Here is a 114828-nt window from a genome sequence, read left to right as displayed (position 1 = left end):
GACGTTTAATAAACAAACTCTGTTACATTCAAAATGTCGATTTCTATATAACAATTAGAGGAACCTCATTTGTTGAGGTTCCCCGTTATTCTCCAACTCACGCACCGGTTAACTTCACATACTGTCAGCCGGCTCAGGGCTGTCCAATTTTAGTTAGAATATAGCTTTAACAGGTCTTGTGCTGGAAAACGATCTGCATCGTTCGCCTCAACAAAATATGCCAACTGCCATTTTTGTGTTTCAATAGCTTGTTTGCTAGTGGGATTTTCCCATTTAGGGTAAACTCTAATTGCCATTTTTCCTTTTGTAGCGGCTGTTTTAAGGATATTTTGCTTTACAAGAACTTCTTTTGGAAAAATGAATTATCCAAAATGATTATTACTGGCAAAAGTATTGATAACCAATAAATCAGCAGCTTTTTTATATGAAAAGGCTTGATTTTTACCATCTCCATCTTTTTCCCAAAAAGCAACAAACTGTCCTATCTTGTCAGGCGTTATTTTTGCGACTCTGAATCGAACTGATTTTGAATGCAGCTGAAACATACCGGCCCCATACTCTGAGTTTTGAGCTTCTTCTTGAATATCATGTATCGTTAAGTGATTTGGTTCATAAAAAATTTTATTTACATGTGTTAACGCCTTATAAAATTCATTCACTGCTTCGTACTCCTTATTTTTTATAGTACGTCATCCATTGCTTCTTGATTAAAATGGGCTGATCATGTGTTTCCAATAAAAAAACAGCCCTCCTCAGGGTTGTTTTTTTAACATTCCTTTCATTATTTCCGCCAAAATGCTGAGCAGTCCGCCTTATCCTGAATATTGAATTGAATCATGCGTTCAAGCAGCTCATAATGCACCGGTTCAGTCCATTGAATTCTGAACAAACGGGAAGTAGCGCTGTAGCCGGCACAGGCAATGTCCTCGGCAAAATGCGCAATTCCAGCTTCTTCGGGGGAAACACTTACATGATGCTTCGCTGCCGCAAAGCCGATAATAAAGGTGCCGTGATTGGTAAACATCGGCGTGTTCCACTTGATCTGCGCTTCTAAGTTCGGAAATTGGTCAGCCGTCCACGACAGGATTTCCTCCATTCGCAGACGATGATCAGGGCTGTCGATACTTGATAAATAGTCTTTGAAAACGTCCATGTCTTCCTCCTTCAACATCACGTCCGCTAGCGCCAAAACCCCGGATTTTCAGCTTTTTCCTTGATGTTAAATTCGATGATCTTCTTAAGCAGATCATAGTGCACCGGATCAGTCCATCGAATTCTGAACAGGCGCGAAGAAGCGCTGTACCCGGCTTGAGCGATGTCATCGGCAAAATGCTCCATCGTCTCTTTTTCAGGTAAAATGCTCAAATGATTTTTTGCCGCGGCAAACATAATGATATAGGTGCCGTGATCGGTAAATGTCGGTTTGTTCCACTTGATCTGCGCTTCTAAATTCGGAAATTGGCCAGCCGTCCACGACAAAATTTCCTCTGCTTTGAGACGGTGATCCGGGTTATCGATTCCTGATACATATTTTGCAAACACATCCATGCCCATCTCTCCTAAAATGAAATATCATTACTCTTTACATCATCATAGCCAACAGACGGACACGATACAACTCTGCCCGGGCATGTAAATCGAAAAAAGCCCTCCCCAAAAGGAGAGGACCCGTCCCTTCACATCACAGCTTTCTCTAATATCTCTCCCCCAGCTCCCGCAAAATAAAGTCGTAGATCATTCTTGTCCGCTCTTCTTTCGGATACAGCATGAATTCCTGCCGCTTCGGGATATGACTGCCCATCCTGTCCTGAAAAGTGGTTCTGAGATAGGCGGTTCTGTAAACCTGATTTTCAAAAGAATGATAGGATACTTCCAGCTCCATCGTTTTGCCGTTTGAGAACGTGACCGCTGTGTCATCAAATGCCGTCGGTTGAAAATCTTTAACGTGCACATGAGATATCCAGCCGCATTGAGGCCTTGCAGAAGAAAGTGTAGGGAATAAAAAGATGTGATTTGAAGGGTCCACCATAATCGGCGGCTTGTGAGAAATTTTAATCGCTTCATATGTTCCCGCTTTTCTCCCGGCATAGCTGGAGCCAAAGTAGCGGCAGCTTCTGTCGATGATGTGAATCGGCTTCATACTGACATACAGAATGCAGTCTTTTTCAATGACCTTAGACCCCATTTTACCGTCTATTTCCTCAGGCAAAACAGCGATGGTTGAACGATTTACTTCATAGCTTTCTAAGGGTGCGTGTGTTTTCTGGCACATAATGTGCAGCCTCCAATCCTTTTCTTGAAAATTTATACTAATAATCTATCATCTGTCATTGGAAAACGACAGGTTTTTTTTGAATATAGCTAAAAATCACCTTTTAAAGATGTAATTTAGTCTTAAATTACTATTTAAATATTATTTTTCTTTTTCATTTCACCTCATTTATACAATGCTAATTTTCGTTTTTTCGTCAATTTGCAGGATATGTCGATATAATTCCAAGTATTAGTTGTCTAAAGATTATAAAAATTAATTGATTTTTCCGGCCGTTATCCATATACTATAAAAAAGGCATTGGGGGGATTCTTTATGAAAGAGAAAAAGTCGTACACTGAGCTCATGAAGTCCCGCAACACGCAAAAAGCAAACGAATTCGATGTGACAATGGCCGATATTTACATTCAAATGGTGCTTGATGAATCCTTGTATAAACGCCGGATCGCCATGCTGACCATGCAGATTAATAAGGCGCTTGATGATAAAAATAAAGAAGCGTTCCTCACGCTTTCAAAAGAATATGCCGCACTCAAACAGAGTGAATAAGCCAATCCATATGGATTGGCTTTTTTTACATTATCCGTTTACGATGGTGCCGCCGTTCACATGAATCGTCTGTCCCGTGACATAGGAAGAATCATCGCTTGCTAAGTACAAATAGCTCGGCGCCACTTCAACAGGCTCTCCCGGGCGCTGCATCGGCACGTCTGAGCCGAAGACTTCCACTTCCTTCGCCGAGAAGCTCGCCGGGATCAGCGGCGTCCAGATCGGCCCCGGAGCCACTGCGTTTACCCTGATGCCCTGAGTGACAAGAGATTGGGAAAGAGATCTTGTAAACGTGACGATCGCCCCTTTTGTCGCTGAATAGTCAATCAATGTTTTGTGGCCTTTATAGGCGGTAATGGAGGCCGTATTAATGATTGAACTTCCTTTTTTCAGGTGAGGGAGCGCGGCTTTCGTTAAGTAAAACATTGAAAAAATATTCGTCTGAAACGTTCTGATGAGCTGGTGGCTCGTGATTTTCTCAATCCCCGGCTGCACGTGCTGCTCACCTGCGTTGTTGACCAGGATGTCAATGGAAGGAAAGGCTTGGCCCGCCTGGCGGATGACATCGTTGCAAAAGGCTTCGTCGCCGACATCCCCTGCGATCAGCAGACACTTCGCCCCCTCTTTTTCTACATATTGCTTCGTCTCTTCGGCATCCTGATGCTCATCAAAGTAAACGATGACCACATTAGCGCCTTCCTTCGCGAATAAAACGGATACGGCGCGGCCGATCCCGCTGTCTCCGCCCGTGATGATCGCCGTTTTCCCTTCAAGTTTTTTCGCCGCTTTCGGTTTGTCAAAAACGGGGCGCGGGTCCATTACATATTCAAAGCCCGGCTGCCGGTTTTGATGCTGCGGCGGCAAGGTTTTCTTCTTCTGGTTAGCCATTTTGATCACTCCTTTACATTAATTACTATATTATGAGTAATTTGAGCATCTTATACGAATTTCATGTATGAACAGAGTCTTATTGGAAAAATTAAGAATATACAACAGAGGAGGTAAATCTGAATTGACTACTTTTTCAAACGAAGAACCGGCTTCCTATTGGAAAGCAACAGCTGACATTCCTTCCTTTCCCGCCCTCACTGAAGATACGGAATGCGATATTGCGGTTATCGGCGGAGGAATTACGGGCCTGACAACGGCATACGAACTGACGAAAAGAGGTTTCCGTGTCGCTGTCATTGAAGCAGACCGGATTTTAAATGGGACGACCGCGGGAACGACCGCAAAAATCACCGCCCAGCATGATTTCATCTATGCCGATCTTATTCAGCAGATCGGCCTGACCAGCGCAAGGCTGTATTTCGAAGCCCATCTCCGCGCCATGGAAGACATGAAGCAGATCATCAGAGACCTTTCGATTGACTGCAGACTGATTGAACAAGACGCATATCTTTACACGAATACAGAATCAGGCGTCAAAAAAATCCGCAGTGAGCAGGAAGCTTATACCAAGCTCGGTATTGAACACGAGCTTGTGAAAGAACTTCCCGTCCCCGTTGATTGCATGCTCGGCCTCGCTATGAAGAACCAGGCGCAATTCCATCCGCTTTTATATGGCGCGGCGCTCGTCAAAGAGATCGTTAAAAACGGGGCGCGGATTTTTGAACAGACGGCTGCGATCGACATAAAAAAAGAACCGCAGCCGGAAGTGGTCACGAAAAACAGACACGGCATCAAGTGCCGCTACATTGTCTGCTCTTCCCACTTTCCTTTTTATGACGGAGGCGGGCTTTATGCCGCCAGAATGTATGCCAGCAGATCCTACGTACTCGCGGTAAAACCGAAACAAGCGTATCCGGACGGGATGTATCTCAGCATAGACAAGCCGTCCAGATCACTGCGATACACCGATTTGAACGGTGAAAAACTGGTTCTTGTCGGCGGCGAAAGCCACAAAACAGGCCAGGGAAAAGAAATGTCCGAGCATTACGAAGCGCTGAAACAATTTGCGGAAGACACAATCGGGGTTGAAAGCATCCCATATCATTGGTCTGCACAAGACCTTGTCACCATTGACAAAATTCCGTTCATCGGTCCCATCTCAGGAGATGAAGAACATATTTTGGCGGCGACCGGTTTTAAAAAATGGGGCATGACAAGCTCAGCGCTCGCCGCGAAGCTTTTGGCTGATCATATTCAAAACAAAAAGAACCCGTTTTCCGGCCTGTTTATTCCGTCACGCTTCCACGCAGATCCGGGACTGAAAAAACTGATTTCCTATAATGCCGACGTGGCCAAACACCTTATCTCGGGCAAACTTGAGAGGCCGGACGCTTCACCTGAGACTCTTCGGCCCGGGGAGGGAAAAATCGTAACGGTAAACGGCAAACGGGCCGGCGCCTATAAAGATGAAAAAGGCTGTCTGCATCTTGTCGATACGACATGCACCCATTTGGGCTGTGAAGTCGAATGGAATGACGGCGAACGGACGTGGGACTGTCCTTGTCACGGGTCCCGGTTCACACCTGACGGCGGGGTTGCCGAAGGTCCCGCCATCAAGCCGCTGAAACGTCTCACCCAAGATTGACTAAACCATTCTGTACGAATGGTTTTATTTTTTTGCATTAAAATATTTTTATCAGATTCCTTCATTCAAGTTCCTTCCATACCGATAAAAAGAAAAAGAGAATATCTGGGGGAACTTATATTGTTATTTAAAAAAGACCGCAAAAAAGAAACAGCTTATTTTTCGGAAGCCGATGGAAAAAAACGCATCGCGCTTTCAAATCAATATGCAGATGTCCAAAAACAGCTGAAAATGGTCAGGCTTGGAAACGAAGAACTTCATGTGCTTGAAGAGCTGCAGCCGTTAATTAAAGAACATATCTCAACAATCGTCGATTCCTTTTACCGAAACCTGGATCACGAAAAATCATTAATGACGATCATTAACGACCACAGCACGGTCGAGCGCCTGAAAAAAACATTACGGCGTCATATCCATGAGATGTTTGCCGGCACGATTGATGATGAATTCATTGAAAAAAGACAGCGCATCGCTTCCATCCATTTGCGGATCGGCCTTGAACCGAAATGGTATATGGGAGCGTTTCAGGATCTGCTTCTGTCGATGATGAACATATATGAAGCAACCATTCCGGATTTGCATGAGCTTTTAAAAGCGATCAAAGCGACGACGAAAATATTGAATCTTGAACAGCAGCTCGTCCTTGAAGCATTCCAGAGCGAATATAACTGCCAGCGTGACGAACAAGAGGAAAAGAAAGCCCGTCTTCATCAAAAAATCCAGGAAACATCCGGATCACTCGCTGATTTGTTTTCAGAAACGAGCAGAGCCGTGCAGGAGCTGGTCGATAAATCCGAGGGCATTTCCGAGGCGTCAAAAGCCGGCACCGTCACTTCCGTACATGTCGAAGAAAAATCAATCGGCGGGAAAAAAGAGCTTGAAAGCCAGCAGCAGCAGATGAATAAAATCGACGCCAGCCTTCTGCAGATTGAAGAAGAAATGGACAAGCTGAATGACATCGCCCAGCAGATCGAAAAAATCTTCGGCATCGTGACGGGGATCGCCGAGCAAACGAATCTCCTGTCACTCAACGCTTCAATAGAATCCGCGAGAGCCGGGGAGCACGGCAAAGGGTTCGCCGTTGTCGCGACGGAGGTAAGAAAGCTTTCAGAGGATACGAAAAAAACCGTTTCCACCGTATCAGAGCTTGTGAACAATACTAATACACAAATCAACATCGTGTCCAAACATATTAAAGATGTAAACGGACTTGTAAGTGAAACGAAAGAAAAAATGGCGCAGATCAACCGTCTGTTTGATGACATCGTCCAAAGCATGAAAACGAGCAAAGACCAGACAGGCAAAATCGACGTTGATTTGCAGGCCTTTCTCGGCGGCCTTCAAGAAGTCAGCCGCGCCGTTTCCCACGTTGCATCATCCGTTGATTCACTTGTTATCCTTACAGAAGAATAAAGACAAACCGATCGGCCTTTTTCATAAAGGGCCGGTCTTTTTAATGTTAACTTAAAATATAATAGAGTTGACATATATAAAGACTCGCTTTATTGTATAAACATATTTTGATAAGCTGGAGGAATACATAATGAAATTGACAGAAATGATGCATATTGCCGTGTTTACCGCCATTATGGGACTTTTGGGGCTGCTCCCGCCGCTTTTCTTATCCTTTACGCCGGTTCCGATTACGCTCCAGACGATCGGAGTGCTCTTATCGGGAAGCATCCTAAAACCGAAAGCGGCGTTTTTAAGCCAATTGCTTTTTTTGCTGATTGTGGCATGCGGAGCGCCTCTCCTTTCAGGCGGCAGAGGCGGGTTCGGGGTTTTTTTCGGGCCGAGCGCCGGATATCTCATCGCATATCCGCTGGCGGCATTACTGCTGAGCCTCAGCATCCAAGGCCTTCGCTCAGCTGCTGTCCCCCATTTGTTTATCAGACAGTTCTTGTTCGGCGTGCTGTTTTTGTATGTCATCGGCATTCCCGTTCAGGCTTTTATGATGCACATTGATATCTTAACTGCCGTAAAGCTCAGCCTCATCTATGTGCCCGGAGATCTGCTTAAAGCGGCCGCAGCCTCATTCGCAGCCGTAAGAATCAGAAAAACTCTTCAAGCAAGCCGGCTTTTGCCGACGAAAGGAAGCTGATTTTAGTCATCATGATTACATCATCATATTCAGATACAGCCGGACAAGCGCCGGAACAGATCGCAATTCAGACAGAAACAGAACAGATCACCTATCAAACTTGGAACAGGCTGGTTAACCAAACCGCAAACTGGCTTGGCAGCCTTTTAGGTAAGCCGAAAAACATTGCAATATTACTGCCGAACGGCATCCCTTTTTTACAACTTTTCGCAGGGGCGGCGCATGCCGGCTGCACGGCGGTTCCGTTAGATCCCCGCTCGGCAGCGGCGGAACTCGCGGACCAGCTGAACATCAGCAAAACCGGCCTCGTCATCTGTGACCGCCGGCTGAGCGGCAGACTGGACGGCGTCAAAACGCCTGTCATCCTGTGGGATGAATGCAGGCCTTTGATCGAGGCGGAAAAAATGGAAGGCGCTTTTATCAAAAACGCCGGCCTGCCCTTTTATACCGGATTCACCTCGGGATCGACCGGTAAGCCGAAAGCCTTCACCCGCTCTCACCGTTCGTGGCTGGAGAGCTTTTCTTGTACGAAACGTGAATTCGGCATTTCCCCTGATGACAAAGTGCTGGTACCGGGCATGCTTCGCTCGTCACACTTTTTATACGGCGCCGTCAGCACTTTGTTTATCGGCGGAACCGTCATCCTTCAAAGAAAATTCAACCCGGCCGGAATGAAAGACCGGCTCAGACAAGCTGACGTTCTATATACCGTTCCGACAATGACGGACGCCCTGCTCTCACTAGAGTCGTTTCCGGATACACCGCTCAAGGTGATTTCTTCCGGTGCAGACTGGCCCGCTTCGTCTAAACAAGCGCTGTCAGAGCGCTATCCCCATTTGCGGTTGTACGATTTTTACGGAACGTCTGAGCTGAGTTTCGTGGCGTTCTTATCGCCTGAAGACAGCGCCCGAAAGCCTGACGCGGCGGGCCGCCCGTTTGAAAAAGTTACAATCGAAATCCGCCGGCCCGGCGGAGAACGCTGCATGCCGGGCGAAACGGGGAAGATTTTTGTGAACAGCCCGATGAAATTTTCCGGATACATCAACGGCGCAAAACCTGATGATTCCGGCTGGATGACGGTTGATGACATGGGATATATTGATCGTGAAGGCTATCTTTATATCGAAGGACGTGAAAACGGGATGATCGTATCAGGCGGCCTGAATGTATTCCCGGAAGAGATAGAACGTGTGCTCAACCGCTGTCCGGGCGTCAGAAAAGCGGCCGTCATCGGCATTCCTGATGATTATTGGGGCAGCATCGCCGTTGCGGTGATCGACGGAGATGCAAATGTAAAGGAACTGAAGAAACAGTGCCGCGAGCAGCTGGCGGCATATAAAATCCCGAAAAAGTGGCTGTTTTCAGAAATACCGGAAACAGCCGGCGGAAAGATCGCCCGTGCCGCCGTACAAAAGCAGGCAAAGGACATGATGGAATGGAAGCTGTAATTACGGATGCGAAACGGACGATTTTCGCCCGGGAAAACGGCCTGTTAAAAGACTGTCTCCCAGAAGATTTGGCAGCTCCGCTGATCCGCCATTTGAGCCGGAACATGCCCGAAGACATTGATGAAGTCCTGATCGGAAACGCGACGGGCCGCGGCGGGAATCTCGCCCGGCTGTCAGCCTTGGCCGCCGGACTTCCTTTGAGCGTGTCCGGTACGACCATCGACAGGCAGTGCGGCTCCGGACTGGACGCCGTGAGGGTCGCGTGCCACTTTGCTAAAGCCGGTGCGGGGAGCACATACATCGCGGGAGGAGCGGAGAGCAGCAGCCGTTCCCCTTTCTCATCCCGGGCGCGCTTTTCTCCTGAACACATCGGCGATCCTGATATGGGCATAGCAGCAGAGTATACGGCACAGGCTTACGGCGTAACGAGAAAGATGCAGGACGAATATGCCCTTCTCAGCTATGAACGGAGCGTCAAAGCGCACGAAGACGGCTTGTACCGCCCGGAAATTCTTCCCTGTCACGGATTCGCCGCTGACGAAAACATGCTGAAAAAGCGGAACATGGAGCCTCTCATCTCCCGTGCCAAGCCCGTCTTTCAGTCCGGAGGCTCTGTCACCGCCGCCAACAGCTGCGGAATTTCTGACGGGGCGGCGGCAGTTTGTGTGATGGAAGAACAAAAAGCGCGGTCTCTCGGTTTAAAGCCGGGATTGCGTTTTATCGGAAGCGCGGTAAGCGGCGTCCATCCGCATTATCCGTCAGCAGCTCCGGTTTATGCCGTCAAAAAACTTTTGAAGGAACGGGACCTGTCACCGGATGATATTGATATATACGAAATCAACGAGGCGTTTGCCGTCAAAATATGCGTTTTTTCACAGCAGCTTCGAGTGCCGTATTCTAAAATAAATGTCCGGGGCGGCGCTCTGGCCGTCGGGCATCCGTACGGGGCTTCCGGAGCGGCGCTTGTCACCCGGCTTTTTTATGAAGCAAAAAGACGCCCGGATGCCCGCTACGCAGCAGCAGCGATCGGCAGCGGAGGCGGAGTCGGACTGGCGCTTCTCTTTGAAGTGTTAACGTAACGGCAGTATAATAGATGATATCGATAAAAATGATCGGAGTGGAGACTTTATGACTGCCGTTTGTTTAGTAAGACATGGAGAGACTGATTGGAATGCCCAAAAGAAGCTTCAAGGCAAATCGGATATTCCGTTAAATGCGACGGGAGAGCGTCAGGCGAAAGAAACAGGAGAGTACTTAAAGGGGTCCGAATGGGATGTCATCGTCTCAAGCCCGATGAAACGGGCCAGAAAAACAGCTGACATTATTAACGGATTTTTGAATCTTCCCATTGTCGTCATGGAAGATTTCAGAGAACGGAGCTACGGTGATGCGGAAGGAATGTCTTTACCGGAACGGTCGAAGCGCTACCCGGATAAAAACTACCCGAACATGGAGACAGCAGAAGAGCTGACAGACAGAATGCTTGCCGGTTTAGTGAAAGTTCAGGAGCGGTTTCCTGAGCAAAAAGTTCTGATCGTCGCTCACGGCGCAGCCATTCATGCCCTCTTGTCCGCCATTTCTGACGGTGATACCGGCATCCAAAACGCAAAGCTTGTCAATGCGTGCCTAAGCAATATCGAACGAATTGAAAATAAGTGGCGCATCAAAGATTACAATGTAAGCAGCCACCTATCAGAATCATAACAAAAAGGCCCGAATTCAGTTTTGGGCCTTTTTGGCGAGCATTTTTTTCTGAAGATCATGTAATATGGCGTCCGCCCCGTCAATGCTCCGGCGCTCCGTCCATACCGCCCTGTCCGCGCGGTAAACGTGTCCGTTTTTTACGGCTGTCAGCTGTTTCCAGAGGTGATTTTTTTCGAGTTCTTTCTCACCGTCCAACAGCACGATGTAATCAGGATCGATATGCAAAAGCTGCCCGGGCGCCATCTTGATAGAGTCTGATTTCCCGCCGGAATCCGTCTGGACCGCATAGGTAAACCCTGCGAGCGTCAAAAGCCGGGACGTAAAAAACTGATCATCCTTTACGGAAATGCTGTCATTTGCAGCGTCAATTAATAAAATCGTGCCGCCTTCTGCATCCAGCTTTCTTTTGATGTCATTCAGCTTTTCTTCCTGAGCCGACAATTGTTTCTCTATGATGCCATCTTTACCGACCGCCTTTTCAATAGTAAGGGCAGCGTCAACCGCATCCTGATAATCCGCAGCTTCATTTTTTAAAGCGATTGTCGGAGCGATCTTTGTCAGTTTTCGGTATATCCCCCTGTGAAGGCTTGAGTCTGCAATGATGAGATCGGGCTTTAACGAAGTGATCTTTTTCAAATCAGGGTGTGACGGTGGTCCGACAGACGGACTGCCGTCTTTTCGCTCTGTCCGGTTATCCGCCGCGGCCGCCGGCTTTATGCCGAGATCATGGAGGGTATCAATAAAGCCCTCATTCAATACGGCGATGCGCTGCGGGTGCGCAGCCACATGCGCCGTCCCCAGATCGTGCCTGACGGCGGTTTCATGTTCCTGTTCTGAGCATGCCGTTATGAAGAGAACGGATAAGATCATCAGCATACTGAGCATTTGTTTCATCTGTTCCCCCTCTTTCGTTTTTCCGCAATTATATCATTGACAATATAAGTATCAATGATATTCATTATCATTATTTTTATAAAATGGTTTCACAGCTTTTCTCCGTCAAGAAAGCCGAAGACTGATTCATGCCGGCCGCTTTATTTCATTCCGCTTCCGTTTCCATCAGACTTCTGCATTCAACAAAAGGTGACATTTATCCTGTTTTTGCCGCAGCTTCCAAAAATGGAATCAAACCGTTCGACCCAGCAAACAAGAGAGCGATTGCGGCTGTGTACAAATACTCATGTCCTTCCATCGGTTTTTTCCATTAAAATTTAAATATTTCGGGTTCCTATTAAACGAAAGAGAGATGATATACCTAAATAGAAATAAAACAAATTGAAAAAAATTGGGTCTACTAAAATATTATTCCATGCTATACAATTAATCCACAGAATAATCTGTCTATTGGTTGTTCTGCAAATGAAAAAAAGGAGAGGATAAAGAGTGAGAGGCAAAAAGGTATGGATCAGTTTGCTGTTTGCTTTAGCGTTAATCTTTACGATGGCGTTCGGCAGCACGTCTCCTGCCCAGGCGGCAGGGAAATCAAACGGGGAAAAGAAATACATTGTCGGATTTAAGCAGACAATGAGCACGATGAGCGCCGCTAAGAAAAAAGATGTCATTTCTGAAAAAGGCGGGAAAGTGCAAAAGCAATTCAAATATGTAGACGCAGCTTCAGCTACATTAAATGAAAAAGCTGTAAAAGAGCTGAAAAAAGACCCAAGCGTCGCTTACGTTGAAGAAGATCACGTTGCAAAAGCGTACGCGCAGTCCGTGCCTTACGGCGTATCACAAATTAAAGCCCCTGCTCTGCACTCTCAAGGCTTCACTGGATCAAATGTGAAAGTAGCGGTTATCGACAGCGGTATCGATTCTTCTCATCCTGATTTAAAAGTAGCAGGCGGAGCCAGCATGGTTCCTTCTGAAACAAATCCTTTCCAAGACTACAACTCTCATGGAACTCACGTTGCCGGTACAGTTGCGGCTCTTAATAACTCAGTCGGTGTATTAGGCGTTGCGCCAAGCGCATCTCTTTACGCTGTAAAAGTTCTCGGCGCTGACGGTTCCGGCCAGTACAGCTGGATCATTAACGGAATTGAGTGGGCGATCGCAAACAATATGGACGTTATTAACATGAGCCTCGGCGGACCTTCTGGTTCTGCAGCGTTAAAAGCGGCAGTTGACAAAGCCGTTGCTTCCGGCGTCGTAGTCGTAGCGGCAGCCGGTAACGAAGGCACTTCCGGCGGCTCAAGCACAGTGGGCTACCCTGGTAAATACCCTTCTGTCATTGCGGTAGGCGCTGTTAACAGCAGCAACCAAAGAGCATCTTTCTCAAGCGTAGGTTCTGAGCTTGATGTCATGGCACCAGGCGTCTCTATCCAAAGCACGCTTCCTGGAAACAAATACGGCGCGTACAATGGTACGTCAATGGCATCTCCGCACGTTGCCGGAGCGGCTGCTTTGATTCTTTCTAAGCACCCGAACTGGACAAACACTCAAGTCCGCAGCAGTTTAGAAAACACCACTACAAAACTTGGTGATGCTTTCTACTACGGAAAAGGGCTGATCAACGTACAGGCGGCAGCTCAGTAAAACATAAAAAACCGGCGTCGGCCATGGCCCCGCCGGTTTTTTTATTATTTTTCTTCCTCCGCATGTTCAATCCGCTCCATGATCGACGGGTGGCTCCCTCTGAAAATTTTGACGAGAAACGGCGGGTTGACCCGGCTCAGTCCCGTATCGGCCAAGTCCTGAAACGTCTCAATCGCCGCTTCCCGGTTTCCGGTCAGCTCGATGCCGTAGCGGTCGGCGGCGTTTTCCTGATACCTGGAGACGGCATTCGTAATCGGATCAGAAGCAAAACTGAGAACGGATATGAGCAGCAATAACAGCGGGAGGGCGGCCAGATCTTCAGGCCCCTTTATATGAAGCATTCGGCCGAAGAATTTGGACAGCCGCTTATAAAGCTTGTCAATGATATAGAACCCGGCTAATGACAGCAGCAGATACCCGGCCAGTCCGATGTACACGTGCTTCATCACATAATGCCCCATCTCATGCCCCATAATGAACAAAATTTCCCGATCCTTCAGTTTGTTAAGCGTCGTATCCCACAAAACGATTCGCTTATTCGAACCGATTCCCGTCACATACGCATTCAGCGCATTCGTTTTCTCCGACATATTTACTTCATAAACATGGCTGGCCGGAATGTCGGCTTTGTCGGCAAGCGACAAGATTTTGCTTTCCAGCTCCTTGTCTTTCAGCGGATAGAAATCATTGTATAAAGGATCAATCACGACCGGCTGCAGGAAAAACAAAAACAGGGTAAACGGCACAGTAAGACACCAAGCGTAAAACCACCATTTTTTTGTATGCTTTGTGATCAGCCAGTAAAACACAAGCACACACACGGCAATCAGCGGAAAACTGATCCAGAAATCAATGACATGGTCTCTTATCCAGCTTGCTGTTGTCTGCGTCGAAATATGATACGCAAGCGAAACCCGATATCCAATCCATTCAAGCGGAAGCGAAGCCGCCGTAACGATGAGTGAAATCACAAATACGAAGCTTACGATTTGCAGCACCCGAAAGCGCACCGCGGCTTCCAGCCAATGCTTTATTTTTTTGGCAAGCCCCGTAATGAGCAGCAGAAAAAATAAAAACCAATCTAACGGCGCTCCGATGAAAAATAAAAAATCCTTTACATTTGAAAAGTTTTCAGCGGCTGCCAGGCGGCCCGGGTCCATAAACGAGGACGGATCGGCTTTCGTTCCCTTTACGGCCTCCGGGACGGCGGAGTCGCCTGTCATAAAGAAATACCAATAGAAAAAAAGGCCGTACAGCACATAGGCAAGTCCCGCTGCCGCTATCCATTTGCGCATGGAAGTCTCCCTCCTTAGCCTGATGACTTACTCCTATTGTAAGCATAAATGCAAATAAATAGAACCAAGCCTCCGGAACGGATGTTAATCTTTTCACAACAGAAAAGAATGGAACAACAGGAAGCGGGAAAGACTAAAAGACGGAGTGATGAATATGAAAAAAATAATCGCGTTTATTGTAGTAATCGCCCTTTTGGTTATTGCTTTCTTTTATGTATACAGCCGGACCGGCGATGTGTTTCCATCAAGCAACGCAGATCTGATTATTCTGTCTGAGCACGGAAAAAAAGAAATCAAAATTAAAGACAGGCAGAATGTAAAAGATATGCTCGATATCTTGAACCAAGGAAAACAAGTCAAACTGACCAAAAGCGTATCTCCCGATTACGACGGAACGGTCAAATACCATGAAGACCGTTTCGATTCATTCAGCATGTGGCTCGAAGGCGGCAATTATATGCTGTACAAGTATAAAAACACGTATTACAAACTGACCCGGCATGATACGAAGCTTGTGCAAAGCATCATTAAGGAAGAATCGCAGAGCTGACCGGATCAGCATGTAAAAGCGAAGCCCCCGGCTTCGCTTTTCGTCCGTCATTTCGGAAGCATGTCCCGGACCGCCCGCCTCAGCAGCTTCCCGGTCGCGTTCTTCGGAATCTCATCAAGAAAAACCACTTCCGCCGGCCGTTTATATTTTGCCAAATGTGTTTCACAGTAATCAAAAACCGCCTGCTCTGTCAGCTCACCGTCCCCCGGCACTATATAAGCATGCACCGCTTCCCCCGTTTTGGCGTCAGGAACGCCGATGACCACGGCTTCTTTAATGCCCTCATGGCTGTAGAGCACTTCTTCTACTTCGCGCGGATAGACGTTGTATCCGCCGACGAGAATCATATCTTTTTTTCTGTCGACGATATAAAAATAACCGTCTTCGTCGCGCTTCGCCAAATCACCCGTGTACAGCCAGCCGTCTTTCAGCGCGTGCTCCGTCTCCTCGGGCATCTTGTAATAGCCTTTCATCACATTCGGCCCTTTCACGATCAATTCTCCCACTTGATGGTCGGGCAATTCGCGTCCGAGCGTATCGACGACTTTATTTTCGACATGTAAAATATTCGTCCCGATTGAGCCGGGCTTTCTCCCCCGGTCAAACGGATTAAAACAAGTAACCGGAGACGCTTCAGAAAGTCCGTACCCCTCCAGAATGGTGACGTCAAAGGTTTGTTCAAACGTCTGCAACAGAGCGACCGGCATGGAGGCCCCGCCTGAAATGCACAGTCTGACGGACGCAAAATCCTCCGCCTTGCCGTGCTCGTATTGATACAGATAGTTATACATCGTCGGAACGCCGGCAAAAATGGTTGCCTGACGGCTTTTAATCAGTTTAAACACAGAAGCCGGGCTGAATTGCGGCTCGATTAAGACACACGCTCCGCTCATCAGAGGCGCATTCATACAGACGGTTAAACAAAAAACGTGAAACATCGGCAATGCCGCCACAATTTTGTCTTTCTCATTCATTCCTAAGTATCCGGCGACATCATTTGCATTGGAGAAAAGATTCTGATGGGTGAGCATGGCGCCTTTCGGTTTTCCGGTCGTCCCTGAGGTGTATAAAATGACGGCAGTATCATCTTTGGACAATGTCGGATAAGTTCTGCTGCGCTCCGCCGGGCGAAGCATTTTTGTAAACGTTGTCATTTTTAAGCGCAATTGAGGGTCTTCTGTCGATGGAGCGTTCTCTGCTGTCTGGCTGATAATGATATGCTCCAGCAGCGGCAGCGAGCCGTGCAGGCTTTCAAATACGGGAATTAAAAGGTCGATGCCGGCGATCGCTTTGACATCGCCGTTTTTCAGCATGTATGCGATTTCTGAAGGTGTATATGCCGGATTAACAGGTATGACGACAATTCCCGCTTTTAACGCGCCGAAAAACGCAATAACAAAATCAGGCGTATTTCCGAGCAGCAGCGCGAGATGATCCCCTTTTTTCAGTCCCCTGTCCTCCAAGCCGTTTGCAAATGCTTTGATTTTACCTGCCAGCTCCTCATACGTCATGTACTGATCTTGAAACAGACAAGCTGGTTTTTCCGGTTTCTGCGATGCCGTTTCTTCCAATTTGGAAACCAGATTCATTTTCCCACCCCTTTAAAAATTGTAATGAATGAATAGTCATTCATTTATCCGGAATAAACGTTCACTTTTATTATAGAAAAATATAGAAAAACACTCAAGGGCAAAAAGCCCCGAGTGCCGTAAAACCGGAAACTATAATTGTTTCAGCGCTTCACTGACCGGCGTGCCGCCCGCCGTCAGATCGAATGCTTTTTCATACGTATTCGGTTCATCAAGGGATGCGATAACGGTCTTGGCGACATCGTCTCTTGAAATGGAACCTCTTTCCAAATCGGCCGCGGCTTTGATATTTCCCGTGCTGGGATCATTTAATAACCCGCCCGGCCGGATAATCGTATACGTCAGACCGCTCGCTTCAAGAATTTTATCCGCATAATGCTTTGCGGCGTAATACGGCTTCAGCGCTTCATTCCAATTGCCGCGGTTATGAGCCTGAAGGGCGCTTACCATAATGAACCGCTTGATGCCTGCTATCTTTGCCGCTTCTATCGCTTTCGCGGCTCCGTCAAGATCAATCAAAAGCGTCTTATCGTATCCGGTGCTTCCTCCTGATCCGGCGGTAAACACAATCGCGTCACAGCCTTCAGCGGCTTTCGCGATGTCTTCCGGGCTTCCTTCCAAATCTGCAAGAACGGCTTCTGTTCCCGCGGCTTGAAGCGCTTCTTTCTGCTCTTGTTTCCGGACCATCGCCCGCAGCGTATGCGTGCCGTCTTTTTGAAACAGCCCGGTCAGCCGCTGTCCGATCTGTCCGTTTGCTCCGATGAGAAATACTTTCATCATGATCCCTCCCCATTCATTATGGTTCTATCATTTCACAAAAACGGGCGCTGATTCAAATCATGCGTTCGGCAAATGTTCTAATAAATCAGCTCGAGGAAATCTTCCAGCTCTATTTTGCCGAAATACTGTTTCAGATCGATTCCGGCCAGCGCCTCCTTGATAGCGGTTCGGTCATACTGTTTTCCGGTCAGCGCCTGTTCGACTTCACTCACATCTTTCGCACCGAAGAAATCACCGAAAATTTTGCAGTCCTGAATGATTCCTTTTTTCACTTCAAGACGCAGATCAATCGATCCGACCGGATAACGTTTCGAATGCTGAAGATTAAATGCGGGCGACCTTCCGAAATTCCAGTCCCAGTTTTGATAGCGCTCTTCGGAAATCTTCCGGATCGCTTTCCAGTCTTCATTGGTCAGTTTATATTCCGGCACTTCGGAAAGATCATTTGTATTAAAAATATGGTGAAGCAGGTGCTTTTTGAATTCATCCGCCGTCATTTTGTCATCAAGAAACTCGCTGATGTTGGCGACACGGCTTCTGATCGACTTAATGCCTTTTGATTCGATTTTGTCTTTTTTCACTTTCAAGGCTGACACAACATGATCAATGGCGGAATCCAGCATTAATGTTCCGTGGCTGAAAATACGCCCTTTCGTCGAAAATTGAGCGTTGCCGGAAATTTTTCTGCCGTCCGCGACGATGTCATTTCGGCCGCTTAATTCAGCTTCCACACCGAGCTGGCGCAGCGCCTGAATAACGGGTTCGGTGAATTTTTTAAAATTGTGAAAGCTGTCGCCGTCATCCTTAGTGATAAAACTGAAATTCAGATTCCCGAGGTCATGGTAAACCGCGCCGCCTCCTGACAGCCTGCGGACGACGATGATTCCGTTATCTTCTACGTATTTCGTATTGATTTCTTCTATTGTGTTTTGGTTCTTCCCAATGATAATCGACGGCTGATTGACATAAAACAGCAGGTATGTCTGTTCAGGGTCGAGATGCTTCACGCAATATTCCTCAATCGCGAGGTTGATCCTCGGGTCGGTTATGTTTTGGTTGTCGATAAATAACATGGTGCTCCTCCTTTATTTCTCCCACTTCAATCCGGAAGCGGCGATTGTCACTTCGCCCCCGAACTCGGATTCCGCTTCTTCTTTCAGCTTCCGGTGCTCGCCGAAATGAGGCAGATGCGTGAGAATCAGCTCCCCCGCTCCGGCCTCCTTCGCGATCCGTCCGGCTTCCAAACTGTTCATATGGCCGGCTGACGTGCCGTCCTGGTCTGCGTAAAAATTGCACTCGCAGATCAGCAGATCGGCATTTTCCGCAAACGGGATAAACGCGTCCTGGTAGCTTGAATCAGCCGTATACACAACAGAAGCTGAACCGTCAGTAATCCGCATCGCATAACAAGTGACCGGATGCACCGTTTTCAGAAAGGTAATGGTGAACGGACCTAGAGAAAGCGGGCGGTCCGGCTGATAGGCCACTCCTTTTGTATGCGTTTTATATGTAAGGCGCTCAAACTGTTCTATATCAGCATCATGCCCGTAAATCGGCAGTGCATGCGTCCCTTTTCCGAGAAAGGAGCCGACCTGTTTGGCAAATTGAAGCGGCCCGATATCAGCGATATGATCATGGTGATAATGGGACAAAATGACGGCATCAAGCTCTTCTGCCGGAACATAGGCAAACAGCTTTGATAATACGGCGCTTCCGCAATCGACGAGCAGAGAATAGCCGCCGGACTGAAACAGATAGCCTGAAGTTGCTTCGTTTGCGGCCGGAAACCCGCCGCAGCACCCAATAACTGTAACTTTCATATGATCCTCCAATGTTTATGATAAAAAGATCCTTTCCTCCAATATACCTATTTTTCGTACAAATTGCATGTTTTAAACATTGTGCCAAAACAGCCGTTGATTTTCTTAAACTGTTATAATACAATGTAGAGACAAAACAATGAAAGAGGGATGGGTATGTTGGAAAAGATGTCGGATTTTTTCAGAAATTTACCCGGTAAGAAATGCGAAGAATGCGGAAATGAGATTGTTGAGCAGTATGAGTGTCACATTAATCTGTGCAATGACTGCTTGAAAATTAAGGATATGTGACAATAGGGCGCCGCACAATTCTAAGTTGTGCGGCGCCCGTTTTTTCGGCCGTCATCATACTTTCTGAATAGGGCGTTATTCACCATTATTAGCAATTATCTGTACGTTTTAAAAGATTCAGTATATTCAATCTATATTTTTCTATAGACGGATTGTTTTCTTTTCTATTATAATTTGTTCTAATAGCTATCTTTTTAGATACTTATTGCACTTTTTTCTTCGGGAGGTAATCTATGAAAAAATTACGCTTTGGACTAGCGACGCAAATTTTCGTCGGACTCATACTAGGGGTTGTAGTCGGTGTCATCTGGTACGGCAATCCCGCCATTCCAACATATTTACAGCCTATCGGCGATTTGTTTTTACGCTTAATCAAAATGATAGTGATTCCAATTGTCGTCTCCAGCTTAATCATCGGCGTTGCCGGCGCGGGAAGCGGAAAACAAGTCGGAAAATTAGGCTTCAGAACGATTTTGTATTTTGAGATCATTACCACTTTTGCCATTATTCTCGGGCTGGCTTTGGCGAATCTGTTTCAGCCGGGAGCAGGCGTTAATATACATGAAGCTCAAAAGACAGATATCAGTCAATATGTTGAAACAGAAAAAGAACAAAGCGGTAAATCCGTTGCGGACACATTCCTGCATATCGTACCGACAAACTTCTTCCAATCATTAGCCGAAGGAGATCTGCTTGCCATCATCTGCTTTACGGTGCTGTTTGCACTCGGCATCTCGGCAATCGGTGAAAAAGGAAAGCCCGTCTTGGCCTTCTTTGAAGGTGTTTCTCATGCGATGTTCCATGTTGTGAACCTCGTCATGAAAGTTGCGCCGTTTGGTGTTTTTGCGTTGATCGGTGTTACCGTTTCCAAATTTGGGCTCAGTTCCCTGCTTTCACTCGGTAAACTGGTCGGTTTAGTATATGTAGCTTTGGCTTTCTTTCTCATTGTTGTATTCGGAATCGTCGGAAAGCTTGCCGGTTTAAACATTTTCAAATTCCTCGCCTATATGAAGGATGAAATTTTATTGGCGTTCAGTACGTCAAGCTCCGAAACCGTACTCCCCCGCATCATGGAGAAGATGGAGAAAATCGGCTGTCCGAAAGGTATTGTTTCCTTTGTTGTGCCGATCGGATATACCTTTAACTTAGACGGATCTGTGCTGTACCAATCAATCGCCGCTTTATTCCTCGCTCAGGTATACCACATTGACTTGACCATTTGGCAGCAGATTACCCTTGTGCTTGTCTTGATGGTCACTTCCAAAGGAATGGCTGCCGTGCCCGGGACTTCTTTCGTCGTCCTGCTTGCGACACTCGGCACAATCGGCGTTCCTGCAGAAGGCCTTGCATTCATCGCCGGTGTTGACCGGATTATGGACATGGCCCGTACGGTCGTCAATCTGACCGGAAACGCGCTGGCATCCGTTGTGATGTCAAAATGGGAAGGCCAGTATGATCCCGTTAAAGGCGCGAAGGTCATGAGCCTCGCCAAAACAGAACAAAACACAACCATCTCAGGTTAAAATGAAAACCCTGCACGGAATGATTTCCGCGCAGGGTTTTTTATGCCATCGGCGATAAAACGTACCGGTGCAAAAGCTTCGCCGTATTAAGAAGCGATAATTCATGCGTGCGTTCAAAAGCGTGTGAAGCGTCAATTCCCGGGCCGATCAGCCCATGGACGATGTCATGGCCCGAACGGATGGCTGCTGAGGCATCAGAACCGTAATACGGATAAATATCAAGCTGATAATCAATGCCATAGCGCTCCGCAAGCCCGGCCAGATGTTTTCTGAGCTGATAATGGTACGGGCCGCTCGCATCCTTCACGCAAATGGAGACGGTATATTCATCCGTAGACTGGCCGTCGCCGATCGCCCCCATATCAACAGCCAAGTATTCGACGGTCTCAGGAGGAATGTTGGAATTGCCTCCGTAGCCGATTTCTTCATTATTAGAAATCAGAAAATGCGTCGTATACGGAAGTTCGATTTTCTCTTCCGTGATGCGGCGGATTAAATTCAAGAGCAGAGCCACGCTCGCTTTGTCATCAAGATGACGGGACTTAATAAAGCCGCTCGGCGTAACCTGCACGCGCGGGTCAAATGAGATGAAATCGCCGACCCTGATACCGAGATCGGACGTCTCTTCCTTCGTCCGGACAGGCTCATCAAGGCGGACTTCCATATTCTCCTGATTCCGCTCTGCCTTGCCGGCGTCCTTGTAGACGTGCACTGAAGTCTGATGCATTAAGATGGTGCCTGTATAGGTTTTGCCGGAAGAAGTTTGGATCTCGCAATATTCCCCTTCAATCGAGTGATACCGGAAGCCGCCGATCAAGTCAATCTTCAGCCGTCCGTCCGCCTTTATCTCCTTTACCATCGCGCCGAGCGTATCGACATGCGCCGTCAGCAATCTGTGTTTCTTGTCATCACGGCCGGGAATTGTGACAAAAAGACCGCCTTTGCGGTTTCTGTAAGAGGAGACGCCCCATTCTTTTAAAAGACTTTCTGTATAGGCGATAACCTCGTATGTATTGCCCGTCGGACTCGGAATCGACACCAATTCTTTAATCAGTTCCATCGTATGTTTCATATTTGCCACAGGTCATTCCTCCTATCAATTTTATTCTTCTTAAAATATACTCTTTTGATCCATAACCCGTCCAATCTTTTCCTTCTCTTTTTTCATAGAATGAAGGGAGCATGAGCATAGGAGGGAAATGTATGATCAGCCGTAAACCGCACAAGCGGAAAAGGTTTCATAATGATTGGTTTGAGGATTGGTTTGAGGATGATTGGTCTGGTGCAGCCTTCTGGGGCTGTAAAAAAGAAAAAGATCACTGTAAAAAGAAAAAAGAAGACCCTTGTAAAAAGAAGAAAGAAAAAAAGAAGAAAGATAAAAAGAAGCATCATCATTCATGCCGCCGCTGCTGCCGTCATTGGTAATCGTTCACACAAGCCCGTTTTACAAATAGATATCTCATGCTCCCCAAACAGCGGATGCTGGTTGGGTTTTTTTATTAAAATTAGTACCAAGTAATAATATCAGGTGTTATAATCTGATATAAAGGAGTGATTTTTCATGTCAAAATCTAAAATTACAGCAATCGGTACATATGCTCCGGCACGCCGATTAACAAACGCGGATTTGGAGCGCATCGTCGATACATCTGATGAATGGATCGTCCAGCGCACCGGTATGAAGGAAAGACGCATTGCCGGCGAACATGAATTCACATCGGATTTGTGTGTGGAAGCGGTGAAAAACCTTGCAGAACGATACAGCGGAACTCTTGATGATGTCGATATGATCCTTGTCGCCACAACGACGGCGGACTATGCGTTTCCAAGCACCGCGGCACGCGTGCAGGCTTACTTCGGCTGGCCGCACACGGGGGCGCTTGATATTAACGCCACATGCGCCGGACTCACTTACGGCCTTCAGCTCGCAGACGCATTAATTACCGCCGGTTCCCATCAAAAAGTGATTGTCATTGCCGGTGAAACATTATCAAAGGTAACGGATTATACTGACCGGACGACCTGCGTTCTTTTCGGAGACGCTGCAGGCGCCCTATTGGTGGAACGCGATGAATCAGCGCCGGGCTTTTTGGCAGCCGTGCAAGGAACAGCGGGAGGAAGCGCGGACGTGCTGTATCGCACGGGACTGAGCACAGAATTAAACGGCGAGCCTCTTAAAGGCGGAGGAAACATGGTGCAAAACGGGCGCGAAGTATATAAATGGGCGGCCAGAACCGTGCCTGAGGAATGCAATGCCCTTTTAGAAAAAGCCGGCTTTTCAAAAGACGATCTGGATTGGTTCGTTCCTCACAGCGCCAACATGCGGATGATCGAATCCATCTGCGAAAAACTGCCCTTCCCGCTTGAACGGACGTTGACAAGCGTTGAATATTACGGCAACACTTCATCGGTTTCTATTATTCTCGCATTGGATGAAGCTGTGAAAGCAAAAAAACTGTCGGAAGGCCAGACGCTGGTATTATTCGGGTTCGGCGGAGGATTGACGTATACCGGACTGTTGGTGAGATGGGGATTTTAAAAGTACGACGATCGAAATCTAAAAAAAAGAGGCCCTGAGCATCTGCTCAGAGCCTCTTTTTCTTATGCTGTTATTTCTTCTTCCGTTTTGTGTTCTTTTTTGCTTTGCACCGTAAAATACACGATGGTCAGCGCGATCATGACAACGGCGATGCCCAACAGAATGGATGCCTGCTGCCACATGTAGCCGTAGTCGCCATTTGAAATGACGGCACGGAACCCGTTGATGCTGTAAGTCATCGGCAGTGCCCCGTGAATCACTTGATAGAATCCCGGCAGGAGTTCAAGCGGGAAGGTTCCTCCGCTTGCCCCGAGCTGGAGCACCAGAATGATGACAGCGATAAAGCGTCCCGGATTCCCCATCGTTGTCGCCAATAATTGAATCATGGACAGGAACGCGATGCTGGTAATCATCGTAAAGAGATAGAATCTCCACGTGCTTTCCACATCAAGCCCGATTCCTTTTAACAGAACCGTGGCGACAATAACGGATTGAATCAGTCCGACAAGCAGAATAACACTGAATTTGCTGAGGAACCATTCAAAACCGTTTCTCGGACGCCCTGAAGCTTCACTCAGAGGGAATACGACCGTCAGCATCAATCCGCCGACATACAAGCCCATAGAGAGAATATAAGGCGTCAGTCCGGTACCGTAGTTAGGCACGGAATGAATCGCGTTATCGTCCGTTTTTACCGGATCGGCAAACATGCTGTACGTTTTGTCATCTGTCTTAATGTCCCCGGTTTGATCAGCCGCATCTTTCAGCTGGCTGGACAATTGTCCGGTGCCGTCTAAAAGCTTGCTTAAACCGGTGCCGAGAGACGCTTGACCCTGCTCAATTTTGGACGAGCCGTCATGGATTTTGTTTTGCGCGTCCAGCAGTTTCGTTAAGCCGCCTGACACTTGGCCGCTCCCTGACACTAACGCTTCTGATCCTGATTTGAGCTGTCCGAACTTGCTGTTGTATTCGCCGATGCCGGCCGTCAGTTTGTTTTGGCTTTCAAAAACAGTCTGCGCTCCGCTGTATAATTTATCAGTTCCCGCTGTCAGCTGGTTAATCGCGTCTTGTACCGCCGCTGCGCCGTTATACAGTTTCGATGTGGACTGAGGCAGTGCTTTCAGCTGATCAGCCTTCGCTTTTACATCTTTGAGCGCGCTTTTTATGACTGACATATCCGGAAGCTGAATATCTCCGCCGGACGGAAGCTGGCTGACGATATTGTCTAAATCCGGAAGGTCAGCCTTCGGAAGCTTCTCATTCAGAAGCTGAACAAGTTTCGCTTTTTGCTCATCCGTTAAGAAATCACTGTCCTTAATCACCTTTTTGACCGCGTCATCCCGGGCATCCAGACTGTTTTTCAGATCAGAAAGCTTCTTCTTAAACTGCTGCAGGTCCTTTTCAGTCTGTTCGAGCTGCCCAACCGCGTTTTCAATGTCTGACAGGTTGACTGAATTGATCGCATCTTCAAATGCCGCCGCTTTTTGCGACACTTCCTGCGCCTTGCTGTTTAACGCGCTTAATCCATTCGTTAAATCCGGAAGCTTTTGCTGGAGCTGCTTTTGTGCGTCAAGGCTTGTTTTCAGCCCGCTGGCCACTTGGCCTCCTCCTGAAGCAATCTGTCCTGATTTATCTTGAATTTCGGCGCTTGCGCTCTGAAGTTTTGCGATAGAGCTGTCAAGCGTTTGAATTCCGCTTGTCACTTTCGCCGCGCCGTCTGCAAGCTGCTGTGTTTTATCGCCGATGGTGGCGGTGCTTTCAGTAAGCTTCGCTAAATTTTCCTTCAGCTTGGCGCTGCCGTCTTTCGCGTTTTTCGTGCCGTCGTCTATTTTCTTGGCTCCGCTGCTGGCTTTGCCGAGCCCTTTGGCAATATCTTTAAAGTTATCAAAAATGACTTTTGCGTATTGCTCTGTCACTTCTTTCGACACGGAGGCTTTCAGTTTGTCGATCGCCTTTTCCCCGATTGTCGCCCCGACATAGTTTGATCCGGCATTCGTATGATATTTCAGATCCAGCTTCTTCGGATTTTTATCCATTACCGTGCTGGCGTTTTTAGAAAAATCTTCAGGAATCTCGACCAATAAATAATATTTAGCATTTAATAAGTCCTTTAACGATTGATCAAGATCGCTTGAAAAATGCCAATCAAAATTATCATTTTTCTTTAACTCTTTCACAAGGTCGTCACCGATCTGAAGATGTTTCCCTTCGTAGTCCGCCCCTTTATCCTGGTTGACAACGACAACCGGCAGCTGATCCACCGTGCCGTACGGGTCCCAGTACGCCTTCAAAAACACTCCGCTGTAAATCAGCGGAACGAATAATATGGCAATGATGGGGATTAACAGTTTCTTGTTCGTTACAATGTCTTTCCACTGGCTTTTTATTGTATTCAACCCTGTTGCCTCCTTCCGCAAACTGACTCATTTGACAAAACGGTCACGGCACCTAAAAAGTGAAGGATCATCTATTATTTAGATAATCCTTGACCAACATACATTTCCAGCAATTCGGCGATCGTCTCTTTTTCAAGAGGCGGATGGTTTTTTTCCCAGTCAAATATCAGCGCGATGTAGAGCTTGAGCATCACAAAAGCGGTCAGTTCCGGATCACACGGTTTAATGCTTCCGTTTTCAATGGCTGTTTCTATCTTTTCTTTAATGTATGACAGAATGGCCCGCTCCATTTTCGCAATGACATCCTGAACGGCTATTGTACCAATCTCGGCGTTCTCCTGAAAAATTTTAATAGTCAGCTGGTGTGTTTTTCTGAATTCCAAGATCGCGACAAGCGCCCGGTGGACATTTTCGTGAAATGAAAGCTCCGGTTTCATCGCTTCGTCTGCGTGTTCCTTCATTTCTCTTAAAATAGTGGTGAAAATATCATCAAACAGTTCTTCTTTGTTTTTGAAAAACGTGTAGATGGTTCCCTTCCCCACATTTGCAAGCTTTGCCACCAGATCCATTGTCGTTGCTTTGTAGCCGAATTGTGTAAAAGACTTCGTTGCCGCTTCCAGAATGAGCTTTTTCCGATCGACGGACATGTTTCCCACCTCGTTAAATTGACCGTTTGAACGTTTTAGTCATTTTGTACATAAGATAACTTATCACAGTCACAAAGAAGATTCAAATGTTTTCTCTTTTATTGGTGTTCCCTTTACAGAACGGGAACATGCAAAAAAACCTCCGTTTTACGATAACGGAGGCTGGTACGTTTCAAATAAATAAGCCAGTGAATCGTATACGGCGGCTTTTCCCTGGTCGATACAGTCGGGGATGCCCACCCCTTCGAAAGACGCGCCCGTCGCGTATACGCCCGGATAGGAAGCTTTCAGCGCATCTCTGAACTCTTTGATGCGCTCCTTATGGCCGACATGGTATTGCGGCATGCTTTCGTTCCAGCGGGTCACACAGGTCATTTCCGGTTCGCCATTTATTTTCATTACTTTTTTCAAATCTTCCATTACGATTTTAATGATCTCGTTATCTGAAAGATCTACGATGGATTCATCTCCGGCCTTTCCGACGTACGCCCTGAGAAGCGTTTTGCCCTCCGGCGCCGCGTGCGGCCATTTTTTATTCGTCCATGTGCAGGCCGTGATGGAGAAGTCACTGTTTCTTGAGATAACGAATCCCGTACCTTCATGCTCCATCTTGACGGCTCCCTCAGGAAAACCTAAGGCGACGTTGGCAACGGACGTAGAATGCATGTCTTTAAGACATGAAACCGCCGGCAGATCAGAAAGCATTTTCGCCGCGGCTTTATGCGGGGCTGTTACTATGCATCCTTCCGCATAGAGCACTTTGCCGTTATCAAGCGTCACGGAATATCCTTTCTCCTCGCGGCCGATATGGGTGACTTTCGTTCCTTTCATCACCTTTGTCAGCGTAAGCTGCTTTTCCAGCTCCTCCACCAACGTTTGAAGCCCTGTCGTCAGCGTTAAAAACTGGCCCTGCTTTTTGGCCGTCAGCTGCTGTCCCGAAGGCTGCGGACGTGATTTTTTCATACCGAGAATCAGGCTTCTGTGCTTCTGCTCAGTCTGATAGAATTGCGGAAACGTGGACATGAGGCTCAGCTTATCAATATCTCCGGCATAAATCCCTGATAATAGCGGTTCTATTAAATTCTCAACGACTTCGTCACCGACGCGTCTGCGGAAAAATTCACCCAGAGACTGATCTTCCTTCGGTTTGCTCGCAGGCAGGACAAAGTCAAGCGCCGCCCGCGCCTTTCCGGGAACAGAAAATAAACCGGTGGAGATGAACGGAGCGATTTTGGTCGGAATGCCCATCACCGCGCCCTTCGGCATCGGATGGAGCGTCTCGTTGACGAGCACGTAAGACTGGCCGGTCGCATTGTTGACGAGCAGATGCTCAAGCCCCAAATCTTTGACGAGCTGCGGCGCGCTTTTTTTCCTTTCCAAAAAAGAATCCGGCCCCCGCTCAATGATGTAGCCGTCTTTATGCGCCGTCTGAATTTTGCCGCCCGCTCTCGGGCCCGCTTCAATCAGAGTGACCTCAAGCGGCAGCTGTTTTTCTTTGATTTCTTTTTCCATGTAGAAGGCGGCGGCTAATCCCGTTATGCCGCCGCCGATGATGACCAGATGTTTTTTATCGCCACTCATTTTTATCGCCTTCTTTACCGTTTAATTCTACTTGTCCAGCTCTTTCAGCACGACCGCTGCAAGCGCGTCGATAAATTCAGGCTGTGCGTTCGGCATAGCCGGACGATAGTAGCTTGCGCCGACTTCTTCGGTCACAGCTTTGCATTCATAATCATTATCGTAAAGCACCTCTAAATGATCGGCAACGAAGCCTGCGGGCACGTATACAAATGCTTTATAAGGATGCTTTTGGTACAGATCGCGCGTGAGATCCTGCACATCCGGCCCGAGCCACGGATCAGGGGTATTCCCTTCGCTTTGCCAGCCGACTGCGTAATCGGTAATTCCGGCGCCTTCGGCAATCAGTTTTGCGGATTCCTCCAGCTGGTCAGGATACGGATCGCCGTATTCTTTTATTTTTTCAGGAAGGCTGTGCGCTGAGACGATCAGCATCGCGTCATCCCGTTCTTCTTTCGGCATTGATTCATACGTTTTCTTCACCTGGCTGACCCAATAATCAACGAATTTCGGTTCATCATACCAGCTTTCAACAGACTTGATGGTCAAGCCGCCGAGCTTCTCCGCTTCTTCTTTCGCGCGTTTGTTGTATGACTGGACGCTGAATGTTGAAAAATGAGGGGCGAGCACAAGGCTGACAGCTTCTGTAATGCCGTCTTTATGCATGTCCGCCACCGCGTCTTCAATAAACGGTTCAATATGTTTTAATCCGATGTACACTTTGAATGTTACGTCATCCTGGGTTTCATTTAAACGCTGTGCGAGCTTCTCCGCCTGCTCCTGCGTAATTTTTGCAAGCGGCGAAATGCCTCCGATCGCTTCATATCTGTCTTTTAAATCTTGAAGCATATGAGGCTCCGGCTTTCTTCCGCGTCTGATATGCGTATAATAACGTTCTATGTCCTCTTCTTTGTAAGGCGTTCCGTAAGCCATGACAAGAAGTCCCATTTTCTTTTTGCTGCTCATTTTGTTAAACACCTCTTTTGATGGTCTGTCCACCTTGATTTTGACAGGAAAATCTTCTTATAACCAACGATCTGCTCAGGAAGATCGTTCCGTTTTTTTGGCCGCGGAGTATTCATGTACAAACGCCGTCAGCTTTTTCAGCGTTGCCGGATTGACATCAGGGAATACACCGTGCCCTAAATTGAAAATAAACCCGTCCGTTTTCATGCCTTGATCAAGTATCGCTTTCGCTTTTTTCTCGATGACTTCCCAAGGCGCAAGAAGAAGCGACGGATCAAGATTGCCCTGAACCGTTTTTGTAATGCCTTGTTTTCTGGCGTCATCTATGCCGAGTCTCCAATCAAGACCGACGACATCAAGAGGAAGGTCATGCCAATCCCCGGCCAGATGGCTTGCGCCTACGCCGAACATGATCAGCGGAACTTGTTCTGCTGAAAGCTCCCGGAATATTCTGTCCATCACCGGTTTTATAAACTGCCGGTAATCTTCGCGGTTCAGCGCGCCGACCCATGAATCAAAAATCTGAATGGCTTTTGCGCCGGCGTTAATCTGCGCTTTCGCATAAACGATAATCATGTCCGCGAGCTTGTCCATCAGCATTTGCCACGCTTGCGGCATACTGTGCATAAACGCTTTTGTTTTGTTGTAATTTTTAGAAGGCCCGCCTTCAATCATATAACTGGCCAGCGTAAAAGGCGCTCCCGAAAAACCGATGAGCGGAACATTCAGCTGTTCGTTTACGAGTAATCGGATCGTTTCCAGCACGTAAGGAACATCCTGTTCGGGATTCAGTTCGCCGAGCTTTTCAATATCCGCAGCAGAGCGCACCGGCTGATCGATCACCGGGCCGATTCCGTTTTTTATTTCAACATCCACTCCGATATAAGGAAGCGGCGTCATAATGTCTTTATATAAAATGGCAGCGTCCACTCCGTACTGCTCGACCGGAAGCCTCGTCACATACGCGCACAGCTCGGGCTGATGCGTAATTTCGACTAAGCCGTACTTTTCCTTCAGCTTGCGGTATTCCGGCTGAGACCTCCCCGCCTGTCTCATGTACCAGACAGGGACGTGATTTGTTTTTTCTCCCCGTGCCGCTTTTAAAAACGTATCATTAAACGCTTCTCGTTTACTCATCTGAATTTCCACCTTTCCTCCTGCAACCATACGTTCGTGTTCTTCGCCCATTACACTATACCTTGTTTTTTCAAAAGCGTATAGAATTGAGGCTCAATGTTCAAAAAATCGCCGAATTCATGATTAAGAAGAAAAAAGCTTCGGCTGAACGTATTCCGTTCCCTCTCCTTCTTGATCCGTCTGTGAATTATATGGAACGACTTTGTATGAAGCCCCTGAAAACAGATTGGCGTACGGTATGTCAAAGCTGCCTTTTCCTTTCACCGAATCCAGAAGTTTGTCTTTTCCGTCTTTCTTCTCATATATTCGGTAAACAACCCGATCATCCTTTTGAATATCCCATTTTAATTGAACCGTAATCAGTCCCATCGCCTTAAATGTATAACGGGCCGACAGGGACTTTACCGCCTCCAGCTCAATCGGGCTGCCCAGTTCCTTCACATTTTCAGGCTTTTTGAATGTCCGGCCGTTTTCCCCCGCTTTTGTGACGATATCTTTAAAGAGTCTGACCGGGTATTGGCTTCCGCCTTTCAGGTAATGGGTTTTATCCGTTTTGTCATAGCCCATCCAGACGGCTCCCGTCAGTCCGGGAGTGTATCCCGCAAACCAGGCGTCCTTTGTCGCGCCGGGGACGCCGGGAAATGTGGTCGTGCCGGTTTTCCCCGCCAGGTCACCTTGATAGCTGCCTTGTGAAGCGGTTCCTTCTTTCACGACCTGCTGAAGCATTCTCGTCATATTCCATGCCGTCTGTCCGCTGAAGACGCGCGTTTTGCCGTTTTTAGGCCCGGATAACGTTTCTCCGTCTTCGTCCGTGATGTTCTCTATAAAAAATGGCTTCGTATACATTCCGTTTGCCGCAAAGGTATGATAAGCTCCGGCAAGCTGAAGCGGGGTGACGCCTTCTGACAGACCGCCAAGCGCAATCGCGAGTCCGTTGTCAGAAATGTTCATGCCGTTTTTCTCAAGATACGATTTTCCCGTATCTACGCCGATCTGCTTCAATGTCCAGACAGCGGGCGCATTTATGCTGTAAGTGATCGCATCCTGCATCGTCACTTCCCCCTTGTACTGTCCGTCATAATTTTTCGGTTCATACCCGTCGTAGGACGTCAGTTTGTCTTGGAGAAGCGAATACGGTTTGAACTTGTCTTCCTGCATGGCGGGCCCGTATACGGCAATCGGCTTAAACGTTGAGCCCGGCTGCCGCTTCGCCGTAACCCTGTTGTATCCTTTTGTCACGTAGTCGCGTCCGCCGACTGCCGCGCGCACGCCTCCGGTTTTATTATCAATAAAGACGGCGCTTCCCTCTGCCGCCTGATCCGTCCCCGGAAAATAGCCGCTTTCCTTCATGAGGGTGTATGCCGTTTTCTGCAGCTTGGAATCAAGTGACGTCCGGATCGTATAACCGCCTTGAAGCAGCTGTTCACCTGACATCGAATAACGGTCTTCCGCCTCCTTGATGACAAGATCAATATAACTGTCAAACCAAGGCGTTTCTGATGTTTTCTTGACATTAAGCCCCAATGTCCGGCCCTGGGCTCTGACGGCTTCCTTGGCGCTGATATAGCCTTGGTCGTTCATCATTGCAAGAATCGTATCGCGGCGTTCTTTATTTTTATCCGGATGCTGAATCGGCGAATAAAGAGATGGCGCCTTCGGAATCGCTGCCAGAACGGCTCCTTCCGCAACGGTTAAATCTTTTACTTCTTTATTAAAGTAGTAGTGGGACGCGGCTTGAATGCCGTAAACGCCATGGCCGAAATAAAGCTGGTTCAGGTACATTTCAAGCAGCTTGTCCTTGCTGTAATCACGCTCAAGATTGATGGCGATAATGACTTCCTTCGTCTTGCGCAAAAATGTTTTATCATGAGTCAGAAAAATGTTTTTCGCCAGCTGCTGGGTGATCGTGCTTCCGCCCTCCACCTTGCCGCCTGCTAAAACATCCCGGAACACCGCCCGGCCGACAGACTTCACATCAATGCCGTGATGTTCGTAAAACCGTTTATCTTCAACGGCGATAAAGGCATCTCTCACATCTTCCGGAACCTGCTGAATGGATACCGGCTCGCGATTTTCCGTATAGAGGCTCGCGATTTCATCACCGTTTTGATCGACGATTTTTGAAGATGCGTGCAGTATTAATTTCTTTTCATCGATGACATAATGGCCGAGAAATATAATGATAATGTATCCGATTAACGCGAGAAAAGCGGTTGCCGCCGCAATTACAGCCGGAATAAAGAATCTTTTTTTCTTTTTCAGCATAAGTCACCTCGCCTTTCTTAACTTGTAGTATGGGAAATATTGTTTCGAATTATGTCAGAATGAGTCGCCAATAGAAACTTATACCACTCTTTTGATATACTAGCAAGCAGGAGGTGGCTGATATGAAGGTTTATATTACATACGGGACAGCCGATTTTTTAAAGACGATTGCAAAGAAACACCCGAGTGAGAATATGGTGCTGATGCAAGGGGAGGATAATGCGGTTTTAATTCATGAAACAAATGGAGAAACCGTTTTTCAGGCGCCCCATTCCTATGAAAGCATCGACAGCGTCGGGGAAATCAAAAATCCGGGCTACGCCGTCCTCAACAACATCGCCGTTACCCAGGAAGGCCGTCCGCTGTTTGAAAACCGGTTTAAAAACCGCGCCGGCAAAGTGGAAAATGAACCCGGTTTTGAAGCCATCCGCGTATTAAGACCGCTTGAAGGCGATACGTATGTCATTTTGACCCTGTGGGAAGAGGAAAAAGCCTTTCAGGGCTGGCAGCAGTCAAACTCTTATCAGGAAGCTCATAAAAAACGCGAAACATCTGCCGGCATCGACACAACGTCTATTTTCTCCCGCCCGTCTTATGTAACCGCTTATTACGCAATAGACTGAAAACCGCCGGAGATTCTCCGGCTTTTTTGATGTCCCGATTTTACGCATCCTTCTTTGCACCTTCCGCCCGCCTATGAATAATCTGTAGCAATCCTATTTATAAACGGAGTGGTTCAATTGGGGATCGGCGTCTACTCGGTACATCTGCTTTATGTTGCTTTTATCGCGGCCATTATCGTTTTTATGCTCCTCAGGAAAGATACAACCTTTATTTCACTCGCCGGCATTTTTGTGATTGCGCTATGGACGACGCATTCATTCTCCGCTTCGGTCAGCAGTCTGTTTCACAGCTTCACGTATGCCGCCGGAGAATTGCTGCCGACGATTTTTATCATTTGTTTTATCGTGGCGATGAGCGGCCTCTTGACCGAAACCGGTATTAATGAAGCGATGATTTCTCCGTTTGCAAAGGTGATGAAAGGGCCGGCTGTCGCGTATTGGGTTATCGGCTGCCTGATGTTTGCCATCTCTCTTTTTTTCTGGCCGTCACCAGGGGTGGCGCTGATCGGCGCTGTGCTGCTTCCCGCAGCGATCCGAGCGGGCCTTTCTCCGATCGCCGCGGCTATGGCGATGAACCTGTTCGGCCACGGATTCGCTTTATCGGGGGATTATGTCATTCAGGCGGCCCCGAAATTAACGGCCGATGCCGCGGGCATTCCCGTGAGCGATGTCATGCAGGCAAGTATTCCGCTCGTTTTGATCATGGGGTTAACGACGACAATCACCGCTTTCTTCCTCATCATGCGGGATCGAAAAAAAACGAAGGCCCCCCTCTCCTTGGACAGCTCCGGTTCTTTGGACACAAGTATGTATCTGCCGAAAAAACTCAGGGTGATCCTGGCGGTTTTCATTCCGCTTGTTTTTCTCGCCGATATTATCTGCATGATCGTATACCGTCTGCAAGGAAACGATGCGACGGCACTCGTCGGAGGAACCGCGATCGGCATTCTCCTGATCATTCATTTCATTGTATATAAAGAGCGGCATTTAGAAAAGATCACCGAGTATTTTATCGGCGGTTTTCAATTTGGCTTTAAAGTATTCGGCCCCGTCATTCCGATCGCGGCCTTCTTTTATCTCGGTGACGCGGGGTTTAAAAGTATTTTGAACACCCCGCTTCCGAAAGGATCTGCGGGGATCGTCAATGACCTCGGATTGGCCCTGTCCCATTCTTTTCCGATGTCCGGAGAATTCGCCGGCATCGCCCTGGCCGCAGTCGGTGCGATTACCGGGCTCGACGGGTCAGGGTTTTCCGGTATATCTCTTGCAGGCTCGATGGCAAAGCTGTTTTCCGCCGCGCTTCATACGGACCCGGCCGTTTTAACGGCGCTGGGCCAGATTTCAGCGATCTGGGTCGGGGGCGGAACATTGGTCCCTTGGGCACTGATCCCCGCTGCGGCTATTTGTAAAGTTGATCCGTTTGAGCTTGCCAGGAAAAACTTTATCCCGGTTGCGGCCGGGCTAGTCGTCACAACGATCGCCGCCATCATCATTCTCCCGTAGCAAAAGGATTGAAATCTTCTGACATTTTCTATACAATCATGGGAAAAGCAGACGAGGGGGGCATCGCTTTTGACGTTAACGACACTTCAAAAAAGCTTAAACGCTCAGCTTGACGGGCTGTATGAGGAAATGGTTGAAATCAGGCGTCACCTTCACATGAATCCCGAGCCATCCTTTAAGGAGAAAAAAACACCGGCGTTCATCGCCTCATTTTATGAAAAGCTCGGCGTTCCCATCCGGACGAATGTCGGGGGAAACGGTGTCACAGCCTATATTGAAGGCGGTGAACCGGGACCGGTCGTGGCACTCAGAGCTGATTTTGACGCTTTGCCGATACAGGATGAAAAAGATGTGCCCTATGCTTCACAAATTCCCGGCGTCATGCACGCCTGCGGGCATGACGGCCATACGGCGGCTCTGCTCGCGGTCGGAAAAGTGCTGTACCGCAACCGAGAAAAACTGAAAGGGTCATTTGTGATGATTCACCAGCACGCCGAGGAATTATCTCCCGGCGGAGCAAAAGCAATGATTGAGGATGGCTGCCTCGAGCATGTCGATGCCATTTTCGGCACTCACCTTTGGGCGACTGAACCCGTCGGGACGGTCTTATGCCGCCCGGGCGCAGTGATGGCCGCCGCTGACGGCTTTACGATTAAAGTCATCGGGAAAGGCGGCCACGGCGCGATTCCACACGATACGAAGGACGCCGTTTTAATCGGCTCACAAATCGTCACGGCTCTTCAGCATATCGTCAGCCGGCGGGTAAATCCGGTGCAGCCGGCCGTCATCTCAGCCGGCTCGTTCACCGCTGAAAATCCGTTTAATGCGATTGCCGATCAGGCAGTCATATCAGGCACCGTCCGCTCGTTTGACGAAAGTGTGCGCAGCCTGCTCGAAGCAGAAATAGAAGCCGTCGTAAAAGGAATCTGTTCCATGCACTCCGCTTCCTATGAATATCGTTTCAAGCGCGGTTATCCCGCCGTCGTTAATCATCCCGAGGAAGCAGCGCACGCGGCGGCAGCCGCAGCGGAAACAGAGGGCGTCACGAAGGTCGTTGAAGGAGAGCCGCAGATGGCCGGAGAAGATTTTTCTTATTATTTGCAGCATACAAAAGGCGCTTTTTTCTTTACGGGGGCCGCTTTAGAAAATGCGGAAACCATTTATCCTCATCACCACCCGAAATTTGATTTTAATGAGAAAGCGATGCTGACGGCCGCCAAGGTGCTTATCGGCGCCGCGGTAAGCTACCCCCGATAGGGCATAAAAAACAGCCGGCACATTACGTACCGGCTGCTGTGATTCTTAAATGAAAAACGTGCCTTGCCGTCTCACCGAGCTGTGACAGCAGTTTATAATTGGCCGCTCCGCCCACGGCGGCTCCGACGACCGGCAAAAGCTGAAACAATTTCACCACGTCCAGATAATCGCGGTATTCCTGCTGAAAAACTCTCCAATCGACATCATGCTTTTTCGAATCCCACTGTTCAATCATTGAGTATATGCGTTTCCGCTGTTCACCGCTTGAGAAAGCCAGCTGAAAAATAAACAGCAAAAACAATCGTTCATCCCTGTCTTTCACATCATAGCCGTAAATAGAGGCAAGATCGAACAGACATTTCATTTTAATGGATAACAGCAAAGGAAAATCAGCCATCCCTAAAAAAATTCCGCCGGCCCCCGTACCGATACCTTCGGCTGCCGCGACCTTTTGGTACGATGCGATGGTTTGTCTGGCGAGGGCATCTTTTTCAGCAAGCGTCATACCGTTTGTATCCCGCTTGCCTTTCACCAGATTTGAACCCGCCATTGTTGCTTCGGTCATTTTTTTAATGCTTTCTGTGATGACGGCATGAATTTTATCAGGAATCCGCTCATTTATTTTCGCCTGCATTCCTTTAGAAAAGCGTTCAAGCATGGAATCTTTGCGTAAAAAACGCGCTTTCCATTGCAGTGCTTCCTGTATCAGCTGCTGATCGTCGGTCATCTGTGTCTCCTTCTTTCATTGAGGTTTCAAAAACCCGATTGATTACAGCTTGCCGTACTTTTTCAATCTTCCGCCCATATACGAAGGCATGATCACAAAAATCAGAACGGCTGAAGCAACAGCCGCATACAGCGCCCCGCTGACTCCCGCGGCATAGGCTGACGCTGCACAGAACAGCAGCGCCTGCACGGTTAATGCCGATTTCATCAGCGAAAAGAAACTTTGCAGCTTCGCTTTCTGATTGACCGGGTAAAGCTCCTGCAGAGAAAGATGATGAAAATGCCCGAACAGCGGGAGAAGCTGTATTCCCGTAATAAAGACGGTAAATACGGTTAAAGCCGCCGTTATCCACGGATTGGCGGAAACGAGCATAATAATCAGGATAAAAATAATCGTGAGCCTGACCTGAATGCCGAGATAATCATTTGAACGCAGAAAGGCCCGCGCATACATATAGGAGAACGTTTTCCGCTGTTCGAACGGAATCATTCTGAGCAAAAAGTCGAGATACGCCCGCCGTTTTGCCTGTTTTTTCAGGTGAGGCACATCGGTAAACAGATTGGCGATTCTGTAAAACCGCTGCTTCCTTCTTAATTCATATTCAATATGGGCTTCCCATTTTAATGATTTATGTTTTGCGGCCGATGTGAAATACACATAAAGGCCGGCCATCACAATGTAGACGGCGGCAGCGTACACATAAAACGACTGTAAGACGAAGTATAAAAGCAGCATATTGCAGATAAAGCGTATGACCGCATCCATCATTTTCATGCTTCTGTCATTCATAAACGTCATCCGCCACTCCATGGCCTGATTCCACGCTTTTACCGCCAGCATCTGAATAAATACGGCGGCATACGACGCAAGCGACGCCCCCGGACTTACAGCGAAAAACAGAGGCATGCATACAAGCGACAGAGCAATAAGCGGAAACAGCTGTGACAGATAGCTGTACTTAAATGCATGCTTAAAGTATGTCCCCATTTTCGGTTCAAGCGGCAGCAGAAACACGAGGTCCGCTTCCTTTAACAGCGTCCGGACGTATGAACCGGTCAGCACAAATGAAAAGAGCACCGCCATCACCCAAAATGACGGAAAATGAACAGGAATGTCTTTGACCCACTTGCTGTACCAGCTTGCCGCGCCGGCAATAAAAAAGATCAGCACAATGACGAGATGATCATTGAGCATATATTTCATATACATTCTGGTTTCCTTTATATGCTCTTCAAGCCGGGACTGCCAAATCGTAGACATATTATTCATGGCCGGCGTCTTCCTTCGTCAGTTCAATATACAAGTCATCAAGAGCTGCGTCTTTCATGCCGAACTGCTCTCTCAGTTCTTCCAGTGTGCCGCTTGCCCGCACTTCGCCGTTATGTAAAATAATGAAAGCGTCACAGTAGCGCTCTGCCGTAGCCAGGATATGCGTTGACATCAGCACGCTTGATCCGGCTTTTTTCGCGGCGTCCATCCGCTCCAGCAATGCATTGATCGCAAGCGGGTCAAGGCCGAGAAACGGCTCGTCAATGATATAAAGCGAAGGCTCCGCGAGAAACGCGCACATGATCATGACTTTCTGCTTCATCCCTTTGGAAAAGTGAGCGGGAAACCATTTCAGCCTTTTTTCCATTCTGAATTCTTTCAGAAGCGGAGGAAGCCTTTTTTCAAGCGTTTCTTTGGAAAGGCCGTACGCCATGGCCGTCAGCTCCAGATGCTCTTTGAGCGTCAGTTCTTCATACAGCACCGGCGTTTCGGGGATGTACGTAAATTGCGAGCGGTAGCTTTCCTTATCCTCCGAAAACGTCTTGCCGTTCAGCTCGATCGAGCCTTTATGCGGGTCCATTAATCCGATAATATGCCGGATCGTCGTGCTTTTGCCCGCGCCGTTTAATCCGATGAGTCCGACAATCTGGTTCGGCTCAAGGGTGAATGAAACATTTTTTAAGACCGGGTTTCTCGTATAACCGCCGGTTAAGTCTTTTACCGATAGCAGAGACATAATTTCTCCCCTTCTGATTCGTTTTTCTTCATAGTACCAAAAATAAAGTCTGATTTGAAACGATTCCCTTTTTTTCTCACGTGAAAAGTGTGCATAGTTATCGTTTTGGCGGACATCATAATGTATGTAGAAGGAAACAGCTTTAATCAACTGAAAATGAGGTGTTTATAAAAGACGTCTTAGAACAGTTGGATGAAAATCAACATGTCCTGTGCTTACAATTTCTTCACACACTGCTTTGATGATGTTCTTCATTCATGATGAAATAATCAAATGAGGTGTTTGTCCCAGGAATGATTAAGCAGACCCATAAGTCTTCATTTTAAAAACAAATGAGGTGCTTACAAAAGGCATATTCAATTTTCTGTGATAAAGCTCGTACTTCTGCATCAGGGTGAACGCGCAGCCGTTCATCCTGTTTTTTGTTTTGGCCGTTTTTGTGGTACGATGAGAATATACATATATTTCTTTTCAGGGAGGAAACCCATCTATGCACAAAGCGGACGATTGTATTTTCTGCAAAATCATTGCCGGTGACATTCCGTCTTCAAAAGTATACGAAAATGAACACGTCGTGGCGTTTCTTGATATCAGCCAGGTCACAAAAGGCCATACGCTCGTGATTCCGAAAACACATATCGAAAACGTGTACGAGTTTACGCCTGAGCTTTCTAAAGAATATTTTGAAGCGGTGCCGAAAATCGCACGCGCCATCCGCGATGAATTCGAGCCGATCGGGCTGAATATTCTCAATAACAACGGTGAAAAAGCGGGCCAATCGGTGTTCCATTTTCACATGCATATCATTCCGCGTTACGGAAAAGGCGACGGTTTCGGGGCTGTCTGGAAGACCCACGCCGAAGACTATACGCCTGACGATCTTCAGGAGATCGCTTCAACCGTCAGAAAACGGCTTGCCTCATCTTAAAGATGAGGTTTTTTTGCGTCCGGAAACACAAAAAACATAAATTATATTTTTTATATCAAAAAAATCAAAAAATTGTGATAGGATAATTGTATTATTTCTTACACTAAAGCGGAAAACAGGGAGAGATCGTAAACATGGAACGTACAACGAATTTCAATGCAGGACCCGCAGCCCTTCCACTGGATGTGCTGCAAAAAGCACAAAAAGAATTTGTCAACTTCAATGATACCGGCATGTCCGTCATGGAGCTGTCCCACCGGAGCACGGAATATGATGCGGTGCACCAAAAAGCAAAAAGCCTTCTGAAAGAACTGATGGATATTCCCGACGATTATGATATTTTATTTCTTCAAGGCGGCGCAAGCCTTCAGTTCTCCATGCTGCCGATGAACTTTTTAACGCCGGAAAAAACGGCGCACTTCATCGTAACGGGCGCATGGTCTGAAAAAGCACTCGCCGAGGCGAAACTGTTCGGAAACACATCCATCACGGCAACAAGCGCAGATTCAAACTACAACCACATACCGGAAGCGGACCTCTCAGGAATCAAAGACGGCGCCTACCTGCATATTACGTCAAACAACACAATTTTCGGAACGCAGTGGAAAGAGTTCCCGAATTCACCGATCCCGCTTGTAGCCGACATGTCAAGCGACATCCTGAGCAGAAAAATTGATGTCAAAACGTTTGATGTCATCTATGGCGGAGCCCAGAAAAACCTCGGGCCGTCCGGCGTCACGGTCGTCATCATGAAAAAATCATGGCTTGAAAACGAAAACGCCAACGTCCCTAAAATGTTGAAATACTCCACTCACACAAAAGCCGATTCACTGTATAATACGCCGCCTACATTTGCGATTTATATGCTGAGCCTCGTCCTTGAATGGCTGGCTGAAAACGGCGGTGTCGAAGCGGCTGAACGGCGCAATCAGGAAAAGGCCGACGTCCTGTACGGCACAATCGACACAAGCGGCGGGTTTTACGCGGGGCATGCCGCAAAAGACAGCCGTTCTCACATGAACGTCACGTTCACCCTCCACGACAGCAGTCTCACGAAAAAATTCGTTGAAGAAGCGAAAGCGGCTAAAATGACCGGACTCGGCGGCCACCGCTCAGTCGGAGGCTGCAGGGCGTCTATCTACAACGCCGTCAGCCTGGCTGATTGTGAAAAACTGGCTCAGTTTATGAGAAAGTTCCAGCAGGAAAACGAATAAATTTCTTCTAACATAACGGTTCCTTTGATATACTGTTTGCATATCAATTTTTCCGGCCATCGCAATAAATGACGAGCATATTATTGGATGGCGAAAAAGCTTAGCAGAGGAGAGCTTAGTATGAAAACAAAAGAATTAGTCATTATGGCCCTGTTTGCGGCAATCGGAGCGGTGCTTCATTCCATTATGCCGCCGGTATTATTCGGAATGAAACCCGATATGATGCTTGTGATGATGTTTATGGGTATTCTGTTATTCCCCCGTGTGCAGAACGTGCTGATGATTGGGATTGTAACGGGAATCATTTCCGCACTCACGACATCTTTTCCGGGCGGACAGCTTCCGAATATCATTGAAAAACCGGTAACGGCGTTTCTGTTTCTCGCGCTGGCGCTTTTGGTGAAAAAGAGCGTGAAAACAGCGCCCGCCGCCGTCATTACGATAGCCGGCACCTTCATCTCCGGTTTGCTCTTTTTGGCGCTGGCCCTTCTGATTGTCGGCCTGCCGGGCGGATTCACCGCATTGGTGCTCGCGGTCGTCCTTCCGGCGGCTGCGCTGAATACGATCGCCATTATCATTATGCATCCGATTGTGCAGACGATCTTAAAACGGTCCAATATGATTGAAACGGTGAAATAACCGCATACCGAAACCTCTTCCGGCCGGAAGAGGTTTTTTAATGTGTTTCAGCATGTTTTATACGAGAAGTTTTGTGAAAAAAATAAGGAACAATGCGAGGGCGGTTCCTGCTGAGCAGACGATGGCCTTTTGGCGGACGACCCGCTTCGGCGGATAAGAAGCGGCCTGGCCGAGCAGTTTCAGGTAATAAACGGCGCCCGCCGCAAAGACAAGAGCCATACAAGATAAAACAATCATAAAGACAGACAACCTTCTCCCTCCTTTTCCCTTAAAAAATATGCTAAAATAAAGCAAGCTATGTATAGAAGTTTATTCTTCTGAACAAAAATGATAAAAGTTATGAGAAAAAAAACGGGGTGATTTCAAATGGCTGACGGACGTTCCCTTTTAACAGGCCTTTTCGTAGGCGGATTGATCGGAGGCGCAGCGGTGTTACTCTCGGCTCCTTCATCCGGAAAAGAGCTGCGGGGCAAAATCAAAGAGAATTGCAATTCAATTGAGGACACAATCAAACGGTTAAAAAAAGACGGAATGGCGCTTAAGGACCAGCTTGTCCAAACGGCGAAAGAAAGCGCAGAAGTCATTAAAGACGTAGGCGGAGAGCTTCAGACCAGCATTAAAAGGTGGCAGGAGGAAATCAAACCGCACCAGCAGGATCTCCAAAAGGAAATCGCTGATATTGAAGAGAAAATCAGACAGCTGGAGAAAACCTTACAAAACTAATATCCTATACAACCAAAAAAAAGTGCGGACATATTGCGTTCCGCACTTTTTTTTGCGGTTTAAAGCCTTTCCCAGCAACGGATCAAGAATTTATTATAAAATTCTTAAATTTTCATCTTTATTAATCTTTATTTTATTGGCATAATAGAGGAAAAGAAAATGTGAAGCAGGTGATCTGTATTGAATCGTGTTGAACCGCCTTACGATCTAAAAGAAGCTTTAATCTATACCCAAAAAATGGCGCAGCTGTCCAAAGCGCTCTGGAAATCTATCGAGAAAGACTGGCAGAATTGGCTGAAGCCGTACGACCTTAATATTAATGAGCATCATATATTATGGATTGCCTATCAGCTTAAAGGAGCTTCTATTTCAGAAATCGCCAAATTCGGCGTTATGCACGTATCAACTGCATTTAACTTTTCAAAAAAGCTTGAAGAACGGGGATATCTGAAATTTTCCAAGCGGCTGAATGATAAACGGAACACGTACATTCAGTTAACAGAAGAAGGGGAAAATGTATTCGAAAGCCTGCTTGAGGAGTTTGATCCGTCGAGAAACGCTGTGTTTAAAGGCTCACAGCCGATCTACCACTTATTCGGGAAGTTTCCTGAGGTTGAAGAATTAACCTGTGTCATCCGCCACATTTACGGCGAAGATTTTATGGAGATATTCGAGAAATCATTGACAAACATAAACAATGATTTTGATAGTGAAGACGGAAGGCTGAAGAAAAAAACGGACGAATCGGCTGTCCATGAAACGGCTGAAGAGCTGGAACCGATCAACAGTTAATCAAAGTGCTTCATAATCTCAATAAATTCTTCCATCAGCGCTGTATAAAGCCCCTGCTCATACAGAGCAAAAATCGTTTCATGAACATCTAATTTTTCGTTCAGCTGTCCCGCAAAAAGCGCAAGGAGCTTGTCAAACGTCACAAAGCCTTGCGCTTTTTGCGACTCCAGCTCGTCCTCCAATTCGCGGCAGATCCGCCCGACCTCTTCTCCTTCTTCTTCGGTCAGCCCTTTTTCAATCATCATCGCATAAAAAGGGTACTTATCCATATCCACCGTTTTCACCAGCAATTGTATGTAATATTCTAAACGCCCGATACGCTGATCCATTGAATCCATCCGTTTCACTTCTTTCTATCTTTAATCTTATTTTAGCTGATAATGAATGGAGAAGAAAGGTTAAACCGTACATTTCCATGTTTCACCGAGCTCTTCTGTTCTTCTCTTTCCAGGTTTATTTTTTTCTTTAAAAAAGGATTGATTTTTTCTCCTGAAGAGAGTAAATTATTTTGAGATTGTATTCCATCTTTGTACGGAAGGATGACTCTGATGAATTGCTGGAAAACCATTAATCTGATCAAAGATTATGGTGCGGTTCGTTTATTATTGACTGCTGTAGGTTTTATGATCCTGTTTTTTATATGCAACTTCTTGGCATTCGGGCTGCTGCGTCCGAATATCAGTTTAAGTGACGGGCACGTGTTTGCTTTTTGTGTTCTGCTCGTTGTTACTTTATTTGTACATAAAGTCATACATGTCCTGCCGATGATCTGTAAAAAAAGAAAAAAGGAAATGAAAATGTACTTCTTGCGGATGCCGACATGGAAAGGCATACCGAAAACGACGATGCTGATTTCAACGATCAGCCCGTTTTTATTCATTACGCCGTTATTGTTTTATGCCGGACTGGCATTTCCGAGACACGCTCATTACTTTTATATGATTTCGAGCATCCATGCGGGGTATTGCCTGCCTGATCTTCTGTTTGCCCTGCATCTGGTCAAAGCGCCCAAATCATGTCTGATTGACCAGGAATCCGACGGTTTTGATATTTTAGTAAAAAAAGTGCCGGAGTCTTGATGTCCCGCTGATTTTTCAGGTTACATTCTATCTTTTTTAATAAATATTTGGTAATGTAATATGGGAGCAGTTCAGAGAGAGGGGGAATCTCCCATCATTTTATTCTATTTTATCGTGGCTGCCCTGTTTATTCTTTATTTCATAAACAGGCTCACAAATACATTATGCCTTGTCAGAGAGATTCCTGAAGACCGGCAGGATAAGGTATTCCGTTTTATTAATGTATCTATTTTAATTTTACTGATCTCTTCATTCGTCGAGATCTCCTTTACTGTGTAAACAGGCAAAAAAATATGGCTGACGGAGGTCTGACCCCCGACAGCCATATTTTTTTCTTAATAAAGCCAAGAAGCGCCGATGATGATCAATAAGATGAACAGAACAACCAATAATGCAAAACCGCCTGCAAATACTTCACCCATCTCCAAAAGCACCTCCTACAAAACGTTTTATTTTTCCAATTACATCATATGCAATTTACTTCTGAAACGATTAGGCGCCCGGGTAAGAAAACGGACCGCTTTTAGAAAAAGCGATCCGTTTCGCTTAACAAATGTAAGCTGCACCTACGATGATAAGCAATATGAACAGTACTACGAGCAGTGCGAAACCGTTTGAATATCCTCCGCCCATGGTTCATTACCTCCTTTTCATGATCAATATATTTGTATGTATCAGGAAAAAGTTTGACTAGACGAATGCCCTTTATTTAAAATCTTTTTACAGAAAGCCACAATATGTTATGATACGCATATGCAATTTAATTTGGATGATTAGGAGTGTTTAAAGGAATGAAGAAAATCGCGATAGCAGCTATTACGGCAACGAGCGTCCTGGCTCTCAGCGCTTGCAGCAGCGGCGACAACGACGTGATTGCCAAGACGGATGCCGGAAATGTAACAAAAGGCGAGCTCTACACGAACATGAAAAAAACCGCGGGCGCAAGTGTGCTGACACAGCTCGTACAAGAAAAAGTATTAGCAAAAAAATACAAAGTATCGGATAAAGAAATCGATAACAAGCTGAAAGAGTACAAAACGCAGCTCGGCGATCAGTACAGCGCCCTTAAACAGCAGTACGGCGAAGATTACCTGAAAGATCAGGTGAAGTACGAACTGCTTGCACAAAAAGCGGCGAAAGACAACATCAAAGTGACTGACTCCGATACGAAAGAATACTACGACGGCTTAAAAGGTAAAATCCGCGCGAGCCACATCCTTGTCGCTGACAAAAAGACAGCTGACGAAGTGGAGAAAAAGCTGAAAAAAGGCGAGAAGTTTGAAACGCTTGCGAAAGAATACTCAACTGACACATCAAAAGACAGCGGCGGCGACCTTGGCTGGTTCGATAAAAAGTCAATGGATGAAACATTCAGCAAAGCTGCATTTGGCCTGAAAGTCGGACAAGTCAGCGATCCGGTCAAAACCAAATTCGGTTATCATATCATCAAAAAGACAGAAGAACGCGGCAAATATGATGACATGAAAAAAGAACTGAAAGAAGAAGTTCTTAAACAGAAATTAAACGACAACTCAGCTGTACAGGCGGCAATTCAAAAAGTCATGAAAAAAGCTGACGTAAAAGTGGAAGACAAAGACTTAAAAGACACGTTTAACACTTCAACATCATCATCTTCTCAATCTAAATAAAAAAACTGTGCGGGCTCTCGGTGAGCCGCACAGTTTTTTTATGCGATGGAATGATTGGAGTTTTCTTCCGCATCCGCGTTTTCACTTGGGGGCGCCGCCATACGGCGCTCGCGTTCCTGTTCCATCCGTTCAATATACACCCTTCCTTCTTTTTCAATAAACGACTGGTCAAGCTTTTCCTCTTCTTTAGCTGTTGTGAAAAGCTTATAGGCGCTGAAAATAATTCCGATAATGCAAAGGTATACCCACCAAGGAAAAAATAGCACGTCGGTTTCCTCCCTTTTTCACCCAGAGTCTTTATTCTAAGCTATGCTTGATAAAGACAAGTTATGAGAGCTGAACGTAAAAAAGACCGATCATAGAGAATCGGCCTTTTTATCTTATTGATGGAAAGTCGGTTTGTAGAAAGAACGGTTTTCAAGCGCAAATACACGCTCTGTGTATTCGCCCGGCTTCACCCGTTCCAGCGCTCTGTCCATCATGATCATTTTTGCATCCAGATTGTCAATGTAGTGAAGAATTTCCGCTTCCTTCACCATCGGCGGTTTCGGGCTTCCCCATTCCGCTTTTCCGTGATGGCTTAAAATCAAATGCTTCAGAATCAGCACTTCTTCAGCGTCAATCTGAAGCTCTTCGGCTGCTTTTGAAAGCTCTGTCACCATGATCGAAATGTGTCCGAGCAGATTCCCTTCCACGGTGTACGTTGTGGAGACGGGGCCTGAAAGCTCTTTTACTTTGCCGAGATCATGCAGAATGACTCCGGCATACAGTAAATCCCGGTCAAGAGACGGATACAGATCGGCTATCGCTTTTGCCAGGTTCAGCATGGACACTACATGATACGCAAGCCCTGAAACGAACTCATGGTGGTTTTTAGCCGCCGCCGGATAATCCATAAACTCAGCCGCATATTTTTTGACCAGATGTCTCGTGATCCGCTGGATGTTTGGATTTTTCATTTCAAAAATGTATTGAGTGACGGTTTCCATCATTTCGTTTTTCGGAATCGGCGCCGTTTCCAGAAAATCATCAATGCTGACATTTTCGTTCTCGGCGGCCGGCCGGATGTTTCTCAGCTTAAGCTGGTTTCGTCCGCGATAGTGATGGACATCTCCAATCACCTTCACGATCGTCTGCGCCGCGTACGTTACTTCATCAGTCGGCTTGGCATCCCACAGCTTCGCTTCGATATCTCCCGATTGGTCCTGCAGCATTAACGTCAGGAATGGTTTTCCGTTGCTTGCGATTCCCTTAGTCGAAGATTTAATCAGAAAGTATTGATCGACCTGCTCGCCGACCTCGTGCAGCATAATACCTTTTGCCATTCTATTAAAAGCTCCCTCCATATCTTACATAATACCAGTATAGCACATACCTCTTTTTTGAAAATAAACTCTTTTATGACAGGAGCCGCATGACTTGTCCGCTGTGAAAAGACCGGCTGACATGCTCATGGCAGGTAAAATAAAGTATCTGCCGCCCGCCTTCTGAAAGCTGATTCAGCACATCAAACAGCCGCTGCAGCCGCTGCCTGTCAAAATGGACAAAACTGTCATCAAGTAAAAACGGCAGTGATACCGCAGATTCCCTCTCTGACGCAAGGGCAAAACGAATCGCCGCATAAAGCTGCTCGCATGCCGCCTGTGAGAGTTCGCCTGCAGAAAACACCGTTCCGTCTTTCCGCATGACCATAATGGAATCATCAGCCTCGGAAAAATACAATTTGTGATAGCGTCCGTCCGTAAGCGGTCCGTATAATGCACCGGCGGTTTCTAACAGACGGGGAAGCGTCACTTTTTTATGCCGCTCCATTTTTTCCCTGATAATGTGTCTGACCGTCTGTAATGCGGCCCACTCTTTAGCGGTTTTTTTCACGCGCTCCTTCTGCATTTCTGTCTGCTGTTTTAAATCGGATACAAGCCCCGAGGACTCCAGCTGCTCTTGCTTCACCGTTAATAAAGCGGTTTGCTCACGGAGCTGGGCGCTTTTTTCCTCAAGCGTTTTTTTCTCTGTTTCCTTCTGAACGACTGTATGTTCAAGTTCGGACACTGTGCGGCTCATGTACGGCTCCAGCTGTTTTCCGCCTATGCCGGACAAGTGCGTTTTGATTTCGCGCAGCTGCCGCTCTGTTTCCCGGCGGCTTTCATTCAGCCTGGCGAGTTCACAAAAGTGTTCGCGGTTTTTTGCGCCTGCCGCCATGAAAAGCTGTTTGACCTGCTGTTCGTAGTAATGAACTTCTTCGTTTAATTCACGCATTTGCTCTTGTGCATGCAGCAGATCCGTTTCGAGCGCCTGCTTTCGTTTTGCTTCCTCACGGGCCCGTTCCGCCTGCGCCAGCAAAACGTGCAGTCTTTCTCTTACGGACAGCTCCCCTCCGTCTGAAGGACTCAGCTTTTTGACCCGGTCCTCAAATGCTCTTTGCAGCTTTTGCAGCCGGCCCGCTTCAATGGTCAGCTCATGCTTGTTAAGGATTTCTTTTTTGACATCTTTCATTACATGATATGCGTCAAGAAGATGGGAAGGACTTCCTGAAAACCCCAGTTCCTTCATAAAAAGTTCCGCCTGTTTTTCAGACGGCGCCATTTCCGCCTCCCATTCTTCATATTGGCGGATGACTCTTTCATATGCCGCTTCTTTCTGTTCAAGCACGGCTTGATCCGCAATCAGCTGCTGCCGGTGCCGGCCGTCACGCCAAAGCTCTTCCTGCAGAAGATCAGCCGCTTCTTTAGAGATCGCCGGCTTCTTTTTCTTGTGTCCGGGCCCTCCTCTTTCTGACGGCAGCGGTTTTTGCATGCCGGACAGCATATACAGCAGCAGAGCACCGGTAAAAAGGGCGGCGGGCAGCCATTCCTTTAACATAGCGAAAATCGCAATGAACAGAATGCCCGCACCGAGAAAGAGCTTTTTTTGTTTGGCGCGCTGTTTTTCCAGCTGCTGAACATGTGCCTGCCATTCGTTTCCTTCTGTATCAGCCGTTTGCTTATATGATTGTAAAGCGGCTTCTTTTTCTTTCCTGACAGCGGGGTCCAAAATGTTTTCCGCCGTCAAGGCATGTTTTCGTTCGGCTTCTTCCAGCTCCAGCCGCGCTTGTTCGAAAATCGCATCAAGCTGTGTCTTTCTTTCTCTTGCCTGTCCGGCGCTCTGCACGGCTTCCTGCAGCCGCCATTCATATTCATAATCGGTGTTCAGTGAAAGAATGCCGTCTTCCTCATGTCTTCCGAGCTGCTGCAATCCTGACAAAACGCGGGCAGATGTCTGCCGGATCTGTGATTGGATGGCTGCAAGCTGTTCGCCGCGCGATTCATACATATGCTGCTCGCCGGAAAGCTCCTGCAGCTGCCGCTCTTTTTGCAGCAAGTCCTCATTTGGAGCGAGCAGATCAGCCTGCCGCCTGAGTTCAGCCGCTTTTGCCCGAAGCCCCTCAAGACGGGCCGCTTTCGGATGGAGATGCGATTCGTATTTTTCAAGCTGATGCATTCCATCCTTCGGGAATTGCTTCAATGCTTCCGGATAAGAAGAAAGTTCGCTTTCCAAGGCTGTTTTTTTGTCTGCGAGCGGCTTTGCTTCTATCGCCGATTTTACTGTTTTGATTTCTTCAGTTATGTCTTTCAATCGTGCTTCGGCATCCTGCAAACGGCCGCCGGCGCTTTTTTTCTCTTCCAGAAGGCTGTGATAGCCCGCTTCCGCAGCTTCCGCCTGTTTCAGCTGGGCGCTGAGCCGCTTTAATGTATCCAACTCCTGATTTAAGCGGGGGTTCCGCCCGTTCGGCTTATACATCCTGTCAAGTTCTTTTGCCAGTCGCCCGTCAAGCTTTGCCGCCGCTTCTGACCCGAATAAGCTCGAATACAGGAGAAACTCGCCGATTTTGTCCCGGTTAAAAGCTTGAATCTCCTGCAGTCCGAATACATCGAACGAATAGATCGCTTCGTACAGCGCCCGGTCTGTATCGGAGAGAAGCTGTTTGAGCCATTCTCCGTCCTTGATTTCGCCTGAAGCCGTATACACTCTGACTTTTTCGGCAGCGCCTTTTGTCCGTTCGATTTTGACAGCGCCGTGATCGCCATGCTTCAATTCCACAGTGCCGCCGTAAACCCCGCCGTTTTTCGGTTCGTATTTTTTTGATTTCGGAAAACCGAACAGCACGCTTTTGATAAAGGACATCAATGTCGTTTTGCCCGCTTCATTTAACCCGTAGATCACTTGCACGGGAGAATCTGACAGCTGAAAACTTCGGTCTGAAAATTTTCCGTATTGGTAAATATGCATCGCCGTTATTTTCATCGCTGAAGCTCCTTCATTTGGCGTCTTAAAACGGCTTGAGCCTGCCGCTTAATATCCAGTATCTCTTCATCTGTAAATGAAGCCATCTGACGCCGGTATACGGGATGACGCTCAAGGGCTTCAAATACACCGCTCATGTCCGCGCATTGTTCTATGTCCTGAAGGAGCCCTTTAAAAAACGGATCGGGCGGCACGGTGTCTGTTTCATCCGTCCGATCCTCAAGCGCAAGCGGCCAGACGAAACATTCCTCTTCGGCCTCTTCCTCCTGTAAAGCGGAAAGAAGCTCCTCCGCGATGCCTGCGGGCGCCTCCGTCCAAAAGCGGGGCGCCGCGCCGCGAAGCACCAGCCTGACACATGCCGGGCGGCCCGCCGCGCGCAAGCCGGAGAATGTATCCGATGCGGCTTTCAGAAGTGAAGTCATATGTTCAGCTCCGGAGATATCAAGATCAATTTCCTCCCATAACACATCATGCGCTTCTTTGAATTCCCAAGACATCTCACCGTTTGCCGCCCGGACGAGATAATATCCCTTAGGCCCGGTTTCTTTTAAATGCCGGGCTTGAATATTCCCCGGGTAAATGGCGGCGGGATGCTGGGCGGACAGAACCTGCCGTTTATGAATGTGTCCGAGCGCCCAGTAATCCATGCCGCTTTTTTCAAGGTCTTCTTTCGTAAACGGGCTGTACGGGTCATGCCCTTCCGCTCCTGATAACATGCCGTGGAGCATGCCGATATGATAAGGCGCGCCGGTCATTTTCCGGTAACGGGCCGCCTGATTGACCGTTACGCTTCTTTCCTGATAGCTGCATCCGTATATGCTTGCCGCAAGCTCTCCGTTTTTAAAGAAAGATTTTTCCTCCGGTGTATCCGAGGTGAATGTATGTACATTTTCAGGCCATTCAATCGGCGTCCACTTACCGCCCAAATGATCATGGTTGCCGAATATGACGAACACTTGGATATCCGCTTCCTGTAATCTCGTAAACTGTTTTCTCAAAAACAGCTGGGCTTTTAAACTTCTGTTGGCTTCGTCAAACAGATCCCCCGAAAGCAGCACGAAATCTGCCTGCTCCCGGAGTGCCCCGTCCGTCAGTCGGCGGACGCTGTGAAATGTGCTTTCTTTAATACGCGCATATACCGGTTCAGGCAGATTCGAAATGCCGTAAAACGGGCTGTCCAGATGCAGGTCAGCGGCATGAATAAACGTCAGATCAGCCATCTCGCCCTCCCCTTTCTGCAAATTGAATTACCCTTATTTTAGCACCGTTTTTATACGAATGCACGTTCTGTAAAATAAAAAAACAGCCCGGCTGTTCCGGGCTGTTTCACTTATTTTTTGGAGATGCGCAGCGCTTGTTTGATCGCTTTGAATCCGCTGGCGTTTCCGTAAATCAAAACGCCGCCTTTGTAAATTTTCGCGCCGACCGCTGCAAAGATCACGATAGTGACCAGTGTCAGGGCGATTCCGGCCGCAGCCTGCCAAAACGGGATATCGAGCATCCCGACGCGTAAAAACATAATCATCGGCGTGAAAAACGGAATGTAAGATGTAACGGTAATAAAACCGGCGTCAGGATTGCCGATGCCGAACATGGCGATCATAAAACCTGCCACGACTAAAAAAACCATCGGCTGAATCGTCTGCTGTACGTCCTCTATCCGGCTGACAACACTGCCGAGAAACGCGGCAAGCGTCGCGTAAAGAAAATAGCCGAGCAAATAGAAAATGACAGCATAGACTATCGTCGAGACGGGAACATCCGTAAAATTGAGAAATGCACTGATCGGCGACGACGCATCATTTTGAGGGTTCAGCTTCAGTGAGAGATAACCAGCCGCAATCAGCACCGCAAACTGTGTGATCCCCACGAGCGCGATACCGAACAGTTTGGCAAACATCTGCTGAATCGGCGGCATGCTTGAAATTAAAATTTCCATGACGCGGGACGATTTTTCCGTCGCCACTTCCATCGCAATCATGCTTGCGTACATGATAACTGAGAAGTAGATGACAAACAGCATGATGTATACAAGCCCCATTACCTGACCGAGCTCTTCCTCAGATTTCGCCCCTTTTTCCAGCGCGTCTTTGCTGACTTCCGGCGGAGTGTAGAGGCTGCTGACTTTTTCTGCCGAAATGCCGAGCTTGGCGGTTTCAACAGCGGTTTTTGTCTGGGTTAAAGCCTGCTTGAGCAGTTTATATGCTGATTCATCGGAAATGGTCAGCGCCTTGTATGCTCCTGTTATCGTTCCTTTTTGATCTTGTCTGATGATAAACAGTCCGTCCCATTCACCGTCTTTGACACGCTTTACGGCATCTTTTTCGGACTCCTTCGTCTCCATTGCCTGCAGATCATTGTCTGTATCCGCCGCTTTAAGCTGTTTTGCAAACGCCGGGTACAGCCCGCCCGTTTCATCAATCACCGCAATTTGCTGCTTGCCGTCATCCGATTGAAACACGGATATAATCGATTGCAGGTTGGTCACCGCTAATACTAATAAAACGGTAATGGCCGTCGAAATAATGAATGACTTTGTCGCGATTTTGTTTTTATATGTATGAAACAGCATAATCCAAAATTTATTCATATACGGCCCCCACCTTTTCTATAAAAATATCATGCAGTGACGGCTCTTCCAATTCGAACTTCCGTATAAAACCTTTCCCTTGCAGCGCCTGGAAAATATCCTGAGAAACCGGTTCATTCGCGACCTGCAGTCTGATCCCGTCATTTGTTTCCTTCCATTTCACGACGCCTTCATGCGTTTTTAAAAAGCTGAGGTCATCATCTGAATGAACGGTGACATTTTTTTTGCCGAAAGACCGCTTAATGTCTTTCAGATTGCCTTGAACGACGGGTTTTCCCTTCTGGAGAATGCACAAATTCTCGCAAAGCTCTTCCACATGCTCCATTCGGTGGCTTGAAAAAACGATGGAAACGCCGCTGTTTTTCAAAGAAATAACCGCTTCTTTCAGCAGCTCGACATTCACCGGATCAAGACCGCTGAAAGGTTCATCGAGAATCAGCAGTTCAGGCTTATGCAGGACGGCCGAAATGAACTGGATTTTCTGCTGGTTTCCTTTCGACAGCTCTTCGACTTTCTTATTCTTGTAATCTGTAATGCCGAACCGCTCGAGCCATGTCATGAGCTCTTTTTCCGCCTCTTTTTTGCCCATTCCTTTTAATCTCGCCAGATAGACAAGCTGGTCACTCACCTTCACTTTCGGATACAGCCCCCGCTCTTCCGGGAGATAGCCGATTTTTTCACTGATGGAATAATTGACCGGCTGCCCTTTCCAGGTGATATGCCCGTCAGTCAGGCTTAAAAGACCTAAAATCATCCGAAAGGTCGTCGTTTTTCCCGCGCCGTTTGCGCCGAGCAGCCCGAACATTTCCCTTTCAGGTATTTGCAGGTTCAAATTGTCAACAGCGGTAAAGCTGCCGAATGTTTTCGTTACGTTTTCAATTGTAAGCACGAATCCAACTCCTTCCTTGACCCATTATATACTAATAATGGGTAAAAATTAATGGAGGATTTTAAATTCTTTATCAGAATATCATTCTATAAAGGGGGTGACATGATGGGACAATATGTATTGACCGCATTCCATGCGTCGGGAGAAACGCTGCTGAATGAACGGATCGAAGCGGATAATGAGGCGGAGGCGAAGGCCGCCGGAGAGGCTTTGTTAAAGGAAAAAAAGCTTGAGAACAGTACTCATCGCTTGGTAAATGAAGCCGGAAAGCTGATTTTATTCCACAGATAACAGAAGCTTTCCGGCTTCTGTATGTTACCGGTTAAATTGCGGCGTCCGTTTTTCTAAAAAGGCGCGGATGCCCTCTTTATGATCATCCGTTTTTCTCATATTTTCCTGGGCCTTTCGTTCAAGAGACAAAACATCTTTTAACCGGCTGATATGGAGGCTCTGATAAATAGCCTTCGTTTCAATCATCGCTGACAGCGGCGCATGCAGCAATCGGTCGATATACGGTTGTGCCCCCTCCGCAGGGCCGCCGCTGAACAGCCCGTCGGCAAGCTTGAGCCGCACCGCTTTTTCAGCCGGCAATTTTTCACCGCTCCAAATCAGTTTTTTCGCTTCGATCTCACCGACGCGTCTCATTAATAAATAATGGCCTCCTCCATCGGGAACCAATCCGATGCCGATGAAATTCATCGCGAGGCGGGCGTTTTCTTCAGCGAGCACCACATCGGCGCACAGCGCGAAACTCAGCCCGAGCCCCGCCGCAGCTCCGTGGATGGCGGCTATCACAATTTTTTTCATATCATAGAGCGTCAGTGTAATGGATTCGATCATTTTCATGAGCCGTTCATATTCTCCTGAATCATGATCCGACGTCATCATCTGAATATCACCGCCCGCGGAAAATCCCCGGCCTTCCCCCCGTAAAAGCACGATAAGCGCCTCACTGTCGGCTGCCATCACGCATGCGTTTTCCAATTCCCGGAGCATTTGTTCATTCAGCGCGTTGTAACTGTCAGGCCGGTTCAGCACAATCTCCGCAATCTTTCCCTTTTCTTCATAGCGAATATACTGCATGTTTACATCCTCCTTGAATCCGCTTACATATTTTGTTCAAATGATATATTCCTTCCGCCGAAGCGAAATTCCTTTATTTTTCAAGGTCAACAGATACCGAAAAATGCATATCATTTGAAACTGAACATACATTTTTATATAGTGAAATTGATATACAAAACAAAAGGGGGAAAACGCCGATAATGAAATATGTGATACTCAGCTTGTTACTGAGCTTTTTTATGGTGCTGTTCCCCCCTTCGGATGTCGCTCTTCCTTCCCAATTGGTGACAGAAACAGACAGCCATGTACAAATTTCGGTTTACCCGCAGGAAACGGATTCGGCAAAGACGCCGGTTCACACCAAAACCGCTCCGCAAGGCCTGTCAAAAGGATACGGTGCGTTATCCCGGATGATCTCCCTGTTATCTGTCAAACCTCTTGATCAATTCATTGATTCCACAATGGAAAGGACATGCGCCATTCCGATACAATACCAGTCAAATTACCTCCGGCATCAAGATCATTTCTAAAAGCCAAGTCTGTATTTACGGTGTAAAAACAGTATATTCCGGAGGGATTTTTTATGAATATTAAAGAAAACGATCTGCCCGGTATCGGGAAAAAATTCGAAATCGAAACGAGAAATCATGAAAAAATGACGATCATCATTCATGATGACGGCAGGCGGGAAATTTACAGATTTGATGACCGCGACCCTGATGAGCTTCTGGCAAGCATTTCACTTGATGATGCGGAAGCAAGACAGATTGCCGCGATTATCGGCGGGATGGTGTACAAACCGCAGGCGCTTGAATCGATTGAAATGGCGTTCAACGATCTGATTATCGAATGGTTTAAAGTTGAAAAAGGGGCAAAGGCGGCAGGGCGGACGCTCGGCGAACTGGATGTGCGTCAGAACTATGACGTGACGGTCATCGCCATCATTAAGCATAACCAGAAAAAGCTTTTAAACCCGGGCGCTGATTCGCTCCTTGAAGCAAACGATACACTCGTCCTCTCAGGTGAAAGAAAGCATCTGAAGAAACTGACCCAAGACTTCCTCTCCAGAGACGGAGTGTGATCTGTTTATGGACCATCTCGTATTTGAAGTCGGTACGGCGTTAGTTCTTGTAGCCATTGCGAGTGTCATCGCCAATAAAATTAAATTCTCGATCATCCCCTTCCTGATCATTTTAGGAATGCTTGTCGGGCCGCACGCGCCCCAAGCGGGCATCATTGACCTGACGTTTATCGAAAGCCGGGAAGTGATTGAATTTTTCGGACGGATGGGCGTCCTGTTCCTCCTCTTTTACCTCGGGCTTGAATTCTCGGTCGGAAAATTAGTCAAATCCGGACGTTCAATCGCCGCCGGCGGAACGATTTATATTCTGATTAATTTCAGTTTAGGGCTGATCTACGGCTTTATCACGGGCTTTTCCTTTTTGGAAGTGCTTGTATTGGCGGGCGTCATCACGATATCATCAAGCGCCATTGTCGCAAAGGTGCTTGTCGACTTAAAGCGCACGGCCAATCCGGAAACGGAGCTGATTCTCGGCATCATTATGTTTGAGGATATCTTTCTGGCGGTTTACTTATCGGTCGTTTCCGGGCTTGTTCTGGGAGACGCGACGTCTGTCGGAGGCGCGCTGATGTCAATCGTGATCGCTTTCGGATATATGCTGCTGTTTTTCATTGCCGCCCGAAAATTGCCGCCTCTGCTGAACAAGCTGCTTGATATCCGTTCAAACGAGGTATTTGTCATCGTCATTTTCGCCGCGCTCTTTTTCATTGCCGGCTTTTCCGAAACGATTCATGTCGCTGAAGCGATCGGCGCGCTCTTGCTCGGACTCGTGTTTTCGGAGACGGCCCATTCTGACAGGATTGAGCATCTTGTCGTGCCGTTCCGTGACTTTTTCGGGGCCATGTTTTTCTTCAGCTTCGGTCTCAGCATTGATCCGTTTTCACTCGGAGATGCGGTATGGCTTGCCCTTGGCGCCGTTCTGCTGACGATTGCCGGAAACTTTATCGCCGGCATGATCGCCGGGCGCCGGGCGGGGCTTTCTCATAAAGCATCGTCTAATATCGGGCTGACCATTGTGTCACGCGGCGAATTCTCCATTATCGTCGCAAATCTCGGCATCGCCGGCGGCCTGTCCGCTTCACTTAAACCTTTCGCCGCCTTATATGTTTTGATACTGGCCATCTTCGGCCCTTTGCTCACGAAAGAATCGAAGCGGATATATCTCCTGTTGAACAGCGTGTTCAAATGGAAGACGCCTGAAAAGAAGCCGCAGAAATCATAAAAAAACTGACCTCTTCATAAGGGGTCAGTTTTTTTGAGCGGGAAGAAATTGCTGAAAAGCCGTTTTTTTATTAATGGAGAAATGCTCTTTTCCCAGAATGGTATTGATGATTTTTTGATTTCTGTAAACAGACAGCTTCAAATTCGTAGCGCCCGTTCCGTGAGCATGATCAAGATTCGTTAATGTGAAAAAATGATGCCGCCTGTCGTCCTTAAAGACAAGACGGGAATCGGCCGTCACTTTAAACCGTTTCTCATCCTCCCATTCGATATCGGGGGCAATTGCCGTAAACCATTCCGGAATATGAGGTTTAAAACCGGTCGCCAATATCACTTTTTCTGAATCGGCCGTAAAGGTTTCATCCATCTGCCATTGATGAAAGCTCAGTACGCAGCGCCCGTTTTGCTTTTCAATTTTTTCAAGCTCCGCCATCGGCTGAATATACACGTCAGGCGAACCTCCGCTGATCGATCTGTGATACAGGGCATCGTAAATGGCGGCAAGTGTGTCAGTATCAATGCCGTGGCGCAGTCCGTCCAGCTCAGGAAGTGTGTTCAGCCGTTCTTTAAAAGGCAGGCGGTTAAAATATTCCACATAATCAGGTGTAAACATTTCCTGCCCGAGCTTGGCGGTTTCTAATTCTCGGAATCCGGCGGAGCGTGTCACCCATTGCAGCCGGCTGCGGCGGTATTTTTCATCGTGCAATAAGTCAGAAAAGATCTCCGCGGCGCTCTGTCCGGAGCCGACCACTGTAATTGATTCGGCGCCGGCGAGCTCGTCTTTCCGAAACAAATATTCCGTGCTGACCATCGTGTCCTGACGCGCTTCGGCAGCAATCTCTGCGGGAATAAGCGGTTCAGACCCCGTCCCCATGACGAAATGCTTCGTTTGATAGACACTGATGCTTCCGTCCTCAATGTTCTTGACGCTGACGTCATAATGTCCGCCGGCATTTTTCACGCCGATTACCTCTGAGCCGAAACGGCATGATTTGATTTCTGAAGCCGTCCAGCTCAAATAGTCGTTAAATTCCCGTCTCGGAATATCAAATTCATTAAACGTATAAAACCGGTACAGCCGGTCATGTTCATGGAGAAAGTTTAAAAACGTGTAGCGGCTTTTCGGATCGGCGAGCGTGACCAGGTCCGCCAGAAACGCCACCTGTAAATCCGTTCCTTTAATTAACAGGCCCGGATGCCACGCAAATTCTTTCTTTTTATCGAAAAAAAGAGCGTCTGTTCCGGGTATATCCTCTAACAATGCGGCAAGCCCTAAATTAAACGGCCCGATTCCCGCTCCTATGACATCATACATATTATGCACCTCTTGCGAATAACAGTCTGATAGTCTTTTCCCGTTTTTACAGACGGTTAAACATAAAAAAAACGGCACGCTGATTCCGTGCCGTTTTTGATATTATAATGCAGATTTGACGAACATCTCATCTAAGTATTTGATTTTCTCTTCTGTATAATGCTCGAATCGGTCATTATATGATTTCGGATCTTTCGGATTGGCGAAGTGCGTGATTTTTCCGGTTTCCGGATGAATGAATTTGCTTGCCGCGCCGCAGCCGATACCGATAATCGTCTGCACTTCTTCCATAATCATAATGTTGTAGATGCTTTCCTGACCAGGGAAGGAGTATCCGACATTTTCAAGGTTTCCGAGAATGTTTTTCTGCCGGTACAAGTAGTACGGCGTATAGCCGTGCTCTTTTGTCCAGCGGACGGCGTCATCCATCATGCGGGACACTTCCTGTCTGTCGGCAACTTTATACTTATGCTTGTTTCTCGTCATTTCTGACGCCCGTTTAAAAGAAAGCGTATGAACGGTCAAAGATTCAGGCATCAGCTTTTCCGTTTCCTCAAGACTGTGCCTGAACTCAGCCGTCCCTTCTCCCGGCAGGCCGATGATCAGGTCCATGTTGATGTTGTTCATGCCGTGTTTGCGGGAAAGATGGTATTTTTCGATGGTTTCTTCAACTGTATGATGTCTGCCGATGGCCTTAAGCGTTTCGTTTTCATAAGATTGCGGGTTGATGCTGATTCTGTCAATCTTATACTTATTTAAAACGGCCAGCTTTTCCTCCGTAATCGTGTCGGGTCGGCCCGCTTCAACGGTAATCTCCCTGATATTCGCGACATCCGGGAAAGAGCGGACCATTTCTTCATATAAAAGATCCATTTCTTCAGCGGTAATGCTTGTCGGCGTGCCGCCGCCGAAATAAATGGTCGTCACTTTGATATCATGCCGCTTCAGCCATTCTCCGATTTTCTGCATTTCATAGTGAAGCCCCCATAAAAAGGAGCCGACTCTTCCCGCCTGTCCTTGAATGGCATAAGCCGGAAACGTGCAGTAGGCGCATTTCGTCGGGCAGAACGGGATGCCGATATATATGCTGACTTCATCTTTGACGCGGTACAGATCGGGAACCGCAGCGAGCTGGCGGTCGACGATCTCCTGCATCAGATTGATTTTTTCATCATGGATCAAATAATCTTTTTTCAGATCGGCATGCGCCTCTTCTTTTGTCAGGCCGCTCTGCAGCTTTTTATGAAGAAGTTTAGTAGGCCTGATGCCGGTTAAGATTCCCCATTTTTGTGTCATGCCCGTATGCGATTGAAGAAGATTTAAGTAGACGTACGACAGCGTGTTTTTCACCTGTTTAAATACTTCTTTTTCGCTCCATCCGGCAAGAAGCGGTTTCGTGTGATGTTCCTTTTCGCCGGTTCCTTTGATTTCTCCGGATACCGACACGCTGTCTGCATCTTGAGAAATGGCAAGTGAGATGACGAGATCAGAGGGTTCCTCCGTTTCGCCGTACGCAAGAACACACTCTTCAAAAAATAAATTCGCGATGTTTTGCAGCGGACGATGCAGCCTGTCATCCGTGATGCCGTCTATTTTTATTTGCAATGTGATCACCTTATTTTTCAGATTCAAAACTTTCTTTAGTGTACAGAAAGAACAGGCTAAAATCAATCCGCGAAAAAGCCGCAGACCGGCGGTTCGCGTCTGCGGCTCTTGATTACGGCCGTTTCATATGGAACTTATCGAGAAAGCCTTTGCGGTGCTGCATGCGGAAATATTCCTTAATCATATAGGCGACTCCCTGTTCATCATTTGACCTTGTCACCCAGTCCGCTTTTCTTTTTAATTCATTTGAGGCATTCCCCATCGCGACGCCGAGACCGGCCAGCTCGATCATCGGCAGATCATCTTCCTGATGGCCGATAGCCACAACCTCTTCCATTGAAAGCCCGAGTTCAGCGGCGACCATCGAAAGTCCGCTTTCTTTTGAAACCCCTTTAGGCACGATGTTCAGTTTTTCTCCGTTGACGCGGATCACATCGACGGCCGGGAATGCTTTCATTATCGTATCCGTTATATCAGCCTGCAGGCCATCTTCGGCATGCACTTCAATGACGGGCGCTGAAACCGGCTCATCAAGGAGCAGGTCACTTAATGATTCGACAAACTGCACCGGATAAAAAATCGGGTCAGACGGATGAATCATCGTTTTCCCGACCAGATTGGAGTTCACTTTCTTCTTGTTTCCGATCGAATATTTTTCGTGAAGAAGCCGGATATTGCATGGATAGCTTTCCAGCACCTGAACAATATTAAACGTGTGATCTTCTGATATTTTCTTTTCAAAAAACGGCTCATCTATTTTTTCAGAAATGTATGCGCCGCTGTGGGTAATCAATTTCGCATTCAGCTTTAATATTTTCGCCACTTTTTGAGCGGAGCGAAAATGGCGGTTTGTGACCAGTGTGACGTAAATTCCTTTTTTCTTGACGTATTCGATGGCATCCTTTGTCGTCTGATGAAGTTTGCCGTTGGAGCGAAGAAGCGCTCCGTCTATATTTAACGCCAGCATTTGTTTTGACACAGAGAAGTCCCCCTCCTTGATGACTGTACTTGTCATTAGGATATGACCCTGTCTCTATGTTTAGAACAACCTTTTCTCCGCAGCAAAAAAGCCTGCCTCAAGCAGACTTTGAACTGTCGTTTTGTTGGGATACGATCGATTTGCTGCCTTCTCCCCAATGTGTATTTCTATTTACGAAATATATCAGGAACCCCTTATTTGACCGTTGATGCGCTCGTTTCACTTACTCTCTGTTGCTACCCCTTATCATACCAGGCAGTATAGGCGACCGTATCCTTAGATCATCTGTAAGTGTAGGCGCTTTCAGAGTTATTATCTCAATTATATTGTTAAAAAACAAGGGTTTTTTTAACTAAAAAAATCAGAGGAAATATCTATGCTGAATGTATGATAAAGTTGAAAGAGAACATACATTCCCATATAATAAAAGAAAAAAAGCGGTGACTGTCATGTCTCTATTAAAAGATATTTATAACGAAGAATTTGCAGAAGCACTTCTGAACAGAATCAAATCGGCGTATCCGGCTTTTGAGCGGGACAAGTGCCGGGCGCTGATGTTTCAGGAAGATTGGCCCGGACTGACGTTAAAACAGCGAATGCGCCGGATCACAGACTCTTTATATGAAACACTGCCGAAGGATTACATACGGGCGCTTGACGTCTTATATGAGACAGCTCCCCACTTCTCAGGGCTCGCCGGGATTATTTTTCCTGATTATGTCCAACAGTACGGAACGGATCACTGGGACGAATCAATGAAGGCGCTTCAGTATTTCACTCGTTTTTCCACTTCCGAATTTGCGGTCCGCCCGTATATCAGGCTTGACCGGGAGCGGATATTCAAAGAGTTCCTTTCCTGGACGGAGCATCCGGACGAACATGTCAGAAGGCTTGCCAGCGAAGGCTCAAGACCGCGCCTGCCATGGGGAATCTCCATTCCGGCTCTTCTTGAAGATCCTTCTCCGATTCTCCCTGTTCTGGACCGCTTGATGCAGGATGACTCGTTATATGTCAGAAAAAGCGTGGCGAATAACCTGAATGACATCTCCAAAACACATCCGGATCTTCTGGCACAGATCGCAGCCGAGCGGTTCGGAAGCTGTCCGCATACGGACTGGATTTTGAAGCACGCCTGCAGGACACTGTTAAAAAGAGGAGACAAACAGGCGCTTGCGATTTTCGGGTTTGAAGACGCCTCCCGGATTTCATTGGAACGTTTTACACTGAATCCGGAAACGGCCGCCATCGGAACAAGCATACATTTTTCTTTTCAGATCCGCTCATCCGCCCGGCAAAAAGTCAGGGTTGAATACGCGATTGATTTTGTAAAGAAAAGGGGGCACCGCAGCCGCAAGGTGTTTAAGATGTCGGAGTCCGCCATGGATAACGGAGACGTAAAAGCCTTCAGCAAACATCATTCCCTTAAAGATTTAACCACCCGCAAGCATTATCGGGGAATTCACACTCTGTCTGTCATCATTAACGGAACGGTAAAAGGTTCGCTTGATTTTTCTGTTGAATAAAAAAAGCCCCTCCATTTCATAGATGGAGGGGTGTGGAGCTTATTGCGGGCTGCCGTAAAGCTCTTCAAGAGGTTTCATAATGATTTTGTTTAACTCGCCGATCAGCATGCTCATGCGCTGTTCCGCTTCCATCAGCTGAGAAATCAATTCATGCTGCTGTACGAGAGCCACCGTTTTTTGTGCCTGCTCTACCTCTTCCTGAGTGATTTCTTCACCTGACATCTGTTTCTGCTGCAGCTGCAGCTGTACATTGCGGAAGTTATCAAACATGCGTTTTGCGGATTCATCTGCGTTTACTTGATCATAAAGCCCTCTCAGACGGCTGTATTCATCACTGTTTCGCAAAGCTTTTTCAAGATCATATGCTGCATCATAAAAATGAACTGCCATAGTAACCGCTCCTTTCTTCCTTTCGGACATACCACTCCACTATAACAGACTGCGGAGCGACTTTCATCATCGGCGTATGTTTTCCTTAGAAAAGAATGACAAACAAAGCCTGAATTGCTCCGATTATCCCGCCGAGCAGACCGCCTAAATACGTTATCATCTTAAATTCTCTCTTGGAAATCGACAGCACCATTTCCTCCAGCCGTTCAACGGGAAACTGATCAACCTGCTCTTTGACCACTTCCTCAAGACGCAGCCGTTTCAGCACATCCTTCAAATGAGCGGCAATACTGCCGAGTGCCGCATCAAGCAGCTTCGGCGCGTACGTTCCCGTAATCTCCCCTTCATAACGGGAAATGATGTCACCGAGCCGGCATTCGAAAAAGGGCGCGGTTTGAAGTGCGGCCAAAGCCCGCTTTTTCATGCTGAACAGCAGATCTTTCGCATTCCACTTTTCATCGGCTTCATAAAGTGTATAAGATTTGAGCTTGCCCCATTCTTGAGAAAGCAGATCAGCCAGAAGCTTTTTCGTTTCCTCATTGCGCAAAAACTTTAACAGCTCAGGCAGCACACGGTCTGCCAAGCTTGAATTGCCGAGGAACATCTGCACCATGCTGCCGAGCATCCCCCGGGAATTCAAAAAGTCGTCAATCATATTTCCGAGCCTGTCTTTCCCTTCTTCGCTCTCAAAATAATCAATGCTCCGCTTCAGAATATAATCTGCGGCCAACGGGACTTTTTCATCCAGCTTTTCCTGAAGCTCATCAGGAAGCCAGTCTTTTATGGCGCGGTGCTCATATTTCCGGTACAGTTCCGAAAGCTTTTCATCGGTAAAACGGTCAATCCAGGCATCCGTCTTTTCCTGCGGATTCCGGATGCCCGCGGCGGCCAAAGCTTCGTGCACCGTCATCTCGGAAGCGGCCATTTTTTGCGTGAATTGTTCGGCGAAAAGAAGCGCCTGGTTTTTAACGGTATCTGATAAAAGCCGCTTTTTTATTCCTTCCGGGGTTAAAAGGTGGTTCGTCACCATGAGCCCCATTTGTTTTGCCAATTCATCCCGCCTTTTCGGGATCAGCCCCGGCGTAAACGGAACCCGTTTTCCGAACAGGTAATACGGCCGGTACGGACGAAATAACATCTGAATGGCAAGATGATTCGTCACCGCGCCGATCGCGGCTCCGATCACAATCATAAATAGAAACGTTCCTGCTATGCCCATTCCTTTTCTTCTGCCTCCATCTTATGTTCTATTTTCTTGATGATATATCTATTCGTATTATAGAGGCTGGCGGGCATGCGGGCAAATGAAGAACCTGAATTGTTGTTTGTGAGGAATAAGGCAAGATGCTGTTTCGTACTCTTTACAGTAGATCATCTTTTATGATGCGCTTAGCATATTTATTGGATGGAAGGGCCGTTCCATCAGCGGCTTTTTGAATAAAGGGGGAGTAAAATTATGACAACACTCGGTTTTATGTCTGTATCCCGCCGGCACGAAGAAGATTACGCCGGGGAATTGGCTGAAAGAGCGCCTCAATATAATGTGCGCTTAGCCCGCTTTACACCGTTTGATATATTTCCGGATTCTTTGCGCGTGAAAGCGCTCGTCTATCACCCGCAAAGCGGAAAGTGGAACGAAACGGAAATCGATATTCCCGAATATATTTACGACCGCTGTTTTTACGGAAAATCCGCTGAAGCGCAAAAAGCCAAACCGATCGTCGAATGGCTGAAAAAATATCGGAAAACGGAATTTATCGGCCGGGGGCTTCCTGATAAATGGACGGTCACGGATGCGCTCCAAAAGCATCATCTGATCAGTCCCTATATTCCTGAAACGGCCGAAGTCAGCCGCTATGAACAGGTGCAATCATACTTAGCCAAGGAAAAAGCATGTATACTTAAGCCCGCTTTCGGCGCGGGAGGCAGAGGCATCATCCTGCTTGAAACAGGCAAAAAATCAATTACGGCCACTTACTATATCGGAAAAAACAAACAAACAAAATCATTTTCCAATCACGTGTCTTTTAAGTCTTGGTGCAAAAAAGTGCTGCAGCACCGCTATTTGCTTCAATCCTACTTAAATATCCAGGATAAAGAGCGGCATCCGTGCGACATCCGCATTTTCATGCGCAAAACTGAGTCAGGCGTTTGGGAAACGGTCGGAAAAGCGGTCAGAAGGGGTTATCAGAACGGTCTTTTATCTCATTTGCCCGGAGGATCAGAACCGATTAAGTTTGACACATGGTTTGAGGAAATTCCGAGAAAGCAGCAGGCCGTTTTATTGGATGATGTCTTTTCGATCACCCAATCCGTCCCTTATTTCCTTGATGAACGGTTCGGACCGCTGTTTGAGCTGGGGCTCGATATTTGTTATGCCAAAGACGGACGCATCTGGCTTTTGGATGTCAACTCAAAGCCGGGACGGAAAGCTATTTTAAGCGTGGCTCCGGAGGCGAAAGAGGATTTGTATACGAGTCCGCTGAGACGCTTCCGCGAACTTCAGTCACAGGAAAGCCGGAAAGGAGTATTACCGCGTGAATCATAAAGGGATGATTGTCGGCATCGATAAAAAAAGCAAAAATACGCTGTTTCTCCCCTCCTCCATGAAACGGGAAGGGCTTTTATCGGCTGCCTTCGGGACCAAGGTTGTCAAATGCCGTGTAGCCTTTTCTCAATCACTTGAAAAAAGCGCGCTCCTTTCTGAAGATTTGTTTGAGGAGCTGTTGATACCGCATAAAAGCCGGGCTGACTTTCTCATACACGGCCAGACGGTGCACATCGGACCGCTGATCGGCGTTTTCACAGCCGGGTTCACATCATCGCCGTCCCGCCCGTTAAGAGACCGTACAGCCTTCTTTTCCAAGATGCTCTCTCTTCATGAACAGGCGAACGGATATTGTTTCGTTTTCGGGGCCCATCAGATCAACTGGGAGGAAGGCACCGTCCAAGCGCTGATTTATAAAGAAAACAGCTGGAAACGGACGGCCGTCCCGCTTCCGAATGTCGTATATGACAGGCTCCCGAGCCGAAAAACGGAAGAAGTTCCGCTTTTACAGCAGACAAAACAAAGGCTGATGAATGACTATCAGATTCCGTGGTTTAATCCGCAATTCTTTAATAAATGGGACATTCATAAGCTTCTGGAAAAAAACAGTCTCACCGCTTCACTTCTGCCAAAATCTGTCCTGCACCCGAATGCGGAAGCGTTAGAAACGTTATGCAGCACGTTTGGCACCGTCTATATCAAACCTGCAGACGGCGCACTCGGCACGGGGATTTATAAGGTGGAAAAAACAGATGCCGGCTTATCTGTCAAACACACGAATGAGGAAAAAACGGTGGTGACGGCAGAGTATTCAGATGCGGCATCCTTCATGACATCATTTAAAGAAAACAATGACCCGTCCGCATTTTTAATTCAGCAAGGCATTGATCTGATCCGGCTGGATGGGCGCCCCGTCGATTTCAGGGTGCACACGAATAAAAACGCCGAGGGGAAATGGACAGTGACGGCCATTGCGGCAAAAATTTCCGGTGAAAACAGCATCACGACGCATCTGGCAACCGGCGGAGAAGTCAGGACGTTAGCTGAATTATACGGCGATCCGCGAGAGAGAGTCGGCATGATGCGGAAACTTTCAAAAGCCGCCTTGGCGGTCAGCCGCGTGTTAAATGAGCACATTGAAGGTTTTATCGGCGAAATCGGTTTTGACCTCGGCGTCGATCATTCAGGGAAAGTTTGGATGTTTGAAGCCAATTCCCGCCCCGGGCGCAGCATTTTTTCCCATCCGAAGCTGAGATCGGTCGATTACCTGACAAAACGGAGAAATTTTGAATACGCGTCGTATTTATCAGAACGGTCCATCACCGCCCCGGAAAAACTTTGGCGGTGAGGCTGTCTTTTTTTAGGTTTACCCGGGACAGGCATTGAACGATGAGCTACAATGAACAAGATCAACATTTCCCATAAGGAGCGTGAACGTCATGATTTCGCACTTCAGCTGGAAACCGTTATTCAAAAAAGAGAAACTGCCCGGATGGCGGATTTCATTTTACTGGCAGGGTACGCATTACGAAGGGATTTACCATAAGTCCGGAGACATTGAATGGGGACACACACATCCGGGAAAAGAAGAGCCGGCTCTCGTAAAAGAGCTGCATGAATTAATGCTTTATCACATATATGACTGAAAGCTAAAAGCTCAGCCGCACCAGGCTGGGCTTTTCTTTTTCCTTCCGCTATTTACCACACCGTTTTCCGAATGAGATGCCGTTTGATTCACCATAATACGTAGTACAAAGCGGCAAACAGCATTGGGTGAAGCCGAGCTGGCAATGGTTTTCGTTCCGAAAATCATCGGCTGGTGCAATTCCAGCAAACCCAACCATACTACTTTATAAAGGAGATCATACAAATGGCAAACAACAACTCTTCAAACAACCTAGTAGTACCCGGCGCTGCTCAAGCAATCGACCAAATGAAATACGAAATTGCTTCTGAGTTCGGCGTAAACCTTGGCGGAGAAACAACTTCTCGCGCAAACGGTTCTGTCGGAGGAGAAATCACGAAACGTTTAGTATCTTTCGCACAGCAGAACATGGGCGGCCAAGGCGTACAATAACTCAATAAATGGCTTACAGAAGGCGCGGGATACCGCGTCTTCTTTTATGCCGTCACCCTTTTTTCCTATTCCACATACCCTAGGAAAAAAGGAGGGAAAACATGTCATTCATTGCCTCAGTCAATTGGGAGCTGATTCAGTTCGTAAGTGTCTCTTTGGTCAATGAATATGTTGCCCACCATTTCCCGTTTATTCACAGGTATTCTTTTCCCCGCTGCTTTGAATGATATAATGAGCGGCGAGGAGGTTTTTTACATGAACATCGCTTTACTCGGAGCAACGGGAAGAGTCGGACAGGCTTTTATAAAAGAAGCGCAGAAACATGGACACATGGAGATATTCGCTCTTGTCAGATCAGCCGGAACAGTCCTTCCCATTCCTGAAAAACAAATCATAACAGGGAATGCGAAGCGGCGGGAAGATGTAAGCCGATTGATTTCCACAGCGGACACAGTCGTGAGCTGTCTCGGCACGGACGGTGACGATACCCTTTCAGCCGCTATGACCCATATAATAGACAGCATGAAACGGCATCATGTTCATCGTCTGATTACGATCGGCACCGCGGGTATCCTTCAATCACGGCTTATGCCTGATCAATACCGTTTTGAATCGGCAGAATCAAAACGAAAATCAACAAGAGCCGCAAAGGAACACGCCCGCGTATACGAAATGCTGCTGGCAGAGGATCTTGACTGGACGATCATCTGTCCCACCTACCTTCCTGACGGAGACGCTGCCGGAGTTTACCGGTTCGAACAGGATCGCCTTCCTGAAGACGGCGCTGAAATCACCGTTGGAGACACGGCGCACTTTCTGTACCGTGAGCTGATCAGCCCGCAGTTTGTCAGAAAACGGGTGGGACTGGCTTACTGAATGAAAAAAAGGGCGAATCTTTAGATTCACCCTTTCCGATTACACCGCGGACTTCGCCGTTCCTTTCTGCAATTCATACATTTGGTGGTACTGCCCCTTTTGCGCCATTAATTCGTCATGGCTTCCCTTTTCAATAATGCGGCCCTTTTCCAGCACGAGAATCTGGTCTGCGTGTCTGATCGTGGAAAGCCGATGGGCGATAATAAATGTCGTGCGCCCTTCTTGAACGACTTGCAGCGCTTTTTGAATGACTGCTTCTGTTTCGGTGTCAATGTGCGCCGTCGCCTCATCCAAAATTAAAATGGCCGGATCGAACACAAGCGCTCTTGCAAAAGAAATCAGCTGACGCTGGCCTGAGGACAGTGTGCCGCCTTTTTCGGTGACGGGCTCTCTGATGCCCTTCGGCAAAGATTGCAGAAGACTTGCGGCGCCGACTTGGCGAAGCGCTTCTTCCGCCTGCTCCAAAGAAATACGCTGATCATCGAGTGTCACATTGGAGCCGATCGTGCCCGAGAAAAGATACGGGTCTTGCAGCACAATGCCCATATGCGACCTCAGCTCCTGCCTCGACATGCCGTATATGCTTTTATCGTCCAGCAGGATATCTCCTTTTTGGGCATCATAAAAACGGAACAGAAGATTCAGGATGGAGCTTTTGCCGGACCCCGTATGGCCGACGAGGGCGACCGTCTCCCCTTTTTCAGCTGTAAAGCTGATCTGTTTCAGCACCTCTTCTCCCTTTCGATACCCAAAAGAAACATCGCGGAATTCCACTGTCCCTTCCGCCTTTCTGTCTGCGGGAGCGCCTTCTTCTTCCGTTTCCTCCTCCTGTAAAAGCTCGAATACCCTGGCGGCAGAGACACGGGCCAATTCAAGCTTCGAAAATTGGTTGACAATCCCCGTAACCGGCTGGAACAAACGGTTTAAATAATCAACAAATGCATATAAAACACCGATCGAAACAATTCCGGCCGCACTCAGACTCGCGCCTCCGAAATACCAGATCAGCCCGACAAACGCCAGATTGCGCAACACATTGACAAGACTGTGGGACATGAGGGAATTTAAGGACAGCATTTTGTTCTTATAGCGAAAATGAGCTTCATTCAATTCTTCAAATTCCTTCATCGTTTCCTTTTCGCGGCGGAACGCCTGAATAATCGGCATTCCTTGAATGGACTCGTTCATTTTCGCATTGATGTTACTGTTAATGGAACGGATTTTTTGGTTGAAGACGGATGCGTATTTGCGGTACACAACCGACCAGATCATTAAAATCGGAATAATCAGCAGGCAAACGGCGGCCAGCCTGACGTCAAGCATAAACAGCGCCGTAAAAATGCCGAGCATATAAACGCCGCTTGTGATAAATGTCGACAGCACCGTTACATATAAATCCCTGACCGCTTCTGTGTCATTCGTAATGCGGGCCACGACTTTTCCGGCAGGCAGATTATCAAAGTAGCGGATCGGCATTTTCTGAATGTGTGAAAATACATCCTGCCTCATGCGCTGTATGATCCGGTTCGCTCCCATCTGCAGCAGATAATGCTGACCGTAATGAAAACATACGGAAAACATGAGCAGTCCCGCGTAAATGGCGGTCAGCGTCAGCAATCCTTTTATTTCGGGACGGTAAAATTGAAAAATCTCCTGTCTTGATAACGTAATGGCGGGATATGACCTGCTTTCTTTACCGTTTGATATTGTCAGCCGGCCGTCAGACACCGAACGGTTTCCGTCAAAACTGACGAGACGGTCAACAAAATAGTAGCCCGCACCGACTTGATAAATGTGCGCCTCTCCGGTTTTGTCCGCCCCCGGTTTGAGCCGGTCCTCCCTGACATAATCATGCCCCCGGAACCTGACGGCGCCCGGATCGTCCCTAGAGGCTTTAACCCATGTTTTTTCAATGCCGAGAATATGGTCGTCAATCATTTTTTTTCCGATAAACGGGCCGGTCAGCTCAGTGCCGACCGCAATAATGAGCAGGACGACCGCCCATATCAGCAGCTTCTTATATTGAAGCGCGTAATTCCATAATCTTCTCCCGGTCTTCATGCGCCCGTCCCCCCTTCTTCAAGAGAGGACAGCTGCTGCCTCTCATATTGTTTTCGATACCAGCCGTTCTGCGCCAATAGCTCCCGATGCGTGCCTCTTTCAGACACCCGGCCTTCATCCATGACGAGAATGAGATCTGCGTGTTCAACTGCCGAGAGCCGGTGGGTGGTGATAATCGTTGTTTTATGCCGCCGTTTTTCACGGATGCTGTCAATGATGGCGGCTTCCGTTTTCGCGTCTACGGCAGAAAGCGAATCATCTAATATGAGAATGTCAGGATCGGTCAAAAGCGCTCTCGCAATTGAGATGCGCTGCTTTTGTCCGCCAGAGAGCGCTACGCCCTTCTCGCCGACAAGCGTCTCAAGCCCGTCGGAAAGCATGCCGATATCGTTTTCAAAATGCGCATCTTTCAGCGCGCTGCCGATTTCCTCTTCGTTTGCATCCTGCCGGCCGTAAAGCAGATTCTCTTTTACAGTCTTTGAAAATAAAAAATGATCCTGCGGCACATAGCCGATCCACCCGCGGAGCTCCTCAAGCGGAATCTCCTGAATCGGAACGCCTGTAAACGTGATTGCTCCCGCACCGGGCGGATATTCACGCAACAGCTGCTTAATGATCGTCGTCTTTCCGCTTCCCGTCTTCCCGACGATGCCGAGCGTCTGCCCTTTTTCTACGGAAAAAGATACATCAGAAACCGCCGGTCCCGCTCCGCTCGGATACGTGAAAGTCACTTGTTCAAAAACAAGACGCCCGGGCTCCTTGATGCCGGCGGGGTGCTTGGGTCCTGTCACGTCTGGCTCATAGGAAAGCGTCTCATTGACACGATCCAAGGAGGCATTTCCGCGCTGCATGATATTGATTAATTCTCCGATCGCAAACATCGGCCAGATCATCATTCCGAGGTACACGTTAAACGATACCAGCTCTCCCAGCGTCAGCCGGTTTTGAAAAACGAGATAAGCGCCGTAGCCGAGACCGATGAGATAGCTGAGGCCGACGAGAAGTTTTACAGTCGGTTCAAAAAGTGAATCGATAAACGCCACCTTCATGTTTTTCTCATATACATCCGCCGTCATATCACCGAACCGGCTGACATCATTTTTTTCCTGCACGAAAGCCCGGATGACCCGGACGCCGGATACCGACTCCAGCACCTTGTCATTTAATGATCCGAAAGCATCCTGCGCTTCCGTAAACCGCTCATGGATCTTTTTTCCGTACAGGCTGACCGCAGCCGCCATTATCGGCAGCGGAATAATCGCGGCAAATGTCAGCTTCCAGCTGATGAGAAGCCCCATTGTCAAAAATATCGTCAGCATATACATCGTCGAATCAACGAGCGTTAAGACCCCGAAGCCCGTCGTCATACTGACGGCCTGTAAGTCATTTGTCCCCCGCGCCATTAAATCGCCCGTTCTGTATTTCTCGTAAAACGGCGGTGACATTTGAAGAAGCCTTTCCATCAGCTTTGAACGGAGAATCTTCTCCATGACATTCGCCCCGCCGAAAAGCTGATACATCCAAAAATAAGACAGTAAATAGACGGCTGCCGTTAATGCGAGAAAAACACATATGTAAAACAGCATCCCGCTTTTTGTAAACACGCCCGCCTTCATATCGTCTATCGCGTTACCGAGAAGTTTAGGCGGAAACATTTCAATGACATTCACAATCAATAACAGAACAATCGCTGTCGTATAGCGCAGCCAATAGGCTTTAAAAAACCATGCGAGCTTTTTTAATACAGTAAACAAATACCGTCATCCCCTTTCATCAATCAGCCGCCCTCAAGCTTTTCCGGATTGTTTTTCATTGTTTTCGCTAATACCGCCACATGCATCACACCTGTCTTTCTTTCATTTTTTTGTATAAAAAAAGACATGAAGCCTCAGCTCCATGCCTCTTATTATTATAAATAAGGTACAGACCCGCCGTTTATGCGCGACTGCCCCGTTTTTAAGCAAATGTTCAGAAAACGGAAGCTGTATGGGAGTCACGCCGGTATTCAGCTGAAAATGAGTTGACAAGCTTTAGTTTTGACATGATCCATACCTCCTTTTTCCCTATATTGTTCCTTCATCATATAAACAAATCCTTTTTTTGTCAATGCAGGTTTTACATTTCTGCCATTCGGGTATTGTAAAACAAACCTTTTTTACTGAAAGGATGAGGCCGATGTTTCATGCGGACCGGTTGATAGCAGCTTTTGACGGAAGTGATGATAGTAAAAAAGCGCTCCAAAAAGCCATAGACCTTTCAAAAACATTTCACGCGGATTTAACGGTCGTACATTCCCACAATGCAAAAGATACCCGGACGATTGTTGATCCCCCGAGGCCGGGAGCCGGGGCAACGTATATCGGCGGCGGGATTGCAAGCGTTCCTGACCCGCTCCAGGCGGAAAGAATCTCCCCTGATCCGATGATTTATGAAGACCGTACGGAAGAAATCGTTGCGGAAGCGAGAATGCTGATGAACGACAGCCAGATTGACGGGGATATCGACATTTTAGAAGGTGATCCCGCTGATGCCATTATCGAGCATGCCGACCGTATATCGGCGGATTTGATCGTCATGGGGAGCCGGGACCAGAACAGGCTGAAAAAACTTTTATTCGGAAGCGTCAGTGAAAAACTGTCATCGAAATCCGATATTCCCGTGCTGATCGTAAAATAATTCTTTCTGTAAAGCAGCTTAATCAAAAGCTGCTTTTTTTACAGCTCCCGGCTGTTTCTTCTTTTTTTCGGCATCACAAAAAAACTCGCCATGATCAAAAAATCGATGCACAATACGACAGACCAGCCCTTTAACAGCTTGCTGAGCGCTTCGGTGCGGGAAGCGTCCTGAATGAGAAATACCGTTCCGGCTAAAAGAACGCCGCCGATGGCAAACGCTAATACATGTCTCCCCCACCCTTTTGCATAATGTTTGGCATAATCCAGCCCGTACCGCTTGACCGGTCTTGCCCCTTCCTTGACCACATAATAGCGGAACCGCTCATCCGCCCATTGAATCATGCTTTTCCCGAAGGCGACAGACACTCCGATATAAATGGCCGCCACCGCATGCGCCATAGTCGCCGCCGCCCCTCTGTATAAATCAGCTGCGGCCGCCAGAAACAGTACGGCATCCAATAAAGGAATGAGAGCGAAAAAAAACATTCCGAGCTTTTGCCGCCTGAATATATAGCGCGCCGCCAATCCGAAGATGACAGCCGCCCAAAAAGCAGCCTCACAAATGACAATCAACCAAGCAATCGCGTTCAATCCGGTTCCCCCTTATCGTTTTCTAAAATGCATTGTATCACTGCTTTTTATTTAATACAACTGTATTACAAAATTGCAAGAAAAAATATTTCCTGTTACACTGGAACCATGCCTAAAATAATCGATCATGAAAAAAGAAGAAAACAAATAGCCGAAGCCACTTGGCGGACGATTTTGGAGCGGGGAATGGAAGGAGCGACAGTGAGAAACATCGCCCAGGAAGCGGGTCTTTCTTTAGGCGCGCTGAGGCACTATTTCACCACCCAGGATGAGCTTTTAGGGTATGCGATGACACTCGTAAAAGAAAAAGCGGCCGCCAGAATTAACGAAGTTGCCATGAAAGATCTGCCGCCGAAAGAAAAAGCGGTGCGTCTGATGCTTGAAATCATCCCGACAGATGAAGAAACGATGGCTGAAATGGAGGTATGGTTCGCTTTCACAGCTTATGCCAGACATAAGGGAGAAGAGTTTCAACCCCAGCAGGACGGGATCTTGGCATATATCCGCGGTCTGATTGACTGGCTGGATGAAAATAAGCTTCTGAAACCGAATCTTGATAAAGAGATCGAAGCGGAGAAAATGTACGCCATCGCCGACGGATTGGCGCTGCATGCCATGCTTGAACCTGAGCGTCTTTCAAAAGAGAAGATCTCCCGTGTGCTCGTTCAGCATATCGAATCTCTTTTTATCTGACTGAAGTAAAAAGGCCGGATGTGTTCCGGCCTTTTTTCAGCTTATGACTGAACGCCGAGCTCTTGCTGAATGTGCGACTGAAAAGCCTCCTGAATCGTTTTGGCTACAGGTCCCGGCGCTCCGCTTCCGACCGGTTTCCCGTCAAGGGTTACGATCGGGATTAATTCAGCCGTCGTTGACGAGATGAAAATTTCATCCGCATCCCTGAGTTCGTCTTCGGTAAGAGCCTTCTCCCGCACCTCAATCCCGTTTTCTTTCATCAGCTCTAACAGTTTCATCCGCGTAATGCCGTTTAAAATCAGCTCATTTGCAGGATGCGTCCGGACAGTGCCGTTTATGACGGCGTATACATTGGAAGAGGTTCCTTCCGTGACCGCTCCGTCCCTTATCAGCACCGCTTCATAAGCGCCTGCTTCATAGGCTTTTTGTTTAATCATCACATTATACAGTAAATTCAGACTCTTAATGTCACACCTCAGCCAGCGTTTGTCTTCCGCCGTTATGGCCTGCGCTCCGGCTTTTTGTTCATTTTCCGGTTTTTTCACTGAAAAGGTGTATGCCGTCGTCTGCGGTTCCAATCCTTCGTCATACTGGTGCTTCCGCGGCGCCTTCCCTCTCGTCGTCTGTATATAGACCCCGCCGTCAATGAGTTTGTTTTCCTGTACGAGCTTTTGCAGATCCCATTCTATGTCCTCTGCGGAGAACGGCAGGGTGATGCCGATTTCTGCGGCGCTTCTGAAAAGACGGACGATATGCTCACGCAGACCGAATAAGGCACCGTTATACACTCTGATGACCTCATACACACCGTCACCGAATTGATATCCGCGGTCCTCAATATCAACTGCCGCTTCTTCACGATCAATCAACTGGCCGTTTACTAATGTCTTCATGTAAACCCTCCTCATCGTTATCTGCCGTGATGTGCATTCTCAGCTGTTATTGTCAACTATTCTATCATACTGAACGAGCCGGCTGCGGAGTTTATTTTTTTCTTAAAATCTTATTATTCGACATCTTTTCTATGTCTTTTCCAGTTTTGTTCCTGTATACTTGATTCGACATACATATGCTGTTAACTTATGGCACTTCGCAAGCCTCCGCTGTTATCGGCATTATGCAGAAACTTATGCTACTGGAGAGATTGTTATGCGCAACACAAAAGAAGGTGCTTCCCCTTCTCTGTTTTCATTGGCTTTTAAACTTACGAGTTTAGCAGTTTTGTGCGGACTGCTTCTGGTAATCGTCATAATGGGATATTCCGCTTCCGCCGCAAAAAACAAACAGGTCACCGTGACCGCAAACGGGCAGCTTCGGGATGAAGCAGAAAGCCTGCGGCTGAAAAATGATTCTCCCGACGTCTTAATGAAACATTTGCAGAGAGAGCGTGACCCAGGGAAAAAAACGGTATATTTAACCTTCGACGACGGGCCGTCTCCATATACTGAACAGCTGTTGAATGTATTGAAGGCAAATGGCGCAAAGGCCACTTTTTTTATGCTTGAACCGCGGATGAAAGCCTATAAGCATTCCGTGCAAAGAGCGAAGCAGGAAGGAATCGCGCTCGGCCTGCACGGCGTGACGCACGATAATCACCTGTTTTATCAAACACCGACATCACCGCTGAACGAAATGCAGCAGGGACGCGATACACTCGAGGCAATCACCGGAGTAAAAACGGATCTTGTCCGCACGCCTTACGGCAGTAAACCGTCATTGACGGATGCCCAAATTAAGAATCTCGAAAAAGACGGATTCGTGTACTGGGACTGGACGATAGACAGTGAAGACTGGAAGTACAAAAACGCACGGTACGTGCCGGAAGTATTGAATCAGCTCGCATATTTGGAAAGCGTTCATACGAGCAGGCCGCATGTCATTTTAATGCACGATCTGCCTGCGACGGTGCACGCTTTGCCGAGCCTGATTCAAAAACTGAAAGCCCAGGGCTACTCCTTTGATGTTCTGACGGATCAAATGATTCCCGTCCATGAATAAGAAAAGCCGGATCTGTATATGATCCGGCTTTTTTTATGTCGCGGCGCTGATCCGTTTTGCAAATTCACCGATCTTCTCATGGATGACAAGATCAAATAAATGGTCGCAATATGTCGGCTCAAGGTTAATGATCACCTGCTTCAAACCGGGAATCCGTCCCGCATCCTCAGGGACAAACCTTGCCGGCGCCACTTCAAGCGAAGTGCCGATCACAAGAAGAAGATCAGCTTTATCAAGCTTTTCATAAAGGGTTTCAAAATGCTGAACGAGATCGCCGAACAGCACGACATCCGTTTTTAATACGGTGCCGCATACCGCATGATCACCGATTTCCGCCGTACATTCCGGCACTTCGTCCTTCAGCAGATGAGAAAGCCCGTAGCGCGCTCCGCAGCGGGGGCATGCGGCGGTCTGAATTGAACCGTGAAGCTCATAGACACTGCTGCTTCCCGCTTTCTTATGCAGCCCGTCAATATTCTGCGTGAAAATGTCTACCTGCTTTCCCCGCTTTTCAAGATCCGCCAAATACGTATGGCCGGCATTCGGCTCATAGCTTCCGCTCATTTTCATCTGAAAGAGCTGTTTGAATTTAGGCCAGAATTCACGCGGACGGCGTTCAAAGGATTCCCTGCTCATCGCTTCCATTCTGGAGGTGTCTTCGGTCCATATACCGCCCGCCGAACGAAAATCAGGAATGCCGGATTCCGTGCTCATTCCCGCTCCCGTCAGCACCACGATACGTTCCGCCTGATTGATCAATGTCATAAACGCTTCCACTCTTCCACCGCCTTTTCTTTTTATCATATCATGAAAAAAGAACGGCGCCTGTTATGCCCGTTCTTTTTCTCCGGAATGATCCTTCACATGAACCGGATCATCGTGGCTTTTCTGTTTTACGAATACATTCTGGCCCGGATAGGCGAATTCCACGCCTTCCTCAGCAAAAATATCAATAATCCGGCGGTTGATATCCTGCCGCACGTCCAGGCTTTCCGCCCAGACGATGGTCTTTGTGTAAAAGTTGAAAAACAGATTGTAATAGCTGTCCGCAAACACGTCAAAGTTAACCATAATCGTATCATCATGCACGCCTTCATGTTCACGAAGCATTTCTCTGAGCCTTGTGATGCACCGCTCTAAACGATCAATCGGCGTCGCATAAGAAACACGAACGGAAAACGTGACCTGGCGCTTCGTCATCCTCGTCCAGTTTGTGATGGCTTCCATGGACAGCGTTGAATTGGGCACGGTAACAAGCGCCCCCTGCGCCGTGCGGAACCTTGTGCTTCGGAATGTGATATCTTCAACGCCCCCCGTTACAGATGACGTCTCGACCCAGTCGCCGATCGTAAACGGCTTTTCCGTAATGATGATAATGCCGCCGAAAAAATTGCTGATCGTATCTTTAGCCGCAAGCGCGAAGGCCAATCCGCCAAGTCCGAGTCCGGCCACGAACCCGTTTACATCATAATTGAATTCCTGCGCGATCACACTGACGCTGAGCGCGAGAATGACAAAGCGCAGCACCTTGGATAAAAACGGCGCCAAAATGTCATCCATATCAAGCTCAAAGCGCTGATTGACTTTATGAAATAAAAACGAAGACGCCGATGTCAGATTGCAAAGCCCCCAGGCGATCAGCGCAACGATCAGAGAGCGGTACAATTTTTTGACAATGTCCATCTGCCCGTCTAAAAACGGCGAATACTCAATCGCCAAAAACAGACCCAGCGCCACGAAAAACCATCTGGCCGGCTTGTCAAACGCTACGGCAATCTGTTTGAATATGTCGGTTTTCGGCTTGTTTGCCAATTTGTAAATGAGCTGAAAAAAGTATTTGACAAACAGTTTTCTCAAAACGAGAAAAGCCGCTAAAATTCCGATGCTGATACTGATCTGCGAAATATGGTCAAGCGTAAAAAAGCTCTGAAATTGTGTCATCATGGCATATGCTCCTTTGTTTTGTCGAAAATCTATTATACTAAAACATTCGGACATCAGCTTTTTTTAATGTCTTTAGGCAGCCTGAAAAACCCCGGCATCAGAGTACAGCCGGGGTTTTCACACATTCGTTCATCTTTCAGCCAGATACAACAGGGTCAGGCACTATTTCTTCTTTGATTGTGTCTGTTTCAGGAGAGTCGCTTTTTGGATTTCAGCATCGGTTTCGGCCTTAATTCTTTCTTCCACTTTCAATCTCCCTTTTCCCATGATCTCGCCTCCTTTTTGCCATTATAAATCATCACTGCGGATTGTAAACCGAAAAAAGCACTATCTTTATTCCAATAAAATACTGTTTCGCACATTCACCAGTTTGAATCGCTGAGCATATACGAATCTGATATAATAACAGAAATGCCCATGAGGGGAGCTGACAAGCTTGTATACCATCGCTCATCGCGGCGCATCCGGTTACGCGCCCGAAAATACATTTGCGGCATTTGATATCGCTGCCGAAATGAACGCTGATTTCATTGAGCTTGACGTCCAGCTCACAAAAGACGGCCAGATTGTCGTCATCCATGATGACAAAGTCGACCGGACGACGGACGGCTCCGGTTTTGTAAAAGATTTTACGCTGAAGAAGCTGCAGTCTCTGGACGCCGGCAGCTGGTATGGGGCTGAGTTTAAAGGGGAGCGGATTCCCCTGCTCGAAGAGGTCTTGAAGCGTTATCATTCTGAAATCGGTTTTTTAATTGAACTGAAAGGGCACGTTTCTCAAGTCGGTCTTGAAAAAGCAGTCGGCCAGCTGTTAAGCAGGTTTTCCTTTTCCATCCGCCCTATCGTTCAATCATTCAGCCTCAAGTCAATTCAGACCTTTCACGACATGTATCCGTCCGTTCCGACTGCAATAATTGCAAGACCCAGCTTCGGGATGTTTTCCAAAAGCCAGCTGGCCGCCTACAAATCAGCCGTAAATTATGTCAATATTAAATATACCCGTCTGAATCGGTTCTTGATTTCCACCGCTCACAGACACGGCCTGAAAGTATTTGCCTGGACGGTCAGAAATCAAAAGACGGCCGAAAAACTGCAAATGATGGCAGTAGACGGCATTGTAACTGATTTTCCGGATTTTATTTCTAAGGATGGCTGATATGAAACAATACATCGCAATTTTTATCGGAGGCGCGCTTGGCGCATTGCTCCGCTTTGAAATGAGCGCGCACATTCACAGCGGTTCTTTCCCGGCGGCCACTTTCCTCGAAAACGCGGCGGGAAGCCTTTTACTCGGTCTTATTACGGGTTATTTCATCATTCGGGCTAAACGCCCTCTTTTGACCGCCTTTTTAGGAACCGGTTTTTGCGGAGGTTTCACGACGATGTCAACCTTCGCAAAAGAAACCATTTTTCTGCTGCAATCGTCTCCCGCAGCGGCTTTTTGTTATGCTGCCGCGACTTTATTCGCTGGTCTTGCCCTTGCATACGCCGGCATTTTTTTGGGACGGCGGATTGCCCTTCACGCAGCGGGAAGGGGGCATGATACACCATGACGATTGTCCTGATGCTTATCGCAGCGGGTATCGGAGCGGTATTACGTTCTCTTTTGGGTAAAACAATTTCAGAAAGAACAAAAGGTTTTCCGATGCCGCTTGGAATGGCTGCGGTCAACCTGCTCGGCTCCTTCGGCCTCGGCATGTTCACCGGCCTGGGCCTGGATAATCCTTCTGCCGGCATCATCATCGCGACCGGCTTTTTCGGTGCGTTTACGACCTTTTCCACGTTCAGTATTGAAGCCGTGCAGCTGATGATGAACTACCGCATAAAGGAAAGCCTGCTCTACATCGCTGTTTCAGCAGCCGGAAGCCTTTTGGCGTTCTGGTGCGGCTTTGTTATGATATCCATTTAAAAAAACCTTGAGCTTATTTTTCGCTCAAGGTTGCGTTATGAAGCATGACCGTTTCAGGCACGGGCAGCTGGCGGTTTATTGTTCCCTGACCGCCCGGGCGGCCCTGTTCTTCTTTGAGTTCAAGCTGTTTAATAAACCGGCCGTCCATTTCTACTATGAGGGCAGTGTATCCCCCGATTTGTATCGACTCACCCGCACAGATGTCAATATTCCGTTTCAGCACAAGACCGCCGATCGTGTCGACTTCCTCTTCAATCCCTGCGCCGAGAAGATGATTCACCTGATCGATCCGAACCTTTCCGTCCAGCACATAATGGCGTTCGGACAGCTTTTGAATCTGCGGCTGTTCGTCCTCATCAAATTCGTCTCTGATATCGCCGACGATTTCTTCAAGTATGTCTTCGGTCGTCACAAGACCGGACGTTCCGCCGTATTCATCAGACAATATCGCCAAATGAATCCGTTCTCTCTGCATTTTTATCAGCAGGTCGTGTATCGGGATCGTCTCGATGACTTCAATCACCGGGCGGATGTAAGACGTGATGGATACTTCCGCTTTTTCATCTTCTGTCATAAACAGCAGATCTGAAAAGAGATGCTTCGTATTGATCATGCCGATGACACTGTCTTTGTCCCCGTCCGTTACGGGCCAGCGCGTATATTTGTCTTTCAGCATCATATCAAGCATTTCCGGAACGTCCATATCAGTGGAAACAGCCGCAATTTCTTTTCGCGGGATCATGATTTCCTTGGCGATCCGATTATCAAAATCAAAAATTTTATTCACAAATGTATATTCAGACGGATTGATTTCTCCGTTTTTTAAACTTTCTGACAGCAGGATCCGCAGCTCTTCTTCAGAGTGGGAGCCTTCATGCTCAGATGCCGGCTTTAATCCGGCCAAACCGGTCAGAATTCTCGCGGAGCCGTTCAGCACCCAAATAAACGGGAACATGAATACGTAAAATAACCGAAGCGGTCCGGCAATCCATAACGTCAGCTTTTCCGCTTTTTGAATCGCAACCGTTTTAGGCGCAAGCTCACCGACGACGACATGTAGAAACGTAATCAGCCCGTACGCCGCAGCAAAAGCAATCACATGCTCAGCAGAATCCGGCAGCCCCATGCCCTGAAACACAGGATGAAGCATCCGCTCAAATGCAGGCTCTCCCAGTACGCCGAGCCCGATGGATGTGAGTGTAATGCCAAGCTGCGAGGCGGATAAATACTCATCAAGATCCGTAATGATACGCTTTGCGAGCACCGCCCGTCTGTTCCCTTCTGAAATGAGCTGATCGATTCTGGATCTTCTCACTCTGACGATCGCAAATTCACTCGCCACGAAAAATGCCGTTAACGTAATGAGCACACCGATTAAAATCAAACTGTCAATATCGTCCATTTCACCTTATCCCGAATTGAAGGATAAGGACGTCACCTCCTGATTTCATCGTTTTTTCTTAAGCGAGAGGAACGAAATGGTTGATTGACTACACAGAGGGCCCCATCCTGCCACCTCCTAAGTCAAAGCATGATTGTCATTTGTATAGTTTATTGTATCACAACTCCATTCTTTCATCATTTTCAGATTTTTATGATATAAAAAACAGCCTTCAAAAAGAAGGCTGCCGTTATCTGCTTCGGAAATGATTTTCTAAACAAAGCGCCGTATTAATCCCCCCGAATCCCATGCTTAAGCTTAACGCATGGTGTACGGTATGGGCGCTCGGCCCGTCGGTCACCCACTGAAATGAATCGTCAATCGGCTCCGTTAAGTTTCGGATCGGATGAAGCTTGTTTTCCCGCATTTGCAAGAGAGCAGCAATGATTTCCACCGTTCCGGCCGCACTCAGACCGTGTCCGGTAATCGATTTTGTCGCATTAATCCGCGCGTGCGACAGGCCGCTTTCAGAAAGCGCCCGGCATTCAGTCTTATCACCGATCGGCGAACCGGTGCCGTGCGGGTTGATGTAATCGATCTCTTTTGCTGAAAGACCGGCCCGCTCCAGCGCCTGGCGGATCACCGTCATTTCGCCCTCTGCTGAAGGATTCGGGTTGCGGTTCGCATCAGAAGCCATCCCCCAGCCCTTTAAGCCGGCCCACGATCGTGCGCCCCTCTGTTCGGCAGATTCAGCGCGTTCCAGCACAATCGCCCCGCACGCCTCTCCGAATATAAACCCGTCCGTATGCCGGTCAAACGGGCGGCAGGCGGCTTCAGGCCGTTCAGCGTATGTATCAGTGCCCATCGCTCCCAAAGAACGGAGAGCATGACACTCCATGTACGACAGATCGGCCAGCGCCCCGATCACGATGCACCGGTCAAACAGGCCGCCTTTGATTCCTTGAGCAGCCTGAATAACCGCCGCCTGGCCGCTGGCCGACGCGCCGCCGACCGTAAAGGCCGGCCCTTTTATCCCGAATTGCTCCGTACAAAGCCCCGACAAATCACTATCCATAAAAGAAAGCCCGTATGTCGGATTTACAAATTGCGGCGTTTCACCGTTTTTCTCAAAGGCCTGCAGCAATTCGCGCTGCGTCATATTCGAGCCGCCGATAATCAGACCGGTGCGGCTGTGGTCAGCGCCGTCTAATTGAGCGTCATGCCACGCTTCATATAAAGCGATAAGCGCCGTCTTTCCCGATAATGCGGCCCTTCGGTACAAGCGCTTCGACAGCGCGTCCGGCGGCGTTAATTCGCTAAGCTCCGCGCCGATAAACGAACTGCCTTTCTGCCGGCCGGGCCGTTTCATCACATCAAAGGCGTGCCGCCCCTCCATAAGCGCATCGAGAAACGCCTCCTTGCCTTGTCCGACCGCGGCTAAGACTCCGATTCCTGTAATGCTGATGTCTGACGTGCCATTATTAGTCCTCGACATTTGTCCGTTCTCCCATCTTTATGTATTGGAAGCTATGAAGAAAAATCTTGATACAGTGCTTTGAAAATATCGCGTGACTGTCTGATCTGTTCTGAAGGCACGCTGAAAGATAATCGGAAATAGCCGCTTTTTCCAAATCCGCTGCCGGGTACGATCAATAGTTTGTATTTCTGTGCGGCATGCATGCAGAATGCCACCTCGTCTTCAATCGGTGATTTCGGAAAGACGAAAAAGCCTCCTTTCGGCATTTCAAATTCGAAACCGGCTTCTGTGAGGATGTCCACCATAAGGTCTCTCCGCTTTCTGTAAGGTTCAGCGTCAATCGAAAGATCATCCATTTTCGCCACGGCACGCTGCATCATGACCGGAGCGTTCACAAAGCCGAGCGTCCGGTTACAGAAAACGAACGCATCCGTCAGAAGATCGCCCTCAGGCATTTGGGCGTCTGCCGCGATATACCCGAGCCTTTCCCCCGCAATGCCGAGATCTTTACTGAACGAACTGACTAAAATCACGCGGTGATACGCCTGAAACGGATTCGCCTGCTCTTCTCCGTAGATCAGCTGGCTGTACGGTTCATCAAATAAAATAAATATGCTTTGGCCGTTCCGCTCTTCGGCTTCTTTTAATAAGGCGCCCAATTCGTTAAGGTTTTTCTGGCTGAGCACAGTCCCCGTCGGATTATGCGGCGTATTAACGATCAGTCCTTTCGTACGGGGGGTGATCGCACCTTTAACCGCTTCAATATCAATCTCAAATGAGTCAGTCAGCGGGCAGATGACGGGTCTGCCGCGGTAATTTTCAACATACGCTTTATATTCCGCAAAATAAGGCGAAAGAAGGATGACTTCTTCCTCGGGGTTTAAAATGCTTTTCAGCGCGACATTCAGCGCCCCGCCGGCTCCGACCGTCATGACTGTATGCCTGGCGGAAATTTCTGTCTGAAACCGCTCTGACAAAAAGCGCGCAACCTTTTCTCTCGCCTCCGGAAGCCCCTGGTTTTGTATGTATCCGTGCCGCCCTGTTTCAGCTGCTTCGCAAAGCGCCTTTTTAAATGTTTCAGGCGGCTCCGCAACCGGATTTCCTATTGAAAAGTCAAACACCTTATCGGCGCCGAACTCTTTTTTCAGCCGAGCGCCTTCATCAAATAGTTTGCGTATCCATGACCCTTTCTCCAGATTCTGTGTCACTTCCCGTGATAAACCGGCCACTGTCATCTGTCCCTTCTGTCTTTTTCTTCCGTTTCTATTTACAATGATTATGAAAGATTTACATGGCGCAGTCAACGCTTTTTCAGACAGCCCGCCGCGTCGTTTCAGGAGAAAGACGGAAAACAATAAACTTGTGCAAACTCCCCTTCATATATTAAACTATTCTCATAACTATAACGTGATGGTTGGGGAGGGATTTAGATGGGGCTGAGACTTATCGCATCAGTGAATTAGCAGAGCTTGCCGGTGTAACGAAACGCACGGTGGATTACTACACAAACCTCGGGCTTTTAAAGCCTGACAGGTCTTGTTCGAACTATCGTTACTACGATACACTTGCACTTAATCGGTTAAAGTTTATAGTCGCTTGTAAAAAGCAGCGATTGGCCCTGTCTGATATAAAAGATCGACTGGAGAACCAGTTTCCCTCTTCAGCCCTGCCTGACGATATTGGAAATCTGGCATCGGAAATTGATCACATGAATCAAAACATCTCCGTGATCTTGAATCGGTTTGAAAAGCTTGAACCAGAGGAGCGTGCCCAGCTGAAAAAAAGGCTGGCTCCTGAAAAGCTTGCAGTGCTTCAATCATTTATGCTGCTGTTAAGTTAAACCATTATCTTACTAACAGGAGGTGTTACCTTCATCTTCCCAAAAGAAGTGAAGGTTCTAATTGGACATTGTGAATTTGATTTTAGTCGCGGTTTTAATCGCGCTGACGGCATTTTTCGTAGCATCTGAGTTTGCGATAATCAGAATCAGAGGCTCACGGGTTGACCAGCTTATAGCAGAAGGAAATAAAGCCGCAATCGGTGTCAAAAAAGTGACCACGCATTTAGATGAGTATTTATCGGCGTGCCAGCTCGGCATAACATTGACTTCCATCGGTCTTGGTGTCTTAGGCGAATCAACGATTGAACGCTTGCTTCATCCGCTTTTCACAAAGATAAACGTACCAAGCTCATTATCGCATATTATTTCATTTATTCTCGCCTATGCGATCATTACATTCTTACACGTGGTCGTGGGAGAGTTGGCGCCGAAAACAGTCGCCATCCAGAAAGCGGAAGCCGTTTCAATGCTGTTTTCAAAACCGCTCATTTGGTTTTACCGCATCATGTTCCCGTTTATCTGGCTTCTGAACAACTCCGCCCGTCTTTTAACGAAGACGTTCGGTCTGGAGACGGTGTCTGAAAATGAGCTTGCCCACTCTGAAGAAGAGCTGCGCATCATTTTATCGGAAAGCTATAAAAGCGGTGAAATCAACCAGTCTGAATTTAAATACGTGAACAAAATCTTTGAATTTGACGACAGACTTGCAAAAGAAATCATGATTCCGCGTACGGAAATCGTCAGTCTGCCGCATGATATCAAAATTTCTGAAATGATGGACATCATTCAGATTGAAAAATATACCCGGTACCCTGTCGAAGAGGGTGACAAAGATAATATTATCGGCGTTATTAACATTAAAGAAGTGCTGACCGCCTGCATCAGCGGCGAAGTATCAGTCGACTCGCCGATTACCGATTTTGTCAATCCGATCATCCATGTGATTGAGTCGGCACCGATTCACGATCTGCTTGTAAAAATGCAGAAGGAACGGGTTCATATGGCGATTCTGTCGGATGAATACGGCGGAACCGCGGGGCTTGTCACCGTTGAAGACATTATTGAAGAAATCGTCGGGGAAATCCGTGATGAATTTGATATCGATGAAATCAACGAAATCCGTAAACTCGGCGACGGCCATTACATGCTTGACGGCAAGGTCCTGATTGATCAAGTGAACGAACTCCTCGGCATCCATTTGGAAAATGACGAGGTCGACACTATCGGCGGCTGGTTCCTTACCCAGAAATACGACGTCGAACAATACGACTCGATTATCGAAGAAGGCTGTGAATTTATCATTAATGAAATTGACGGCCACCACGTCGCATATATCGAAGTGAAAAAACTGGCGTTTGATGAACTGCTGGAAACCGCCGAACAAAAAGAAGCATAACAAAAAAGCTTGCGCGTCTGATACAGACGGCAAGCTTTTTTTCATTTACAGTTGTTCAAGTTTTTTCTCAAGCTCTTTAATTCTGGCATTCAGCTCTTCTGTCATGGCCGCAAGCCTCTCCTTCGGCGCAAGATCGGAAAAGTCCTCCAAAAAAATCGGCTCGCCGATGATAAGCCGCATTTTTCCCTTTTTAAACAGCGCTTTTCCCGTAGACGGCCCTTTATATGCGGCCGGAACGAGCGGCGCTTTTCCCATTTGGGCGATGGTCACGGCCCCTCTTTTCAGCGGGACGTCTTCTGATGTTCTCGTACCGCTCGGAAAAATCCCGACAATCTTTCCTTCCTTCAGAAGCTTAATCGGCGTTTTAATGCTGCTCGGGCCCGGATTTTCACGGTCAACCGGGAACGCGTGAATTTTCTTCAAAAAACGTCCGATCCACTTTTTCTGAAACAGCTCTTTTTTCGCCATATAATGAATCTGATGTGGCAATATCCCGACACCGAGCGTGAGGACGTCCACCCAGCCCGCATGCGTGCACGCGATAACGAATCCTTTATCAGACGGAAGATTCTCTTTATTGTACACTTTCACTCCTCCGCGCAGGGATAGAATGCATTTGATGGCATTTGCACAAAACTTATACATAACGCACTTCCTTTGTTGTAATGATCAAAAGTGTTCTCTCTCTCTATTATAACAATATTTTTTATTACCTGGTACTAATAATTATATTTTTCCTCCGCCGATCTCTATCTTTTATGACGGATTTTGGGTACTATAGAGAAATGGTGTTTGATGAGGTGAAAATGAATTTAAGCCGTTTGCATGGAACGTGCAACTTTAAACCTTTCTTATGCGTGTATAACATAGAGGGGAGAAAAGGCAGTGACGATCGATGAAATTTACCAAATGTATATGAATGATGTTTACCGGTTCCTGCTCTCCATGACAAAAGACAAGCATCTCGCTGAAGATTTGCTGCAGGAAACCTTTATGAGGGCATACATACACATTCACTCCTACGACCACAGCAAAGTAAAGCCATGGCTTTTTCAAGTGGCGAGAAATGCGTTTATAGATTATGTCAGAAAACATAAAAAGGAAGTGACCATTTCCGATGACTTAATTGGGAGCCTTTTTCAGACGGCTGTTCAAAGCCCGGCTCATCAGATTGAAATCAAGGAAGTGCTGACAGGGTATATGTCCGAACTTCCCGACAATTATCGGGAGGCCTTAACACTGTATTATTTAAAAGAACTGAATTACAAAGAAGCATCCCATATTATGAATATTTCAGAGGCTAATTTTAAAAGTGTTTTATTTCGTGCCAGACAGCGGCTGAAAGCACTTTATAATAGAGGTGTTAATGATGAATGAAGAATTTAAAAAGCGTTTTTACCAATACAAAAATGGAGAAATGAGCGACCGGGAAATGGCCGCCTTTGAAGAAGAGCTGGAAAAGCTGGAAGTCTATCAGGAGTTGATTGAAAGCGAAATGCAGGACGACCGGGAATGGGACGTCGGCATCAGCCCGGAAAAACAGAAGGCCATTTTATCATACGGAAAACGCAAATCGTATTTGCGGATTTCAGTTCTCGCCGTCATCTCCACTTTGATGATTTTGCCGCTTTGCACATTAGGAAGCTACCTCTATTACGGTCTGGGAGGAAAAGAAAGCACCGGCAATCAATTAATGGAGACCGCGGCAGTGACGGTGGCGACCACAATGCCGAACGTCCTCGTCGATACCTCCGGACTGAAAAGCCAGGTGAAGCTGTTTGGAATGAATACGGAATTTCCGCTGCAAAAGCAGATTGGCACAAAAACGAAATCCGTCGGCGGAGAACGGATTGAAATGTTTTTAGATACGGTCAAATCGCCTGCCGTTAACTACTATGATCTAGACGCGGCACAGGCAAAGCATTATTTCGCCCATCCTTCCGGCTTAAAGGGACGCACGATTGAAAAAGCCGGACAGACATTAAAAAAATTGCCTGAAGGAAGCGTGGCGGAGGTCTATCTTTCTTATGACCGAGCCTACCCTTCTTCTCAAGTATATTCGACTTTTAAAAAATACGATGTGAAGTTTTTATGGAACGCGGTCGAAACGGAGAAAAATCTGAAAGACAGTCCTTATGCCGAGCCGTTAGGATTTCCCGGGAAAGATTCCAAGATGGTGTCCTCTTTCGAAACGCAAGGACAGACAGACCGTGAACAATTTATCAATGCCCTTGAATTTATGTCCAGCCATAAAAAATGGGCGCATGCAATATCGAAACGAAAAGACATGAATCTTGGCAGCCGAATCGACTATGTTGAACATCACGGAATGAACGTATACGGCTCTGTCGTGACGGGGCCGACAAAAGAAATCGAACGTCTGCTGAAAAACAAAACAGTAAAAGCAGCAAACATCGGTGAGGTGGAATTATGGAATTGGTAAGAATTTTTAAAGAGCATAATGTTTTCGGCTGGATATCAGTCGGTACCGCGATTTTGTCGCTGCTGCTTTTGAACGTGGCAATCATCAGCAATGTGACTTTCTATTCTTATCAGATGCTGCCGTTTGCGATGGCCGCCGTGCCGTTCGGCATCATTGAGCTGTTTATTAAAAAAGGACGGACGGGCCCGGGACTGCTCGGTGTCATTCTCAATCTGTTCGTCATTGTCTGTGTATATACGATCGTTGCGGTTGATACGAATCTGCAATTCGGTTTTTAAACGTAAAAACAGGCCCTTTTACGGGGGCCTGTTTTTTTAAAATGAAAGAACGCCGATTAAATGCAGCAATACGACGATGATAGCCAGCGGCACGAGATATTTCAGAAGGAAATACCACAGCTGAAAGAAACGATAGCCGATGGCGGAACCGCTTTTCATCTCGGCAAACAGCTCCTGCTTCGGTATTTTCAGCGGGACGAAGATTGATATTAATAAAGCGCCGAGCGGAATCAGCACATTGCTGACGGTGAAATCCGCAAGATCAAAAAACGTTTTTCCGAACAAATGAACATCACCGAGAACACCGTATGATAAACAGGACGGAATTCCGACTAAGAAAATGAGCAGACCGCTTGTCCACGACAGCTTCTTTCTTTTCGTTTCATCACCTTTCCCGACAGTCGCCACGATAATTTCCACCATCGAAAAGGCCGAAGTCAGCGCGGCGAAGAAAAAGACCGCCAGAAAGCTGATAAAAAACAGCGAGCCGAACGGCAGCCGGTCAAACACAGCCGGCAGTACGGTAAACAGCAGTGTAGGCCCTTCATCCGGTTTAAAGCCGAACGAAAAAACCGCCGGAAAAATGGCCAGTCCCGCAAACAGCGTGACGAGCACATTCATCATAACAATGGAACCCGCCGATCCCGGAAGGTTTTGGGTTTTCGGCAGATACGAACTGTATGTCACCATGACCGAAACGCCGAGCGTTAATGTGAAAAACGCCTGTCCTAAAGCATATAGGATGGATTCCGGCGTCAAATCTTCAAAGTGCGGAACCAATAAAAATCTAATCCCCTCAACGGCATGATCGAGCGTGACTGATCGCAGCACAAGCAATAGAAACAGCACGAATAAAATCGGCATCAGCACTGCACTGACACGTTCAATCCCTTTCTGCACGCCTTTTGCGACGACCGCCACCGTCATGATCATAAATACAAGCTGCGCAACGAGAGTCTGGATCGGATTTTCAATGACCGTCCCGAACACCGTTCCGTACTGCTCCTGAGTGAGCCCGGATAAAGAACCCGTAACGGCTTTTAACACATAAAGCAAAATCCACCCGCCGACAACACTGTAAAAAGACAAAACTAAAAAACAGGCCGCCACACCCACATAACCCGTGAGGTGCCATACCGACTTCGGCGCGGCTTGTTTGTAGGCATCAATCGCATTTGTCTGGCTCCGTCTTCCGAAAATAAATTCACCGAGCAAAAGCGGATAGCCTAAAAGCACGGTAAAGAGGACGAATACAAGAAAAAAAGCGCCTCCTCCGTTCGTACCCGCTACGTAAGGGAACTTCCAAATGGCTCCCAGGCCGATCGCCGAACCGGCAGCGGCCATAATAAATCCTATTTTTGAGGCCCATTGAACCCTTTTTTGGTCAGACACGACTTTCCACTTCCCTTCCGCCCTATATTATCCCTTATTCACTGCGATAACTTAAGCCCATTTCAATATGTTTCATTATTCCGAAAAATAAAAGGGAGCGGCGGGTGCCGCTCCTTACAAATCCCCGTTTAATTTCGAATGCTTTCTCGAATATAAGAAATAAATCACCAGACCGATGATCAGCCAGATAAAGAAACGGAATATGGTGGTGGCGCCGAGGTTAATAATCAAAAACACGCAGAACAGAATGGACAATATCGGAATAAAGGGAACCCCCGGACATTTAAAAGCCCTCGGCAGATCAGGCTGTTTCTTTCTCAATACGATAACCGCCACGGAAATCAGGACAAACGCGGCAAGCGTGCCTATGTTCACCAGCTTCGCCAGTTCATCAAGCGGGACGAGCGAGCCGAGTAATGCTGACAGGATGCCGAACACCCATGTCACCACGTGCGGCGTTTTATGCTTCGGATGAACTTTTGAAAGCGCCCCCGGCACCAAACCGTCACGGGACATGGCAAACATCACCCTCGTCTGCCCGTACAGCATGACGAGCATCACCGTTGTCATCCCCAACACTGCGCCGATATCAATAATCCCGGCCACCCAATTCTGTCCGGCCATCTGCAGAACGAGAGACACGGGATGGTCAACGCCTTCAAAGCGGGCAAACGGAACGACGCCCGTCATAATCGCCGATACGGTCACATACAGCACGGTGCAGACGATTAATGAAAAGATAATTCCTTTCGGCAGATCCTTCGCCGGATTTTTCGTTTCTTCAGCGGCGGAAGAGACGGCGTCAAAACCGATAAAAGAGAAGAAAACGAGCGCCGCGGCACTGAAAACACCGCCGAAACCCATCGGTATAAACGGCTGCCAGTTGTGAGGTTTGACATATACGGCCGCAACGGCGATAAACAATAGAACAACCAGAACCTTCAAAATGACCATAATATTATTGACCCGCTTCGATTCCCTAATGCCTAAGTAGAGGAGGAATGTAATCGCAAGCACGATAACAAATGCGGGGAGATTAAAGAATGTGACCGTGCCTTTAATGGATCCTGGCGCGGCCGTTAATGCGGTCGGAAGATGAATGCCGAAGCCCGCCAAGAATGATTGAAAATAGCCGGACCAGCCGACCGAAACCGCGCTGACGGCGAGCATATATTCCAAGATTAAATCCCAACCGATGATAAACGCTAGAAGTTCACCCAGTGTCGCATAAGTAAACGTGTAGACGGAACCTGAAACCGGGACGCTTGAAGCAAATTCAGCATATGACAGAGCCGCAAATAAACACGCAAGAGCGGCGATGACAAATGAAACGGTCAGCCCCGGCCCCGCCGTGACAGCGCCTGTTCCGGTTAATACAAAAATCCCCGTTCCGATGATGGCCCCTATCCCCAGAAGGGTCAGATCAAAGGCCCCTAACTCTCTTTTCAGCGACTTTTCCCCGCCCGTTGCGGCAAGCAGGTCCTGAATGCTTTTCTTTCTGAATACGCTCCCTTTCATCTGCTTCACTCCTTGTAAATTAATATATGTTAGAATATTCAGATAACAATAGCAATAATGACTAAATTCTTATTTTTCGCATGAAATGTTTCAGCACATCATCCCTTTCTCCTATGTCATATTATAGCGAAAAATATAAAAATGAAAATAACTTTTTTGAAAATTCTATATATTATTTTTAGTTTTCATAAAACAGAACGCAGCGGATTCTCCACTGTTAAATATTAACATTAGTGATTCAGCTGGCGACTTCCATTTTTTGAAAATCGTATTCATATGTACGTTCAAATAAAAATCCCGCCCTTTTTAAAAGCGCGGGATAAGACTTGCGTATTATGTTGAAATAAATCTGCCGCCATTTACGTGAATGGTCTGCCCCGTCATATAGGAAGATTCGTCTGAAGCCAGAAGCACGTAAGCTCCGGCGTGTTCCGCAGGCTGTCCCGGTCTTCCCATCGGAGTGTCCAGACCATGCTTTTCCACCTTTTCTTCAGTAAACGTTGCCGGAATCAGGGCGGTCCAGATCGGGCCAGGGGCCACCGCATTTACTCTGATCCCCTGATCGGCCAATGACATCGCCATTGAACGCGTAAAGGAAACGATGCCGCCTTTCGTGCACGAATAGTCGATCAATGATGTGTCTCCCTGATAAGCGGTAATAGACGTTGTATTAATGATGGCGCTCCCTCTTTGCAGGTGGGGCAGCACGGCTTTTGTCATATGAAACATAGAAAACATGTTTGTACGGAATGTCTTCTCCAGCTGTTCAGCTGTAATATCAAGAATCCCGTTTTGCGGATGCTGCTCAGCCGCATTATTAACGAGAATATCTATTTTTCCGTAGTGATCTAAGACTTGCCGGACCGCCTTCTGACAATGCGCCTCATCACCGACGTCTCCCGGAATTAACAGGCATTCGGCCTGGTATTCTTCCGCACGCTTTTTCGTTCTCTCGGCATCGGCATGTTCGTCTAGGTACAGGATGGCAAGATCCGCCCCTTCCTTCGCGTAAGCGATCGCAGCCGCTGCGCCGATGCCGCTGTCTCCGCCCGTGATGACGGCGACTTTTCCTTTTAATCTGCCCGACCCTTTTACATCCGGGTCCTCCAAGAACGGTTTCGGCTCCATGTCTGACTCAATGCCGGGCTGGCGCTTTTGCACCTGCGGCTTTTGTCCTTCCGTCTGTCTGTCCATCGGATTCATATTCTCACACTCCTGCAATTGGTATTACTGAGACGATACCACGCAGTGCGGGGAGTTAAACGGACAAATATGCCGGTAATTAAAGCTGCTGAGCCGTTTCGGGAAAAGCGCCGGTGTATTTCGCAGACGGCCTGTAAATCATGTTGTCAGCGGACTGTTCAAGCACGTGTGCGCACCAGCCTGCCATTCTGCTTGCTGAAAAGGTCGGCGTAAACAAATCATTGTCGACATCAATGGCCTGCATCACAGCCGCTGCGTAAAACTCCACATTCGTATACAGCTTCCGTCCGGGCTTATATTGCTCTAACAGGCGGATGGCTTCCTTCTCCACATAAAGCGCCAAGTCAAGCGACGGATCATTTCCCGCCACCTCTTCAGCCTTTATGCGCAGCGCTTCCGCCCGCGGGTCTTTTGTTTTGTACACCCTGTGCCCGAAGCCCATCAGGCGTTCTCCCCTCATAAGCTTCGCTGCCAAATACGCTTCTGCATTTTCTTTTGTCCCGATGTCTTCAAGCATTTTCGTGACGCCTGAAGGCGCGCCTCCGTGCAGCGGCCCTTTCATCGTACCCAGTGCGGCAGTGACGGCAGACACTAAGTCCGATTCAGTCGAAACGGTGACTCTCGCCGAAAAAGTCGATGCATTCATCCCGTGCTCCATCGCCAGAATCATATACGTCTCAAGCGCTTTCTTTTGGGCTGCGGACGGCTGCCTGCCTGTCAGCATATACAAATAGTTTTCAACGTGTCCGTATCGCGCCTCAGGTGACAACGCTTCCTGCCCTTGTTTACGGCGGTATCTGTACGCAATAATCGTCGGTGTGACGGCAATCAGTTTAATCGCTTCTTCCGGCTTGGGCGGATATGTAAATGAATCTGTGCCCAAACCTGAAACAGCCGTTCTCAGCACCGCCATGTCATCCATTTCATCCGGAAGCGTTTCCAGTAAGTCGATCAAATGTTTCGGAAGCCCGCGCTCGGCTGCAAGTTCTTCCTGAAACGCAAGCAATTGCCGCTCATCAGGAAGCGCCCCGTTCAAAATGAGATACGCCGCTTCTTCAAAACTGGATTGCAGCGCGATATCCTTCGCGTCATAGCCGCGATATATTAAATGCCCCTTTTCTCCGTCAATGTGGCTGATCGCCGTTTCTGCACAAGTAATCCCTTTCAATCCACGATAAATCAATTTCATTCCCCCTTATCCTCTTTCTGTTATTATAGTAAATATAATATTTAAAAAATAATGAATATTTTTAAGGGAATTAATTAAAACTTTTAATCAGAGGAGTGCATCTATGGATTTTAAATGGCTTCACACCTTCGTCACCGCGGCAAAATATGAGAATTTCAGAAAAACGGCGGAAACGCTTTTTTTATCTCAGCCGACCGTCACCGTTCATATAAAATTATTAGAGAAAGAAATCAGCTGCAAGCTGTTTCAGCGGAGCGGCCGGAAAATACAATTGACCGAAGAAGGAAAAGCATACGTGCCGTTTGCCATGAGGCTTTTGGAAGACTATGAAAACAGCATGGCGGAACTGCACAGGGTACGCCAGGGCTACTCGCACACGCTGACACTCGCTGTTTCGCCGCTTATCGCCGACACCGTTCTCCCGTCTGTCATGAAGCGTTATACAGAGGACAATAAAGAAACCGAAATGACGGTCACCATTTTCGAATCGGAAGAAATCGCCTCTCAAATCAGAAACGGCTCAGCCGATATCGGACTGAGCTGCTTAAAGGTGCAATCATCTTCCCTCACTTGCCGCCCCCTGTACAATGACCCCGTTGTCCTCGTCGCGCCGCCCGGCCGAAAACCCGGAACAGGGAAGGCGGATGAAGTGAAAGACCTGTTCGGACAATATCTGCTTTTGACCCATAACCATCCTGACTATTGGGATGATTTGCTCCGCCAGGTCAGAATACAGTTCCCTTTCGTCAGGACAATGAAGGTGACACAGACGCATATTACGAAACGATTTATTAAAGAGGGGCTGGGTGTCTCATTTCTGCCGCTGTCAGCGGTACGGGCCGAACTCGCCGCAGGCAGCATGATTGAAATTCCGTGCGAATTCGCCCAGATGCCGAGCGCGGGCGCATACGCCATCGCCCTCTATGAAAATGAAAAAAAGAAAACCTTTTTAGATTTTTTATCACATTTTCATTTTTAGGTGAAACAAATGGAGCTCTGTCCCGTCTAAATAAAAAACCCGTTCTGATGAACGGGTTTCTATCGCTGCTAGAATCTTTTCGCGCCCAGGTAGCGCGGTTTCCAGTAGCTGTTATTCAGATCACTTGTTGTGACGCCGTCAGAACCGGCATGGATGAACTTGTTGTTTCCGATGTACACACCCATGTGTGAAGGGCCGGCCTGATATGTTGTAAAGAAGACGAAGTCTCCTCTTGACGGGCTGGACACGCTCTTCATTGAGCTCCAGTATCCCGCAGTGCTCGTTCTGCCGACACTCGTCTGTTTGTTTAACAGGTACCAGATAAATCCGCTGCAGTCAAAGCCGGAAGTCGTTGTTCCGCCCCATACATACGGCGTGCCGATTAAAGATTGCGCATCAGAAATCAGCTTGTTTACATTCAGGCTCGTCTGTGCAGCATTATGGGTGGATGAAGGCTGCTTTGATGACGAAGATCCTGAAGACGTTGAACCGGAAGTTGATCCCTTTACTTTAAGAACTTGTCCGATGCGGATCAGGTCCGTTTTTAAACCGTTTAAACTTTTTAATTGGTTTACCGTCATTTTATATTTATTCGCAATTTTCCAAAGGCTGTCGCCTTTTACGACTTTATATGTAGACGATGATGACTTGCTGCTTGAGCTTGAACCTGAGGATGATTTACCGTTAATCGAAAGCGTCTGACCGATGTAAATGATATCCGATTTTAATTTGTTCTCAGATTTAATGGAATTAATTGACGTTCCGTACCGATTTGAAAGTCCCCATAATGTATCGCCTTTTTTTACCTTAATCGTTTGCGCAGATGCCGCGCCCGCAAACAAAGTCGTCCCCAAAACCACTGCCGTTGTTGCTGTAACAAGTTGCTTTTTCATATTTTCCTCCCTGAATGATTCTATCTATTTTATGTGTCTCTTTTTTAAAGTTTTTATCTGTTTCCTATTATAAGGTTCAATTTCCACTAGAAATAGACTTGACTTCCCGTGACAAATTTCTTACTAATTCGTTTTAGAAAAAAGTTTTTAAGGGTATTAAATATTTCAATTTGATTTCAAACGTGACGAAAAACGAGTCAATTTGTCATGTTTTTTTCCTGTGATCCTCGTATTTTGGAAAAACAAAGCAGTTTATTTTCCAAATAACCCCTTGTTAAAAAAATCCTCGACTTTTTCAAAAAAGTGAATGGTTTTCACTCTTTCTTGAAAACATAACTTTACACCGGAATTTACATTTCTAACAATGTTTCACCTGAAATTTACAGGAGGAACAGGCGCTCTTTACAAACACCCCCTACCATTAGACATGCAGACACGATTAAAGGAGGACGAGTGAGAATGAGTCTATTTAAACAGGTTCGATCAAAACTTCTGCCGGCGGCAGCCGTATCCGTACTGACAGCCGGTCTGATTGCGGGCGCGGGGCTTCAGCACTCCGAACAGGCTGCGGCAAAAAAACAGCCTGACAAAAACGAAATCAGAAACGTCATCTTCATGGTCGGCGACGGAATGGGCGCTCCCTATATGAACGCCTACCGTTCGGTCATTAACAAAGGAAAGCCTTCGGATGGTATGAAACTGACGGCATTCGACCCCAATCTCACCGGTATGATGATGACTTACCCTGACGATCCTGATTCCAATATTACCGATTCCGCGGCGGCTGGCACGGCAATGGCCACGGGTGTGAAAACGTATAACGCGGCGATCGGAGTCGATAAAAAAGGAAAGCGGGTAAAATCCGTCCTCGAAGAAGCGAAACAAAGAGGGAAATCCACCGGACTTGTCGCAACTTCGGAGATTGCCCACGCCACCCCTGCGGCATTCGGAGCCCATAACAAATCCCGAAAGAACATGGATGACATCGCAAGCAGCTACTTTGATGACCGTATCAACGGAAAACAGAAAGTCGATGTGCTCCTCGGAGGCGGCAAGTCAAACTTTATCCGTAAAGACCGCAATGTAACAAAGGATTTCAAAAAAGCGGGATACAGCTACGTGACATCAAAACAGGAGCTCAAAAAGGATCGTAACAAGAAGATTCTCGGCTTGTTTGCCGATGGCGGACTCGACAAAGCAATCGACCGCTCAAACGCCGTCCCTTCATTAGAAGACATGACAACGGCGGCGATCGACAGGCTGAACACGAATAAAAATGGGTTTTTCTTAATGGTCGAAGGCAGCCAAATTGACTGGGCGGGACATGACAATGATATAGTCGGCGCAATGAGCGAAATGAAGGACTTTGAAAAAGCGTATAAAGCAGCGATCGCATTTGCCAAAAAGGACAAACATACGCTTGTCGTTGCCACGGCTGATCATACCACCGGCGGATTGACGATCGGCGCGAATGACGATAAAAACTGGCATGTTGAACCGATTCTTGCCGCAAAAAAAACCCCGGCATTTATGGCTGACCAAATCAAAGCGGGCAAATCCGTATCTTCCGTGCTTGCGCGCTATACAGACCTGAAATGGTCAAAAGCTGAAATCAAACAGATCGAAATGGCCGCAAAACAGGATGCTGACAAGAGTATCTACAAAGCGATCATTAAGCTCTTTAATGCGAAAACCAACAGCGGCTGGACAACCGGCGATCATACAGGCGAAGAAGTTCCCGTTTACGCATACGGTCCGGGAAGAGAGTCATTTACGGGGCTTTTAAACAACACGGATCAGGCCAAAAAGATCTTTCACATCCTGAAACACGGAAAATAAAAAAAGGATGCGGGGGTTTCCCCGCATCCTTTCTTCTTTTACAGATATCTCCGGTGCACTCCTTTGCCGTCATACGAAAACATCACTTCTCTGTCTTCAAGAACAGATTCGATGTGCACGCTCCTGCCCCACAGCTGGTACAGATACGGCAGCACTTTCTCCAAATATTTCAGATCAAGCTCAATTCCCTCATACCAATGTTTAATATAAAGCTCATTATTCTTCAGGTAATCCCCGTCATTGACGGTCAGATAAGGAAATCCCCCGTTGACCCGCATGTTCACGAGCTGATCGCGCACGGCCTTCCATTCTTTGTCGATCACTTTATAGTCCCTGCCCTGCTTTTGGAATAAATACAAATCCTCACGCATCACGAGATCTTTCGTCAAATAATTGCGGATAAATGATATATCCGATTCAATTTCCCTGACCTCAAACATTTTCTCGCGTCCGGAACCGGGCTTTACCCCTGTTTTTTTCATTTCATCTGTCGGGTTGTCATAACGCTCTTCGATGTCTTCAAAAATTTTCAGCCCTAAATAATACGGGTTGATTCCCGTTTTTGACGGCTGAACGACGCCTGCGTTCAGCTTCGCAAATTCGATGGCTTCATCTGAAGTCAGGTCAAGCTCGCGGATAATCCGCTGATGCCAATAGGATGCCCAGCCTTCGTTCATGATTTTCGTTTCCAGCTGAGGCCAGAAATACAGCATTTCTTCTCTCATCATGGTTAAAATGTCACGCTGCCACGGTTCAAGCTCCCGCGAATGTTCCTCGATAAACAGCAGAATATCTTTTTCCGGCCGGGGCGGAAACGGTTTTTTCCCTTTTTTCTTTTTCACCTGCTTCGGCTTATCCATTCCCCATAAATCATCGTAAGGCGATGGCGCGGTTTCTTCTTCGTCCTCCTCTTCGTCATCGACGCTCCACAGCAGCTTCGGCCTGACGAGCGACGGATCGATATGCTCCTGAACCGCCAGAATGGCATCTAAAAAGGACTCCACCTCTTTGATCCCGTGAATTCTTTCATAATGCTTAATCCGCTCCGCCGCAGCCGCCATACTCTCAACCATGTCCCGGTTCGTATTTTGAAAGCGGCAGTTATGTTTGAAAAAATCACAATGGGCAAGAACATGGGCTACAATTAATTTATTTTGGATCAGCGAATTGCTGTCCAGCAAAAAAGCGTAGCAAGGGTTGGAATTAATGACAAGTTCATAAATTTTGCTCAAACCGAGATCATAATGGAGTTTCATCTTGTGAAATTGTTTGCCGAAACTCCAATGGCTGAATCTCGTCGGCATGCCGTACGCGCCGAATGTATAAATAATCTCAGCCGGGCAAATTTCATATCTCATCGGGTAGAAATCAAGGCCGAAACCCTTCGCAATGTCGGTTATTTCCTCAATTGCCCGCTGTAAACCTTTTGTCTCCTCCGCGTTCAACCGAATCCCCCCTACTTGGACTTATTTATAATGTATGACCCCTCCTCTCAAAAGATGAAATAACAGACCGGTTTCCGGCTGAAAACTTTCGGCACATCCGCCCCGTTTGCTTTATATGTAAGTGGGTAAAACACACACCATACCCCAAAAAGAAAAGGAGCGATTCTACTTGAATACAGCAGACATGCTTACGACGTATCTCAGCAAACTCCCGAATCTGATCATCGCACTGCTCGTCCTGCTTATCGGCTGGGGCATTGCCAAAATCATTGAAAAAGCCGTATACAAAGGCCTGCAAAAAACAAAAATCGACGACAGGCTGTTCGCCGAAAAAAAGCCGGCGCGCTATTCCTCAGAAAAAGTCATCAGTAAAGTCATTTATTTTATCGCATTAATCATCGTTTTTATTCTATTCTTTAACATTCTGCATCTGACAACCGTGGCTTCGCCTTTTGTCAGCATGCTGTCAGCGATAACGGCGGCTGTGCCGAGCATTTTAAAAGCCGGCCTGATTCTGCTGTTGGGCTGGGCGGCCGCTTCGCTTTTCAGCTATCTCGTCAAAAAAGCGGGCATGAAACTCGCTGAAAACGGCCGGCTCAGAAAATGGACAATGGTGTCTGAAGAAGCGGAGATGAGCAGATCCGTTACGGCCGCTTCACGAATCGTTTTTTACTTCGTCTTGCTCTTGTTCCTGCCCGGCGTCTTGGCCGCTCTCCAAATCAGCGGAGTATCAGGGCCGTTTACAAATATGATCCAAAGCGTTTTGTCCTTTATACCGAAATTATTCGCCGCGGCACTGATTGTTTTAATCGGCTGGCTTGTTGCCCGTCTCGTCCGTGATATCGTCACAAACTTTCTGGCGAGTATCGGCACGGAAAGGCTCGCCGCACGTATGGGGCTTTCTATATACCTGAAGGATACAAGCCTGTCGGCAATCATCGGAACGATTGTCTACGTGCTGATTTTCATTCCGGTGATCATTTCTGCGCTTGACCGGCTTGATGTGGCGGGTATTTCTGAACCGGCGTCAGCCATGCTGCACACGGTCTTCACAATGCTCCCTAATATCATCATCGGTATCGTGCTGATCATCGCCGGCATCTGGATCGGAAAATGGGTCAACAGCATTGTATCCGGGCTCTTGCACCGGGCCGGTTTCGACTCTCTTCTCGGTAAAATGGGCTTTGAACAGACGGGTACCCCGAAGCTGACGCTTTCTCAGACGGTCGGCATGATTGTTCAGATTATCATCGTCCTGCTGTTTACGGCAGAGGCGCTGCAGCTTGTTCATCTCGAATTTCTCGTCGTTATCGCAACAGGTATTATCGCTTACCTGCCTAATGTTCTGGCCGCTGTATTTATTCTCGGAATCGGACTTTTGGCCGGACAGCTCGTCAGCAGACTGCTTGCCGGCATGCTGAGCGGAAAGGAATTCAGATTCCTGGCGCCGCTTGCGAAATATACCATTATCACTCTTTCAATCTTTATGGCGCTGGATCAGCTCGGTGTCGCCGACACGATCGTAAATGCCGCGTTTATTCTGATTCTGGGCGGTTTCGCGCTTGCCTTCGGACTTTCATTCGGTCTTGGCGGAAAAGATTTCGCCTCCCGTTATCTCGCAAAATTGGATCGCAAAATTGAAAAACATCAATCGGCTGACGATCGGAAGCCGCCGATGTCTTAACGAAAAAAACGTGTGCTCAGAAGGAGCGCACGTTTTTTTTGAGTTAAGGGGGCAAATTCCTTTTTTTTCATTTTAGATTCATATATGATAGACTGTAACAGAAGCAAAATCTCTTTTTTCGAGGTCATTCTATGAAATTAACGAACTATACCGATTATTCTTTACGCGTTTTGATTTTTTTGGCTTCCAGACATTCCGATGAACTTTCCAATATAAAAGAAATCGCAGATACTTATTCCATCTCTAAAAACCACCTCATGAAAGTCATTTACCGCCTCGGCCAGCTCGGGTATGTCGAAACGATCCGGGGCCGGGGAGGCGGAATCCGATTAGGAATGACACCGGAAGACATAAACATTGGAGAAGTCGTTCGAAATACAGAAGACGACTTTAACATCGTAGAATGCTTTGACTCCCAAAAAAATCTCTGTATCATATCTCCCGCCTGCAACTTAAAGAACCTTCTGAATGAAGCCCTGCAAGCTTACCTGGCCGTTTTAGACAAATATACGTTAAGGGATCTGGTCAAAAACAAAGAGGAGATTATGAGACTGCTCAGAAGCTGAAGGAATGTCCGCATTCCTTCTTTTTTTTATGCCGGCATAAGAAAAAAGGACTATTTCTATTAATATGATAAACGATTGCAGACAAGTGCCGATATAAAGATTATCATTACTGATATCCTCACCTTGCGGCTGCAACGAATGGGGATAGTAAAATCATCGCAGGAAAAGGGAGATTCATTATGAGAAAAAAGGTAGCGGTCGGTTTGACTGCATCTGCGATCGTCGGGTCTGCGTTAGCTGTAACACCGGCAGAAGCACAAACGATTAAGGTTAAAAGCGGAGATTCATTATGGAAGCTTGCCCAAAACTACAATACGAGCGTGGATGCCATTACATCAGCCAATCATCTAAAATCCACCGTTCTTTCTATCGGGCAGACGCTCAACATTCCTAACGGCAAATCAGATTCCGGCAGCAAAAATCCATCTTCAAAGAACAGCGGCACGACTAAAAGCGTTTATACAGTGAAAAGCGGCGACTCGCTGTGGCTGATCGCATCTGATTTTAAAATGTCCGTACAGGAACTGAAAAAATTGAACGGTCTGACAAGCGACTTAATCCGCGCGGGACAGAAGCTGCAAGTGACGGGGAAAGTTTCCTCAAGCACCGATCAGAAAAAAACCACGCCGGGCAGCAGCTCAAACAGCAGCAAAAAGCAGTCATCATCTTCCGGGACGTATAAAGTCAAACTCGGCGATTCACTATGGAAGATCGCAAACAGCGTCAATATGACCATTGCGGAACTCAAAGTATTAAACAACTTAAAAACGGATACGATCTACGTAAACCAAGTCCTGAAAACAAAAGGAACGTCTTCTTCGGGAAACACGCCGTCAAAGGAGAATTCAAACCAAAATAAAAACCAGACGCAAACGTCCTCCTATACAGTAAAAAGCGGAGACTCACTCTGGAAAATCGCAAACGCATACAATATGACGGTTCAGCAAATCAGAAGCATCAACAAACTGACGTCAGACATGCTGCGGGTCGGACAAGTGCTTAAGCTGACCAAAACGTCATCTTCCGGCTCTTCGACTTCACCGTCAACTCCGAACCAGTCCGGAAATACAGGGAAAACCACTACATATACCGTGAAAAGCGGGGATTCTTTATGGGTGATCGCCCAAAAGTTCAATGTGACCGCCCAGCAGATCCGCGAGAAAAACAATCTGAAAACAGATGTTCTTCAAATCGGACAAAAGCTGACGATTACCGGGCAGCAGACAAACACGACTCCGAATCAGTCCGGCAACACAGGCGGCACAGGTTCAACAAGCGCGAAGATTAATGTAATGATCGATGCCGCAAAAGCTCAGCTGGGCGTACCGTATGTATGGGGCGGGACGACGCCGAGAGGCTTTGACTGCAGCGGTTTCATTTATTACGTTCTCAATAAGGTCACTTCTGTATCCAGACTTTCAGCCGCAGGCTACTGGAATACGATGACATCAGTCAGCCAGCCGGCGGTCGGTGACTTTGTCTTTTTCTCAACTTATAAAGCCGGACCTTCCCACGTCGGTATTTATCTCGGGAACGGCCAGTTTATTAATGCAAACGATTCGGGTGTCGTTATTTCCAGCATGAACAATTCCTATTGGAAACAGCGCTACCTCGGCGCAAAACGTTTCTTCTGATATCTGACAAGCTGTACGGCCTCAATAAGGCTGTGCAGCTTTTTTTACAGTCTGAAAATATTAATGCTGATCACATGTTTTGTCACGGGATGGAAATACACTTCAGCACGGGATGAAAACGTTTCTTTTGCTGTTTGCACCGTTACGCGAAACACATCTTTCGTCTGTTCCCGGTTCACTTTTGTACGGCCCATGTACGAATAATCGGTAAGCTCGGACCCCTTGTATTCACGTTCAAGCTGGTTCCATGCGAGCTGCTCCCATTTTTCAACTGACGGATCGAGGTGTTCTGTATGCCCTTTTTCAGCGATCGAGGCAATGAGAATGCCGCAAAACAAGAGGGCAAGCGCAAATGGAAGGGATTTCATCTTTATGTTCTCCTGAGTCGTTTTTTGTCAATCTTAGCGTGTCCAAAGAAGAGACGGATATGCGGTTTTATTTTATGTCTCCCTCATATTGCTATGCCGCTGTGATAAGGCCACCAACTTTTCCCCCGTTGCATCGGGCTTCGACGGCATAAACTAACGGAGAACTTCTCATTGAAAGGAGAAGCGTTAGATGGATCATGCCGATTATGACAAAGCCTTGTATTACACACACCGGTCTCAATGGGACAATTTGTTAATATTGATGGTTCGTACAAAAGATGATTTATTATCAAAGCGTATTGAGCACTTTCTGCACGCGTATCATTTCGAATATGATCATGCGGTGCTTGAAAAAGAGCTGTATTCTCTTCTCGGGTATATTGATCATGCGACAGAGCTCGCATATGAAGATCAATTAGCCATGCTGACATAAAAACAATCCCGGCGTCAGACGCCGGGATTTCTTATGTTTGTGAACATATTCAGCTCTTCGATCATCTCTTTCAGGCTGACAGCCATATCCTCAGATACGGTCCGGCGCTCCATGTCGATGTGAATCGGGTCTAAGACCAGCTGTTTCGGGATGACATTTGCATAGACGCCCCGCATGACCGTCCGCATATTCGCCAGCGCGTTCATGCCTCCTTTTCCTCCGCCCGCCGCGGCAATGATTGCCACCGGTTTGTATGCCCAGTGATCGCTGCTTAAAAAATCGATGGCGTTTTTTAAAGCGCCGCTCATGCCGCTGTGATACTCGGGAGATAATAAGACGACGGCCGCCGACTTTTTCACCTGCCGCCTTAACTCTTGCACTGCAGGCAGCTCGTTCTGTTCTTCTTCACCGTTATAAAGCGGCAGTTCACTTTCACTCAAATCAATAAAATCGGTTTGAAACCGATCTCTTATATAAGAAGCGGCAATTCTAGTCCGCCCGTTTTTTCTCGGTGTTCCGCTGATCACTAATATGCTCATCATTTTACCGCCTTTCCAAAAACATTATATTTTACCGCATACAATGCCGCCTGCGTCCGATCGGAAAGATTCAGCTTTGACAGCAGGTTGGACACGTGGGTCTTCACTGTTTTTTCTGAAATAAACAGTGCCGCCGCAATTTCCTTATTGCTTTTCCCTTTGGCTATTTCTTGAAGAACATCTTTTTCACGAGGGGTCAGCTGATCATATTTTTCCTTATCCTGATCATCCTGAACCATATGGGTCAGCACGTGAGGCACAATATCCGCCGACAGCCGGTAACGTCCGGAATACACTTCCCGGAGCGTTTTTACTAAATCATCGGGCTGGGCGTCTTTCAGCTGATACGCTTTTGCGCCGGCTTTAAGGGCGGGAATGACATGCTCCTGATCAGAATAGCTCGTCAAAACGACGATACTGATGTCCGGAAATCGTTCAGCCGCAATTTTTGCCGCTTCTATGCCGTCCATATCAGGCATTGATAAATCCATCAGAATGATGTCCGGCTCCTTCTTTTCAGCTTGCTGAAGCGCTTCAGCACCGGTGGACGCCTCACCGACAACTTCAATGTCTTCCTGAGTGGCGAAGAAATAGCGCAGTCCTTTGCGGACAACGTGATGATCATCAGCAATCACAATTTTCATCAATCAGACCTCCTGTCCCGAAACGGAAGCCGAACGGAGACAATCGTTCCGGCGCCAAGCTCAGATTGCAGTGTAAAGCGGCCGCCGATTGCTTCAGCCCGCGCTTTCATACCGGCCACGCCGAGCGATGGGAGCACAGCATGCGCATCAGCGCTGAAGCCCGCTCCACGGTCGCTAATATGAAGCTCCGCGCAATCCGGCTTTTTAACGGCGGAAATGATAACCCGGTCCGTTCCCGCATGCTTTTTACAGTTATTCAAGGCTTCCTGGGCGATCCGCCAAAGCGCGTGTTCCTGTTCATCTGTAAGCTCCAGCTCATCCTCCATTTCACAAACGGCTTCCAGGCCGATAAGAGCGGCATAGCTTTTGATCGACGCATACAGCCCTTTCGTCAAACTTTCCGGCTTCAGCTGCCAAATAAGCGCTCTCATTTCTGTTAGCGCATTCTGAGACAGCTCTTGAATAAACGTAATCATCTGCCGGAGCCGATCATCATCTGTAAAGCTCTTTGCGGCTTTTGCCGTTAAGCTGACAGAAAACAGCATCTGATTGACGGAATCATGCAACTCTTGCGCAAGTCTGCTTCGTTCCATCAACAGGGCGTTCTGCTGCTCAAATTCGGCCAATTTCATCCGCTGAATCGCCGTTCCGATTTGAAATGCAACCGCTTCAAGCAGATGCAGTTCTTCTTCGTTGAAAAATGTCTTTTCGCTTGCGGCGACGTTTAATAAACCGAACTTCCGGCCGCCGTCCTCAAGCGGTACGGTCGCATGATGGGTAATGCCCTCCGTATCGCGGCAGTTCGTCGTCTGTTCCGCAAATTCAATCCGTTTACAATTCATTATGTTTACGGCCTTTGTCAATCCGCCATTGCTGAATTTGGTCAGACAATAGCATTCCCCGCTGCACATGAGTGCATTTTCCCGCTGACCGAGAGCCGGCGGTAAATAAGCGGATGCGGCGAGCGTATAAGACCCGTCCGGCTCAATCAGAAAAATCCACCCTGTCTGCAGCCCGGTCAGGCTGAGCAGTTCGCGAAGCACTTTATCAAGCGCTTCCTTTAAATCGTGGCTTTGGTTTAAGGTTTCCGCAATCGCTTTTAACGTTTTTAACGTTTCTACCGTCGTTTTCGTCAATTTCCCTCACTCCGGCCAATCAGAATTATCCATATTATATCAATTCTTTTCTGTATATTCCTTTGTTTTCAGCATGAATTTTCCTCATACTTTCGGATGAGGCGTATAAAAAAACCGCCGGATGTCGCTTCCGGCGGTTTGTTGTTTATTTCGTTTTTTCCACTATGCCATCCACCGTTTTCATGACGGCTTCAGATAATGCGGCAAGACGCTGTTCGCTGTCTTGTAAAGAAGTTCCCTTCACGGCGAAATAGAACTTCACTTTCGGCTCCGTTCCCGATGGACGAAGGCAGAACCAAGAGCCGTCTTCAAGGAAATACTTCAGGACATTTGACTTCGGCAGATCAATATCTTCTTCATGATGATCGGTAAATACAGTCCGTTTTCCCGTTGAATAGTCTTCAGCCTGCGTGATTTGTTTTCCGGCCATCTGCTTCGGCGGATCGTTTCGGAAGGAAGTCAGGATAGCGGAAATCTGCTCTGCTCCCTGTTTTCCTTTTAACGTCAATGACTTCAAGCCTTCACGGTAATAACCGTATTCTTTAAAAATGGACAGCAGCGCGTCATAAAGCGACATGCCCTGCTTTTTATAAAAGGCGCATACCTCGACGGCTAACAGTGCAGCCTGTATCGCGTCTTTGTCACGCGCGAAATCGCCGATTAAGTAGCCGTAGCTTTCTTCATACCCGAACTGGAACGTGTATTGGCCTGATTTTTCATATTCTTTGATCTTTTCACCGATAAATTTGAAGCCTGTCAGCGTGTCAACCGTATCTAATCCGAACGATGAAGCGACGGCGCGGCCCAATTCGCTCGTGACAATCGTTTTCATGACGACACCGTTTTCAGGAAGGGCGCCCTGTTTTTTCTTCTCGGAAAGCAGGTAATGCAATAAAAGCGCGCCTGTCTGGTTTCCCGTCAGCACTGTGTACTTGCCTTCGCTGTTTTTTACCGCAATGCCGAGACGGTCGGCATCCGGGTCCGTAGCGACGAGAATATCAGCGTTTTGTTCTTCTCCGAGTTTAATGGCATATTCGAATGCCGCGTGCTCTTCCGGATTCGGCGATTTGACGGTTGAAAAATCCGGGTCCGGCAGCTCTTGCTCCTTCACGACGGTGACGTTTTTGTAACCGAGTGCTTCAAGACCGCGGCGCACCGGTTTATTTGCCGTGCCGTGCAGCGGAGTGAACACGACGCTGACATCCACTTCATCCGAAAGCTCGGGATGTACGGAGATGGAAGTCAGTTCTTCAGTATACGGTTTATCAATTTCTTCACCGATTATTTTAATCAAACCTTTTTCTTTCAGCGACTGTTCATCTTCAACTTGAATCGTTAATTCATTTTCTATGGCATTCACTTCCGCAATGACGATGTCCGCTTCTTTCGGCGGCAGCTGTGCGCCGTCATCGCCATACACTTTATATCCGTTATATTCAGGCGGGTTATGGCTGGCCGTCACGACGATACCGGCATAAGCGTTCAGCTTTCTCACCGCAAAAGACAGCTCAGGCGTCGGGCGGAGCTCATCAAATACGTATGTTTGAATGCCTTGGGAAGCAAGGGTTTTTGCAGCTTCCATCGCAAACTCAGGAGATTTATGACGGGAGTCGTATGCGATCGCAACCCCTCTTTTTTTCGCGTCTTCCCCCTGTTTCGCGATATACGCCGCAAGTCCGGCGGATGCTTTGCGGACCGTGTAAATATTCATCCTGTTCGTACCCGGCCCGATTTCTCCTCTCATGCCTCCTGTTCCGAACTCAAGATTTTTGTAGAAAAAATCTTCCAGCAGCTGCTCGTTTCCTTCTGCGTCCGCCAATAATTTTTTCAATTCTGAATCTAATTGTTCGGCCTGATTCCAGCGTTCGTAACTCTTACTCCAACTCATGTTCGTCCTCCTATAATTTCAGCTTATGACCATATTTTAATATGAAGCGGCTGCCCGTGTCACTTGATAACTTAACCAAATGCTTTATGTAAAAAGATAAAAGAAGGGCTCATGCCTTTTCGGCACAGCCCTCCGGTTATTATTGTTCGAGCGGAACAACCGCGTCGTGCAGCAGCGTATTTAACCACTCAGTGTGTTTTTCTTTCGTTTCGTCATTCCATTGGAATCGGTCGCTCATGTAATCAATCACGGCTGTTTTATACGTTTGCACCCATTTGATGTCGAAGAACAGTCTTCCCGTTCTGCGGACGAAGAAATCGGCAGGTGTCGCAGCCATTTCTTCTTCGATGCTGTAAGCCGCTTCCGCCAGAATGTGAACCGGAATCTGGCGTTTTTCCGCTTCGTCTTTCAGACCTTCAATCCGGCTGAATACATTTTCAACGTTAGAGCCGTATCTGATGGCTAACTGCTTAGCGGTTTCCTGTGGTAAACCGATTTTCAAGCCGTCTTTTGTCTTTGCTTCCACAAATGACTCGAAGTTTTTAGAGCCGCCGACATGTCCGCCGGAAATCGGCATCGTCTTCGTCTTGCAGCCGCCGAAGTCCTGGCCGCCCTCTTCTTTCAAGCGGTCGCGGACAAGATCGACAATGTGCTCAGCCATTTTACGGTAGCCCGTCAGTTTTCCTCCGGCGATCGTAATCAGGCCTGATTGAGATGTCCAGATTTCATCTTTACGGGAGATCTCAGACGGGTCTTTCCCTTCTTCGTGAATAAGCGGTCTGAGGCCGGCCCAGCTTGATTCAATATCGTCCGCCGTAATGTTCAGTTCCGGGAACATATAATTGATGGAGCTGACGACATAATCACGATCCTGCACCGTCATGCGCGGGTGCTCAAGTTTTTGTTTGTAAACCGTATCGGTCGTACCCACGTATGTTTTTCCTTCACGCGGAATGGCGAACACCATCCGGCCGTCCGGCGTATCAAAGTACACCGCCTGTTTAAGCGGGAATACGGATTGGTCGAATACGAGATGGACCCCTTTTGTGTGCTGAAGATGTTTTCCGCTTTTGCTGTGGTCTTTTTCTCTCAGCTCGTCGACCCACGGACCTGTCGCATTGACGATTTTTTTGGCGTAAACTTTGTATTCCTTGCCTGACAGCAGATCTTCAATTAAAACGCCGACAACTTTTCCTTTTTCATAAAGCAGTTCTTTCACTTTAGAATAGTTGACAGGCTCCGCACCGAATTTAACGGCTTCTTTCATGACTTCAATCGTCAGTCTCGCATCGTCCGTCCGGTACTCTACATAATAGCCTCCGCCTTTTAAGCCGTCTTTTTTGACGAGCGGCTCTTTTTGCAGCGTTTCTTTAGCAGACAGCATGCTTCTGCGCTCTGATTTTTTTACTCCCGCTAAATAGTCATACACACGCAGGCCGATGGAAGTAGAGAATGAACCGAACGTGCCGCCTTTATGAAACGGCAGCAGCATCCATTCCGGCGTCGTGACGTGCGGGCCGTTTTCGTACACGATGGCACGTTCCTTACCGACTTCTGCAACCATTTTGACTTCAAATTGCTTCAGATAACGCAAACCGCCGTGGACAAGCTTTGTGGATCGGCTTGATGTGCCGGCCGCAAAATCCTGCATTTCGCTCAAAGCGACTTTCATTCCCCTTGAAGCAGCGTCAAGCGCCGTACCGGCACCCGTAATACCTCCGCCTATAATAAACAGATCGTATGTTTTTTTAGTCATGTCTTCCAGCATATGATCCCGTTCCAAACTTGAAAATTGGTGATTCATCATTACGTTTCCTCCTTGTTGTCACGGTATAGAAAAAGAGACCACAACAGCCAAAGCGCATGTCATCACTTTGGTGCTGTGGTCTCTCCTCATCTCAGGACCGTTCCTATTAACTTGTTTTCAGTATACCACATTTTTATCTTATTTAAAAGCCATAGCTGCATTTACTGCTTTTTTCCATCCGCCGTACAATTCATCGCGTTTTTCATCTTCCATTTCCGGTTTGAATTGCTTATCAAGGTTCCATTGATCAGCGATTTCAGTGCTGTCCTTCCAGTAGCCGACAGCGATTCCGGCCAAATACGCAGCACCGAGCGCCGTCGTTTCATTAATTTCCGGACGTTCAACCGGCACATCAAGCAAGTCGCTCTGGAACTGCATGAGGAAGTTATTTTTTACCGCTCCGCCGTCTACACGCAATGTTTTTAAAGAGATGCCTGAATCAGCCTCCATGGCATCAAGCACATCTTTCGCCTGATAAGCGAGAGATTCAAGCGTAGCCCGGATAAAATGCTCCTTCGTCGTTCCGCGTGTCAAGCCGAAAACTGAGCCGCGCACGTCACTGTCCCAGTACGGTGTGCCTAATCCGACGAAAGCGGGCACGACATAAACACCGTCAGCGGAATCCACACGCTCTGCGTATGTCTCGCTTTCTTTCGAATCTTGGAACATCCGCATGCCGTCTCTCAGCCATTGGATGGCAGAACCTGCGACAAAGATGCTTCCTTCCAGTGCATACTCGACTTTTCCGTCTAATCCCCAGGCAATTGTCGTCAGAAGGCCGTGATCAGAAGTGATGGCTTTTTCTCCGGTATTCATCAGCATAAAGCAGCCTGTGCCGTATGTGTTTTTCCCCATGCCTTCTTCAAAGCACGCCTGACCGAACAGCGCAGACTGCTGGTCTCCGGCCGCTCCCGCAATCGGAATGTTTTTACCGAAGAAATGATAATCAACCGTTTTCGCGTACACATGAGAAGACGGTTTCACTTCCGGCAGCATTGATTTCGGTACGCCTAAAATATCAAGCAGCTCGTCATCCCATTTTAATTCATGAATATTAAACATCAGCGTTCTTGAAGCGTTGGAATAATCCGTTACGTGCGCCGCCCCTCCGGACATTTTCCAGATGAGCCATGAATCAATCGTTCCGAACAGAAGACTTCCGTTTTCCGCTTTTTCCCGCGCGCCTTCTACATTGTCAAGAATCCATTTGACTTTCGTTCCTGAGAAATAAGGGTCGATCAAAAGTCCCGTTTTTTCTCTGAATGTATCATTATATCCTTTTTCACGAAGCTCTTCGCAAATGCCGGATGTTTGTCTCGATTGCCACACAATCGCATTGTATACCGGCTTTCCGGTATCTTTATCCCATACGACCGTCGTTTCCCTTTGGTTCGTGATGCCGATGCCGGCAATTTGATCAGCGCTGATTCCGGACTCGGAGATCACAGTCGCGATAACGGCGAGCACCGATCCCCAAATTTCGTTCGCATTGTGCTCCACCCAGCCCGGCTGAGGGAAATGCTGTGTGAATTCCTTTTGAGCGGAATGCACGATTTTTCCTTCTTTATTAAAAAGAATCGCTCTTGAACTTGTTGTGCCTTGGTCAATTGATAAAATATAGGTCTCCATGATGCCGCTCTCCTTTTTAAATATATTCAGAATTTGATAATGTTTTCTGTGATTGAGATTTCTTGGTATAAATATAGAGTATGAAAAGCACTACAACCATTATAACGCTTACAAACCAAAAGCTAGGTGTCACATTTCCTTTAAACGCGGCATTGTAAAATACGCCGCCGAACGCACCGCCCATGATCGGACCGATTACGGGAATCCAGGCATATTTCCAATTTGACGGTCCTTTTTTCGGAATCGGCAAAAAGGCGTGAGCGATTCTCGGCCCCAAATCCCGCGCAGGGTTGATCGCATATCCGGTCGTCCCTCCAAGAGAAATCCCGATGGCAACGATGAGGAATCCGACAATCAGCGGGTTCAGCCCTTTTGTAAATTCATTCGCTCCGATTGCCAAAATGCCGAGCACAAGCACAAACGTACCAATGACTTCACTTATCATATTCCCAAATGTATGAGGAATACTCGGGCCGGTCGAGAAAACGCCCAGTTTAGCGGCCGGATCATCCGTCGCCTTCCAATGCGGCAGATAATGAAGGTACACAACAACCGCACCGATCATTGCTCCGATCATCTGTCCTGCAATATAAACAGGGACCTCTTTCCAAGGAAAGCTGCCTTCAAGCGCAAGGCCTATCGTTAAAGCCGGATTCAAGTGGGCGCCGCTGATACTGCCGACGGCATATGCCGCCATGGCTACTCCCAATCCCCAGCCGAATACAATAACAATCCATCCGGATTGGTATGAAAGCGATTTCTTTAAATTGACTCCCGCACAAACGCCGCCGCCGAAAATAACAAGCAGCATTGTACCGATTACTTCTCCCCAAAATGCTGTCATCATCATTCCTCCTAAATGACATAATAGCAGGTTTGACAGAGTTATAGAGAATAAAAAACCCACAACAAACCGCTTTACGCTTTATTTCTTCCGTAAAGAGCTGTTGTGGGTCTCCGGGTCTCCATCACATAGTATTAACCTAGGTCTATTGTAACAATGGGTGTAAGCGGTGTCAATCTTTTTTTGTCATAGAATGTTCATATTTAGCCCATAGGTCGGTGTCTGAAGTCGTCACGGCCGTGGCTCCTGCCTGCAAGGCGTTTTCAACGTCCTGCTCCGTGCGGATGAAGCCGCCGGCAAAAATCGGAATCCCCGTCATTTCTTTAATTTCTCTGATTAAAGTCGGAACGATGCCCGGGAGAACCTCGATAAAGTCAGGCTTATGCTTTCCGACGAATTCCATGCTTTTCTCCATGGCGCTCGTATCCAAGAGAAACAGACGCTGGATCGCGTATATTTTCTTTTGTTTCGCTTTGACGATGACTGATGATCTCGTCGAAATGATGCCCGCGGGCCGGATATCCTGGCAAATGAACTCCGCACCGTATTCATCATGCTTAATGCCGTGGATTAAATCGACGTGAACCATCAGAAGTTTTCCGTGTTTTTTCGCTTCATTCACGACACCTTTTAATTGACCGAGGTGGATATCTAAAATGACGCCGTATAAGAACGGACTTTCTAAAAATGCATCGAATTGCTTCATGTTCCGGATTGCCGGTAGAATCTGCTGGTTGTGAAAACTCATGTTTTACTCCTTTACATTAAAAATCAATGCTCAGCACGCTTTCCTTGACGGTCGAAATGATGAAAGAGAGCTCCTCGTCCGACAGGCAAAAAGGCGGAGACAGCTGAATGACATTATTATATCCCGCTACAGTATCGCCATTTTTCCCGACAAGCAGGCCTTTTTCTCTGCACGCGGTGATGACGTGCTGCACAAGGGCGGCATCAGCGGGTTCCTTCGTGATTTTGTCCTTGACGAGCTCAATGCCGGCAAGAAGGCCCTTGCCCCGTACATCTCCGACCGCCGGATGTTCTCTGAGCGGCTCAAGCTCACGGAGCAGCCTTTCTCCAAGCTCCCGGGAGCGGGCGATCAGATTTTCGTCCTCCATCAATTGCAGGTTTTTCAAGGCCAGGGCGCAGGCTGCCGGATTGCCTCCGAATGTATTCACGTGCCGGAAGCGGCCGTACGGCTCACCGCCCGAATACGCCTCAAAAATCTCCCGTTTTACTGCCGTTGCCGACAGCGGCAGATAAGCGCTCGTAATGCCTTTTGCCATTGTGACGATGTCCGGTGAAACGCCGTAATGCTGAAATCCGAACGGCTCTCCCGTGCGGCCGAAACCGCAAATAACTTCATCACTGATCAGAAGCGCGCCGTGGCGGCGGCAAATGTCCTCTACCTTTGCCATATACCCGTCCGGGGGCATCAGTATCCCTCCGCCTGTAATAATCGGTTCCATAATAACGCCGGCAATCGTTTCGCTTAACTCCCACGTCATGATCCGGTCGATTTCATGCGCGCTTTCCAATGTGACGGCATCGCCGGGATTCCGATAGAGATCAGGCGGCGCCGCGTGCAAAAAACCTTGTGAGAGCGGCTCATATTTATACTTTCTCTGCGCCTGGCCGGTAGCGGCGAGCGCCCCCATCGTATTGCCGTGATAGCCTCTGTACCGGGAGATGAATTTGAAGCGGCTGTGATCGCCGTTTTCAATGTGGTATTGGCGGGCAATTTTGAACGCGGTTTCATTTGCTTCCGATCCGCTGTTGGAAAAGAAGATTACATAATCGCCGCCGAGCCATTCATTCAATTTTTCCGCAAGCTCAATCGCGGGTTGATGGCTTTGGGTCAGCGGATAATAAGGAAGCTCCTTCAATTGGCTGTAAGCCGCATCGGCAAGTTCCTTTCTGCCGTATCCGATATTGACGCACCACAGGCCTGACATGCCGTCCAAATACCGTCTGCCGTCAATGTCCGTAACCCAGGCGCCTTCCCCTTTTTGGACGATTATGCTGTCATCCGGCTCCGCCCCTTTCATCGCGTGCCAAATCAGCTCTTTATCCTTTTGTTTGAGTGACTGATTTTTTTGTACATGTTCCACACCGCTCATCTCCCTTTCAATATCATTGCACTGTATCGAAAGCTGCCCGGCTTCTGACGCCGATTCTCTTGGTGAAGTTTTCCTCTTAATAAGAATATAAAGGCGCGGCATGGGCGAGTCAATAAAGCGGCGGCAATTAAAAAAACGCTTTCTCCCAGAAAGCGAAAGGGCTACAAGAGCATATCCCGAAACCGGGGCCGGTGCAAGTGTTTTTATAAAAAAACCCGCCCCTTAGGGACTGACCCCATAAGATGAGACAAATAAAAACACCTTCAAGTTTGAATACGGATGATTGTTATCCGAAATTAGA

115 protein-coding genes and 2 pseudogenes are annotated in these 114828 nt (G+C 47.5%); 53 read left to right on the top strand and 64 right to left on the bottom strand.

Features of this window, described 5'->3' with window-relative positions; genetic code table 11:
- Positions 1 to 149: 149 nt before the first annotated feature.
- From AC1RRX_RS04140 to comK, 4 genes and pseudogenes are all read right to left on the bottom strand, one after another.
- A pseudogene (locus AC1RRX_RS04140) lies at positions 150 to 659 on the bottom strand (MepB family protein).
- Between the two features lie 122 nt (positions 660 to 781).
- The gene (locus tag AC1RRX_RS04135) at positions 782 to 1153 is read right to left on the bottom strand and encodes an iron chaperone (protein WP_039252083.1); all 372 of its coding nucleotides are present in this window, start codon (positions 1151 to 1153) and stop codon (positions 782 to 784) included.
- Between the two features lie 26 nt (positions 1154 to 1179).
- Entirely contained in the window at positions 1180 to 1548 is a 369-nt protein-coding gene (locus AC1RRX_RS04130) for an iron chaperone (RefSeq protein WP_012117235.1), read from the bottom strand.
- 145 nt (positions 1549 to 1693) lie between these two features.
- The gene (comK, locus tag AC1RRX_RS04125) at positions 1694 to 2272 is read right to left on the bottom strand and encodes a competence transcription factor ComK (protein ID WP_003155179.1); all 579 of its coding nucleotides are present in this window, start codon (positions 2270 to 2272) and stop codon (positions 1694 to 1696) included.
- Positions 2273 to 2587: 315 nt separating this feature from the next.
- Here comK and AC1RRX_RS04120 point away from each other — a divergent pair, with 315 nt between their 5' ends.
- Positions 2588 to 2821, top strand: a complete 234-nt coding sequence (locus tag AC1RRX_RS04120; RefSeq protein WP_007610478.1) for an IDEAL domain-containing protein — start codon at positions 2588 to 2590, stop codon at positions 2819 to 2821.
- Between the two features lie 30 nt (positions 2822 to 2851).
- Here AC1RRX_RS04120 and AC1RRX_RS04115 read toward each other — a convergent pair whose 3' ends face one another.
- Positions 2852 to 3709 (bottom strand): SDR family oxidoreductase, encoded by an 858-nt coding sequence (locus tag AC1RRX_RS04115; protein WP_007610477.1) that lies wholly within the window; start codon positions 3707 to 3709, stop codon positions 2852 to 2854.
- A 124-nt stretch (positions 3710 to 3833) separates the two neighbouring features.
- Here AC1RRX_RS04115 and AC1RRX_RS04110 point away from each other — a divergent pair, with 124 nt between their 5' ends.
- From AC1RRX_RS04110 to AC1RRX_RS04080, 7 genes and pseudogenes are all read left to right on the top strand, one after another.
- The gene (locus AC1RRX_RS04110; protein ID WP_144464070.1) at positions 3834 to 5357 is read left to right on the top strand and encodes an FAD-dependent oxidoreductase; all 1524 of its coding nucleotides are present in this window, start codon (positions 3834 to 3836) and stop codon (positions 5355 to 5357) included.
- Between the two features lie 18 nt (positions 5358 to 5375).
- Positions 5376 to 5963 (top strand): annotated as a pseudogene (locus AC1RRX_RS04105) (protoglobin domain-containing protein); the annotation flags it as partial.
- A 291-nt stretch (positions 5964 to 6254) separates the two neighbouring features.
- Complete coding sequence (locus AC1RRX_RS04100) at positions 6255 to 6770, top strand: methyl-accepting chemotaxis protein (RefSeq protein WP_370529535.1); 516 nt, start codon at positions 6255 to 6257, stop codon at positions 6768 to 6770.
- A gap of 130 nt (positions 6771 to 6900) precedes the next feature.
- Positions 6901 to 7458, top strand: coding sequence for a biotin transporter BioY (locus tag AC1RRX_RS04095; protein ID WP_003155185.1), 558 nt, complete (start codon positions 6901 to 6903; stop codon positions 7456 to 7458).
- Positions 7459 to 7469: 11 nt separating this feature from the next.
- Positions 7470 to 8906, top strand: a complete 1437-nt coding sequence (locus AC1RRX_RS04090; protein ID WP_144464072.1) for an acyl-CoA synthetase — start codon at positions 7470 to 7472, stop codon at positions 8904 to 8906.
- The gene (locus tag AC1RRX_RS04085; protein ID WP_032866169.1) at positions 8894 to 9985 is read left to right on the top strand and encodes an acetyl-CoA C-acyltransferase; all 1092 of its coding nucleotides are present in this window, start codon (positions 8894 to 8896) and stop codon (positions 9983 to 9985) included. Before AC1RRX_RS04090 ends, AC1RRX_RS04085 begins: the two co-directional genes overlap by 13 nt.
- 49 nt (positions 9986 to 10034) lie before the next feature.
- Complete coding sequence (locus AC1RRX_RS04080; RefSeq protein WP_020955595.1) at positions 10035 to 10610, top strand: histidine phosphatase family protein; 576 nt, start codon at positions 10035 to 10037, stop codon at positions 10608 to 10610.
- 15 nt (positions 10611 to 10625) lie between these two features.
- Here the strand turns inward: AC1RRX_RS04080 and AC1RRX_RS04075 are convergent, their stop codons facing one another.
- On the bottom strand, positions 10626 to 11504 hold the full coding sequence (locus tag AC1RRX_RS04075) for an ABC transporter substrate-binding protein (RefSeq protein WP_020955594.1): 879 nt from the start codon (positions 11502 to 11504) through the stop codon (positions 10626 to 10628).
- A gap of 489 nt (positions 11505 to 11993) precedes the next feature.
- Between AC1RRX_RS04075 and AC1RRX_RS04070 the strand changes: the two genes are divergently transcribed.
- Entirely contained in the window at positions 11994 to 13142 is a 1149-nt protein-coding gene (locus tag AC1RRX_RS04070) for a S8 family peptidase (RefSeq protein WP_007409199.1), read from the top strand.
- A gap of 44 nt (positions 13143 to 13186) precedes the next feature.
- Here the strand turns inward: AC1RRX_RS04070 and AC1RRX_RS04065 are convergent, their stop codons facing one another.
- Positions 13187 to 14437, bottom strand: coding sequence for a M48 family metallopeptidase (locus tag AC1RRX_RS04065; RefSeq protein WP_144464074.1), 1251 nt, complete (start codon positions 14435 to 14437; stop codon positions 13187 to 13189).
- Positions 14438 to 14591: 154 nt separating this feature from the next.
- Between AC1RRX_RS04065 and AC1RRX_RS04060 the strand changes: the two genes are divergently transcribed.
- A complete protein-coding gene (locus tag AC1RRX_RS04060) occupies positions 14592 to 14987 on the top strand; it encodes a YhfM domain-containing protein (RefSeq protein ID WP_012117225.1) in 396 nt (131 codons plus the stop codon).
- Between the two features lie 47 nt (positions 14988 to 15034).
- Here the strand turns inward: AC1RRX_RS04060 and AC1RRX_RS04055 are convergent, their stop codons facing one another.
- The 4 genes from AC1RRX_RS04055 to AC1RRX_RS04040 form a co-directional block, all read right to left on the bottom strand.
- Positions 15035 to 16576: a fatty acid--CoA ligase family protein gene (locus AC1RRX_RS04055; protein ID WP_007409202.1), complete on the bottom strand. Its 1542-nt coding sequence runs from the start codon at positions 16574 to 16576 to the stop codon at positions 15035 to 15037.
- A 132-nt stretch (positions 16577 to 16708) separates the two neighbouring features.
- The gene (locus AC1RRX_RS04050; protein WP_042635029.1) at positions 16709 to 17353 is read right to left on the bottom strand and encodes an SDR family oxidoreductase; all 645 of its coding nucleotides are present in this window, start codon (positions 17351 to 17353) and stop codon (positions 16709 to 16711) included.
- Positions 17354 to 17433: 80 nt separating this feature from the next.
- Positions 17434 to 18429, bottom strand: a complete 996-nt coding sequence (lplA, locus tag AC1RRX_RS04045; protein WP_144464076.1) for a lipoate--protein ligase — start codon at positions 18427 to 18429, stop codon at positions 17434 to 17436.
- A 12-nt stretch (positions 18430 to 18441) separates the two neighbouring features.
- On the bottom strand, positions 18442 to 19176 hold the full coding sequence (locus AC1RRX_RS04040) for an MBL fold metallo-hydrolase (protein ID WP_015239517.1): 735 nt from the start codon (positions 19174 to 19176) through the stop codon (positions 18442 to 18444).
- 150 nt (positions 19177 to 19326) lie between these two features.
- On the opposite strand from AC1RRX_RS04040, the gene yhfH reads away from it, so the two are divergent.
- Complete coding sequence (gene yhfH, locus AC1RRX_RS04035) at positions 19327 to 19467, top strand: protein YhfH (protein ID WP_012117221.1); 141 nt, start codon at positions 19327 to 19329, stop codon at positions 19465 to 19467.
- A gap of 233 nt (positions 19468 to 19700) precedes the next feature.
- Positions 19701 to 20990, top strand: a complete 1290-nt coding sequence (gene gltT, locus AC1RRX_RS04030; protein WP_007610442.1) for a glutamate/proton symporter GltT — start codon at positions 19701 to 19703, stop codon at positions 20988 to 20990.
- Between the two features lie 40 nt (positions 20991 to 21030).
- Here the strand turns inward: gltT and AC1RRX_RS04025 are convergent, their stop codons facing one another.
- Positions 21031 to 22062, bottom strand: a complete 1032-nt coding sequence (locus AC1RRX_RS04025; protein ID WP_258566469.1) for a M42 family metallopeptidase — start codon at positions 22060 to 22062, stop codon at positions 21031 to 21033.
- A gap of 131 nt (positions 22063 to 22193) precedes the next feature.
- Between AC1RRX_RS04025 and AC1RRX_RS04020 the strand changes: the two genes are divergently transcribed.
- Positions 22194 to 22415 carry a hypothetical protein gene (locus AC1RRX_RS04020; protein ID WP_007409207.1) on the top strand — a complete coding sequence of 74 codons (222 nt, stop codon included), beginning with the start codon at positions 22194 to 22196 and terminating at the stop codon, positions 22413 to 22415.
- A gap of 136 nt (positions 22416 to 22551) precedes the next feature.
- Positions 22552 to 23529: a beta-ketoacyl-ACP synthase III FabHB gene (fabHB, locus tag AC1RRX_RS04015; RefSeq protein WP_007409208.1), complete on the top strand. Its 978-nt coding sequence runs from the start codon at positions 22552 to 22554 to the stop codon at positions 23527 to 23529.
- A gap of 62 nt (positions 23530 to 23591) precedes the next feature.
- Here fabHB and AC1RRX_RS04010 read toward each other — a convergent pair whose 3' ends face one another.
- The 6 genes from AC1RRX_RS04010 to AC1RRX_RS03985 all read right to left on the bottom strand — a co-directional run bounded on the left by AC1RRX_RS04010 (position 23592) and on the right by AC1RRX_RS03985 (position 32518).
- Positions 23592 to 25925 (bottom strand): YhgE/Pip domain-containing protein, encoded by a 2334-nt coding sequence (locus AC1RRX_RS04010; RefSeq protein WP_007409209.1) that lies wholly within the window; start codon positions 25923 to 25925, stop codon positions 23592 to 23594.
- 74 nt (positions 25926 to 25999) lie between these two features.
- Positions 26000 to 26572: a TetR/AcrR family transcriptional regulator gene (locus tag AC1RRX_RS04005; RefSeq protein WP_003155219.1), complete on the bottom strand. Its 573-nt coding sequence runs from the start codon at positions 26570 to 26572 to the stop codon at positions 26000 to 26002.
- 147 nt (positions 26573 to 26719) lie between these two features.
- On the bottom strand, positions 26720 to 28153 hold the full coding sequence (gene hemY, locus AC1RRX_RS04000) for a protoporphyrinogen oxidase (protein WP_003155220.1): 1434 nt from the start codon (positions 28151 to 28153) through the stop codon (positions 26720 to 26722).
- Between the two features lie 27 nt (positions 28154 to 28180).
- Positions 28181 to 29116, bottom strand: coding sequence for a ferrochelatase (gene hemH / locus AC1RRX_RS03995; RefSeq protein WP_060674982.1), 936 nt, complete (start codon positions 29114 to 29116; stop codon positions 28181 to 28183).
- A 75-nt stretch (positions 29117 to 29191) separates the two neighbouring features.
- Complete coding sequence (gene hemE, locus AC1RRX_RS03990; protein WP_042635706.1) at positions 29192 to 30253, bottom strand: uroporphyrinogen decarboxylase; 1062 nt, start codon at positions 30251 to 30253, stop codon at positions 29192 to 29194.
- Between the two features lie 123 nt (positions 30254 to 30376).
- Positions 30377 to 32518 (bottom strand): transglycosylase domain-containing protein, encoded by a 2142-nt coding sequence (locus tag AC1RRX_RS03985; RefSeq protein WP_039062815.1) that lies wholly within the window; start codon positions 32516 to 32518, stop codon positions 30377 to 30379.
- Between the two features lie 122 nt (positions 32519 to 32640).
- Between AC1RRX_RS03985 and hmoB the strand changes: the two genes are divergently transcribed.
- The 3 genes from hmoB (at position 32641) to AC1RRX_RS03970 (ending at position 35901) form a co-directional block, all read left to right on the top strand.
- Positions 32641 to 33141 carry a heme-degrading oxygenase HmoB gene (gene hmoB / locus AC1RRX_RS03980; RefSeq protein WP_144464080.1) on the top strand — a complete coding sequence of 167 codons (501 nt, stop codon included), beginning with the start codon at positions 32641 to 32643 and terminating at the stop codon, positions 33139 to 33141.
- 117 nt (positions 33142 to 33258) lie between these two features.
- A complete protein-coding gene (locus tag AC1RRX_RS03975; protein WP_108725066.1) occupies positions 33259 to 34644 on the top strand; it encodes a hypothetical protein in 1386 nt (461 codons plus the stop codon).
- 69 nt (positions 34645 to 34713) lie between these two features.
- On the top strand, positions 34714 to 35901 hold the full coding sequence (locus tag AC1RRX_RS03970; RefSeq protein ID WP_144464082.1) for a M20 family metallopeptidase: 1188 nt from the start codon (positions 34714 to 34716) through the stop codon (positions 35899 to 35901).
- A gap of 22 nt (positions 35902 to 35923) precedes the next feature.
- On the opposite strand, the gene AC1RRX_RS03965 is transcribed toward AC1RRX_RS03970, so the two are convergent.
- From AC1RRX_RS03965 to ecsA, 3 genes are read right to left on the bottom strand one after another with little or no spacing between them, the layout of a single operon-like run.
- Positions 35924 to 36628, bottom strand: a complete 705-nt coding sequence (locus tag AC1RRX_RS03965) for an EcsC family protein (protein WP_032871112.1) — start codon at positions 36626 to 36628, stop codon at positions 35924 to 35926.
- Between the two features lie 42 nt (positions 36629 to 36670).
- Positions 36671 to 37897, bottom strand: a complete 1227-nt coding sequence (locus AC1RRX_RS03960; RefSeq protein ID WP_040238339.1) for an ABC transporter permease — start codon at positions 37895 to 37897, stop codon at positions 36671 to 36673.
- The gene (ecsA, locus tag AC1RRX_RS03955; RefSeq protein WP_003155231.1) at positions 37890 to 38633 is read right to left on the bottom strand and encodes an ABC transporter ATP-binding protein EcsA; all 744 of its coding nucleotides are present in this window, start codon (positions 38631 to 38633) and stop codon (positions 37890 to 37892) included. Before ecsA ends, AC1RRX_RS03960 begins: the two co-directional genes overlap by 8 nt.
- A 490-nt stretch (positions 38634 to 39123) precedes the next feature.
- Here ecsA and AC1RRX_RS03950 point away from each other — a divergent pair, with 490 nt between their 5' ends.
- From AC1RRX_RS03950 to AC1RRX_RS03940, 3 genes are all read left to right on the top strand, one after another.
- Positions 39124 to 39561: an HIT family protein gene (locus tag AC1RRX_RS03950; protein ID WP_007409220.1), complete on the top strand. Its 438-nt coding sequence runs from the start codon at positions 39124 to 39126 to the stop codon at positions 39559 to 39561.
- Positions 39562 to 39695: 134 nt separating this feature from the next.
- Positions 39696 to 40775, top strand: coding sequence for a 3-phosphoserine/phosphohydroxythreonine transaminase (gene serC, locus AC1RRX_RS03945; RefSeq protein ID WP_144464084.1), 1080 nt, complete (start codon positions 39696 to 39698; stop codon positions 40773 to 40775).
- 120 nt (positions 40776 to 40895) lie between these two features.
- Positions 40896 to 41414 carry a tryptophan transporter gene (locus tag AC1RRX_RS03940; protein ID WP_007409222.1) on the top strand — a complete coding sequence of 173 codons (519 nt, stop codon included), beginning with the start codon at positions 40896 to 40898 and terminating at the stop codon, positions 41412 to 41414.
- Positions 41415 to 41471: 57 nt separating this feature from the next.
- Here AC1RRX_RS03940 and yhzF read toward each other — a convergent pair whose 3' ends face one another.
- The gene (gene yhzF / locus AC1RRX_RS03935; protein ID WP_007409223.1) at positions 41472 to 41663 is read right to left on the bottom strand and encodes a membrane protein YhzF; all 192 of its coding nucleotides are present in this window, start codon (positions 41661 to 41663) and stop codon (positions 41472 to 41474) included.
- A 117-nt stretch (positions 41664 to 41780) separates the two neighbouring features.
- Here yhzF and AC1RRX_RS03930 point away from each other — a divergent pair, with 117 nt between their 5' ends.
- Together AC1RRX_RS03930 and AC1RRX_RS03925 are read left to right on the top strand one after the other, a co-directional pair.
- On the top strand, positions 41781 to 42137 hold the full coding sequence (locus tag AC1RRX_RS03930) for a YtxH domain-containing protein (RefSeq protein WP_014417330.1): 357 nt from the start codon (positions 41781 to 41783) through the stop codon (positions 42135 to 42137).
- A 180-nt stretch (positions 42138 to 42317) separates the two neighbouring features.
- Positions 42318 to 42929, top strand: coding sequence for an HTH-type transcriptional regulator Hpr (locus tag AC1RRX_RS03925; protein ID WP_003155240.1), 612 nt, complete (start codon positions 42318 to 42320; stop codon positions 42927 to 42929).
- Here AC1RRX_RS03925 and AC1RRX_RS03920 read toward each other — a convergent pair.
- Positions 42926 to 43267: a YhaI family protein gene (locus tag AC1RRX_RS03920; protein WP_003155243.1), complete on the bottom strand. Its 342-nt coding sequence runs from the start codon at positions 43265 to 43267 to the stop codon at positions 42926 to 42928. The genes AC1RRX_RS03925 and AC1RRX_RS03920 overlap by 4 nt on opposite strands.
- A 210-nt stretch (positions 43268 to 43477) precedes the next feature.
- On the opposite strand from AC1RRX_RS03920, the gene AC1RRX_RS03915 reads away from it, so the two are divergent.
- Positions 43478 to 44008, top strand: coding sequence for a DUF3267 domain-containing protein (locus tag AC1RRX_RS03915; protein ID WP_007409225.1), 531 nt, complete (start codon positions 43478 to 43480; stop codon positions 44006 to 44008).
- A 60-nt stretch (positions 44009 to 44068) separates the two neighbouring features.
- Positions 44069 to 44287: a hypothetical protein gene (locus AC1RRX_RS03910; RefSeq protein WP_003155245.1), complete on the top strand. Its 219-nt coding sequence runs from the start codon at positions 44069 to 44071 to the stop codon at positions 44285 to 44287.
- A gap of 56 nt (positions 44288 to 44343) precedes the next feature.
- Here the strand turns inward: AC1RRX_RS03910 and yhzE2 are convergent, their stop codons facing one another.
- Positions 44344 to 44430, bottom strand: a complete 87-nt coding sequence (gene yhzE2 / locus AC1RRX_RS03905; RefSeq protein ID WP_003155248.1) for a sporulation protein YhzE2 — start codon at positions 44428 to 44430, stop codon at positions 44344 to 44346.
- A gap of 124 nt (positions 44431 to 44554) precedes the next feature.
- Positions 44555 to 44641 carry a sporulation protein YhzE1 gene (gene yhzE1, locus AC1RRX_RS03900; protein WP_017417375.1) on the bottom strand — a complete coding sequence of 29 codons (87 nt, stop codon included), beginning with the start codon at positions 44639 to 44641 and terminating at the stop codon, positions 44555 to 44557.
- A gap of 158 nt (positions 44642 to 44799) precedes the next feature.
- On the opposite strand from yhzE1, the gene prsA reads away from it, so the two are divergent.
- Positions 44800 to 45657: a peptidylprolyl isomerase PrsA gene (gene prsA, locus AC1RRX_RS03895; protein ID WP_144464086.1), complete on the top strand. Its 858-nt coding sequence runs from the start codon at positions 44800 to 44802 to the stop codon at positions 45655 to 45657.
- 38 nt (positions 45658 to 45695) lie between these two features.
- Here the strand turns inward: prsA and AC1RRX_RS03890 are convergent, their stop codons facing one another.
- From AC1RRX_RS03890 to AC1RRX_RS03865, 6 genes are all read right to left on the bottom strand, one after another.
- Positions 45696 to 45923 (bottom strand): sporulation YhaL family protein, encoded by a 228-nt coding sequence (locus AC1RRX_RS03890; protein ID WP_015417149.1) that lies wholly within the window; start codon positions 45921 to 45923, stop codon positions 45696 to 45698.
- 114 nt (positions 45924 to 46037) lie between these two features.
- Positions 46038 to 46982, bottom strand: coding sequence for a 3'-5' exoribonuclease YhaM (gene yhaM, locus AC1RRX_RS03885; protein WP_094032915.1), 945 nt, complete (start codon positions 46980 to 46982; stop codon positions 46038 to 46040).
- Between the two features lie 73 nt (positions 46983 to 47055).
- Positions 47056 to 49938, bottom strand: coding sequence for an ATP-binding protein (locus AC1RRX_RS03880; protein WP_094032914.1), 2883 nt, complete (start codon positions 49936 to 49938; stop codon positions 47056 to 47058).
- The gene (locus AC1RRX_RS03875) at positions 49935 to 51158 is read right to left on the bottom strand and encodes a metallophosphoesterase family protein (RefSeq protein ID WP_094032913.1); all 1224 of its coding nucleotides are present in this window, start codon (positions 51156 to 51158) and stop codon (positions 49935 to 49937) included. Before AC1RRX_RS03875 ends, AC1RRX_RS03880 begins: the two co-directional genes overlap by 4 nt.
- Positions 51159 to 51268: 110 nt before the next feature.
- Positions 51269 to 52528: an ABC transporter permease gene (locus tag AC1RRX_RS03870; protein WP_014304724.1), complete on the bottom strand. Its 1260-nt coding sequence runs from the start codon at positions 52526 to 52528 to the stop codon at positions 51269 to 51271.
- A complete protein-coding gene (locus AC1RRX_RS03865; protein ID WP_094032912.1) occupies positions 52521 to 53417 on the bottom strand; it encodes an ABC transporter ATP-binding protein in 897 nt (298 codons plus the stop codon). Before AC1RRX_RS03865 ends, AC1RRX_RS03870 begins: the two co-directional genes overlap by 8 nt.
- A 105-nt stretch (positions 53418 to 53522) precedes the next feature.
- On the opposite strand from AC1RRX_RS03865, the gene AC1RRX_RS03860 reads away from it, so the two are divergent.
- Positions 53523 to 53708: a YhzD family protein gene (locus AC1RRX_RS03860; RefSeq protein WP_015239502.1), complete on the top strand. Its 186-nt coding sequence runs from the start codon at positions 53523 to 53525 to the stop codon at positions 53706 to 53708.
- Positions 53709 to 53732: 24 nt separating this feature from the next.
- On the opposite strand, the gene AC1RRX_RS03855 is transcribed toward AC1RRX_RS03860, so the two are convergent.
- Entirely contained in the window at positions 53733 to 54500 is a 768-nt protein-coding gene (locus AC1RRX_RS03855; protein ID WP_007409232.1) for an enoyl-CoA hydratase, read from the bottom strand.
- Positions 54501 to 54682: 182 nt separating this feature from the next.
- Between AC1RRX_RS03855 and AC1RRX_RS03850 the strand changes: the two genes are divergently transcribed.
- Genes AC1RRX_RS03850 through AC1RRX_RS03840 form a run of 3 tightly spaced genes read left to right on the top strand, consistent with a single transcriptional unit; the run spans position 54683 to position 56785 of the window.
- Complete coding sequence (locus tag AC1RRX_RS03850; RefSeq protein ID WP_144464088.1) at positions 54683 to 55012, top strand: hypothetical protein; 330 nt, start codon at positions 54683 to 54685, stop codon at positions 55010 to 55012.
- A gap of 53 nt (positions 55013 to 55065) precedes the next feature.
- A complete protein-coding gene (locus tag AC1RRX_RS03845) occupies positions 55066 to 55563 on the top strand; it encodes a cation:proton antiporter regulatory subunit (protein WP_144464090.1) in 498 nt (165 codons plus the stop codon).
- A 7-nt stretch (positions 55564 to 55570) separates the two neighbouring features.
- Complete coding sequence (locus AC1RRX_RS03840) at positions 55571 to 56785, top strand: cation:proton antiporter (protein ID WP_003155266.1); 1215 nt, start codon at positions 55571 to 55573, stop codon at positions 56783 to 56785.
- 24 nt (positions 56786 to 56809) lie between these two features.
- Here the strand turns inward: AC1RRX_RS03840 and AC1RRX_RS03835 are convergent, their stop codons facing one another.
- The 3 genes from AC1RRX_RS03835 to AC1RRX_RS03825 all read right to left on the bottom strand — a co-directional run bounded on the left by AC1RRX_RS03835 (position 56810) and on the right by AC1RRX_RS03825 (position 60683).
- Positions 56810 to 58099, bottom strand: coding sequence for a lysine N(6)-hydroxylase/L-ornithine N(5)-oxygenase family protein (locus AC1RRX_RS03835; protein WP_144464092.1), 1290 nt, complete (start codon positions 58097 to 58099; stop codon positions 56810 to 56812).
- A 102-nt stretch (positions 58100 to 58201) separates the two neighbouring features.
- Positions 58202 to 59704, bottom strand: coding sequence for a coproporphyrinogen III oxidase (locus AC1RRX_RS03830; RefSeq protein ID WP_007409236.1), 1503 nt, complete (start codon positions 59702 to 59704; stop codon positions 58202 to 58204).
- 112 nt (positions 59705 to 59816) lie between these two features.
- Positions 59817 to 60683 carry a Cof-type HAD-IIB family hydrolase gene (locus AC1RRX_RS03825; protein ID WP_012117197.1) on the bottom strand — a complete coding sequence of 289 codons (867 nt, stop codon included), beginning with the start codon at positions 60681 to 60683 and terminating at the stop codon, positions 59817 to 59819.
- Between the two features lie 449 nt (positions 60684 to 61132).
- Here AC1RRX_RS03825 and AC1RRX_RS03820 point away from each other — a divergent pair, with 449 nt between their 5' ends.
- Complete coding sequence (locus AC1RRX_RS03820; protein WP_492870894.1) at positions 61133 to 62206, top strand: DNA alkylation repair protein; 1074 nt, start codon at positions 61133 to 61135, stop codon at positions 62204 to 62206.
- Between the two features lie 39 nt (positions 62207 to 62245).
- Here AC1RRX_RS03820 and AC1RRX_RS03815 read toward each other — a convergent pair whose 3' ends face one another.
- The gene (locus AC1RRX_RS03815) at positions 62246 to 62596 is read right to left on the bottom strand and encodes a YlbF/YmcA family competence regulator (protein ID WP_007409239.1); all 351 of its coding nucleotides are present in this window, start codon (positions 62594 to 62596) and stop codon (positions 62246 to 62248) included.
- A gap of 85 nt (positions 62597 to 62681) precedes the next feature.
- Positions 62682 to 63815, bottom strand: coding sequence for a DUF445 domain-containing protein (locus AC1RRX_RS03810; protein WP_007409240.1), 1134 nt, complete (start codon positions 63813 to 63815; stop codon positions 62682 to 62684).
- Between the two features lie 237 nt (positions 63816 to 64052).
- Between AC1RRX_RS03810 and AC1RRX_RS03805 the strand changes: the two genes are divergently transcribed.
- The 6 genes from AC1RRX_RS03805 (at position 64053) to AC1RRX_RS03780 (ending at position 68097) form a co-directional block, all read left to right on the top strand.
- Complete coding sequence (locus tag AC1RRX_RS03805) at positions 64053 to 65144, top strand: YheC/YheD family endospore coat-associated protein (protein ID WP_012117192.1); 1092 nt, start codon at positions 64053 to 64055, stop codon at positions 65142 to 65144.
- The gene (locus tag AC1RRX_RS03800; RefSeq protein WP_007409242.1) at positions 65134 to 66492 is read left to right on the top strand and encodes a YheC/YheD family endospore coat-associated protein; all 1359 of its coding nucleotides are present in this window, start codon (positions 65134 to 65136) and stop codon (positions 66490 to 66492) included. The genes AC1RRX_RS03805 and AC1RRX_RS03800 overlap by 11 nt, the downstream gene beginning before the upstream one ends.
- Before the next feature lie 82 nt (positions 66493 to 66574).
- On the top strand, positions 66575 to 66790 hold the full coding sequence (locus AC1RRX_RS03795) for a YheE family protein (protein ID WP_012117190.1): 216 nt from the start codon (positions 66575 to 66577) through the stop codon (positions 66788 to 66790).
- Between the two features lie 224 nt (positions 66791 to 67014).
- Positions 67015 to 67221, top strand: a complete 207-nt coding sequence (locus tag AC1RRX_RS03790; protein WP_007409244.1) for an alpha/beta-type small acid-soluble spore protein — start codon at positions 67015 to 67017, stop codon at positions 67219 to 67221.
- 101 nt (positions 67222 to 67322) lie between these two features.
- Positions 67323 to 67448, top strand: coding sequence for a hypothetical protein (locus AC1RRX_RS03785; protein WP_007409245.1), 126 nt, complete (start codon positions 67323 to 67325; stop codon positions 67446 to 67448).
- A gap of 28 nt (positions 67449 to 67476) precedes the next feature.
- Positions 67477 to 68097: an NAD(P)-dependent oxidoreductase gene (locus tag AC1RRX_RS03780; protein WP_039252156.1), complete on the top strand. Its 621-nt coding sequence runs from the start codon at positions 67477 to 67479 to the stop codon at positions 68095 to 68097.
- A gap of 39 nt (positions 68098 to 68136) precedes the next feature.
- Here the strand turns inward: AC1RRX_RS03780 and bmrD are convergent, their stop codons facing one another.
- Both bmrD and bmrC read right to left on the bottom strand, forming a co-directional pair.
- Positions 68137 to 70158, bottom strand: coding sequence for a multidrug resistance ABC transporter ATP-binding protein/permease BmrD (gene bmrD, locus AC1RRX_RS03775; RefSeq protein WP_144464094.1), 2022 nt, complete (start codon positions 70156 to 70158; stop codon positions 68137 to 68139).
- The gene (gene bmrC / locus AC1RRX_RS03770) at positions 70155 to 71912 is read right to left on the bottom strand and encodes a multidrug ABC transporter ATP-binding protein BmrC (protein ID WP_144464096.1); all 1758 of its coding nucleotides are present in this window, start codon (positions 71910 to 71912) and stop codon (positions 70155 to 70157) included. The genes bmrD and bmrC overlap by 4 nt, the downstream gene beginning before the upstream one ends.
- A 421-nt stretch (positions 71913 to 72333) precedes the next feature.
- Here bmrC and AC1RRX_RS03765 point away from each other — a divergent pair, with 421 nt between their 5' ends.
- Positions 72334 to 72834, top strand: coding sequence for a universal stress protein (locus AC1RRX_RS03765; RefSeq protein WP_007409250.1), 501 nt, complete (start codon positions 72334 to 72336; stop codon positions 72832 to 72834).
- A gap of 38 nt (positions 72835 to 72872) precedes the next feature.
- Here AC1RRX_RS03765 and AC1RRX_RS03760 read toward each other — a convergent pair whose 3' ends face one another.
- Positions 72873 to 73424 (bottom strand): hypothetical protein, encoded by a 552-nt coding sequence (locus AC1RRX_RS03760; RefSeq protein WP_032871085.1) that lies wholly within the window; start codon positions 73422 to 73424, stop codon positions 72873 to 72875.
- Between the two features lie 108 nt (positions 73425 to 73532).
- Here AC1RRX_RS03760 and AC1RRX_RS03755 point away from each other — a divergent pair, with 108 nt between their 5' ends.
- Positions 73533 to 74117 (top strand): TetR/AcrR family transcriptional regulator, encoded by a 585-nt coding sequence (locus AC1RRX_RS03755; protein WP_012117186.1) that lies wholly within the window; start codon positions 73533 to 73535, stop codon positions 74115 to 74117.
- A gap of 41 nt (positions 74118 to 74158) precedes the next feature.
- Here the strand turns inward: AC1RRX_RS03755 and dat are convergent, their stop codons facing one another.
- Positions 74159 to 75010, bottom strand: a complete 852-nt coding sequence (dat, locus tag AC1RRX_RS03750; RefSeq protein WP_014417308.1) for a D-amino-acid transaminase — start codon at positions 75008 to 75010, stop codon at positions 74159 to 74161.
- A 256-nt stretch (positions 75011 to 75266) separates the two neighbouring features.
- On the opposite strand from dat, the gene AC1RRX_RS03745 reads away from it, so the two are divergent.
- Positions 75267 to 76115, top strand: coding sequence for a polysaccharide deacetylase family protein (locus AC1RRX_RS03745; protein ID WP_020955576.1), 849 nt, complete (start codon positions 75267 to 75269; stop codon positions 76113 to 76115).
- 33 nt (positions 76116 to 76148) lie between these two features.
- Here AC1RRX_RS03745 and AC1RRX_RS03740 read toward each other — a convergent pair whose 3' ends face one another.
- The 3 genes from AC1RRX_RS03740 to AC1RRX_RS03730 all read right to left on the bottom strand — a co-directional run bounded on the left by AC1RRX_RS03740 (position 76149) and on the right by AC1RRX_RS03730 (position 78326).
- Positions 76149 to 76880: an NAD-dependent protein deacylase gene (locus AC1RRX_RS03740; protein ID WP_369878810.1), complete on the bottom strand. Its 732-nt coding sequence runs from the start codon at positions 76878 to 76880 to the stop codon at positions 76149 to 76151.
- Between the two features lie 63 nt (positions 76881 to 76943).
- On the bottom strand, positions 76944 to 78059 hold the full coding sequence (locus AC1RRX_RS03735) for a mechanosensitive ion channel family protein (RefSeq protein ID WP_015239489.1): 1116 nt from the start codon (positions 78057 to 78059) through the stop codon (positions 76944 to 76946).
- A gap of 162 nt (positions 78060 to 78221) precedes the next feature.
- The gene (locus AC1RRX_RS03730; RefSeq protein ID WP_003155299.1) at positions 78222 to 78326 is read right to left on the bottom strand and encodes a YhdX family protein; all 105 of its coding nucleotides are present in this window, start codon (positions 78324 to 78326) and stop codon (positions 78222 to 78224) included.
- Between the two features lie 169 nt (positions 78327 to 78495).
- Here AC1RRX_RS03730 and AC1RRX_RS03725 point away from each other — a divergent pair, with 169 nt between their 5' ends.
- From AC1RRX_RS03725 to crcB, 3 genes are read left to right on the top strand one after another with little or no spacing between them, the layout of a single operon-like run.
- Positions 78496 to 79212, top strand: a complete 717-nt coding sequence (locus tag AC1RRX_RS03725; RefSeq protein ID WP_015417128.1) for a glycerophosphodiester phosphodiesterase — start codon at positions 78496 to 78498, stop codon at positions 79210 to 79212.
- Between the two features lies 1 nt (position 79213).
- Positions 79214 to 79609 carry a fluoride efflux transporter FluC gene (locus AC1RRX_RS03720; RefSeq protein WP_029325977.1) on the top strand — a complete coding sequence of 132 codons (396 nt, stop codon included), beginning with the start codon at positions 79214 to 79216 and terminating at the stop codon, positions 79607 to 79609.
- On the top strand, positions 79606 to 79965 hold the full coding sequence (crcB, locus tag AC1RRX_RS03715; RefSeq protein WP_144464098.1) for a fluoride efflux transporter CrcB: 360 nt from the start codon (positions 79606 to 79608) through the stop codon (positions 79963 to 79965). Before AC1RRX_RS03720 ends, crcB begins: the two co-directional genes overlap by 4 nt.
- A gap of 13 nt (positions 79966 to 79978) precedes the next feature.
- Here the strand turns inward: crcB and AC1RRX_RS03710 are convergent, their stop codons facing one another.
- From AC1RRX_RS03710 to AC1RRX_RS03700, 3 genes are all read right to left on the bottom strand, one after another.
- Entirely contained in the window at positions 79979 to 81367 is a 1389-nt protein-coding gene (locus AC1RRX_RS03710) for a hemolysin family protein (RefSeq protein WP_144464100.1), read from the bottom strand.
- A 229-nt stretch (positions 81368 to 81596) separates the two neighbouring features.
- Positions 81597 to 82841: a beta-ketoacyl synthase N-terminal-like domain-containing protein gene (locus tag AC1RRX_RS03705; protein ID WP_144464102.1), complete on the bottom strand. Its 1245-nt coding sequence runs from the start codon at positions 82839 to 82841 to the stop codon at positions 81597 to 81599.
- Between the two features lie 32 nt (positions 82842 to 82873).
- Positions 82874 to 84058 (bottom strand): pyridoxal phosphate-dependent aminotransferase, encoded by a 1185-nt coding sequence (locus AC1RRX_RS03700; RefSeq protein ID WP_015417125.1) that lies wholly within the window; start codon positions 84056 to 84058, stop codon positions 82874 to 82876.
- A gap of 179 nt (positions 84059 to 84237) precedes the next feature.
- On the opposite strand from AC1RRX_RS03700, the gene cueR reads away from it, so the two are divergent.
- Positions 84238 to 84663 carry a Cu(I)-responsive transcriptional regulator gene (gene cueR / locus AC1RRX_RS03695; protein WP_007409263.1) on the top strand — a complete coding sequence of 142 codons (426 nt, stop codon included), beginning with the start codon at positions 84238 to 84240 and terminating at the stop codon, positions 84661 to 84663.
- Between the two features lie 61 nt (positions 84664 to 84724).
- Positions 84725 to 86059: a hemolysin family protein gene (locus tag AC1RRX_RS03690; protein WP_003155308.1), complete on the top strand. Its 1335-nt coding sequence runs from the start codon at positions 84725 to 84727 to the stop codon at positions 86057 to 86059.
- Positions 86060 to 86104: 45 nt separating this feature from the next.
- Here AC1RRX_RS03690 and AC1RRX_RS03685 read toward each other — a convergent pair whose 3' ends face one another.
- On the bottom strand, positions 86105 to 86704 hold the full coding sequence (locus AC1RRX_RS03685; protein WP_007409265.1) for a lysophospholipid acyltransferase family protein: 600 nt from the start codon (positions 86702 to 86704) through the stop codon (positions 86105 to 86107).
- Between the two features lie 240 nt (positions 86705 to 86944).
- On the opposite strand from AC1RRX_RS03685, the gene sigM reads away from it, so the two are divergent.
- Genes sigM through AC1RRX_RS03670 form a run of 3 tightly spaced genes read left to right on the top strand, consistent with a single transcriptional unit; the run spans position 86945 to position 88780 of the window.
- Entirely contained in the window at positions 86945 to 87436 is a 492-nt protein-coding gene (gene sigM / locus AC1RRX_RS03680; RefSeq protein WP_003155312.1) for an RNA polymerase sigma factor SigM, read from the top strand.
- Positions 87429 to 88502 carry an anti-sigma factor gene (locus AC1RRX_RS03675; protein ID WP_040238365.1) on the top strand — a complete coding sequence of 358 codons (1074 nt, stop codon included), beginning with the start codon at positions 87429 to 87431 and terminating at the stop codon, positions 88500 to 88502. Before sigM ends, AC1RRX_RS03675 begins: the two co-directional genes overlap by 8 nt.
- On the top strand, positions 88490 to 88780 hold the full coding sequence (locus tag AC1RRX_RS03670) for an anti-sigma-M factor (protein WP_003155315.1): 291 nt from the start codon (positions 88490 to 88492) through the stop codon (positions 88778 to 88780). Before AC1RRX_RS03675 ends, AC1RRX_RS03670 begins: the two co-directional genes overlap by 13 nt.
- A gap of 36 nt (positions 88781 to 88816) precedes the next feature.
- On the opposite strand, the gene AC1RRX_RS03665 is transcribed toward AC1RRX_RS03670, so the two are convergent.
- From AC1RRX_RS03665 to AC1RRX_RS03650, 4 genes are all read right to left on the bottom strand, one after another.
- A complete protein-coding gene (locus tag AC1RRX_RS03665; RefSeq protein WP_094032167.1) occupies positions 88817 to 90172 on the bottom strand; it encodes a sodium-dependent transporter in 1356 nt (451 codons plus the stop codon).
- 114 nt (positions 90173 to 90286) lie between these two features.
- Complete coding sequence (gene bcaP, locus AC1RRX_RS03660) at positions 90287 to 91690, bottom strand: branched-chain amino acid transporter BcaP (protein WP_014417297.1); 1404 nt, start codon at positions 91688 to 91690, stop codon at positions 90287 to 90289.
- A gap of 333 nt (positions 91691 to 92023) precedes the next feature.
- The gene (locus AC1RRX_RS03655) at positions 92024 to 92893 is read right to left on the bottom strand and encodes an SDR family oxidoreductase (protein ID WP_144464104.1); all 870 of its coding nucleotides are present in this window, start codon (positions 92891 to 92893) and stop codon (positions 92024 to 92026) included.
- Positions 92894 to 92972: 79 nt separating this feature from the next.
- On the bottom strand, positions 92973 to 94076 hold the full coding sequence (locus tag AC1RRX_RS03650) for a citrate synthase/methylcitrate synthase (protein WP_032866195.1): 1104 nt from the start codon (positions 94074 to 94076) through the stop codon (positions 92973 to 92975).
- A 109-nt stretch (positions 94077 to 94185) separates the two neighbouring features.
- Here AC1RRX_RS03650 and citR point away from each other — a divergent pair, with 109 nt between their 5' ends.
- Positions 94186 to 95061 (top strand): transcriptional regulator CitR, encoded by an 876-nt coding sequence (gene citR, locus AC1RRX_RS03645; protein WP_007409271.1) that lies wholly within the window; start codon positions 94186 to 94188, stop codon positions 95059 to 95061.
- 68 nt (positions 95062 to 95129) lie between these two features.
- Here the strand turns inward: citR and AC1RRX_RS03640 are convergent, their stop codons facing one another.
- On the bottom strand, positions 95130 to 95954 hold the full coding sequence (locus AC1RRX_RS03640; RefSeq protein ID WP_039062832.1) for a C40 family peptidase: 825 nt from the start codon (positions 95952 to 95954) through the stop codon (positions 95130 to 95132).
- Between the two features lie 459 nt (positions 95955 to 96413).
- Here AC1RRX_RS03640 and phoA point away from each other — a divergent pair, with 459 nt between their 5' ends.
- Positions 96414 to 97793 carry an alkaline phosphatase PhoA gene (gene phoA / locus AC1RRX_RS03635; RefSeq protein WP_144464106.1) on the top strand — a complete coding sequence of 460 codons (1380 nt, stop codon included), beginning with the start codon at positions 96414 to 96416 and terminating at the stop codon, positions 97791 to 97793.
- A 38-nt stretch (positions 97794 to 97831) separates the two neighbouring features.
- Here the strand turns inward: phoA and AC1RRX_RS03630 are convergent, their stop codons facing one another.
- A complete protein-coding gene (locus AC1RRX_RS03630) occupies positions 97832 to 99238 on the bottom strand; it encodes a SpoVR family protein (RefSeq protein WP_007409274.1) in 1407 nt (468 codons plus the stop codon).
- 169 nt (positions 99239 to 99407) lie between these two features.
- On the opposite strand from AC1RRX_RS03630, the gene AC1RRX_RS03625 reads away from it, so the two are divergent.
- From AC1RRX_RS03625 to AC1RRX_RS03615, 3 genes are all read left to right on the top strand, one after another.
- Positions 99408 to 100922 (top strand): mechanosensitive ion channel, encoded by a 1515-nt coding sequence (locus AC1RRX_RS03625; protein WP_020955567.1) that lies wholly within the window; start codon positions 99408 to 99410, stop codon positions 100920 to 100922.
- Positions 100923 to 101053: 131 nt separating this feature from the next.
- Complete coding sequence (gene nsrR, locus AC1RRX_RS03620) at positions 101054 to 101488, top strand: nitric oxide-sensing transcriptional repressor NsrR (RefSeq protein WP_007409277.1); 435 nt, start codon at positions 101054 to 101056, stop codon at positions 101486 to 101488.
- 179 nt (positions 101489 to 101667) lie between these two features.
- On the top strand, positions 101668 to 103122 hold the full coding sequence (locus AC1RRX_RS03615) for a C40 family peptidase (protein ID WP_020955566.1): 1455 nt from the start codon (positions 101668 to 101670) through the stop codon (positions 103120 to 103122).
- 44 nt (positions 103123 to 103166) lie between these two features.
- Here the strand turns inward: AC1RRX_RS03615 and AC1RRX_RS03610 are convergent, their stop codons facing one another.
- Complete coding sequence (locus AC1RRX_RS03610; protein WP_007409279.1) at positions 103167 to 103490, bottom strand: DUF3889 domain-containing protein; 324 nt, start codon at positions 103488 to 103490, stop codon at positions 103167 to 103169.
- Between the two features lie 190 nt (positions 103491 to 103680).
- On the opposite strand from AC1RRX_RS03610, the gene AC1RRX_RS03605 reads away from it, so the two are divergent.
- Positions 103681 to 103923, top strand: a complete 243-nt coding sequence (locus AC1RRX_RS03605) for a YhdB family protein (RefSeq protein ID WP_003155335.1) — start codon at positions 103681 to 103683, stop codon at positions 103921 to 103923.
- Between the two features lie 14 nt (positions 103924 to 103937).
- Here AC1RRX_RS03605 and AC1RRX_RS03600 read toward each other — a convergent pair whose 3' ends face one another.
- From AC1RRX_RS03600 to AC1RRX_RS03560, 9 genes are all read right to left on the bottom strand, one after another.
- Positions 103938 to 104462 (bottom strand): NADPH-dependent FMN reductase, encoded by a 525-nt coding sequence (locus AC1RRX_RS03600; protein WP_144464108.1) that lies wholly within the window; start codon positions 104460 to 104462, stop codon positions 103938 to 103940.
- On the bottom strand, positions 104462 to 105106 hold the full coding sequence (locus tag AC1RRX_RS03595; protein WP_144464110.1) for a response regulator: 645 nt from the start codon (positions 105104 to 105106) through the stop codon (positions 104462 to 104464). The genes AC1RRX_RS03600 and AC1RRX_RS03595 overlap by 1 nt, the downstream gene beginning before the upstream one ends.
- Positions 105106 to 106242 carry a GAF domain-containing sensor histidine kinase gene (locus tag AC1RRX_RS03590; RefSeq protein ID WP_144464112.1) on the bottom strand — a complete coding sequence of 379 codons (1137 nt, stop codon included), beginning with the start codon at positions 106240 to 106242 and terminating at the stop codon, positions 105106 to 105108. The genes AC1RRX_RS03595 and AC1RRX_RS03590 overlap by 1 nt, the downstream gene beginning before the upstream one ends.
- Before the next feature lie 145 nt (positions 106243 to 106387).
- Positions 106388 to 108130 (bottom strand): phospho-sugar mutase, encoded by a 1743-nt coding sequence (locus tag AC1RRX_RS03585; protein ID WP_085341851.1) that lies wholly within the window; start codon positions 108128 to 108130, stop codon positions 106388 to 106390.
- 139 nt (positions 108131 to 108269) lie between these two features.
- A complete protein-coding gene (gene glpD, locus AC1RRX_RS03580) occupies positions 108270 to 109937 on the bottom strand; it encodes a glycerol-3-phosphate dehydrogenase (protein WP_032866200.1) in 1668 nt (555 codons plus the stop codon).
- A 138-nt stretch (positions 109938 to 110075) separates the two neighbouring features.
- Positions 110076 to 111566 carry a glycerol kinase GlpK gene (glpK, locus tag AC1RRX_RS03575; RefSeq protein ID WP_007409284.1) on the bottom strand — a complete coding sequence of 497 codons (1491 nt, stop codon included), beginning with the start codon at positions 111564 to 111566 and terminating at the stop codon, positions 110076 to 110078.
- 16 nt (positions 111567 to 111582) lie between these two features.
- Entirely contained in the window at positions 111583 to 112410 is an 828-nt protein-coding gene (locus AC1RRX_RS03570) for an MIP/aquaporin family protein (RefSeq protein WP_015239469.1), read from the bottom strand.
- A gap of 172 nt (positions 112411 to 112582) precedes the next feature.
- Positions 112583 to 113158 (bottom strand): glycerol-3-phosphate responsive antiterminator, encoded by a 576-nt coding sequence (locus AC1RRX_RS03565; protein WP_007409286.1) that lies wholly within the window; start codon positions 113156 to 113158, stop codon positions 112583 to 112585.
- Positions 113159 to 113174: 16 nt separating this feature from the next.
- Positions 113175 to 114527, bottom strand: a complete 1353-nt coding sequence (locus AC1RRX_RS03560) for an aspartate aminotransferase family protein (RefSeq protein ID WP_102422641.1) — start codon at positions 114525 to 114527, stop codon at positions 113175 to 113177.
- Between the last annotated feature and the right edge of the window lie 301 nt (positions 114528 to 114828).

Source organism: Bacillus sp. GW821-FHT11D08, from assembly GCF_058808515.1.
This window is presented reverse-complemented; position numbering and strand designations above follow the sequence as displayed.

Coding starts and splice junctions, on each gene's coding strand:
- AC1RRX_RS03855 (WP_007409232.1), bottom strand. CDS start 54,500: ATGCAGTATATTCGCTATGAAGAAAAGGGAAAGATTGCGGAGATTGTG.
- AC1RRX_RS03740 (WP_369878810.1), bottom strand. CDS start 76,880: ATGACATTGATCAATCAGGCGGAACGTATCGTGGTGCTGACGGGAGCG.
- hemH (WP_060674982.1), bottom strand. CDS start 29,116: ATGAGCAGCAAAAAGAAAATGGGACTTCTTGTCATGGCTTACGGAACG.
- AC1RRX_RS03860 (WP_015239502.1), top strand. CDS start 53,523: ATGGGACAATATGTATTGACCGCATTCCATGCGTCGGGAGAAACGCTG.
- AC1RRX_RS03595 (WP_144464110.1), bottom strand. CDS start 105,106: ATGAAAATTGTGATTGCTGATGATCATCACGTTGTCCGCAAAGGACTG.
- AC1RRX_RS03820 (WP_492870894.1), top strand. CDS start 61,133: ATGTCTCTATTAAAAGATATTTATAACGAAGAATTTGCAGAAGCACTT.
- AC1RRX_RS03985 (WP_039062815.1), bottom strand. CDS start 32,518: ATGCTGAAAAAGAAAAAAAGATTCTTTATTCCGGCTGTAATTGCGGCG.
- AC1RRX_RS03735 (WP_015239489.1), bottom strand. CDS start 78,059: ATGATGACACAATTTCAGAGCTTTTTTACGCTTGACCATATTTCGCAG.
- AC1RRX_RS04040 (WP_015239517.1), bottom strand. CDS start 19,176: ATGAAAGTTACAGTTATTGGGTGCTGCGGCGGGTTTCCGGCCGCAAAC.
- AC1RRX_RS03655 (WP_144464104.1), bottom strand. CDS start 92,893: ATGAATCCGATGGACAGACAGACGGAAGGACAAAAGCCGCAGGTGCAA.
- AC1RRX_RS03880 (WP_094032914.1), bottom strand. CDS start 49,938: ATGAAAATAACGGCGATGCATATTTACCAATACGGAAAATTTTCAGAC.
- AC1RRX_RS03565 (WP_007409286.1), bottom strand. CDS start 113,158: ATGAGTTTTCACAACCAGCAGATTCTACCGGCAATCCGGAACATGAAG.
- AC1RRX_RS04130 (WP_012117235.1), bottom strand. CDS start 1,548: ATGGATGTGTTTGCAAAATATGTATCAGGAATCGATAACCCGGATCAC.
- glpD (WP_032866200.1), bottom strand. CDS start 109,937: ATGATGAATCACCAATTTTCAAGTTTGGAACGGGATCATATGCTGGAA.
- AC1RRX_RS03585 (WP_085341851.1), bottom strand. CDS start 108,130: ATGAGTTGGAGTAAGAGTTACGAACGCTGGAATCAGGCCGAACAATTA.
- AC1RRX_RS03730 (WP_003155299.1), bottom strand. CDS start 78,326: ATGGGAAAAGGGAGATTGAAAGTGGAAGAAAGAATTAAGGCCGAAACC.
- AC1RRX_RS03570 (WP_015239469.1), bottom strand. CDS start 112,410: ATGACAGCATTTTGGGGAGAAGTAATCGGTACAATGCTGCTTGTTATT.
- AC1RRX_RS03930 (WP_014417330.1), top strand. CDS start 41,781: ATGGCTGACGGACGTTCCCTTTTAACAGGCCTTTTCGTAGGCGGATTG.
- AC1RRX_RS03875 (WP_094032913.1), bottom strand. CDS start 51,158: ATGGCTGATCTGACGTTTATTCATGCCGCTGACCTGCATCTGGACAGC.
- AC1RRX_RS04080 (WP_020955595.1), top strand. CDS start 10,035: ATGACTGCCGTTTGTTTAGTAAGACATGGAGAGACTGATTGGAATGCC.
- AC1RRX_RS03700 (WP_015417125.1), bottom strand. CDS start 84,058: ATGACAGTGGCCGGTTTATCACGGGAAGTGACACAGAATCTGGAGAAA.
- AC1RRX_RS03840 (WP_003155266.1), top strand. CDS start 55,571: ATGGACCATCTCGTATTTGAAGTCGGTACGGCGTTAGTTCTTGTAGCC.
- AC1RRX_RS04100 (WP_370529535.1), top strand. CDS start 6,255: ATGAATAAAATCGACGCCAGCCTTCTGCAGATTGAAGAAGAAATGGAC.
- glpK (WP_007409284.1), bottom strand. CDS start 111,566: ATGGAGACCTATATTTTATCAATTGACCAAGGCACAACAAGTTCAAGA.
- AC1RRX_RS03940 (WP_007409222.1), top strand. CDS start 40,896: ATGAAAACAAAAGAATTAGTCATTATGGCCCTGTTTGCGGCAATCGGA.
- AC1RRX_RS03670 (WP_003155315.1), top strand. CDS start 88,490: ATGGAATTGGTAAGAATTTTTAAAGAGCATAATGTTTTCGGCTGGATA.
- AC1RRX_RS03815 (WP_007409239.1), bottom strand. CDS start 62,596: ATGGCAGTTCATTTTTATGATGCAGCATATGATCTTGAAAAAGCTTTG.
- serC (WP_144464084.1), top strand. CDS start 39,696: ATGGAACGTACAACGAATTTCAATGCAGGACCCGCAGCCCTTCCACTG.
- AC1RRX_RS04005 (WP_003155219.1), bottom strand. CDS start 26,572: ATGTCCGTCGATCGGAAAAAGCTCATTCTGGAAGCGGCAACGAAGTCT.
- crcB (WP_144464098.1), top strand. CDS start 79,606: ATGACGATTGTCCTGATGCTTATCGCAGCGGGTATCGGAGCGGTATTA.
- AC1RRX_RS03745 (WP_020955576.1), top strand. CDS start 75,267: ATGCGCAACACAAAAGAAGGTGCTTCCCCTTCTCTGTTTTCATTGGCT.
- AC1RRX_RS03805 (WP_012117192.1), top strand. CDS start 64,053: ATGACAACACTCGGTTTTATGTCTGTATCCCGCCGGCACGAAGAAGAT.
- AC1RRX_RS03810 (WP_007409240.1), bottom strand. CDS start 63,815: ATGGGCATAGCAGGAACGTTTCTATTTATGATTGTGATCGGAGCCGCG.
- AC1RRX_RS03835 (WP_144464092.1), bottom strand. CDS start 58,099: ATGTATGATGTCATAGGAGCGGGAATCGGGCCGTTTAATTTAGGGCTT.
- AC1RRX_RS04095 (WP_003155185.1), top strand. CDS start 6,901: ATGAAATTGACAGAAATGATGCATATTGCCGTGTTTACCGCCATTATG.
- fabHB (WP_007409208.1), top strand. CDS start 22,552: ATGTCAAAATCTAAAATTACAGCAATCGGTACATATGCTCCGGCACGC.
- AC1RRX_RS03600 (WP_144464108.1), bottom strand. CDS start 104,462: ATGAGCATATTAGTGATCAGCGGAACACCGAGAAAAAACGGGCGGACT.
- nsrR (WP_007409277.1), top strand. CDS start 101,054: ATGAAATTAACGAACTATACCGATTATTCTTTACGCGTTTTGATTTTT.
- AC1RRX_RS03610 (WP_007409279.1), bottom strand. CDS start 103,490: ATGAAATCCCTTCCATTTGCGCTTGCCCTCTTGTTTTGCGGCATTCTC.
- AC1RRX_RS04115 (WP_007610477.1), bottom strand. CDS start 3,709: ATGGCTAACCAGAAGAAGAAAACCTTGCCGCCGCAGCATCAAAACCGG.
- AC1RRX_RS03640 (WP_039062832.1), bottom strand. CDS start 95,954: ATGAAAAAGCAACTTGTTACAGCAACAACGGCAGTGGTTTTGGGGACG.
- bmrD (WP_144464094.1), bottom strand. CDS start 70,158: ATGAAGACCGGGAGAAGATTATGGAATTACGCGCTTCAATATAAGAAG.
- AC1RRX_RS04065 (WP_144464074.1), bottom strand. CDS start 14,437: ATGCGCAAATGGATAGCGGCAGCGGGACTTGCCTATGTGCTGTACGGC.
- dat (WP_014417308.1), bottom strand. CDS start 75,010: ATGAAGACATTAGTAAACGGCCAGTTGATTGATCGTGAAGAAGCGGCA.
- comK (WP_003155179.1), bottom strand. CDS start 2,272: ATGTGCCAGAAAACACACGCACCCTTAGAAAGCTATGAAGTAAATCGT.
- AC1RRX_RS03960 (WP_040238339.1), bottom strand. CDS start 37,897: ATGAATAATATGTCTACGATTTGGCAGTCCCGGCTTGAAGAGCATATA.
- AC1RRX_RS03705 (WP_144464102.1), bottom strand. CDS start 82,841: ATGTCGAGGACTAATAATGGCACGTCAGACATCAGCATTACAGGAATC.
- yhaM (WP_094032915.1), bottom strand. CDS start 46,982: ATGGCAAAAGGTATTATGCTGCACGAGGTCGGCGAGCAGGTCGATCAA.
- AC1RRX_RS04025 (WP_258566469.1), bottom strand. CDS start 22,062: ATGAAACATACGATGGAACTGATTAAAGAATTGGTGTCGATTCCGAGT.
- AC1RRX_RS04020 (WP_007409207.1), top strand. CDS start 22,194: ATGATCAGCCGTAAACCGCACAAGCGGAAAAGGTTTCATAATGATTGG.
- hmoB (WP_144464080.1), top strand. CDS start 32,641: ATGAAGGTTTATATTACATACGGGACAGCCGATTTTTTAAAGACGATT.
- AC1RRX_RS04055 (WP_007409202.1), bottom strand. CDS start 16,576: ATGAATCTGGTTTCCAAATTGGAAGAAACGGCATCGCAGAAACCGGAA.
- AC1RRX_RS03950 (WP_007409220.1), top strand. CDS start 39,124: ATGCACAAAGCGGACGATTGTATTTTCTGCAAAATCATTGCCGGTGAC.
- AC1RRX_RS03720 (WP_029325977.1), top strand. CDS start 79,214: ATGAAACAATACATCGCAATTTTTATCGGAGGCGCGCTTGGCGCATTG.
- AC1RRX_RS04090 (WP_144464072.1), top strand. CDS start 7,470: ATGATTACATCATCATATTCAGATACAGCCGGACAAGCGCCGGAACAG.
- AC1RRX_RS03755 (WP_012117186.1), top strand. CDS start 73,533: ATGCCTAAAATAATCGATCATGAAAAAAGAAGAAAACAAATAGCCGAA.
- AC1RRX_RS03785 (WP_007409245.1), top strand. CDS start 67,323: ATGTCATTCATTGCCTCAGTCAATTGGGAGCTGATTCAGTTCGTAAGT.
- yhfH (WP_012117221.1), top strand. CDS start 19,327: ATGGGTATGTTGGAAAAGATGTCGGATTTTTTCAGAAATTTACCCGGT.
- AC1RRX_RS04085 (WP_032866169.1), top strand. CDS start 8,894: ATGGAAGCTGTAATTACGGATGCGAAACGGACGATTTTCGCCCGGGAA.
- hemY (WP_003155220.1), bottom strand. CDS start 28,153: ATGAGTGGCGATAAAAAACATCTGGTCATCATCGGCGGCGGCATAACG.
- AC1RRX_RS03920 (WP_003155243.1), bottom strand. CDS start 43,267: ATGGATTCAATGGATCAGCGTATCGGGCGTTTAGAATATTACATACAA.
- phoA (WP_144464106.1), top strand. CDS start 96,414: ATGAGTCTATTTAAACAGGTTCGATCAAAACTTCTGCCGGCGGCAGCC.
- AC1RRX_RS04135 (WP_039252083.1), bottom strand. CDS start 1,153: ATGGACGTTTTCAAAGACTATTTATCAAGTATCGACAGCCCTGATCAT.
- gltT (WP_007610442.1), top strand. CDS start 19,701: ATGAAAAAATTACGCTTTGGACTAGCGACGCAAATTTTCGTCGGACTC.
- hemE (WP_042635706.1), bottom strand. CDS start 30,253: ATGAGTAAACGAGAAGCGTTTAATGATACGTTTTTAAAAGCGGCACGG.
- AC1RRX_RS03685 (WP_007409265.1), bottom strand. CDS start 86,704: ATGTATAAGTTTTGTGCAAATGCCATCAAATGCATTCTATCCCTGCGC.
- AC1RRX_RS03910 (WP_003155245.1), top strand. CDS start 44,069: ATGGGAGCAGTTCAGAGAGAGGGGGAATCTCCCATCATTTTATTCTAT.
- AC1RRX_RS03845 (WP_144464090.1), top strand. CDS start 55,066: ATGAATATTAAAGAAAACGATCTGCCCGGTATCGGGAAAAAATTCGAA.
- AC1RRX_RS03710 (WP_144464100.1), bottom strand. CDS start 81,367: ATGGACGATATTGACAGTTTGATTTTAATCGGTGTGCTCATTACGTTA.
- lplA (WP_144464076.1), bottom strand. CDS start 18,429: ATGTTATTTATCGACAACCAAAACATAACCGACCCGAGGATCAACCTC.
- AC1RRX_RS03790 (WP_007409244.1), top strand. CDS start 67,015: ATGGCAAACAACAACTCTTCAAACAACCTAGTAGTACCCGGCGCTGCT.
- AC1RRX_RS04075 (WP_020955594.1), bottom strand. CDS start 11,504: ATGAAACAAATGCTCAGTATGCTGATGATCTTATCCGTTCTCTTCATA.
- AC1RRX_RS03765 (WP_007409250.1), top strand. CDS start 72,334: ATGTTTCATGCGGACCGGTTGATAGCAGCTTTTGACGGAAGTGATGAT.
- AC1RRX_RS03850 (WP_144464088.1), top strand. CDS start 54,683: ATGAAATATGTGATACTCAGCTTGTTACTGAGCTTTTTTATGGTGCTG.
- prsA (WP_144464086.1), top strand. CDS start 44,800: ATGAAGAAAATCGCGATAGCAGCTATTACGGCAACGAGCGTCCTGGCT.
- AC1RRX_RS03870 (WP_014304724.1), bottom strand. CDS start 52,528: ATGAATAAATTTTGGATTATGCTGTTTCATACATATAAAAACAAAATC.
- AC1RRX_RS03965 (WP_032871112.1), bottom strand. CDS start 36,628: ATGACCGACGATCAGCAGCTGATACAGGAAGCACTGCAATGGAAAGCG.
- bcaP (WP_014417297.1), bottom strand. CDS start 91,690: ATGAAAGGGAGCGTATTCAGAAAGAAAAGCATTCAGGACCTGCTTGCC.
- AC1RRX_RS03780 (WP_039252156.1), top strand. CDS start 67,477: ATGAACATCGCTTTACTCGGAGCAACGGGAAGAGTCGGACAGGCTTTT.
- AC1RRX_RS03915 (WP_007409225.1), top strand. CDS start 43,478: ATGAATTGCTGGAAAACCATTAATCTGATCAAAGATTATGGTGCGGTT.
- AC1RRX_RS03675 (WP_040238365.1), top strand. CDS start 87,429: ATGAATGAAGAATTTAAAAAGCGTTTTTACCAATACAAAAATGGAGAA.
- yhzE2 (WP_003155248.1), bottom strand. CDS start 44,430: ATGGGTGAAGTATTTGCAGGCGGTTTTGCATTATTGGTTGTTCTGTTC.
- citR (WP_007409271.1), top strand. CDS start 94,186: ATGGATTTTAAATGGCTTCACACCTTCGTCACCGCGGCAAAATATGAG.
- ecsA (WP_003155231.1), bottom strand. CDS start 38,633: ATGTCTCTGCTATCGGTAAAAGACTTAACCGGCGGTTATACGAGAAAC.
- AC1RRX_RS03560 (WP_102422641.1), bottom strand. CDS start 114,527: ATGAGCGGTGTGGAACATGTACAAAAAAATCAGTCACTCAAACAAAAG.
- AC1RRX_RS04050 (WP_042635029.1), bottom strand. CDS start 17,353: ATGAAAGTATTTCTCATCGGAGCAAACGGACAGATCGGACAGCGGCTG.
- AC1RRX_RS03615 (WP_020955566.1), top strand. CDS start 101,668: ATGAGAAAAAAGGTAGCGGTCGGTTTGACTGCATCTGCGATCGTCGGG.
- AC1RRX_RS03605 (WP_003155335.1), top strand. CDS start 103,681: ATGGATCATGCCGATTATGACAAAGCCTTGTATTACACACACCGGTCT.
- AC1RRX_RS04060 (WP_012117225.1), top strand. CDS start 14,592: ATGAAAAAAATAATCGCGTTTATTGTAGTAATCGCCCTTTTGGTTATT.
- AC1RRX_RS04120 (WP_007610478.1), top strand. CDS start 2,588: ATGAAAGAGAAAAAGTCGTACACTGAGCTCATGAAGTCCCGCAACACG.
- yhzE1 (WP_017417375.1), bottom strand. CDS start 44,641: ATGGGCGGAGGATATTCAAACGGTTTCGCACTGCTCGTAGTACTGTTC.